This is a genomic window from Paenibacillus contaminans, assembly GCF_003285015.1.
Classification (GTDB): Bacteria; Bacillota; Bacilli; order Paenibacillales; family NBRC-103111; genus Paenibacillus_V; species Paenibacillus_V contaminans.
Genome location: NZ_QMFB01000020.1, coordinates 57,672 through 152,880, shown reverse-complemented (window position 1 = coordinate 152,880; position 95,209 = coordinate 57,672). Strand labels below are relative to the sequence as shown.

Below are 95,209 nucleotides of genomic sequence, written 5' to 3'. Positions count from 1 at the left end.
TATACAGAGGGTGCTCGTACTATTCAAAGCCGAAATCTTAGCACCTACAGGAATGCTATTAGTGAGGAAAACGAAATGAGTAGTGTTGTTCTCCTCACTGTTCGTTTAAACACAGGTAAAAAGGTGAAAAATAGTGAGGCTGCCCTCATAAAGAGTGAGGTTATCCTTACTATTCTGAATTGGAGGAAGGTAGAACTAAAAATAGCAGGTGTAATCGAGCGGCCAATGGCCGAAGGAACAAAGTAGTTGGTACTCGAGGGATGGCGGATGTTACTTTGCATAAAGTCAGTTGGCAGACGACGTACGCGGCATATGTACTACGGCATTGGATAAACGGTATATGGTTAGTTGGCGGATGATAGGGCACGGCGTAGGGATAAGCGGCGTACGGTTAGTTGGCGGATTATAGGGCACGGCGTACGGACTACGGCAGTCGGTTCATGGCAAACGGTTAGTCAGCAGACGACATGCACTGCGTACGGTATACGGTAGTCGGTTCATGGCAAATGGTTAGTCGGCAGACAACATGCACGGCTTATGGTATACGGCAGTCGGTTCATGGCAAATGGTTAGTCGGCAGACGACATGCACTGTGTACGGTATAAGGTAGTCGGTTCATGGCGAATGGTTAGTCGGCAGACGACATGCTCAGCTTAGGACTACGGCAGTCGGTTCCCAGCAGACGGGCTGTGGCAGACCGCAGTCGCCAAAGGGCTCTTCACTTAATCGTCAGAATTCCTGACGCTAAGTGAAGAGCCCTGCAGCCTGCGAAGGCTACAGCTCCTCCAGCAGGTCGCCGGCGAGGAGCGATGCCGGCGACGTGCGCTTGAGCGCGGCACGGTCGCCTGCCGCGCCATGCATGTAGACGCCGAGGCAGGCAGCCTGTGCGGCGTCGAACCCTTGCGAGAGCAGGCTGGCGATGATGCCTGCGAGCACGTCGCCCGCGCCGGCGGTCGCCATCCCCGCATTACCGTTTACGTTGACGTAAACGGCTCCATCCGGGGTGGCGACGACGGTGCGCGCGCCCTTCAGCACGAGCGTCACGCCGTGCTGCTCCGCGTAGCGGCGCGCGAGCCCGATGCGGTCGCGCTGCACCTCGCGCGTCGAGACGCCGGCGAGCCGCGCCATTTCGCCCGGATGCGGCGTCAGCACCGTCGCCGCGCGGCGGGGCTGCCAATCGGCGAAGTCGGGCGCTTCCGCGAGCATGTTGAGCGCGTCGGCGTCGAGCACGAGCGGGCAGCCCGCCCCCTCCCAAAGGCCGCGCAGCCACTGGCTGTCTCCTTCGTAGCGGCCCATGCCGGGACCGAGCGCGAGCGCGTCGCAATCCTCGGCAAGCGCGAGGATCGCCTCGGCGTTGACATGCGTCCAGTCGCCGTGGCCGGCGTCCGCCAAGCCTGCGAGCATCGCCTCGGGCACCCGCCCGAGAAGATGTGTCGCAAGGCTGGCTGGCACGGCCCATGTGGCGAGGCCGCAGCCCGCTCTGAGCGCCGCTTTGGCGCACAGCAGCCCGGCTCCGCTCATCCGCTTCGTTCCGGCGGCGATCAGCGTATGGCCGTAGCTGCCCTTGTGGGTATCCGCGCGGCGTTCCCGGCTGACGTCGATGCCGAGCGGACCGTTAAGCGCAGCTTCGTCTAGGATCATCGTTCGTACGCCGAGCGAAGCGGCCAAGCCGGCCGGGATTCCGATCGGCCTGACGACGACGTGTCCGGCCGTTTCCGCGCCCGGATACTGCACCAGTCCACGCTTCAAGAAGGCAAGCGCAACCGTTCGCTCCGCCCGGATGCACGGCTCATGCGTCTCGCCTGTGGCGGCATCGAGTCCGCTCGGGATATCCGCCGCCACGATCGGCAGCGCGCTCGCATTCGCCTCGCGGATCAACGCGGCATAAGGCTCGCGCGGTGCGCCTCGCGTACCTGTGCCGAGCAGCGCGTCGACGACGCCCGTATAGCGGCCCCATGCGATCTTCTGCTCCCAGCAGTGGATCAACTGCAGTCCGAAGCGTACGGCGATGTCGTGCTGCTGTGCCGCTTCCGGGCTCATCCGCTCGGGAGGCTCGGCTAGCGCCACCTCGACGGCAATGCCGGCTTCGCTCAAGTGGCGGGCGGCCACGAAGCCGTCGCCGCCGTTATTGCCTTTGCCGGCAAGGACGAGCCAACGCTCCGCTGCGCTTTTTCGCCCCGCCTCGGCGATCCAGGTTGCAATTTGACGGGCGATTTCGCGCCCGGCATTCTCCATCAGGGCAGCCTGCGGGATGCCGATGGTTTCTATAGTGTGGTTATCCAAGCGGCGCATTTCTTCTGCCGTAACGATATACATGGAGATTCTCCTTTCAGGATCGCGAGCGAAAGCTGACGCGAAAGGCGCCTAGGCCGGCACCGGGATTGAACGTGTTTCGTCTATGCTCGGATTTTCCGATATAAAGGGCGTTCGCCCTTCGTGTTTTGAATATATTTCGTGTACAATGACAGAAACGGCTGCGTGAAGCTGCCAATAGGAAGGAAGATCCGTATGGGCGTCAAATATGCGCGTGAATTTTCAGATATAATCGAAGATTTGACAACAGCGATAGGAAATATCGAGGGCTGCCATGTATTGCTCGAAATGTCCGACGAGGATTGGGGAGGACTCGAAATCGACGAGCGGCGGGACTGCTTGCAAACGCTGGCCGACGATGTATTCTATGGTCTCGGCTCCGACCCCGTCATGAAATTCGAACGCACGATGTTTACTTATGATAAGGGAAGCCATACCATCAGAGTCTCGGACGGCGATAAACTGATCCAAGTCGTCAGGCTCATTTAAGGGCTTTTCCTTTCGGTCAATCCCTGTTTTGGTAGCCGAGTAGCGATCCGTTTCCGCCGCGAATTATCCTTAGGTCTCGGACGGCGATAAACTGATCCAAGTCGTCAGGCTCATTTAAGGGCCTTTCCTTTCGGTCAATCCCGGCTTTGGATAACGAGCAGCAGTCCGGTTTCCGTCGTGACGAAGCCTTCGGCGTCATTCAGCACATTGCTGATGCCGAGCGATTGGCCAAGCCGGAGCGTCGCGCGATGAAGCGGATATTGGAAGCCTTCGAGCGTGATGCCGGTTACTTCAAGGCTGAGCGGGAGCAAAGAAACATGCGTAAAATTGCTCTCGCTCTTGGAGATCCGCAAGGTTTCTCCTTCGCCGGTCAGCGCGATACGGTTATGGTCATCCGCGATTACGGCTTGTACGCCGCAATCCCGCGCCTTGCGCAGCAAATGCATATTGGCCAGAGAATGATCCATACGGGTGCCTAGCGCGCCCAGCAGGAGCAACTCGTCCGGACACTGAGAGAGCGCCCATTCGACGGCCATCTCCGTATCCGTAAAATCCTTGTATACGGGATCGCAGCTGATCAGCTCCTCGCTGACTTCGCCGATCTGCGCCAATTCCTCGCTGCTGACGGAGTCGAAATCCCCGATTGCGAGACGCGGCTTCAAGCCGTTCGCGACGAGAAAGCGGGCTCCGCTGTCGGCGCCTACCAGCCAATCGCCTTCGCTAATGTACGATAGAGCCCACTCGCCTAAACGCCCTCCGGAAAATATAATAATTCGCTTGATAGCCAATCTGCTTTCCTTCTTTCTTCGACCGCGAGCCGGAGCGGGGCATGAGTAACGGCTCACCATCATTCGACAATGATGAAGTTTACTATTATTTTATAAGGATTTCCGCTAGCTTTCCACTACAACAACGATAACTGGACATTGAATATACGGCTTCGGCGGTTGTATAATGAGTTACCGGACGACTTAGGCCGATATCTTTCATCATTATTCTTCCATAGATCGACAAGTTTCGCAAACTGGCCGGATGAGTCCACTCCAATGAAGCGCGATTGATCGGCGGAATACGCAAGCGGTTACATATTATCGGCGGCAACCAACCATAAGCGAGAGGATGAGCAGGGATGATTCGCAAGCTTGAGCATATCGGCATTTGGTGCAAAAATATGGACGAGTCCATACGCTTCTATACGGAGGTCCTGGGCATGAAGCTCGTTGACCGGGTACGGATCGACGCGGATCTGGAGCTCGGCTTTCTGGCGTTTGCCGGCTCCGAGGACGTACAGCTGGAGCTGATCAGCCGCGGCTACGAAGGGCAGCCCGACAACGGAATCGTTCATCATATTGCGTTCACCGTCAACGATATCGAAGCGGAAGTGGAGCGTCTGAAAGAGCTGGGCGTCAAAATGCTCGACCAAACGCCGCGGGTTATTTTGAACGGCGTCAAGATCGCCTTTTTCTTCGGACCCGACGGCGAGCGGCTGGAGTTTTTCCAACCGGTTGCATAAGCGTGACATGCTCGAACAACCCTTTGAAAGCTTTTCAAAGGGTTGTTTTTCATAAATACGGCAAGGTTGATGCTCAACCGCCGAACGATTCGCGGAACGCCTTGCCGAGCGTATCGCGCTCGACATTCCATAATTCGGAGATTTCGGGACAAACATTCTCATCCCACCAGTCGGCAAGCGCTTTGCGGTTGCTGCCGTTTTCATGAATCCACAGCAAGTTGAGCAAGACCTTCTTGGCGTACAATTGCTCGGCTTTCTCAAGCTGCTCCGGCGGTATCCATATTTTCAGCTTTTTGATCGTCCGGTACAGCTCCTTATTGCAGGCACGCCGTATCCCTCTGGCGGTAGGAAGCGCGGGGGCATGTTTTTCGTTCCGTTGATTGTGCATGCGAATTCCACCAGTCCTTTTTGCTATATATGTATGCAGGGAAGGGAAATTGGGCGACAGCGGCGGAAAAAGGGAAAACGGAACATTTATCCAGCAGCTTCTGTTTTACGTCAAAGCGGAAAAGTGTTATAATGGTTGGAAAATGTCGAAAAATATCGTATGAGCCGGTTAGCCGTTAGCGGATGGTCGTGCGACACACTTTAGGAGGATTATCATGAAACACGAAGTCAAGATTTTGGACTGTACGATTCGTGACGGAGGTCTTTGCAACAATTGGGATTTCAGCGTGGAGTTCGTACGTGACTTGTATGAGGGACTTAACGCCGCGGGCGTCGAATACATGGAAATCGGTTATAAAAATTCCCCGAAGCTGCTTAAAGGCAGCGATGCAGGACCATGGCGCTTCCTGGACGAAAAATTCCTGCGTGAAGTGATTCCGAACAAAAAGAATACGAAGCTTTCCGCGCTTGTCGATATCGGCCGCGTCGACGAGAACGACATCCTGCCGCGTTCCGAGAGCATGCTGGATCTGATCCGCGTCGCTTGCTACATCAAAGATTTGGACAAGGCTCTCGAGCTTGTAAACAAATTCCACAGCATGGGCTACGAAACGTCGCTTAACATCATGGCGCTGTCTCATGTAATGGAGCACGAGCTGATGGCCGCTTTTGCAGAAATTGAGGCAAGTCCGGTAGACGTCGTTTACATCGTCGACTCCTACGGCAGCATGCACAGCAAAGACATCGGCGTGCTCGTGGAGAAGTTCAAGACGAACCTGCCGAACAAAATGCTCGGCGTACACATGCACAACAACATGCAGCTGGCGTTCGCCAATACGCTTATGGGTGTAGAGAAGGGCGCCGTATTCCTTGACTCCTCCGTGTACGGCATGGGCCGCGCGGCAGGCAACTGCAATACCGAGCTGCTTGTGGGCAACCTGAAAAATACGCGTTACGAGCTCCGTCCGGTGCTCGGCGTCATCGAGAAGCACATGATCAAGATCCGCGAGAAAACAGAGTGGGGCTACATCATTCCTTACATGGTGGCAGGCGTGCTTAACGAGCATCCGCGTGTAGCTATGGCGCTTCGCGACAGCGACGAGAAGGACAACTTCACCGAGTTCTACGACAGATTGACGACAGTCGAGCCGGCTATGAAGTAATTTGAATAAGGAACGCTCTCCTTGCAATTGGCGGGGAGGGCGTTTTTTTTCAAAATATAAGACTTTATATGTTTCACACATATTTCAAAGGTAAACGCGCGCGTCCAGCTTATGCTTACGATGTCGCTTTCTTCGAAAGCGTTTATCCTTGACCGCAATATACCCAAAAAGGATGAATGGATATGCGAATAGGCTTGGTTCGCCATTATAAAGTAAACAAACAGAATCCGCGGAAGCTGCTTGTCTCGACGGAAGAAGCATTGCAATGGTTTCGAGAGTACGATGAAAGCGATATTGAATCGGGAGAAACGGATTTGGGCGGAATCGATTGGGAGCATTGCTATTCCAGCGACCTGAAACGAGCGATCCATACGGCACAGCGTATCTATGAAGGCACCATAAGCCAAACGGAGGTTTTAAGGGAAATTCCGCTGCCTCCGCTGCGGGTAAGCATAAAATTGCCTTTTATGTTCTGGGTGCTTCTTCTTGGTTTGTCGCGGCATACGAATCGCCAGGCCCGCGCGGTCATGGAAACTACGAAGCTTAACATTAATAGGTTTTTGGACGAACTGACGGCATCAGGCAGACAAAATGTGCTGATCGTCAGTCATGGCGCATTAATGGCCGAATTCAGAAAGGAACTCAAGCGGAGAGGATTCCGCAGTCCGAGGTTTACGTACCCGGAAAACGGGAAGCTGTATATTTTTGAAAGGTAGCCGGGTGAACCGGTTTTGCTTGTTGTCGATCCGTACAAGGATAAACGGGGCTAAGAGGGCCGGTTGGGCTAAAAATTGGAGCTTGCAGTTCCCGTATCAAATGTTTGATGGAAAAATATTGCCATTTTATTCAAGTTTATTCCGGTGCCATGTATTGCCCTTGATTATTGAATTTCACGTATGATCCGTTTGCTGATTCCATACCGATCGCTTCCTTTGTCGGCACATCTTTGATCTTATAAATCCTTGTTCCTGCTATGAAGTGATTTGAGAAATTCTTGGAGTAAACCCCTTCCGTTTTTTCGAATTTATCAACTTGGCCAATGGAATCTTCTACCTCAGCTTTCTCCTCCGATAACTTATAGATATCGCCCTCCCAAACGACGAAGTGAAAAGCCCAGTCTCCACTTGATGCATTCCCCATTTTCGTTTTTTTCGAGCTGCACGCAGAGATCATACATATGAATATCACCCCGACGATCAAAAGCGTAATTTTGCGCATTCAATCCGCCCCCTTTATATAAAGTCCTACCGTTACTAACGACGAATGTTAAAGAGATGTTTCAACAACAAAATCTCCCGTCACGAAGACTGAGTGGAATAGTTTTAAATAAAAACTATTAAAAAAGAGAGATTGTATAGGGAGTTAATGATTAACTCGATATACAATCTCTTTTTAATTTGGTAAAATATTGAATATGTATTTACATCCAGTACAATTTCGCAACCGCTTGATTCGGCTTCTTGTTGTTCTCATCTTGTTTGAAGGAATCTGCAACAGCGCTTTCTTCCATACGGGACAAGCCAAAGGAGCTTAAAGAGGAAGGGCTTGCGGAAGACTTTTTGAGATGCTTAACGGCATTGCGTAGTCCAGCTGAATGAATGACTAACTGCATGATATCACCTTACCTTCCATATTATTCAATAATTATTTTACACCATTAATAATTAGAAAGTAAGGGGGTATTTCCTTGAGAAGTAAAATATTTACTAGATTTAGTTTGTCGGCATTTATCGGCATTCAAATATGGATTATGTATCTCATGTTTAGTTTCCCCGTTTTAGGTATTAACCTACAAAGAGATGGTAATGGTAATTGGGTGATTAACGAGCTTGACACCAGAAATATGGCAGAGCCTTATTTAGGATTGAGAATCGGCGATATCATTACGGAGATCAATGGCCTGGATACGGACGATTACAAAAGCGTCAGGCAGGTTAGAACGATCGATCAAGCTGAAAAGATAGCGTATAAAAGAGACGGGGTCACATACGAGGTAACTACAGAAAATATTCCTAAAATTTCAGCTATTGATCTATTTGCTTTATCTGGAGAAGCTATCACTCTGGTAATTGCTTTCCTTTTGTATAGAAAAACAGCCGACTCTATCTCTGCCCGATACCTTTCATTGGTCTTTTTCAATACCGCTGTCATTTTTATATCGCTATGCGGTTCGATGAGAGGAGACGAGCTCGCGAGAGTGCTGATGGGCGTTTCTATGCAATTGCTGCCTATTGCATTTTTGCATTTTCTAATCATTTTCTTCAAAGAAAAAGGGGGAATTCAGTTACCCGTTAACAATTTTAAGTATTTATATTTGATCAGCGCTCTATGCTTTGCAATAGAATTGAATCTGTATGTTCCCACCGAGGCGACTTATTACATACACAAATACATTACAACATTGACTATGCTGATTTTTATATCGGGGATTACAATTAATTTGTTCATTCTAACCTCAATGTTTATCAAATACCGTAAGGTGAAAAGTTATTTATCTACAATAATTAAAACGGTATGGGCTTCTTTATTTGTGTCGTTTTTACCAATCGCAATGTTCTCGTTTATCCCTAGAATTTTTTATCATATGGATTTGGTAGACCCTTTCTATATGGGCTGGTTCATTCTGTTTTTTCCGATAACCTTCGCCTACCTTATCATGACCAAGCAGCTTTACGACATCGATATCGTCGTGCGGCGCATCGTGTTTTCCGTTGCAATCGCGATTGTTCCGAGTCTTGTCATAACCGGAATTGTGAAGGTTTTGACCTTGGACGATCCCAAATTTACATGGGAACGCTTCCTGTTCTTCTTCATTGCCGCGACAATGATTATGGCGTTCTCGATTTACTCTTTCGAATATTTTACGAATAAGCTGATGCCGGTTCTTTTTCCGCGCAAGCATATGCTGCAAAATTCGATCAAGCAAATCGCCAGAAAGCTCGGGTTTATTTCCAGCTTTCGCGAGATTAAGGATATCGTCCTGGTCGATATCGTCCGGACGCTGGATGTGTACGGCGGAGCCGTCGTTTTTAAATATAGGGAAATGATGGAGGTCATCAGCGAGGGAGAGATCGATACGGACACGGTCGAACGGCTGGTGACGGCGGATACGCTCGAGCATCCCGATTATACCTGCTTTGAAATCGTCCGCAATGACAAGTATTCGTGCTGCCTGATTATGACGAAGAAAAGGACGGGGACGCTGCTGGGGGCGGAGGAGCTGCAGTGGCTGAATATGATTATTTCGTATTTGGCGGTGAGCCTCGAGAACGTCTACCTTATTCGCGAACTGATGATGAAGCTGCAGCAGATGGCTTCGCAAATTCAGGACGAGAAGGTGGCGAAGGAGTTCGCCTGGTTCCGCAAGCTTTCGTTCGAGCTGCAGGAGAAGGAGCGTCAGCGCATTGCGGCCGATCTTCACGACTCGACGCTGCAGGATTTGTTTTTCCTCAAAAGACGGCTCCGCACGTTTATGGACAAGTACGGACTAACCGACGAAGCGGTCAAGCAAATGAACGGCTTCATCGAATATATCGAAACGATCAATATGACGCTGCGGGAAAGCTGCTTCGAGCTGCATCCGTATTTGCTGAAGGAAATCGGACTCGTGCGAACGATCGAGAAGCTTATAGAGCGGGAGAGTTATACTTGCAAAACCGCGCTGCATTTTCAAGCCGAACAGGACGAGCAGATCGAAGAGCTTCCGATGGAAACGAAAAAGCATCTTTTTCGAATCGTCCAAGAGCTCATTACGAACGCCAAAAAGCACGCCGAAGCGGACAACGTCCGCATCCGTCTGTCTGCAAGCGATAAGGGCTTGCTGCTCGTTTACGAGGATGACGGAGTCGGGTTCGACGAATCGCAGGTTAAGGCTAAGGACGTCGGATCCGGCGGAATGGGCGTCGAGCAGATTAAAAGCCGCATTTTCCACCTGAACGGGAGGATGAAGCTTCAAACAAGTCCGGGCAAAGGCGTACGCGTTCGCATCGAGCTGCCGGCAGCAGGCCATAGCTTGGAATCGTTCGAATCGGGGGCATAGCCGCGAATGATGGACGCAAGGGTGCATGTTGGCATGAATCAAGCGCGGTTCGCCGAAATCGAGCCCGGACCGCTAATGAATCGAAACCGTATTCCGCCGTTTTGAGGGAGGGCTTACTTGTGGTAGAATACAGGGAGGGAAGAGCGAGCAAAACGGTAGGAAAGTAGGGTGGAGATGGGCGAGCTGATTCATGAAATACTCATGTTCCTGACCAAGCTTGGCGGTTGGGGCGTGATGCTCGGCTTGATGATCGAGGTCATTCCGAGCGAGATTGTTCTGGCTTACGCAGGCTTTCTCGTGCAGCGCGGCGATTTGAACTTTTTTGAGGCCGTTCTGTTCGGTACGGTGGGCGGCGTAGTCGCGCAAATTTTCGTGTATTGGGTAGGCCGTTATGGCGGAAGGCCCGTGCTGGAACGGTACGGCAAGTACATACTGATCCGGAAGCATCATATCGACGTAGCGGAAAATTGGTTTAACAAATATGGAACAGGCGTTATTTTTACGGCGAGATTTATCCCTGTCGTTCGTCATGCGATTTCCGTCCCGGCAGGTTTGGCGCGGATGCCGCTTAGCCGTTTTACGCTGCTGACGACGCTGGCCGTCATTCCTTGGTCGATTCTCTTCGTTTGGCTCGGCAAAAGCGTCGGCGAAAACTGGGAGCATGTCGACGAGAAAGCCGCACCGTATGTGATGCCGTTTATTTGGGTGTCCGTCGGCTTGACCGTTCTGTATGTCGCTTACAAAGTTTTTATGGCGAAGCGCAGCAAGAAGTCCGGGCAAGGACACGGTTACGTAGGCGAGAAGCATACGGCGGAGAAGCTCCAGACGCTCGGCAGCGAGTATAAGGTGCTGAACGGCAGACATGTCAAAGCCAGAACCGGCGCGCAGGAGATCGACCACTTGATCGTCGGACCGAACGGCATTTTTCATATCGAGACGAAAAACTGGGAAGGCCGCATCCGCTTTACCGATAAGGGAGCCGAGCGCGGTGACGGTCACCAAGAGGACCCGACCGCTTTGCTTTACCGTCACGAGTACGTGCTGAAGGAGCTGCTTCGCGGGAATAAGCTGAACGCCGATGTCGTCGGCATTTTATGCTTCTCCAATCCGCATTGCGAGTTGAACGGCAGCGCTCCGGCTTTCGTAACCGTCAAGCTTGACGGTCTTGTTCAGGCGATACAATCGCATAAGTCTAAGCATGCATTGTCTTCAGAAGAGGTGCGCACCATCGTGAAGCTTCTGCAGGATCACAGCACCCCGAGTCAATCGGCTTAAGGAACGGCGAAGATTCGCCGTTTATGCTTAGCGCAGGCAATCATACAACTACCATTTCAGGAGGTCATTTCGATGGCAAAAGATTTAGCGAGCAAGCTTGGCACCGGCCTCAAGCCGCAGCAATTTATCGATTCGATGGAGAAAAATCAAGAGCAGTTCCTCGACTGGCACAATAAGTTCGAGTGGGAGAATGAGGACGTCAAATACTATTTCGAATCGCTCAAAAACCGCGACGATCTGCGTTGTCTCATTCTTGCCGCCGACTGGTGCGGAGACGTCGTCCGCAACATTCCGGTCGTGTTCCGCGCGCTGGAGAACAGTGGCATTCCGACGGAAGTGCTCGTTATGGAGCAGAATCTGGACGTGATGGATCAATTTCTGACTTACGGCGGGCGTTCGATTCCGGTTGTCATTTTTACGGATACTGGCGGTTATGTGCTCGGTAAATGGGGGCCGCGTCCGAAGCATGTGCAAGCGGTCATGGCGGCTTTCAAGCAGGAGAATCCGGATCGCGAAGCGGCGGATTACAATGACAAGCTGCAAGTAACGCGCGCCGAAATGATGCGCCAATACGGCGAAGGCACCGGCTATCAGAAGGTGATCGTGCAGGAGCTGCGCGAGCTGATCGCATCGTTCTAAAAACAATAAGAGAAACGCCCGCTACGACCGGCTCGCCGATCCTGCGGGCGTTTGCCGCGAAATGAGGGGACAATATGGCGATAACCATCCAATCTTTTGTACTCGGTCCCGTGCAGACGAATGCATACCTGCTGACCAATGAAGAGACCAAGAAGGCGATCATTATCGATCCGGGCATGAACCCGGCTTCGCTTATCCGCAAGCTGGACGGCTTGGAGATCGAGGCGATTTTGCTGACGCACGCTCATTTCGACCATATCGGCGGAGTGGACGAGATTCGCAAGCTGAAGGGCTGTCCGGTTTATCTGCACGATTTGGAGGCCGATTGGCTGACGGATCCGAAACGCAACGGCTCTCTCCGATGGCCGGAGCTGGGCGTGACGATCAGCTCGGATCCTGCGGAATACGCGCTCGACGACAGGATGACGCTTAACTTGATCGGCACGACGTTTAAGGTGATGCATACGCCGGGCCATTCCCCGGGGAGCGTCAGCTTTCTGATGGACAACCATTTGTTCGGGGGCGACGTGCTGTTCCGCCAATCGGTCGGGCGGACCGATCTGCCGGGTGGAAATGCGGACGTTTTGTACGACTCCATCCACGAGAAACTGTTCACGCTGGACGACGGGGTAATCGTCTACCCGGGTCACGGGCCGCGTACGACGATCGGTTACGAACGGGACAATAATCCATACGTATAGGATGAATGCGGATGCTCCGGGGGGAGACGAATACCCCGGAGCATTCGTCCATTAATAGGCGGGCTTTGTCTTGAAGGGCCGAAAAGCCGCGTCACTGCGTGGTCCGGCTGGGCAAAAGACTATTTTTCGGCTTCTGGGTAAACACCGTGTTTGCACCTGATGAAAACCCATAGACTGTTGATGTATTCAAAATGTCTAGGAGGTGCGAACCACTTGGAAAAAGGATATCATCAGAAAATATCTACTCAGCAAATCGTTCAAGGGCCGGCACAGCAGCAAGTGAACGTATACGAGTTCGACCACAACAACGTATTCGAAATGTCGAAGCCTTTTACCGGCGCAATGCCGACCTATCAAGCTCCCGTGGCAATGCCTACCTATCAGGCTCCTATGGCAATGCCGACTTATCAAGCACCGGTCGCAGCTGCTCCAGTGTACGCTAAACCGTATCATCATCACCATCATCACCATTGCCCGCCTAAATCATGCGGCGGAGGGTATACGACGACAGGCGTTATCCTTGTATTGTTCATTCTGCTGGTCATCGTTTCCCGTGCCCGCGGGCTCTGATTTGGCCGACATTTTAATCTCCATACAGTTGAACCGCGATCGCAAGCCCCCGCCTATACCGGAGCGTATAGGCGGGGGTTGTTGCGTTAACGGGCAATTTGATCATTTAGGAAATGAAACGAAGGGATTTCCTTGGTTAAACGGGGAGCAGTTTCCGATTAACCGAGATTAAGATTGAATTCACTTACGCGTACCTTTGTTTAGCGGCACGACGGTGACTGCTAGTAGAATACGTCCTCTTTGTTTTTTTACGTAGAAATTAATAAATCCTAGCTTATATTTACATACATACAGTATGTATGTTAAAATCGGGTTATTATCAAGCAGAGGAGAACACGATATGAAAATTTCAAGTTTCTATCCGGTAATTCTGACTGAGCAGGTGGCTGCAAGCGCTGAGTTTTATCGAAATCATTTTGGATTTGAGACCGTATTCGAAGCCGATTGGTATGTAAGCCTGCGATTGCCGCGTGATGATAAAACGGAATTCGAGCTGGCGATCCTGATGTCGGGACATCCTACCGTTCCTGCGGCCTACCGGCAATCGGTGAACGGACTCATTCTCAACTTTGAGGTGGACGACGTCGACGCGGAGTACGAAAGGCTCATTACCCGGGAGAAACTTCCCCTGCAGCTCGATATCCGGAACGAAGAGTTCGGACAAAGGCATTTTATTACGAGCGACCCAAACGGCGTATTGATCGATGTGATCAAAATCATCCCTCCTTCCGACGCATATAGCGAGCAGTACACGGAGAAGTTATGGACGGAAACGGAAAAGCCGTTAAACTTTTGAAGTTTGTTGCGAAATAACGAAAAACGGGAGCGTTATGCGAGCATGAAAAGAAGCAAGGAAGAAGCGTTTGAAACGATTGTCAAGCTGGTTGAAGTGGCCAGAAAGCACTTTACGGAGCGCGGGTATGCGGAATCGTCGATGGAGGAAATGGTGGCTGAGGCCAAGCTGACGCGAGGCGCTCTCTACCATCATTTCGGCAGCAAGAAGGGGTTGTTTCAAGCTGTGCTGGAGTCCATTCAAACGGAGATCGGGGAACGGGTTGAAGCGGAAGCTGCTCAAAGCGATGATCCATGGGAGCAACTGATTCTAGGATGCCGCGCTTTTGTCGCAGCAGCTGTCGAGCCGCGAATCAGACGGATTCTGCTCATTGACGGTCCGGCTGTGTTGGGTTGGGACGCCTGGCGCAGGATGGATGAGGAGAACTCGATGCGGCATTTACGCGAGCAGTTGCAGTTCATGCAGCGGGAAGGCTGCCTTAAGCCGGTACCTTTAGATGCCATGACCCATTTTCTCTCAGGCGCCCTGAATGAGTCTGCTTTATGGATCGCACAAAGTCCGGATGACGGCCAGTCATTGGAGGAAACGATGACCGTAATCTCTCATTTTCTCAAAGGCTTCGATAACGATAAGGTCCGCAATTCCGAATCGTAGGATCGGGTCATGCGTTCGAAAAGCCGGCCTCCAGACGATAACTTTTCCGAATGTGAATATCCCCTTTAGATACACCTGCTGTCAAACGAAAATGGAATGGTGCAAGAGCTTCTTGCACCATTCTTGATACGATTGCACTAGCGTATCTGTAAGTTTAGTTTCAAAATAATTCGAGGACGTCCAAATTATTACTTACAGTAATTATCTTTTCTGTATATCCACAATTCGCAGTGAAATGGGGAAGCTTTATAAGATTGTACTCTTTATTCCACTCTAAAAGGTTCTTGACACCTTCGTAAGTTTCCCGCTTTTTACTTGGGACAACTCCTGAAATACGTTCTTCGTATCTCTTCCATATTCTCGATTCTTGAACAGACAAGGGGGGCATAAGAACAATAATATTGTTCGCAGCTGAAAAACTGGGTTCTACCCAAGATCTATATACACCCTCTATGATCCATGAATCTTGGCTGACAATTTCTCTAAGTTTTTGATCCCGCTGTTGTTCCGGAGCCTTTACTCCATAAACATCTACTTCATTGTCCCAAAAAATATCGTCTAAATCGTAATGGGGGATCGTAAGCTTTTGACTTAATAGTGCCGCTATGTATGATTTACCACTTCCAGCACCACCAATAATATGTATTCTTATCAAAATCCCTCCTGTTCAGTTGAATTATTTTACCATAATTATACACATAGTGTGGTGACAGCGTAGAAGATTATTCGTATTCTAAGCCGTTTTTTAAGAGCTCTTGTGCTTAATGGAGGTGTTTTTTTGTCTAATGTCCCCAATTATAAAGAATTCTTGGTTCCATTTTTAATACATCTTGCTGATGGAAACTATCATACGATTAATTCTATAATCGATGAACTAGCAGATCATTTTAACCTTTCTGAGACGGATAAAAGTGAACGGGTGAGATGTGGGAGACAATTTAAATATCGAAACCGGATAATATCGGCTAGGACCTGCTTATTAAAAACAGGTTATGTGGAATACATAGCTGACAATAATATTATTATCACTGAAAAAGGAATAACATATTTGAAAATGGCGACAAAATTGAAGAAAACACCACGACGTCAGCCGATAAGTAGGTTCAACTGTTTTTGTTCACCTAACGACACGGAATTGTTAAGTGTTAGGATCACTAGTAATATTGTAGAATACTAGCCATACTTAATACTTAAGTTACAGGGGATTTATTACAAAGAGGGGTAACGTACTATGCATTACGACGTAATTGTAATTGGAGCAGGTTCGATGGGGATGGCGGCAGGTTATTTTTTATCAAAGAGCGGGAAACGAACGTTACTAGTAGATTCCTTTAACCCGCCCCATAACAAAGGGAGTCATCACGGAGAAACGAGAATCATTCGACATGCGTATGGTGAAGGTGAAAAATACGTTCCTTTGGCGCTCAAGGCTCAGGAATTATGGAACGACTTAGAGAAAATGTCAGGAAAACAATTATTTCTCCCAACCGGGGTTTTAAACGTGGGTTACGAAAAAACGGATTTTATCCAGAATATCATCTCAAGTTCAAAAACCTATTCATTACCGCTTGAGATTTTAGATTCAATTGAAGTGAATAAGCGTTGGCCGGGCATCACTTTACCTAACAAGTACATTGGTTGCTTCGAACCGACATCAGGAGTGCTGAAATGTGAGGAATGCATTGAAGCATATCGAGAACTTGCAGAGCGAAACGGAGCTACCATCTTAACGAATAGTAGAGTGAAAGAATTAAAGGTTCATGATAAAAAAGTTTCCATCAAAACCGATGATCATACTTTTCATGCCAATGCATTAGTGGTTTCAGCAGGAGCCTGGTCAGGAAGTCTCCTTTCCATGTTGGATTTACATCTTCCGCTAAAACCAGTAAGAAAAACATTTGCTTGGTTTGATGCCAATGAAGATTTGTATAATCATAAGGATTTTCCTGCCTTTTCGTTTGAGACAACTCAAGGACATTATTATGGTTTTCCAAGCATCGATGGTTCCGGATTAAAAGTAGGCCGACATGATGGAGGAGAAACAATCAATCCAGATGAAGCCATCATGGGTTTTGGTGAACTAGAGAAAGACGCGACGGAGTTAAGACAATTTTTACATCACTATATGCCTTATACACAACAATTGAAGTACGGTAAAACCTGTATGTACACACTGACTCCAGATGAAGATTTCATTATCGATTTGCATCCTACGTATTTAAACGTTGCCATTGCATCAGGCTTCTCAGGACATGGCTTTAAATTTAGCAGTGCAGTTGGACAGATTTTAAGTGAATTGATTATTTTAGGGAAGACTGAACAAAACATCTCCCCTTTTTCAATAGAACGATTTAATTAAACATTCTTTAACGAACGGTCATGATAGCAATAAGAAAACCGGTTCGAGGCAGCCGAGATGAATCGGAAACCTGCTTAGGGAGAGTGGAATTAATGGAAATAAAAGTTGATGATTTGACTGGTACTGAAATAATTGCATTGGTTAGTGAGCACTTACAAAGCATGTTCGAACAATCCCCGGCAGAGAGTGTTCACGCGTTAGATTTAAATGGATTAAGGGGACCGGACATTACCCTCTGGAGTGCCTGGGAACAGGGGGAAATCTTAGGTTGTGGTGCTCTTAAAGACTTGGGTAACCATCACGGTGAACTTAAATCAATGCGGACTTCTACAAAGCATCTGCGAAAGGGCGTGGCATCTAAATTGCTTGCTCATATCATTGAGGAAGCAAGACAGCTAGGCTATCGTCGTTTGAGTCTAGAAACGGGATCTACGGAAGGTTTCGCAGCGGCGAGGAAATTATACGAACAATTCGGGTTTGAATATTGTGGTCCGTTTGCGGATTACCTTGAAGATCCCCACAGTGTTTTTATGACAAAAGAAATTGCAAACTAACTTCAAAACAGGCCAAATCGAGATTTGCTCTTAGTTGCGGTATTGGATTCAACTGTTGTTTATGAATCCGTTCGTGGGCAAGGTTTACAAAGAACCTTTCATGAGTTGAGGGAACAAAGTGCTAAAGTAAATGGGTGTGATAACTTGAAACCAGGCCAGTGTTAATAATCTAGAAGCTACTGGTGTTTCCACGCCCAATTTATAGAGGGAAAATCAGACACTGTTATGTAAAACGACTCTTAGGGCCAGAGGCTAAATAGGTGAAATCAGTGTGCACACATCACGCTAACGGATACAAATGACAACAGGCTGCCGACATGTGAACGGTAGCCTTTTCAGCTAACAGAATTGCTTTTATAACCTAACCTTTTGGAGGGTAAAGGATTGTGGTTCCGATTTATGGATGGGTAAGTAGTGGTGTATTCGTACTCATGGTCATCTCACTATTTATTTTATTCAATAGATATAGAAAAAATGGGAAAAAGCCAAATACATATATAATCGTTACTCTTTGTATAGTATTGGTAACCTCAATTTGTTTCGCATTAAAAGCGAAAGATGAAAAACATCGGAATGAAATAACCAGTAAGATTATTAGTCAGGGAGGTCAGGTAATCTCTATAGTATCAATAAATAAGGAAAATACCCCCTTCGCTAAATTAGATAATAAAATTGCTAAACGAAAAGATGACTATTATATAGTGAAATATACTATAAATGATGAATTTAAAATTGCCTGGTTTAAGGGGGATAATGCATTTTATCGAGATCCTCCAACTCTTGAGTCAGAAAAATGGATATTTGACAAGTAATTATCCCCCCCTGTGAAGACAATGCTTCTTCTAACGAATACGATTGCGAAATAAATAACAGGAGCAGGCGCCAAGGCGACCTGCTCCTGATCGTTGAAGTAACGGACAGGATAGCGTAGTAAAATAAGAGGAAACGTTTGGATTGATGTTTAGAGGAACTGGGGTGGGATTATAGCAATTCTTTATTGGATTAAGCCAGAAATATTCTGGAAAATTAAAGGTCTTCTCCAGTGGAGAATCAAAGATGAAACAGCGTATCAAGAATTAGTTGATCATTTTAATACAGTCAATGGTACAAACTTTGAATATTAAGCTACGGGTACGTAGCTCAATAAATACATGACGGCAGCCGGCCAGTTTATTCGTGAACATTTAATGGGCTACCTTGAGATCTGATGCGGGTAATTTGATATTTACAATGAAACCTTTTCCAGATATTTACGTCCAATCTTATCAAGTGGAGGTGTTTAATTTGCTAAATAATCTGACATGTGTCTTCGCTCACCCAGATGATGAATTTTTGGCGGCTGGATTGCTTGCACGTGCTAAAAGAATTGGTTACAAGACCCATATTATATGTGGTACAAACGGAGAGAGGGGGAGATTAAAGGGTCAAAACTTTTTGGGTGATAAAACTGAGGATTTAGTTACTATACGAAATAGAGAGTTTAAAAAATCAAGCAAACTATTGGAGGTTGATTCACTGAAATACCTTAATTTGCCTGATAATAAGGCCGCGCAATGGAATTTATACGATGCCGTAGGTGAGTTAGAATCAATTTTGCTAAATATCGGCCCTTCTATTATTGTTACTTTTAATAAAAATGGAGGAAACAACCATCCGGACCATATAGGGATACATAACATTACAGTGAAAGCATTTAAAAAAATAGCATCACAGAATTATAAATTGTATTTCGGGACTCTCTTTCCAAAGCAGTATTCACAAGCGAACAACATTTTACAAGTTCCCCCACAAATCATTGATAAAATTACTATCGATGATAATGAAGTTTCAAAAATAATTAAGTTATCAAATGATGAATATAAATTAAAACTCAATGTTATTGATGTATACAGAAGCCAGTTCCCAGATGAACATGGATTATATTATAAAATGCCTTTGAAGTTTCTCGAAATGATGGCTAAGTATGAATGTTACGAAGCGTTTGATATAGAAGAAAATCAAGATATCGAAATTGTAAATATGCTTTAGATTGATATTCATGACTATTTTACCCAGGTTGAATCGATTGACTTTTATAAATAAACCAATCAAAACACAAGATATTTGGTGATAACGGAGTATTGTTTTGGATAAAAGAGATTTAAACTAACGGGTAAAGAAAGTATGGAGCTGCCGCAGGGTAGCTCCACTTTTATACTCATTGATGTAACGGGAGTTATGTGCAAAAAGGAATTTCGGAAGATACGCGGAAGTTTAAGATGTTAGTTAATAATTAAAGTGTGGAGGAAAACAGTATGTGGACGGATCTTATAAAGGAACTTACACAGGATTATAAGTTTTATGTACCAGCCACAGAATCTCAACTGTTAGAAGTGGAAAATTCAATGAATATCGAACTACCAGTTTCTTTGAAAGAATTATTGCAGGAGAGTAACGGAGTAACTGATGAATATGGAACTAGTATTATTTGGACACTTGAACGGATAAAAAAAGACAATCTTGAATTTAGAAGTAATGATGATTTTAAAGAACTCTATATGCCATTTGATCATCTTTTGTTTTTCTCTGATGCTGGAAATGGTGATCAGTTTGCTTTTCCTATCCTAAACGGGAAGATTATAAAAGATGATATCTATGTATGGAACCATGAAGATGATAGTAGAACATGGATCAGTTCTTCTTTATCAAGTTTTATAAAAGGCTGGTTAAATGGGGCAATTAGTGTTTAAAATCATACACGAAATCATTAAGCTAAACGGGTACGTTTGTTCATTAAATGTAATATAATTGAAATCTTACTTTCATCCAGGGTTAATAAATCAAGCCTATAATAAACAATGACCCCCTTTTAAAATATAAACCTTAGACCCGCAGCCCGTTGCTGAGGGTCTCTTTTTTGCTGTTGAATGAGCTTACTGGCAGTTATCTTCAATTAAAGCTTAAAAGTTTTCAAAACAAATTCCGACAGATTTTGCGTCTGCAATCTGATATACTTGTGAATAGTCCCGTCTTGTTGAGGGCATAATGTTTTAAACTTTGGAGGTTATTTACTCATGGAAACAGGTACTGTCAAATGGTTTAATGCTGAAAAAGGGTTTGGCTTTATTCAAAGGGAGAGCGGCGAAGATGTATTCGTTCATTTTTCCGCCATTCAAGGCGAAGGTTACAAATCTTTGGACGAAGGACAACGCGTTGAATTCAATGTTGTTAAAGGCCAGCGTGGACCTCAAGCGGAGAATGTTGTAAAACTGTAATAATGACATCATAGCCTGTTCCCGACGATATGTCTGGAGCAGGCTTTTTATTATCTCTTGCCCATGAAATTACTGAACTAACGGGTAACGTTAGTGTGGAGCTGTCGCAAGGACAGCTCCTATTTGATGTTCATTAAAGTAACGGGCAGTTTTGCTGAATAGATCTTGAAATAAGGAATTTAATTATACATATACCTACTGCATACTAATTTCTTCCACTTGCTGAGTAAGTGGAGCATCTGACCTCTCACGGTTGGGCTGCGGTCAAGAAAGGATAAAAAATCGTCAGGTAAATTTGCCTGGTGGTCCTTCGTTGTGAGGGAAGGAGAAATCCGGCAGATGCGATTGTGATCAAAAACCACCGATGACGCACGTGCGTCATCGGTGGTTTTTGATCATTTTCATAAGTTCAGGAGGGGGCCGTGGTGCAATAGCGATGTTTTAATCACTTCGTTGGACAGAGTATTGCGTGAAATGGCCACCACCACACGGGAACGGCCATTCTTCGTATCCATTTCCGCACCCGACTTACTTGACCGGCCCCATCCAGGTTGTAATCGTCTTCCTCTGGTGCGGCAACGGCGCTTTCAGCTTTCCGTTATCGATCAAATGCTTCAAAATATAAGCGACCAACCGGCCTCCACCGGTATTCCCTCTCACCATGTAAGCAATCTGCGGCTCCAAATGCTTCGGCTGATTTTGCAGGAACAGCTTGAGCATTTGATCGTAGAGCTTGCCGACAGCAGGCGCATACAGGGCGGACAAATCCGGCATTGCCTTGTTCAACCGATCCAGCGTTTGCGGAGAGTCGATCCAAACCGCATTGAACTTGTACCCCTCCTCCGTCTTGCGGATGTACCCCTTCTCCAGCAGGAACGAATATTGCTCGCTGTTCCCTTCGTTGTCGGGCAGTTCCCCTTGTTGGAACGCATGGCAAACCTCGACATTCCGATATTCCAGGAAACGCCAATCCACCTGGCGGTCGCTCCAGTACGTATTGAATTGCCACAAGTATAAGGGACTGTCTTCGACGTAGCGGATGCTCGGACCGAAGGTGACGTAACTACTCAGATCAAAACCCGGATCGGCATTGCGGCTCCGGTTCAACGCCGCATAGGCGATATACTGACCTCCGTCCTTTCGCATCGGCGCGACCGCATCGAAGTTGTCGCCCGCCGGCATGCTCCGCCAGGATTGCTCCTCGACGTTCTTGGGCAGCAAGGTCCAGAGCAGGAAGTTATAGTCGCCGTCCGGAACGTACACTCCGCTATCCTCGACTTGCCGGCGAACTTCAATTAACGCGTCGAAATGAACATCGGCCACTTCGGCGGCGCACTCTTGCCAGAATCGATGACCAGCTACGGCCAACTCGAAGAGGTCCCAGACGATGGTATTGCTTTGATATTTGCCGGGAGAGGTTTGGATGAGAAAATTGTAATCGGCCAGGTGCTGGACTTCGCCTTCCAGCAAAGACGGCGGCATTCCGAGCTCCTCCGCGATTTGATGGACGGTATGCGCCTTGTGATAAGCCGCGTAAACGATATTTTGCGCCAAGGCGCGTCCAAGAAAATCGTTGGTTTCGCCCAGTCTGCCGGCCGAACCGGAATGGCCCATTTCCCCCATGCTGACCGGATTGACACTCAAAGTTCCTGTTGCGCGCATACGTTTCATCCCTTTCCTTAACTCCTTTTTGGCCTCGCTCAGATGCCACTTCACCGTGTTGACAGGAATGTTCAGAGCAATCGCGATATCGCCGATTTTAAGCTCGTCGTAGTAATACATGACCACGATCCGGCGATGGATGTCGGACAGAAACGCGACTTCCCGGCGCAGCTCGCGGTAAGCTTCGGTTACCAGCAGCTGGTCAAGCGGCTCCCGGGAACAGTCGGCCGACAGTTCGGACATGCCGTTGATTTCGATCGTTTGGGGAGCGTGCGCACGCTTTTTCAACCAATTCACCCAAGTGTATCGGGCAACCGTCCAGACGTAAGCCTCCAGGCATCGAATGTCCCTCACCCCGGAGAAGGATTTCAACAATTGCAGCATAATCTCCTGAGCCAGATCCTCCGCCTCCGCCCGCTGCTTGACCCGGTTCAACGCAAAACCGAAAATCGGTTTGACATAGCTCCGAATAGCTTCCGCCGCTTCTTTTCCGTTCTTCCCGATCGAATCCATCTTTCGCCTCCGCAGTTGCATCTGTAATTCCTGACAATCAAATAGTGTGCCAGGCGAAATAAAGGTTGGGATATTTTCAAAAAAATTTGGACGTCCTACCGGATCACACATACATGTACAATTACAAACATCACGGATAGGTCATTTGAATGGTTAAAGAGACGTTATGAACTTTTTGTTGAGTATAATGGAACAAGAATTAAACAAGCTGAAGATTACTTAAGATTTAAGGGTCTCACTTTTAGTATATAAAGATACTTTTTTCCGTTCAACTAAGGTACGTTAGTTCAACAACACAGCCGCAGTCTAATACTTTATTTTCTCGTTCAGAGTTGCCGCCGATGAAAATATTGGGGTCAGTCTAAAACTTATTTTTCAATACCTGATGTTTTTCAAACTCTGAAACAGCGTCAAATAACCCAACCCAGTCTAATACTTTATTTTCTTTGGCCACGAAACGTTAAGCTAACGGAGTACGATAGCACAAAAAAACGAGGCTCCCGGCAGTCTCGTTTTTTTATTAGCAGCACCCCTAGTAGCGCATGTCTTATTAAGCTAGAAAATATAAACGTCCACTAAAAAGCGTTTGCCCCTAGATTACTCTTAGAGTTTTCCTCAATCGCGATCCTTGTAAAAATCCTTATAGATTAAAAAGAACGGTAGCTGCCAATGTAGTTGTCGACGCCGTAAGGCGCTTTAGGAACGACGATGCTTGCGATCAAATAAACGAACACGACAGTTCCGAAACTGATGCATGCCGCAATAATAACGAGCAAACGCACGATCGTTGCGTCCATGCCGAGCCGTTCCGCTAATCCGCCGCATAAGCCGGTAATTTTGTTGTCCGTTCTCGAGCGAAATAATCTATTCATGAATATCCATCTCCTTCAAAGTGGCGCCGCTGCGCTTGTAATATCTTTATTGTAAACGACGCGTGCAGCCATCGAAACGGACCCGGGTCGGTCGGCCGGGCTAGGCATAAGTCCAGTAGTAATTCGTTCGGAGGGTGGGCATAAGAATCGCCGCCGCTAAGCGAGCAGGTGGAAGCCTCAACCTCATTAGTAACGGGAGGTTACCCGCAACATACTCGTTATGATGTGCGTCTATTATTATGGAAATTATTTGTAACCCGGGAGAGGGGGAAGATTAAGCAAGGAACGTATGTCGCATTAGTAAAAATGACCGTTATGTAACGACCATATCCATAATACGAGAGGAACTAGAAATTTGGATAGATTACAGTTAGAAAAAGTCGAAATCCCTAACAATATTATCGAATATATGGAAGAGGGTACGTGGGAATGTCTCGACTATAAACCTTTTGTGATACATATATCCAGCGTTGTAAATAAGGGAAATGAAACGTTGAGTTATTCACTAGAGTTTTCGCCAACTGATGGTTTTGAAAAACTTAATCGCAAATTAGAGGAAGTGCCGTATATTTCTGACGGATACGGTTGGACCAATTACATCCTTGATAAACTTAAACAAGAAAAAGTTGTTCTTGAAGAAGTCATTGAAAGCGATTCTGAATCTGAAACTTGTGTTTTGACAGCGATTAACGAAAACGATTTTAGAATACTGCTGCAAAAAGTATCTCTTTATGTCAGAGAGCTTTTACTAACGAAAATCAGTGATAACAGGGAAGAAAATACAAAAACCATAACGATCAGCCGATTTTGGAGTCACGAAGATGAAGACGATGGAATATCCAAACCTGAGATCATGTTTAGAAGACCACGTGTGGACTACAGAATTAGCGAATATATATGGTCTTTTCTGGAAAGCAATCTGTTGATTCAAAAAAGGATTTTACAAAAAAACAGTATGGCGATAACTTTGTTTATGGGGCCGATAAAGAAACATCATAAGTTCTTTTATGATTCCGCATATAACACAGAGACCAAGAAGTTCCACCCGGCGATGAGGGGGAGTAAACTGAAGGATATCAGTATATCGTGCAGTTATAATGGTTTTAATGAAAAAATGTCGCCCGCAGAATATGCGGATATTGTTTATGATATGTACTGTTCATTTTTAGTAGACAGCTTTAAAAAAATAACGAAGGAAGAGTGTGATGAGTTAAAAGGGATGCTCGATTTTGATGTCATCCATTCGTTTGAATTTCCTGCAACTTTTGATAATCAGAAGTACAGTGCAGATGGAGGCGGATATGGTGGCAGAACTGTAAATGGAATTGTGGATGAAAAGGCTGTTCCCTATAATTATCGGGAAGCCTACATGAACCAATTTGGATAGTTACAATGCCTTATGATGCTCGTACTTCTTCGCGTTTCACTGAAATCCGGTAAAAAGAACGGAATGCCATTTAGTAGGTTATTATGACTGTAGCCAGAGGTGAAGCTGAATGATTGACATGCAGTATATAAACGATCTTGAGGCAGAGATGGATGTAATGAAGCTTGTAGGTAATTATCAAGAAATAAAATCAATCCTGCAGCAGTACCCTCAGGAACAGTGGTCATATGAAATGATTTTAGCCTATGCAAGGGCACTGAACTACCTGCAAGATTATTCTGACCAGACCAATCCATTTGAGCAAGCATACGGGCTGCTGCAAACTGTTTCTGATCAGGGAATTACGGACGCTGAATGGCATTTAATCATGGCTTCTGTTAGTTTTAATCTACAACTTTACGCTGAGGCAGTAAAACATGCGGAACAAGCAAATACGATCGTAGCTGGCTGTGCTGATGATATGCTTGAGTTGTACTCACAATATGATTAGTAGAACGCTTCTAAAATAACGTTCTTGTTTATCAATCGCTCCAACCCGGAAGTGGTTGTGGAATATGATTAAACCATATGTTATTATGAAAAACAACCGAAGGTGGGATTTATTGGACTATTTTCAAGCTTGAATAATTCGAAAATGAGCCCCACTTAGCGCCGAAAGGGTATAAAAGTCTGCTCAATCGTTCCAGGATATTCGGACGTTTAGTCCAACTACCATTTGATCACTAGGAGGCTTCATATCATGTCAACTGTCAACGAACGGTTCGAACAAGTCAAACAATCGTTAGGATGGAAAGAATCTCCTGCAGTGAAAGACCCCAAGCTCGTATTACCGGTACGTGTAGACGGCCGAATGGCTTACATTTCCGGAAACGTGGCATTCTCGGCAGGAGAACTGATGTACAAGGGACGCATCGGCGCAGATGTGTCCATCGAGGAAGGCAAGCTCTCAGCCGCATACTCGGTGCTGAACTGCCTGATGGCGCTGGACCGGGAAGTGGGGCTCGAGCGGGTAGAGTATGTGGTGAAAGTAACGGGGTATTTGAGCTGTACGGAAGATTTGACCATGCATCCGGAAATTATGAATGCGGGCAGCCAAGTGCTCGTTGACGTATTCGGAGACGCTGGCAAGCACGCCCGGGCCGCTCTCGGCATTCATACGCTGCCGCTAGGCGCTTCCACAGAGGTGGAAATCGTGGTTGCGCTGAAAGCTTAAGGCAGCCAGTTAGTCATTCTGCTATACTCGCAATTGTATACCAAACCTGCAAGGACCGCTGGAAGTGATTTTCTATAGCGCAATGGAAAGAGCCCTGTCGATAAAGACTTGGCTCTTTTTTTTATCCAATCCTGACGCTTGAGCATCCATAACAAGAAAAAATTAGGCTAGTCTAAATGATTTTATTTCGAATCCACACTTGACAATATAGGGTACGGGGGTATACTATATCGATATCGAATATCCGGTAAATTATGGGCACGGATTAACTTCGTTCAAGGACGGCCGTCGCGATTGTTAATCCTTATCTTCTCGATTCAACCGGATGCTTCGCAAAATAAGGAGGGTTTGAATATGTCTTCTCAAGCAAAGTCTCTTTCACAAGCTGACCCAAGACGGTGGAAAGCTCTGGCTTTGTTATGTCTTGCGAACTTTATGGTGATCATGGATACGTCGATTATCGGAGTAGCTTTACCTGCCATCAAAGATTCGCTCGGATATACGCAAGAAAGCTTGCAGTGGGTTTTTAACGCTTATGTCATTTTCTTTGGCGGTTTGCTGCTTTTGGGCGGTCGATTATCCGACCTGTTTGGTCAACGGCGTATGTTTATGTGGGGTTTTTCCATTTTAACACTGGCCTCTTTACTTGCGGGCTTGGCTTGGAGCGAAGAATCACTGAACGTCGGCAGGGCTCTACAAGGATTCGGGTCCGCCTTGATTGCCCCATCGGCACTAACAATCGTCATGATGTTATTTAGCGGCAATCCAAAAGAGCTTGGGAAGGCCTTGGGTTTCTGGGGGGCTTCGGCGGCTGCGGGCGGATCGGCCGGAGTGTTTTTGGGAGGTATTATTACCGAATGGCTTAGCTGGCAATGGACGTTCCTGATTAACGTACCTGTAGGAATTTTTGCCTTGCTCATTTCCACCGGACTTTTGACAAAAGGGATACGCAGAAAAGGCAGCATCGATGTAGTGGGGTCCATCTTCGTTACAGCAGCTTTGGTTTTGATTGTGTACGGAATTGTTACTGCAGAGCACAAAGGATGGGGGGCTCCGTCCACCGTATGGACACTTATTTTTGGGGCTGCATTGTTCATCCTGTTCCTAATTATACAGGCTGTTAAAAAAGAACCGCTTGTACCTCTCCGGATTTTTAAATCGCCGAATCTAGCTGCGGGTAATATCGCTCTCGTTATGCTTTCTGGCGGGTGGATACCGCTATGGTATTTCCTCAACCTCTATTTGCAGCAAGTACTAAAATTTTCAGCCTTCGCCGGCGGGGTCGGCTTGCTTCCGATGACGATACTCATTGCCGTCTTCATGATTTTGATTACAGGAAAGCTAATCGCAAAGTTCGGAGTGAAAGCGAACTTAGTAATCGGAATGATCGCGCTTGGAGGATCGATGCTGCTATTCTCTCAATATACGCCTGTGGACGGAAATTTCGTAATGAATGTGCTCCCGGCTTCGCTATTGGGCGCTCTCGGAATGTCACTTGCCTATATTCCGGCAACTATGGCCGCCATGTCTGGAGTGCGACCGGAGGAAGCCGGACTCGCATCCGGCCTAGCCAATACGAGCTACCAGATTGGGTCGGCAATTAGTTTGGCTATTATGGTTGCGATCGCAGCATCTGCGTCGGCATCCCAAACTGTTGGGGATCCCGCAGCTGTTTTAAACGAGGGGTTTCATCAAGCGTTTTTTTGGTCAGGTATCGTAGCATTTGCAGGTGCAATTTTATCTATATTGTTTGTCCGCTCTCCCAAAAAGGGAGAATCAAGTGGGCCTGTAGCCATGTAATGGAATAGTGCTCCAGCCAAATAACCTTTGGTTGGAGCTCTTTTTATCTAAGGTATATATAGGGAAAAGGAGTGAGGATATGGTAAAATAGCGAGAAAACCAATAAAGAAAAAAGGTGATGGATGTGCTGCATAAAGAGTCAAGCCGGGAAAAAGCTCTGGACTTCGACATCAGAAGAACAATTATTCTTAATTTATATATGAAAGAATGGTCTATGCCGGAATATAGAGTCATCATGACAAAACCGGAGATTGGCGTACATATTGAAGTTTATTATTTCCCATCAATTAATGATAAAACGCCTGCAAGATTCGCAACAGTCGGCCTATCAAATTCCATACGAAAAACTGGAAAACCTACTGAGACTGAATGGATGCTAGCTTTAACCCCCGATTTGGGACAAGAAAGCATTGATCGCATATTCTCCTATTTCTGCGACCTAATTGCCCATAATATTGAAAATATTAAATCTTCGGAAGTACCGCGAGTAATGACCGAGAGCGCACTCGCACCAGAGAACTGGACTACAAAAGCCCTCTTGATTGATGAACTAAGAGGAGAAAGTGAGGGGTTAGAAGAAATGAAAATAGGTGAAGAAGTAATTAGTGTCTTGTGGGTTATTCCGATTACTCATAAAGAAGCACGTATCATTTTACAAGAAGGCATAGATGCTTTTGATGCTTGGATAGAAAAGCAACAGCATTCAATAATAGATCCCGCTCGTCCTTAATCAAGCTCTCAAAAAGGTGATCGGTTATTCACTGGACGCCCCTGTCTACGAACGATTCCACGACGAGCAGACGGGTACAAGAATTGCATAAGTTATCACGAAGGCAGTCGGCCAGAAAGACCGGCTGCCTTTATCAATGGACGAATATGACTATATAATATAATATTGTTAGACCATATATTATACATTATATTTGAAGTAGATATAGAGATCGTGCTAAACCCAATCGTTAAAAATTAGGCGGTGGTAGATTAGGAGTGACCTTCTTGACGCTTCCATACTAGTACATCTATAGTGTGTGTAAGCCAACCGAGGATTTCAGCAGCAGGTATGTAAGGGGGAGTAGTTGTGACGAAAGATATGAAATCGTACATCTACAAAGTATTAATCGTTTTGGCGGTCGTCTCCAGTATTCCACTTCTAATCGTTAGCGCTTACAATATTAATTTGTTCTTGACCAAAACGGTGGAACTGATCAATTCGAAAAACGAAAACGAATTAACGCGAACCGGCGCATTAATGGAGAGAACGCTTCAACAAATTATCGATTTCACGAATTCCATTACAGTAGACAGCCGTTTCGCCAATATTCGGTCGGATTACGAACAATGGAAGGCATTGGGCGATATTAGCAACTTAATTTATGCCAATCCCTATGTCACGGAAATCCTGTATTACAATGCTAATGAGAATATATTGCTTATTTCCAATTTTGGAATCGAACGAGATCCCAGCAACAGTTCGATACCGTGGATAGCCTCCGTTGCATCCGGGATGTCCTTATACGGAATCGAGATCGTAGAGGGCAAGTCCAAGCAAGGGACCCATGTTGCGTCTATTGTTCAACGGCTTCCTTCTTCAAGAGGAGAGCAAAATTTTTTCATTTATAACGTGAATCTTGATAAGATTTATGCTTCCTTTTTGCAAGAATTGAACGTGAACGCCGAGTTGTATAATTATTATCTTACAGACGCCGGCGGTAAAATCATGTTTCATCGCGAGCCGCAAAAATTCGGGATGAACCTTTCCGATATCGAACGGGACCCAAAGACGATCCAAATGAACGACTACAAGCTTAACGCCTTTAACTGGCGATTAATTAGCGAAGTCAATACGAAGCAGTTGTACGGGGATGTCGCGAAATTAAAAAATACGTTGATTATCGTGGTCGCGGCCGTTGTCGTCTTCATGCTGGTTCTGATCCTGATCGGATTCCGCGAGTTATATAAACCATTTCACCGGATTGTCCTGCGAGTTAATGAAAACGAAGAGCTGCTGAGAAAAACGCTTCTGCATCGCCTCTTAATGGGCCAGATCGGCATTAATCCGGACATTGAACGACTAACAAAAACATATGCGAGATCCCATCTTGTGACGATTATCAAAACGTTGCCGTCGCTGGATGAAATCGGCCATGATCCCGCGCATATGAGAAGATCGGTTGTAGAAGGTTTAGACGGAGCATTCCGTTATGAAATGTTTGAAGAGTCGAATGAAACATATATCTTGTTGTTCCAATTGGAGCATGAAGACGTGAACCGTTTTACTACCGATCTTTTGCTCAGCTTCAAAGAAGACCTGCTGGAACGGCTGGAGATCAGCATCGGCGGCATTCATCCGCTCCGTGACTTGCACAAGTCTTATCTCGAAGCCATGTATGCGTACAATGTCGGGCGGATTTTCACGCTGGATTCGAAGCTGTATTGTTATAATAAACTTCCGATGGATTACCATCACACGGCAGTCGAGACTCCGGCCGTTGAAGAGATGGAATTGGCGATTAAGCAGCAAAACGAGAGGATCTTTACGAACGCCTTAAACGCTTTGTTCTCCGAGCAAATTACGGTGGTCGCGTACAATTTGAATTTTTATACGGTCATTTCGCTTTTCCTGCGGATGTACGGGCAGAACAGCTTGGCGTTCCTGGATGAATTGAATAAATTAATTGCGGAAAAGGGCAACATGAACGTAACGGCTGTCAAGCAATTTTTATTTTCCAAGTTCCATAACTTTCGGGAATATGCGGTCGACACGAAGGATTACACCCGCAAGATTGACGATTTCATCGCGGAACGCTACATGGATAATTTCTCCCTCGACGAAATGGCGGACTATATCGGAATCAGCAAGCAGCACTTGATTAATGTTTGCAAAAAAAGTTATAACCGGACACCGATTGAATATCTGAATGAGTATCGAGTCGAAAAGGCCAAACATCTGCTGTCGAATACGAGCACGAAAATTGCAGAGATCGGCTTGAAAACCGGCTTCAACAGCAACAGCTACTTTGCCAGAGTCTTCAAGCAATATACGGGGATCACGCCGTCCGAGTATAAAGAGCTGCGGGTCAACCGCAATACGTAAATCCGTTTGAACGAAACCGACTTTGATGTCGGTTTTTTTGTTGAAGTCTAGGGCGTGTCTGGAAACTCCGAGGGGAACAGATTTTGGCGAATTTTCGTTCCATGCAAGGCGCGTTTGTGAAGGCGTACCGGGGGTACGTCAAGCAAACGGAACGAAGCAGGGGGCGAAAAGGCGGTGAAAGATGCCCCTGAGTGGGTTTTCAGACACGCCCTAGGAACGTATCTCGTGGATGCGGCTCGACTTCCCGGTAAACGAATGGCGTCCAGCTTATGCTTCCGAAGTCCGTTTGCTCCGCAAACGGTTTAGGCCGCCGCATGTTTTTATCCTTGTGAAATCGGGTTTTAATACAATATTAAACACGTTGAACAGGGCGAAAAGCCCGTCGTTTCAACGGTTATAATATATTAGGATTGAATAACGGGCAAGGGCTGTTGTAGGTTGTAGCTATCCCGGGGGGCCGGGAACCCATAAGGAGGAATGAAGCGTGGAACAGAAAAGAAGGGGAAGGCTATGGCTCTCAGTTTTGTTGGTGTCCGTCATGGCAACATCGTCAGCATGCAGCTCGTCAGGCGCAAAGGACCCGAAATCTGCGGGGGAGAAAGCGCCGGCCAGCAGCGCCGCTGCCGGAGCGTCCCAAACTCCTGTTAAAGTCGTAGGGCTGAATTGCAATGCCACATTTGATCGGAAGACGCCGGAAGAGAAGCATGTGCACGATATTATTCAGGAGAAAACAGGCGCCGATGTCAACATTGTCTTCTCGGAGGCCGGCCAATGCGTCACCAAGCGCAATTTGATGCTCTCCTCAGGCGAACAATTGGAATTCGCGGAAATGTCGATTGCGGATGCGATACAAGCTTACAATGACGGCGTCATTCTCTCGCTCAACGACTTGCTGGATAAATACGGACCGAACTTGAAGAAAAATGTGGTGCCTGCCGCTTTTGAAAGAGTGACGTACAAAAATCAAATTCTCGGTATTCCGATTGAGACCCCTGTGATCACGCCAAACGCTTTGCAAATCCGAACCGATTGGCTTGCCAAGTTAAATTTAACGATGCCGAAAACCATTGACGATTATGAAAAGATCCTGGAAGCGTTTAAAACCGGCGACCCGGACGGAAATGGAAAGGCCGATACCTATGCTTTGTCGACGGGATCAGGCGGGAATATTGACATGTTGGAATATGTCTTCGCCCCATTCTTCATGCCGGCAGCTACGGAATGGTGGAAGGATACCGACGGCAAAATTAAACCGCCCGAGCTTCACCCGAGCTATAAAGAGATGATGGCCAAATTCGTAGAGTGGCAGAAAAAAGGGTATATCTGGCCCGACATGCTGCTTTCTACGGCGCCCAAGCAGCAAGAGTTGATCGCACAGAACAAAGCGGGAACCGTGGCAGCCACATTCTCCGGAACGATCATAAACGCGGTAGAGGTGCTTAGGAAAACGGTGCCGGATGTCCAATATGTCCCCGTCGCTTTAGAAGGCAAGGGGATCAATAAATTGCCTGCCTCCCCTGCCGCAACATCGGCTTGGGTTATATTCAAGAAAAACGCCAGTTCCGAAACCGTCATGAAATATTTCGATTACCAGGCAACGCCGGAGGGAAGCGACCTGGTCTACTTCGGGGTTGAAGGCGAGAACTACAATCGGGGAACGAACAATACGGTCGAATTTATCGCTGAAGATAAGTCGGATCTGTCCAAGGCCAAATATTACGCCAAATACAAGACCGTGTTCATCAACTGGCCTGGAAGTCCCGTATGGGCCGCGAATACATGGACACACCAGGAATACAACTTGAAACGGGAGCAAGTGAACAAGCTGCCTCGCTTTGAACCGATTGACGCCAAAGTGCTTTACGACAATTCCAAATGGAAATCATTCTCCAAGCTGACGGATCTGAAAACGTATTGGAAAGAGCAGAAGGTCAAAGTATTCAACGGAGAAATTCCGGTTGAGAACTGGGATAGCATTGTGAAGAAATGGCTGGAGATTGGCGGGCAACAAATGATTGACGACCGAAACGAGCAATTCGCGGCGGCTGCCAAGTAAGTAGATAAACGGGTTCTGCTTCTGTTGTTTCAGCAGAAGCAGAGCCTTCTTATGGAAAGGTGTGAGCCGTTTTGAAATCGATCCCTGTATCTTCATTAAGCAAAGGCAGCCGAACGCAAAATCCGCTGGGAACGAAGAAAACGGGTTTCTTCCACAACCTGTGGAAGTTCAAATTTCTGTATATTTTGCTGCTTCCCGGATTGCTGCATGTGCTGTTATTCCATTATGTGCCGATGTACGGCATTGTGATTGCCTTTCAGAATTTCAGCCCGTTTCGCGGTGTCGAATCGATGTTTATCGATGCCAGATGGGTGGGGATGGACAATTTCGTCCAGTTTTTCAACTCCTATTATTTCGGGCGTATCCTTACGAATACGCTGCTGATCAGCGTCTACAAGATCATCTTCGGTTTTCCGGCGCCGATTGTGTTTGCGCTTCTGTTGAACGAATTAAGAAGCTCCAAGTTCAAGAAAACCGTACAAACGATCAGTTATTTGCCGCATTTTCTGTCTTGGGCGATTATTTCCGCCCTGATTCTATCGTTGTTGTCCCCTACAAGCGGCTTGATCGGCAAGATGGTGGCGGAGTTCAGCGGATCCCAGAGCAATTTGATCTCTGAACCGAATTTTTTTCGCAGCATTCTTGTTTCCAGCGATATTTGGGCGGGACTCGGCTGGGGAAGCATTATTTATTTGGCCGCACTGGCGGGAATCGATCCGGCTCAATACGAGTCCGCTAAAATCGATGGCGCCAACCGGTTTCAACAAATGATTCATATCAGCTTGCCGGGGATGGCCAACATTATTTCCATTCTATTCATATTTGCGGTCGGCGGCATCTTGAATGCCGGGTTCGAACAAGTGCTGCTTTTGTACTCCCCTAATGTATACTCCGTTGGAGATATTATCGATACGTATGTATACCGGGAAGGGTTAGAAAATTCAAGATACTCTTATGCGCAAGCGGTAGGCGTGTTCAAAAACGTCGTAGGGCTCATATTCCTGCTCGGCACGAACTATATCGTGAAACGCCTCGGGAAGGAGGGCATATGGTAAGGCTTAAGCTGTTCGATTATATAAACGCGGTTTTTCTCATCGTGGTATGCTGTTCGATCATCGTCCCTTTCCTGTTCGTCATCAGCCAATCGCTTATGTCCAATGAGGACATCATGCGAAATGGCGTTACCTTTTTTCCTCGGCATGTCGTGTTTGATTCTTATAAGTACTTGCTGACAGGCAGCTCCAGAGTGTATCAGGCTTTCGGCAACAGCTTTTTTATTACGTTTTTCGGCACGCTCTTTAGTTTGCTTTTTACGGGCTCGATTGCCTATGCTTTGTCCAAAAAATACTTGCCTTATCGTAACGTGGTGACGGCGGTTTTGCTGGCTTCGATGTTTTTTGGCGGGGGGTTGATCCCTTCTTACCTCCTTATCACCGCTCTCGGGTTGAAAAATTCATTATGGGCCGTGATGATTCCGTCTTTTCTCAATGTTTGGTATGCCTTTCTATTGCGCAACTTCTTTATGGAGATCCCGCCGGAAGTAGAAGAATCCGCACATATCGACGGGGCGAACGATGTGACCATATTCGCTAGAATCGCATTGCCGATGTCGATGCCGGCGATTGCGACCATCGGATTGTTTTATGCGGTCGGTTATTGGAACAGCTGGTTCTCGGCTTCCATTTACTTGTCCGAACAGAGCAAATGGCCGCTGCAATTGCTGCTGAAGTCCATGCTGCTCGCCTTCGATCCGAACATGAGCGGGGTGGCCGAATCGCTGGGGCTGCTCGCCGCGCTTTCCAAGGATAGCGTCCGTGCCGCGATGATTATGATTACAACGGTGCCGATCCTGCTCGTGTATCCGTTTTTACAGCGCTATTTTGTGAAAGGCATGATCGTCGGATCAGTAAAAGGATAACGAAAGACGAGGGGTTGGAAGCTAATGAACGTCATCACTCCCTATGTTCAACTGCCGGCAACCGCGGGGTACGTGGACCGGGATGAAAATCCGGAAACGACGCCGGTCGGAAATTGGGGTTTTCCATTTGCGCTTACAGCCGATTATATGGGCCGAAGCTTGGGGATTCACCTCGGTGCGGTGACTCAGGCCGATAAGATCGAATTATGGTGCGCCGGTGTGACCGTAATTAATCGGAAAAGCAAGCACGTATAGCGTGTATGCCAGCTTGGACAATAGGTCGTACACAGAGATCGAATCCTTTCAGTTCCGTTAGCGGGCTATCGAAGGTAGAACCGTGGACAGCTTTGCATTATCGGGTGTGCGAGCGCAATTTATTAAAGTTCACATCCTCGCCGAGGAAGGAAAAGGAGTATTTCCGCTTCGCCTGCTGCAGCTCGATGCTAGAGCTTATGCGGTCGATGCGAGCGTTGGTTCTCAATTGCCCGTACTGGTCGGATTTAGAAGCGGAGACATCGTCCCCGAAACAGGAGCTCTTGAGGACTGGGGCAGCACCGCCACATTTGCCATAGATAAAAGGGAATCGATTGGATGGTTGCTCTAATCCGCCAAGCGGGGCTATCGATTGTATCGATTCGTATGCTGCCGATATATCGGGTAACACGCTCACAAATTTAACAGGTAATTCCGGGAGCGTATTTAGGATTAGCGGAAGTTCGTCGGACAAGGTGCAAATGCGACTGCCGGTGATGATACCGTAAACGGCAGCCGAAATGTTTGGGCGACGGCGCCAACTTTCAAATCAAGAATTGGACAAGTAGCGGTAATCTCAAATGCTTTAAAATACTGGAATGGAACTGCATGGACATAAATCGGGCTAAAGTAAAGGAGTCTACCATGATAAACATTTCATCACAACGCGAATGCTTTTTTGACGACTATTTGATTGACAATGCCAAAACGACGGCAGAATTCCGCTTGCATGAACCGACTCGCCGCGAAATCGCAATCAACCATGATGCATCGTGGGAGGGCAACGGTTGCAATTACCACAATATTTTACATGACAATGGTATATACAAGATGTACTATCTTGCCTGGCAGATGTATAGCCCCGACAACAAGGATCACACGACGAACGGTATTCGTGTTTGTTATGCCGAAAGCCGCGACGGAATTACATGGACAAAACCTGCGCTCGGAATCTGCGAATGGGAAGGCTCGCGCGAGAACAATATTATTTTGGACAAAAATACGAATAATTTCGATAACTTTATGGTCTTCCGCGATGATAACCCTGCCGTTCCTGCGTCCGAGAGATATAAAGGCGTTGGAAAATATAATAATCCGGAGTTTGGGCAGCGAATTGAGCTGCGAATGTTCACAAGCCCCGACGGACTTCACTTTACAATGGGCGATATTATCACTACAAAAGGATATATGGATTCTCTCAACGTTGTTTTCTGGGATGAGCTTGCGGGGATCTATCGCGGATATATACGCGGGTTCCACAATATCATAGGTGACGACTGGAACGCCGGAATACGCGATATACGTTACATTTGGTCAGAAGACGGCAAAACATGGAGCGACCCCGAACTGATTTGTTTTGGAGACTCGGAGGATTATCCGCTTTATACAAACTGCGTTTCGCCGTATGTCCGTGCACCGCATATGTATATAGGTTTTCCGTCGAGATATGTAGAACGCCACGAATGGAACGGCAATTTTGAGCAGCTTGGCGGAAAAGAAAAACGTCTTGAACGCATATTGCCCTCGAAGAATCACAAACGATACGGACTTGCGGTTACAGACTGCGTATTTATGGCTTCCCGCGACGGTATAAATTTTACGCGGTATGATGAGGCTTTTATGCGCCCCGGTATGGAGAACGGTTCGAATTGGGTTTACGGCGACTGCTTTCCGGCACGCGGGCTTATCGAAACGCCTCCCCTTGTAAAAGGCGAACCGCACGAGTTGTCGTTATACAGTTTTGACAATCATTGGATGGATGTGCCGGCACAATTGTGGCGCTATACCATACGCTGCGATGGGTTCGTTTCGCTGCACGCCGGTTATGCCGAAAAAGTAATAACCACCAAGCCGTTTACCTTTACAAGCGGTGAGATGAGGATTAACTTTTCGACGTCGGCACGGGGTTATATGTACTTCACTTTGCAGTCGTCCACGGGAGAAACAATTGAAAGCTGCGAGATTTTCGGTGATGCCATTGACCGGGTAATAACCTTCGATAATGGCGAGCTTGCACAATTTGCAGACAAAGAAGTAGTATTAACCGTGCGGATGCGCGACGCGGATTTATATTCGATAAGATTTGCTTGATTTCAGCGCTCAGGTTGCATCCGGGTTATCGGAAGCAGAGATTCGGGCGGTGTAGCCGGCATAACGATTATCAAAAGTGGCTAGAGCCAGCCTCACAACCAAGGCTCGATGAGCTGCCCCTTCGCCCGCTGCGGAGGGGCGGCTTTATTTGATGCGCGGCATTTGCGCGAATCCACACACTTTACTACTACAAAGACCTTAAGTCTTGGTTATTGACACGGATAAAGCTCCCGTGTATTCTATTAAATAAATGTTTAATTAAAACGATCGTTTGATGTTTGTCCTTCTGCAAGCGACAAGAAAGGGATGGGATTGATGAAACAAGCTTTACGGTTATTTTTTAAGCAGCCGACGACGAAGGCGGGTATTGCGGTTGCGCTTATGTTTCAGCTTATTTTTTGCGTAATATGGATGACCGGCTATGACGGCGTTACGGAGAACGCCAAGCAATTGAAGATCGCGATCGTCAACGAGGATGCGGGCATGGGCGGGACGATCGCCGAGAAGCTGCAAAGCGGTCTGCCGTTTCAGACGGAGATGGCGGCGTCCAAGAGCGCTGCCGAGGAGAGCCTGAACGATCGCAGCGTGCAGATGGTAATTGTGATTCCGGCGGCATTTAGCAAGCAGCTGCAGACGCCGGGCGAAACGGCGAGCGTGCAGTTTCTTGTGAACGAGTCGAACCCCGCCACGATCAAAAGCATCATGCAGGGCGTGTCCGCGAACGTAACCGCCATGGTCAACAAAGAGGCTGTGACGGCCGGAGCGCAGGCCATGCTGACGCAGGCTAATGTCCCGGCGCAGCAGGCGCAGGCAATGGCCCAAGGGCTGGGGGAGAAGGTCGTCTCCGATTTCCAGACCGTCAATAAAGTGAAAAATATGTCCAATCAGATGATTCCGATGATGATGGTGCTGTCGTCGTTCGTCGGCTCGATGATTATGGCCATGAACCTGCAGCAGTCGTCGATGGCCATTCAAACGCTAAGCAAATGGCAAAAACTGTGGACGCGCTTCGTTATCCATGCAGGTTCCGCCATTGTCATCTCGGCGATAGGCTCTTCGCTGGTGCTTGCATTCGGTGGCCAATCAGCCCACGGTTTTCTCGCAATGTGGGGATTCCAAGCGGTATTTTTGATGACGTTCATGTTCTTTACGCAAATGTTTGTCGTGCTGTTCGGCGTGGGCGGCATGCTGTTCAACATTATCGGGATGTCGGTTCAACTCGTCACTTCCGGAGCGATGGTGCCGCGCGAGATGCTTTCCCCGTTCTATCTCGAGCTTAGCCGCTATCTTCCGGCCACATATGCGGTTGAAGGAAGCATGAACCTGCTGTTCGGCGGGCCGGGCGTCGGATCTGACGTGAGTGTTTTGCTGGGCATGACCGCAATTGCGGCGGTCGTCGCATTGGCTGCCGTGGCCCTTCGCAAGGAACGCGCCGTGCAGGCTGCGGCGGTATCCGCCTAAGCTGGCATAGGTTGCGCCGGAGCACGTAATCGCGGCATAATAGCTATAAGCGAAGATTACAATTCTAAGGAGCAGCGGATGATGACACAAACGGAACTTGATGCGAAGATGCGGATACTGCTGGCAGCCAAAAAGCTGTTTGCCGCTCAAGGCTTTGACGGCACGAGCGTCAGGCAGATTTGCGATGAGGCCGGGGCGAACGTAGCGCTTGTTTCGTATCATTTCGGCGGGAAAGAAAACGTGTTTGCGGCGCTTTTCGATCAGTTTTTTCCGAGCGAGCGCATTGACGAATTTTTCAAGCAGCAGATGAGTCCGGTGGAAGGCATCAAGCTCATTATTGCGGAGGTCATCCGGTTTCGCAAAACCGACCCGGAGCTGGCGAAGATTACAGACCAGGAAGTGGTGACGAGGTCGCCTCGCACCCACCATTTGAAACGGCGGATTCTCCCCTTGTGGACCAAGCTTCGAGGATTGCTGGAGGAGGGGCGGGAGCGGGGCGATTTTCGCTTCGGATCGCTGGATCAAGGGCTGCTGTTCGTAATGGGATCGGTCCTGTTTCCGAAAAACGCGCATATGGTCGAGTCCATTCTGATGGAGGAGCCGCTTTCGGTAGAACGGCTCATTGAGGAGACGCAAATCTTCGTATTGCGGGGACTTGGTATGGTTGAATCCGACAAGTAGACCGGTAATTCACTGACAAGAGGCTGGCGGAGTCGATCCGTTCGAGCCTCTTTTTTGTGTGCCCGCGTGGCGAACGATGGCATTTTTTCAAAAGCGTTGGTAATATGAGACTATCTGAGAGTTAGCGGAAGCGGCGAGGAGACGGTTGGGATGAGAGCGGCGGCGGTATATGTACTACTATGGATTGTTCTGCTGACTTCATTCGGCTCGCAAGCTCTTCATGCCTCAAGTAAGACGGAGCCCCAAGCTGCGGTGCGCGGAGAACTGGATTTATCCGCTTGGGAGCCGGAGAAGGACGGGATCGTCGACCTGAGCGGCGAATGGGCTTTTTATTGGAAACGTTTGATCGAACCTGGAGACCTTGCAGCCTGGAGTCCTTTATCCGCTACCTCGTCCTCGCAGCTAGTTTCCTATGCGACTGTTCCCCATGTTTGGAAAAAGAAGCTGGATGACGGCATCACGTCGAAAGAAGGCTTTGCTACATATATGCTGCGCATTAAGACAGGAAATCGGCAGCTGGAAAGCAGTCTTTCGCTTTATGTGCCGAGCGTCGCCACCTCGTACAAGCTGTGGGTGAACGGCAAGCTGAAGGCATCGAACGGAACGGTCGGGACGTCGAGGGAGCGGATGACCGCCAAGAACGTACCGAAAACCGTCGCATTGGAAAGCGCGAACGAGTACGTAGTCGTCATGCAAGTATCCAATTTTGTCCAGCGAAAGGGCGGAATGTGGCAATCGTTGCGGCTAGGCGAGGAGCAGCTGATTTATCGCAGCACGGTTCGGCAAATGGCGGCGGAGCTGTTCATCATAGGCAGCTTGACGGTGATGGGGCTGTATCATCTGTGTTTATATGCCGTGCGTCGCAAAGAACGTTCGCCCTTGTTCTTCGGCGTGATGTGCATCATGATCGCCGTCCGTTCCCTTTTTCAGGGTGAAACGATCGCGGTAAAGCTTCTCCCCGGTTTTCCTTGGGAATGGGCGGCGAAGCTCGAATATATGTCAACCGCCTTGGCGGTGCTCATGCTGCTGTTATTTGTCGCTTCGCAATATCCTCTTGAGTCGAGCCGAAGGGCGGGCAGGCTTTACGGTATATGTACCGCAGCGTTTATGGCTTATGTTTTGCTCGCGCCCGCACGTTTCTATACGAAGCTGATGCTGCCGTTTCAGCTTGTTGCGGTGGCGGTATTCCTCTACGTGACGGCAGTTTTTATACTTGCCTTCATTCGAAGACGGCATGGCTCGCTTTATAATTTGATCGGGCTTGCGTTTTTTTTCGCGACGGTCATCAACGATATTTTATTTTATAATCAGGCTTTGGCGATCCGAGAAAATTTGATTCCGTTCGGTCTGCTCGGCTTTTTGTTCGCGCAAACGATCAACTTGGCGTCGATTTTCTCCAAATCGTTCGAACGGGTGGAGGGGCTGACGATCGAGCTGCAGACGGCCAACCGGTCGCTCGAGGATAAAGTGCTGGAGCGTACCGCGACGCTGGAGGAGGCCAAAAGGGAGCTCGAAGAGGCGAACGGCGTATTGTCAAGAATGGAGCAATCGCGAAGAAGGCTGCTGTCGAATATTTCGCATGAGCTCGGAACGCCGCTGACGACCGTGCGCGGTTATATCAAAGCGATGATCGACGGCGTCGTGAAGGTGGGAGATCCGGTTTATTTGCAGCTGATTTACGACAAAACAGTTTTTCTGGACCGGATGATCGGCGATCTGTTCGAGTTGTCCAAGCTGGAAGGACGGCAGGTCCGCTTCGAGTTTCAGGAGATGGAGGCGCAGGCGCTCATTCACCGTCTTTTTGCCAAATTCAAGCTGGATATGCTGGACAAAAAGCTTGCCTACGAGCTCGGCCCCCTTATCGAGCCGCTGCCGGATAGGATTGCGGTTGCCGACGTGGATGCGATCCGAATCGAGCAAGTGCTCGGGAATATGCTGGTCAATGCGCAAAAAAATACGCCGGCAGGCGGGACGGTTCGTATTGAGACGGAGTGGGATACCGGGGACGGCAGGCGAGGGTACGTCGTCATTAAGGTAATCGATAGCGGGAGAGGAATTGCGGAGGACGAGCTTCCTTTCATTTTCGACCGGTTCTACAAGGGACGCCCTGCGCAGAAGCAAGAATCGTACGGTGTCGGCTTGGGGCTTAGCATATCCAAAGAAATCGTTTCCTGCCACCACGGGGAAATCGGAGTCCGCAGCAGGCCCGGGGAAGGAAGCACATTTTATTTCACGCTGCCGGTTCGATATGTTAGCACGGCGGAAGCGCAAGCTGCCAGCGCGAAGGGAGAGCTGTAACGGATGGCGGAGGAGAGCAAAACTGCAAAAATACTAATCGTCGAGGACGAGGCGGAAATACGGCGGCTGATTGTGCTCTACATGCTAAACGCGGGCTTTCAAGCGGTTACGGCGGAAGACGGGAAGCAGGCGCTGGAGCTGCTGGAACGGGAACGGCCCGATTTGATCGTGCTTGATATTTTGCTGCCTGATATCGACGGGCTCGAGCTGTGCGGAATCGTACGCAGAAGCTGGGATATTCCCGTCATTTTCGTATCGTGCAAGCGAGAGTCCGAAGACGTGATCAGCGGTTTGGAGGCTGAGGCCGACGATTATGTGACAAAGCCCTTCGATCCCGCTGTGCTCGTCGCAAGAGTGAAGGCGAATTTGCGGCGCGCTTCGCGCAGGGATAAGAATGATGACGGCGGGGAGTGGAAGGACGAGCGCTTGTACGTCAACCTGCTGAGCTTCGAGGTGCTGATTCATGGGCAGCCTGTGCCGCTTCTGCCGAAGGAACGCCAGCTGCTTCTGCTTCTCCTGAAGCACCCGAATCAAGTGTTCAGTGTCGAGCAGATGTACGAGCGGATTTGGGGCTGGGAGAGCGTCAGCGACGAAAGAACCGTCATGGTTCACATCAGCAATTTGCGCAAAAAGATCGAAGCCGACCCGGCGAGCCCTAAATATATTCATACGGTAAGAGGCTTCGGGTATAAATTCCAGGGCGAAGGGTAAGAGAGTAATAGAGCGTCAGCAGCCGGCCGGGCCGGCATTACGCAAAGGAGGTCGCGGCCATGAGTCAGCCCGTTCAAGGCGATTACGACGAAATCATTCAGGTATGCTTGTTGGCGGGAAAAATCATGCTGCAAAACGGCGGAGAAACGTACCGGGTCGAGGATACGATGACGCGGATTGCGGCTTCGTACGGCATTCCGAATTCGCATAGCTTCGTGACGCCGACCGGAATTCTTTTTGCCGCGGACGGATCGGCTCCCCAGGCGATGCTGACGCGGATTTCGGAGCGTTCGACCGACCTGCGGAAGGTTACGATCGTCAACGATATTTCCCGGAAAATCGCCTTTGGCGAACTGACGGCAGCCGAAGCTTGCAGGCTGCTGCAAGAAGTGGATGCGGATCGCTCCGCTTATCCGGGCTGGTTGAAGATCGGTGCTGCGGCGCTGGCGAGCGGCTGTTTCCTGATCATGTTCAAGGGAGTATGGAGCGATGTGATCCCGGCGGTCGTAACAGGCGGTTTTGGTTATATGGGGCTGATTTATTTTCACCGGTGGGTGACGATCAAATTTTTTTCCGAGTTTCTAGCTTCGCTCGTTATCGGGCTGCTCGCTTTCCTGCTCGTGACTTACGGGGGTGGGCAAGATCTGGATAAAATCATTACAGCCTCCGTCATGCCGCTCGTACCCGGACTTCTGATTACGAATGCGGTGCGGGATCTGATGGCGGGTCACCTCGTATCCGGGCTCTCCAAGGGAGCCGAAGCGTTCTTGACGGCCTTCGCGATCGGCGCGGGCATCGCTTTCGTGCTTTCTTTTTATTAATTTGTCGAGGGGGGAGCCTCATGAATATTGCAGCGCAGCTAGTCACAAGCTATATCGCTTCGGCCGCCTTCGGCATTATTTTTAATGCGCCCAAGCGGACGCTGCTGCAGTGCGGATTTATCGGAATGGCCGGCTGGCTGCTGTATATTCTATGCCAGGAGTTTTCGCTTGACGTGACGGCAGCTGCGCTCATCGCCGCATTTGCGGTAACGGTCGTCAGCCAGCTGTTTGCCAAGGCGTACAAGACGCCGATCATCGTCTTCAACGTGGCCGGCATTATCCCGCTCGTACCGGGGGGACTGGCTTACGATGCGATGAGAAACGCTGTGGAAAATCAGTACGATCAGGCGGTTCAACTGGCGGCCAAAGCGTTCATGATATCCGGCGCCATTGCCATCGGTCTGGTATTTTCGGAGGTTTTAAATCAAATTATTCGTCGGTCGCGGCTGTAACGGGGATGCATACGACTTGCGCAGGATTCGGCAAATAATATCATTTTACGCAAATCGACTAGACAACATATGATTTATTTGGTAATATTAGCCTACTGAATCGAATATAAGTAACGGTTTGCGAAGGACGCAGCCTGGCGGAAGAAGTTCCGCGGGTTGCGTCCTTTTTACGTTCAAAGCGGAGGAGGAGCATTATGTTGAACCGTGGACGCAGCGCGGCGATCAGCTTGATTGCCGGATTGCTCGCTTGCGGACTGATGTATGGCGTTTACAAGCTGCAGCTTAGACAGGTAAGACTGCAGGAAACAGTCGGCGTAGTCGTACCGAAGGATTTCATTCGCTCGGGGACGTTTTTATCGGAAGATATGCTGGAACTGAAGCCTGTTCTGCGCGGCTCCTACAGGGAAGGCATGCTGGCTTCGATCGAAGCGGCCGCAGGCAAGGAGACGCTGCTGCCGCTCGGGCGGGGCGAGCCCGTGCTGGATTGGAAGCTTGACCGTTTTCACCTGATGCCGGGCAGCGGCCAGGCGACGTTTCAGATTCCGAAGGAATACGTATTGTCTTTGTCCAACGGCATACGGGCAGGAGATACCGTCAAATTGTACGTGTCCGGCAAGGAGGGCTCGAGTCTCTTATTCGGGCATGATATCGTCGTCGCTTCGGTTAAATCGTCAGCCAATGTGGAAATCGACGACCCGAAAAATCCGGCTTTATTCTCCCGGGTGAACGGCGATATGGAGAGTATGTATGCGGCCAGAAGGGAAGCGAACGGCGCGATCGACCAGATTAACCTGAATTTGACCGAGCAGGAATGGCTGGCGATCGACGAAGCGTGTCGGGACAAGAAAGCGAAGCTCGTCATCGCTTTCGCTTCATCGTCGATCGTCGAGAAGCCGCCCGTCAAATGAAGAGGAGGGAGGAAATCGCATGCATGTAGGAGTACTTTCGGGCGAGGACAAGCTGGAAGCGGCTTTGCTGGCGCGAACCCGTACGGGGACGGAATGGTCGTTTTACGGCCGGGAGGAGCTATTCCTTGCGGATTGCCTCGAAGGAAGGCATGTCAGGATGATTATTCAAGCGGAACGGCTCGGGCGGGAGAAAGCGGCGGAGCTTATGCACGCGCTGCATAGAGGCGGTAAAGCTTCGCGCGTGCTTCTGATTCCGGACCGGGGGCGGGACGCAGAGGATAATGCCGCGCTGCGGAAGCTTTGCCAACAGCTTGGAGCGGATATAGTACAGCCTGGTCTGTCCCCGGATGCGGCAGCCGATGAAGCGGTTCGCTGGCTGTTCGGCGGTACGTCCCGGGCGGGAGGAGGTAGGCTGGTTGTTTTTGTAGGGACGACGCCGAATATCGGAACGACGCTCGTTTCGTTCGGAACCGCCGTAAGGCTCGCGCTCGACAGCGAAGCATCGGTAGGGTATTTATGCCTTAATCTGAAGAGCTCGAAGCTTCACCGTTATCGCGGGAAAGATAGTGCGGCGGCTACGCTGGACAGCATACGTGCCGAGCTGAAGGCTCAACGTTTGCACGGGGACCGGTTGTTGGGGCTGTGCGAGCCGACTCGCGGCGTGCCGCGCCTGCATGTGCTGTATGGCAACATGCTGAGGGAGCAAGCGGAGTTTTTTCGGCCGGAGGAGATCGAATGCTTGCTGCAGGCGGCCCGGTCCGCTTTCGATTTGTGCATCGTGGAAGTAAACGCCTATTGGGATAACGCCGCGACGGTATGCGCCATGATCCAAGCCGATGCCAGGGTAGCGGTAACGACAGGCGAGCTGTCGCATTTTCAGGAGGATATGCAGCGCTGGCTGAATACGGTGGGACCGATCTTCGGATTGACATCGGACAGCGTAGAGCTGGTCGTCAATCAGCTGGACAAGCGTTCCTTGCTGAACGGGATTCGCGCGAAAGAAGTACGGAAAGAAACGGGCATGCGTTTGGCGGCGGAAATTCCGCGTTTCTCGGATATTGCCGGCTATTTGAACGAAGGGAAAATACTGGAGCTGTTCACGGGCCATCACGGATTTCGGCAGCCCGTGACGCGGATCGCCGACAGGTGGATCCGGCAATGGAGTCTGCCGCGCTCCGCCGGTCCGGCGGAACGTTCCCGGATCAAACGTTGGCTGGCGGGTTGGCGGTCCGAGGGGAGGAAGGTGACGGGCATTGAAGGTAAATAAGTTCTCGCTGCTTGCCTATGCCGGTGAGCGTAACGAATCGGAGAGCTTGCCGGATGCCGGAACCGGGGTGGCGGTCCTGCAAGAGCCGGCCGGCGACGACGCCTTCCTCAAGCTTGCCTCGGAAATTCGCGGAGAGCTTGCAGCGGCCCGAGGCAGAACGGAAGAAGAACGTCAGCAATACGGCGACACGCTGAACAGGGCCGTACTCGGGTACGAAGAAGATCGGCGGACGATGATGGCGATTATTCAGGATTTGCTCGCCAAGCGGCGCATTCACGATTTGCCGTCGAGGGGAAGAACGTATGACAGTATGGCCGAGGCGATTTTCGCCGAAGTGATCGGCATGAACGTGCTGGAGCTAATTCTGAAGAGCAGGGAGGGAATTGAGGAGATTCAGGTAGTCGGCTGCGATATATTCGAGGTTCGCGGCGGCATCCCGATGCGTTCTCCGCATCGGATGCAATCGTTCAAGGATTTGGAGCGCATCCAGCAAAATCTGGTGTTGTTCAATAACGATACGCTGAATCCGCGCAAGCGGTGGGCGGAGGTTATGCTGCGCGACGGCTCGCGGGTTACGATGACCGGCTTCGGCTTTACCGCGCAGCCGACGCTGACGATCCGCTTCTATACGGTTAAGCATTACGAGTTGGCGACGCTTTGCCGGCCGGCGTTCGAAACGATCGACGAGCCGATGCGCGAATTGATCCTATGCGTAATCAGATCGTATTTCAACATGGTGGTCATCGGCCCGACCAACTCGGGCAAAACGAATCTGATCAAGGCGTTCATCGCGGAAATGCCGGGGCATGAACGGATCGTCACTATCGAATCCCGGTATGAGCTTATGCTGAAACGGGATTTTCCGGACAAGAACGTAATCGAATACGAAGTCAACGAAGATGATCCGCCGCATAGCTCGAAGCAGGCGTTCAAGCTCGCGCTGCGCCAGTCGCCGAAGAGGATTTGCCACGCCGAGGTGCGCGATGAGGATGCGAACGTATATGTGCGTGCCTGCACGCGAGGTCATGAGGGGAGCGTCACGACGGTGCACGTCAACGCGCTCGAAGATGTCCCCGATGCGATTACCGATATGTGCATGCTTGACGGCCGCGGTATGAATCCGGGGCGGCTGGTGAAGCGGATTGCGGAATTCGTTACGCAGGTCGGATTTGAGATGGCGCTTGTGGGCGGCAAAAGGAAAATCGTGCGCATCGCCGAATACGGCTGGGAGCAAGGGGAGGTAGCGCTGCGGGACTGGGTACTCTATAACTCGTCCGCCGGCACGTGGTCGTTTCCGATGCGCGTATCGCAGCGGGCGGCGGAGCGGATGCGCCGCTACGATCCTTCCGGCTATCGCCGGCTAACCGAAAGGGGGTGGCTAGGTTGAAGGTGATGATGCCGCTCGCCGAAGCGTCGCTCCTGCTGCTTCTCGCGCTGTTAAGCTTCGTCTGCATTCGCGGGCTGTTGGCAGTCGCGCTCAGCAGACGCACGGTCAGGTGGAGGCTCCTGCACGTCCGGCGGGCTGCCGCAGGCGAGCGAATTGCCGGTTATTTGTCCCGGTTCCGCTTTGTGCACGGTCATTTGGCCGACTTGCTGGAATCGACCCGGTATCGAATTTCGATTCCTGCGTTTATGACCGGTACGGTTGTGCTTCTGCTTCTCGGACTATCGCTCGGCGTGTTCGTCTTCGTTTCGGTAAAAGGGGTCGTCACGGCCAGCCTTATTTTGGCTTCAATGCCTTATTTGGTCCTGCGGCTTCGGCTTATCAATCTGCATATGAAGACAAGGCTGGATTTTTTGCCAGCTATCGAGCTGTTTTACCAGTATTACGTGATGACCCCGTCCAAAAACATCCGAAACGTCGTCCGCGCCTCCATTGCGGAAAACCGGATACGGCATCCGATGAAGCCGATTTTCGAACAGCTGCACCGCAACTTATCGACGGACCGGCCTGTGGACGATTGCATCAGGATATTTACGATGTCGCTCGGCCACGCTTGGGCCGAATATTTCGCAGGCATTATGCGGATCGGGCTTGCGGAAGGGATCGACGTTAGCGAGAATCTGCACGATCTGATCGCCGACATGCGCAAAGCGCAGCTGCTCGAACAGCGAGAACGCAACCGGATGCTGGAAATCCGGATTGCCAGCTTTTCGCCGATCTTTTTCCTTGGCATTTTTCTTTTCGTCAATTTTCAAATCAATTACGAGAATGCTTACCGGTACTATTTAATCGATGCGGGTGGAAGAAATATGCTGCTTGACGCGCTTTTGCTTATATTCGCTTCGCTGTTGTTGGGCATTTATTTATCGATGCGGCGGATGTAGACGAGGAGGCGTGAAGGCTTATAAAGACAAGCTTTCAGGGGCTGTCTGCAAAGTGTTCGGGATACGCAGGTTTAGAGTTTGCAACGAATATCGCAATCATACTTAGATTCATGGAACACTTTGTGGGTTTATAAAGGGGGGAGAGCATTGCTGACTTGGGCGGAGTTGACATGGGCGAGCTGGGCGGCGCATGCGATGATCGGCGTGACCGGTTTTCTTGCAATTTATTACGCGCTTCAGTCTCTTCCGTACCGGAAGCGGCGCTTTCGGTTTCGCTTGGCTAAATGGACAAGTCCCGGCAAACGTATGACGCCGCCTATGGTTCTCATGAGCCTTCTGCTGATCTCGCCGGGGGCGGATGCACGGGAAGAAAAGCAGCAGCTGCTCGATGGAATCGGCTTTCCGCTGCACGTTTTATTGTACGAGGCTGTTCGCCGCATCGGTATTGCTGCCGCTGCGGTCGCGGCGGGCGCTGCCTATATGGGGTTTCGGCAGCCTGCATTTACGCTGTATTTGCCTCCCGCATATGTGCTGGCCGGGGCCGTATCGTTCGGTTTGCTGCTTTTGTTCGATAAGTTTACGTTTGCAGCGCTCAACAAACAAAGATCGGACCGGATCATCAAAGAAATCTATGTGCTTAGCCATCAGCTTCTTTATTACGGAGGTTCCCAAATGAATCTTCACAGCAAGCTGACACGCTGTTTGCCGCATGTGCGCACGATCCGCAGCGAGTTCCATTTACTGCTCAACGAATGGTATTACGACGCGGAGGAGGCCATACAATCGTTCAAGCGCAGAGTCGGCACCGATGAGGCATTTTCCTTCGGCGATACGTTAAGCGCGATCAGGCAGAATGAGAGCGAAGCGTATTACCGGCTGTTAAAGCAGCGCATCCAGGATTACAAAGACAAGCTTGATTTGCTCAAGGAAAGCCGTAAGGAAACGATATCCTACGCGCTGTTTGTGATGGCGGGCATTCCGATATTGAATACGTTCCGCTTGTTCATATATCCGTGGGTACAGGAAGGGCAGCAGATGTTTCAAACGTTGAACTGACTTGGGGCTTCCCGGTACAGACGGGTATGCCGGAGAGTTCATATTGCTTCACAGTCGCGCTTTGGAGGGACTTTACTAATCGTTAACGAGACAAGGGAGGAATTAATAATGAGAAATATTTTGGTAACCGTCATGATGCTGATCGTCGTAGCACTGCTCTTTACAAGCATCGTCAATAACAGCGGCACGGGGTTGAGAGCGAACATTCAATCGAAAGGATCGACGGCGAACTCCGACATTACGGCCTTGCAGCCTTAGCGGAGGATGGGGCAATGCGGGAAATATTGATTACGGTCATGCTGCTGATCGTCGTCATCGCCATTTACAACGTGACGATCGGAGGACCCGAAGGCAGCAAACAGCACGTCCGCGACAGCGGCGGCCGGGTCAATGGGACGATTCAGCGCATTAATCCGTAGCCGTTTTCGGAGGAGAGGCAGACATGAAGCAGATTTTAATGTTCGTCATGTTCGCAAGCTTGCTGTGTTGGGTCATGTTTGCCCCGATATATAAGCATGTACTGTTGGTCAGACAGGCCGTCTTGCAAAAAGAAGTCGATTATATGCTCGAAATCGGGGCGAACGGTACACATGGCTACGTCGATGCCGCTATGATCGCCGAATCGCGAATACGTTTCACCGAGTGGGGATTTACGCCATCGGAGTTGACCTATACGGTTACGACGACGAACGGGGTGAACGGTATGAATCCGAGCGCTCCCGTACTTAGAGGCAACGGCATACAGCTGGAAATCAGTTATCCGTTCGGCAACGCTTTCCGGATCGACCGGCTCGTAGGCATGACGCTGCCGCCGGAGAACGGAAGACTTTCCGCAGTCGGTCTGAAAATGAGCGAGTACGTTCCGTAGCCGGGTAATCGAGCCGAGGGACGGATATGGCGAGCTGGAATGGCAAGTGCGGGGGAGTGCGGGAGTGATTCGCGGTGTTTGGAGATGTCCCGGGACATAAGCAAAGCCCTACGACTTCCTATTGAGAAGCGGCGAGTCGGGGCGCCAAACTATGTGATGAAGTGAAATTGTTCGGATCAGGTTAATTTGTCGCATGCCATGTAGTTTGTGTCCGGCTATCGACAAGAATGGTGGAGTGAAGCGATGTACAAGCTTGTTTTGTATATGCTCGTGCTTGCTTTCGTCATGCTGCTGCATGCGCTGCAAACGGATGAGGAGGTGGCGATGCAAACTTTGTTTCGAGCGAAGCACGGGGTCAATTATGCGGCGCATGCAGCTGCGCAGCAGCTTGATTCGGAACGCCTTGCCAACGGAGTTGTGGCGCTGGACCCGATTCGTGCCGAGAATACGGCGATGCAGTATTTGCAGCGCAACTTGCGGCTGGGTACGGACAATAGGCCGCTGCCCGGAACATTTTTGCAGGCTCGGGTCGATGTCGTGGCTTTCCGCGTCGTCAACGCAGACGAAATATTTCCGTATACGTATATCCATCCGGCCACCGGTTATTCGGTCGTTTTGAACCGGCCCGGCGTCATTCTGATTATCAGGCTCGAATATCCGCGTACGTTTACCGTCATGGGGCCGATCGTTTGGGATGTAAAAAGTGCGGCGGAGGTTGTATTTTAAAAGTATCGTTCAAGAGTATATCCTGCGGCGGACAACAGTACAGCCGATAGGAACCGGCGCTTTTTCCGTGTATAATCAGGGAAGAAAGGAGTCCGGTACTATGGTCAACTATTTGTCACGCTTGCAAAAGCTTCAGGAGAAAATGCAGAGAAAGCAAATCGACGGCTTCGTCGTAACGCAAAACGTCGATATTTATTATTTTACAGGGACGATGCAAACGGGGTATTTATTTATTCCTGCGGAGGGGGAGGCCGTATTTTACGTCCGCCGCAGCATCGTGAGGGCACAGGAGGAATCGGCCGTTCTTGTTGAAGAGCTCGGCTCCATGCGAAGCTTCGGGGAACGTTTGAAGAAGCAAAGTCCGCAGCTTTTTGAAGACGGGCGAAGCCCGATATTGGCAACCGAATACGATGTTTTGCCTGTGCAGGTATTCGAGAGGCTGCGAACCGCTGTGCCGAATGCGAATTGGACCGACGGCTCGCTTCTTGTCAGGGAAACGCGGATGATCAAGTCGCCGGCGGAAATCGCCAAAATTAAAGAAGCGGCCCACGTCATCGACATTGCCTACGAGAAAGCCGTCAATCATGTAAAAGAGGGAATGCACGAGTTTGAGCTGATGAGCATGATCGAGCTGACGATTCGCCTGAACGGGCATGCCGGCTTGATGCGGATGCGGGGATACAACCAGGAGCTGATTACCGGAATGGTCGGCTCCGGCGCCGCAGCGGCGATGCCGACGTACTTCGACGGACCGGCTGGCGGACAAGGCTTGAGCGCAGCCGCTCCGCAAAGCTCCAGCCGCAAAAAAATCGGGCAAAACGAGCCCGTGCTCGTCGACATCGGCTGCAACATAGACGGATACGTCATCGATCAGACGAGAACGCTCGTAATCGGGGAGCTCAGCGAAGAGCTGACCCGCGCTTACGTTGTGTCCGAACGCATTTTGCGCGAAACCGAGGCGCTGCTGAAGCCGGGAACGATCTGCGAGGAGTTATATGCGAATGCGCTGCGTATTGCCCGCGAGGAAGGACTTGCCGACCATTTCATGGGGTATGGCGCCGATCAGGTGAAATTTCTCGGGCATGGCATCGGTTTGGAGATCGACGAGCTGCCTGTGTTGGCCAAGGGATTTACGTATCCGCTCGAACCGGGCATGGTCATTGCGATCGAGCCGAAGTTTACGTTTCCCGGCGTCGGCGTAGTGGGCATCGAAGACAGCTATGCGATCACCGAATCGGGCTTCGAGAAGCTGACCGTCTCAAGGGACGGCATCACCATCGTAAAACCATAATAAAACCATAATAAAACTAACGAACGGCTGCATCCGCGAATGGGAGGCAGCCGTTTTGTTGTCTATTTCGTGCATACGTGCTGCTGTCGCCGCCAGCTTTTTATGAGCGCCGATCAAGCCGTGAAATAGGCGAACTCTTGCATCCTTATGACGTAATATAATGTACAACAGTCTAGTTGGAGGAGATGTTTGCAAGATGAGTTCGCAGTGGAATCCCTACTCGTATTACTCAACTAGAAACGCCCCGATGCCGCAGGATACGCAGCATCTCATACAAATTGCAATAAGCTTGGACAGTCGTCTGGATAAGCTCATTAAATTGATGGAAGAAAACAATCAATTGCTCCGATCCATCGAGCAGCAGCAAAACCGTGTCGTTACAGCAGGCGGAGGCTCGGTTATTGTACGGATGTAAATGTTAGGCGCGCATACGGAAATGAGCCTTCGCCGTTAAGAGCAAAAACCGCTCGCCTTCTAGCCCGCAGCGGTTTTTGCATCCGGGGCGAAGCTCCCTTGCATGTGAAGCGCCATAGACGAAGGATCGATCTCGTCGTCTTTCCGTTGGATCCGGTATTCCAGCGAAACCCGCAATCGGTCCTCCGTAACGTTATGCAGCGCTTTATGCACGGTCATGCTGTGAAACAGAAGCAAATCTCCCAGTTGGAAGTCTGTCGTTAACCAGCGCAGACCGCTTTGTTCCAGCACATCGTCGGGAATGCCGTTGCCGCCGGTCCCCGACATCCGCACGTGCTGAAGCACGTTGAGGTGATTGGAGCCTTCCAGAACGGCGAGACCGCCAAGCTCGCTTGGGCAAGCGCTCGTGGGGATCCAATTCGTGTAGGTCTCCTGTGTGCCTTTAATATAAAAGAGATCCTGATGCGACGGCGTCGTCTGTGCAAAGCTGCCGGGAAACGTGATGCGGCCGATGCGGCGTCTATGCTCGAGCGTTTCGGCTTGCAGCAGTCCGGAGTACAGCAGACTGAGAATGGGGTTTCGGCCGAAAGCGTTAAAGCTTTCAAGATCCAATATTTCGCGATATAAACGGGAGGTCTCGAAGTTTTTTTTCAATTCCGTCTCCCTGCCGGAAAAAATGCCGTCTAGTAAGGATGTCCCTTCTTTAATAAGGTCGTGCTTTGCAGCCAGACTGAGCATATCGCGGCGAATATTGAGCAAAGCCTCTTTATCCAGCAGCTCGCGGAAAAATAAATAGCCCTTCTCCTTCAAGCGGTTGCGCAGCGCCGGAATGTTGTGCAGCAGCTCGTTCGATACCTCGAATTCCCCATACATAGATTTGTTCATCGTTCGATCCTTCCTTTCCATTTATCTTTTGGAAATTTATAATGTTAGTATAAAACAGCAATCATTACGTGTATTTGGAATTCGTGAATAAGAATTTATCTTATATGAACATTGTTGGGGGCTGTTGTTTTTGAAATGGGACGACTTGCGGCCTGTAGTGGTGTTTGCCAACAGGCTTCCGTGCGCACCGGGATTCAAATTCGGTCCGCGGACGATCAGCGACCATCAATTTATTTATGTGGCGGCCGGGAAAGGAACGGCAATCATTCAAAATCGCCGCTATGAAGCAAGTAGAGGAGGGCTGTTTTACTATGGCCCGGATATCGTGCATACGTTTGAAGCCGACGCGGACGACCCGATGATCGTCTACGGATTGCATTTCAAGGTAGATGGTCAGCTGCCCGAACGGAATCAAATTCTGGCGGGGAAAATTCAGGAGGTAACGGGGGATTATGAAGCGAGCATTCCGAATCGTCTGCAGATAGGAGAGACGGGTTGGGAGCAGTTGGATATTCCCGAACATTTTCAGGCGGGTACGACATGGGCGCTGCATACGTTCGAAAGGTTTACGGAGCTGTATGCGGCTAACGATGCCATTGCGCATGTTCGGAACCGGGTACTGCTGCTGCAATTCATGGTTCAGCTTCACGGACTTGTCATGCAGACGAATGCGAAGGAGACGGAAACGTCCGACTCGGTCATGCAGCTGGTAATGGAGAAGCTGAAAGAAAACGCAGCCCTTCCCTATGAAAGGAAGTGGCTGCGGGAATGGACTTCGTATCACGAAAATCATGCGGCGCGGTTGTTTCAGAAGCGGTTCGGGCTTTCGCCGCATGCTTTTTTTATCGAGCGAAAAATGCATTTGGCCAAACAATGGCTGTCGACGACCGATATGCCCGTTTCGGAAATCGCCGAGAGGCTGCATGTTGGCACGATTCATTATTTTTCGCGGTTGTTCAAAACGCAAACCGGTCAGACGCCGACGGCGTACCGGCAGCTTCGGCATATGATTTAAATGCAGCCGATGTATAAGGGATGTGCAGCCTGACTTCTCTCGGCGTGCGATGCGGTGCTGAAGCGCGTTAGCGAGATAGCTGAAGCTCTCCTTATTGCCGGATAATCTTATCGATCGCTCCGTACGCCAGCGCTTCTTCTGCATTCATGAAGTAGTCGCGATCGGAGTCGCGGTCGATTTTTTCAATCGTTTGGCCGGTGCGTTCGGCCATAATGCCGTTCAGCAGCTTGCGGGTTTTGATGATATGCTCGGCGCGGATTTGAATGTCGGTCGCTTGGCCTTGCGCGCCTCCCCAGGGCTGATGGATCATCACTTCGGCGTTAGGCAGCGCGGAGCGTTTCCCTTTGGCGCCGCCGATGAGCAGGAAGGCTCCGATCGATGCGGCCATCCCGACGCCGATCGTGGCGACATCCGGCTTAATGAATTGCATCGTGTCGTAAATCGCCAGACCTGCGGAAACCGAGCCGCCCGGCGAATTGATGTACAAATGAATGTCCTTCTCCGAATCCTCGGCCGCCAGAAACAGCAGCTGCGCAATAATCGCATTCGAAACCTGATCGTTCACCTCGCTGCCGAGAAAGACGATCCGATCCTTCAGCAGCCTCGAATAAATATCGTAAGAACGCTCTCCTCTGCCGGATTGCTCCACTACCATCGGAATGTAGCTCATGGAAATCCCTCCTCAATAATCAGTAAATAGTAAATATCAGCTCTACATTAAGCGGCCATGCGGATATGTTGCGAACTGCGGCTGCTTGCACTTTGCGGGACGTCCAAATGGCGGATCGTACCGAAGCCTGAGGAAATGACGACGATTTTCGCTGCCGTTCCTGCAACCGTATGAACGACGACATTCGGAATAATTTCCGAACCGGCGGCAGAATCGCGTCTAGGAAAAGCAATGACTTGACCCGGAACGGCTTCCGTCGCAGGGGCTGCAGGCGCTGCGGCTTCTTCCTGCACGGTTGTTTCATTCCCCTTAGCCGAATCATCGTCCGTTTTAGGCGCGATGGGGGCTGTGGTCTCAAGCATTGAGCGTTTTTCGTTCCACGGACCGTGACCGGCGGGAGTTTCAGGCAGGTTAGGCATAGCACTTTCCTCCTGTGCAAATTTTTCATTTTTGCGGACGCCGTCAGCAAGTTGCGGCTTGGACTCGTTCATCGCGCTACTCCTCCTTCATCGGCTCGGGATAAACGGCGGCAAGCAGTTGAAAGGCGATTGCATCGTCCGCAGCCGTCGTTTCATATTTGCGGATCAGCTGCTCGACCAAGGTGACATATTCATTGATAAAAGCTTCGCGCTGAGACTCGTCGGCCAAGCGAACCTTCGAGGCGAGCGAGGCGCTCGGCACCTGCACTTCCTTGTCGGATTGCTCCATCAGCCGCAAAGCGTCGCGCTTCATCCTGTCGGACATGGTGACGAGATGGGCGAGCGAGCCTTGATCGCGCATTTGCTGCGCCGTCGACGGCTGGAAGCCGAGCGAATCGGCAATGACGAACGTTCTTGCCGCGGCCTGATACAGCACTTCTACCAGGTTACGGACTTGGCGGGTGCCGACTCTTCGCGCGAGACCGACCTTCTCCAGCGCCTTCAGATGGTAGTTGATCCGCTGCGCCGTTTCGCCCATCCCGCGGGCGATTTCCGCCGCCGAGGCGGGCTCCGCCATGATCGCAAGCAGCTCCGCGCGAAGCGGATTCAGCAGCGCCATGGCCTGTTCCGCCGACTGTACTACATAAGTCTCGGCAATTTCATGATTATTCAAAGCATATGCTCCTCATACAATTTTTATTTCACGTAAAAATATTTTATTACGTGTGGAGGATGAAGTCAAGTGGGGGGCAAGATTGATGATGATGAGCTTCTTGATTATAGAGTCGGCCTAGCATTCCTGAACAGAGAAACGCGTATTTTGCTCTGGAAAGTGGAGAAGTCATCTTCATTTTTCGTGCGATTACGCTGCAGATTGAGGATAAGTACGGGATTGAGTCAGGCAATCCAGCCAATTTTATTGTATTGAATGTGGAGAATGAGTATGAGGCAGTTCGAAAGCAAGCTGCGTTACTGTACTCTTTCCGTAACGGTAAGATCATTGCCGTTACAAAACTGAACGAGACGAGCGTGCAGCTGGGCAATACGCGCGAGACCATTACATTTCAAAAACAAACGCGAAGGAGGTTTTGGGTCTGCTTCTTGTTTTAGGCTTAATAAATACATATCGGTGACAACCACGTCTGCTCCTGCTTGTGCAGGAAATTAGAGATGCAAAACTAGAGTATAGATAAAGAACGGTTATCCCAGCTAGCTCTTGCGAGCCAAAGCGGGATAACCGTTCCTTGTTAGTGTGAAATTAAATCAAGTTGGATCTCTCAAGCAGACGTTGGATAATTACTGCTACTTCGGCTCTTGTAATAAATGCCTTCGGCGCAAGTTCCGTTCTTGTTCTACCTGTCACTATGCCGGACTGTACACTGTCCGCTATACTGCTTATTGCCCATTCGGAAGCTTTCGCTATATCCTGATATGGATGTAGAGTTGTCTCGATGGATTGAATAGGAAGCCCCGCTTTCAGACTTGTAATGGTCATCGCTTTGGAGATCATCGTCATGGCTTGCTCACGCGTGATGTTGTCATTCGGACCAAAGGAACCATCAGCATATCCATTAATCAGATTATAGGCATATGCTGTGTTAATAAAGCTGCTGAACCAATCCGACGCCTTCACATCCGTGAATACTGAATCTCCACTCTCCAGCTTTAGCCCGAGGCCGCGTACAAGGATTGCCGCAAACTCAGCACGAGTGATGTTACGATCGGGACTAAACTGTCCTTTCCCTGTACCGTCGATCACCATTCGCGATCCCATGTCAATGACAGCCGTCTTCGACCAATGGTTTACCACATCGCCAAATTCAATTGGATGCCACACTAAAGCATACGTACTGTTCGTCAAGCTATTGATGATCGCGTAATATTTGCTGTCTTTCTTCTTTATTTTGGTCGGTACATGACGGACAGTTCCATCTGGGTCTATGACAACGCCTGTTGTGATTTTGCTTGGATCCACCTCGTCAGGAATCGCTATGGTTCGCTCTACGTAAGCATTGAACTTCTCAATCGTAATCGTCCGATCTCCGTACGTACTATTAATTGTAAAGCTGATCGGAGGGGCTACGATTGTAAAGGTTCCCTTCAGAGCTGCATTTTCGACCACGTTCACCATAGCTGCTGTCGGCTCTGCAATTTCAATCTTAACCATAATATCTTGCAGGGCGACTGATTTTCCGACCTGATTGGATATGGCATCGATGTTGATTTGGTTGGTAGGGATCGTGTAGGTTGCCGTTCCCACTTTGATCTCCAGAACGACTTGATTGTTCTCCATATTTTTGACTATTTGCCCGTTTAGCTCGCTAATCACAACGTCTGTATTCGTTGATAATATAAGGGTGACCACTGCACCTTGGCCTTCTGCCTCGATTAATGCCTCAAGGTTCTCCTGGTTAAGCGTTATGGTCGTGACTTGCCGATTATCCACCTTCGTCGTTGTAGCAACGCCTATATTTATCGCCATCCCATTAATAAGCACGTCCACCACGTCCACGCCTGAGCTCGTTGTCGCTGGTTCGCTTGGTGCCGTAGGTCGCGGATTCGCTGTGAATGTCAGTGTTGTAGATGCGCCAGCCGGCGTGCCAGTTGCCGCATCTGCCGCTGCTCGTACGAGCACTGTGCGATTACCGGACAAGTCAGGCGCGTTCGATCCGTCGTACTTTACATAGCTGCCGCCGTCGATCTGAAACTCCATCGTTGTAGTCAGACCCACAATGACGTTAGCCGCATCATCGGCGGTTACATTCGGTGCAGCTGGCGGATTCGCTGTGAACGTCAGCGTTGTATCTGCGCCAGCCGGTGTGCCGGTTGCCGTATCTGCCGCTACTCGTACGAGGACTGTGCGATTACCGGACAAGTCAGGCGAGTTCGTTCCGTCGTACTTTACATAGCTGCCGTTGTCAACTTTGAACTCCATTGTCGTATCTAATCCTACGATGACGTTTGCTGCATCATCGGCTGTCACATTCGGTGCAGCTGGCGGATTCGCTGTGAATGTCAGTGTTGTAGCTGCGCCAGCCGGCGTGCCAGTTGCCGCATCTGCCGCTACTCGTACGAGCACTGTGCGATTACCGGATAAGTCAGGCGCGTTTGTGCCGTCGTACTTTACATAGCTGCCGCCGTCGATCTGAAACTCCAACGTCGTAGTCAGACCCACAATGACGTTAGCCGCATCATCGGCTGTCACATTCGGTGCAGCTGGCGGATTCGCTGTGAATGTCAGTGTTGTAGCTGCGCCAGCCGGCGTGCCAGTTGCCGCATCTGCCGCTACTCGTACGAGCACTGTGCGATTACCGGATAAGTCAGGCGCGTTTGTGCCGTCGTACTTTACATAGCTGCCGCCGTCGATCTGAAACTCCAACGTCGTAGTCAGACCCACAATGACGTTAGCCGCATCATCGGCTGTCACATTCGGTGCAGCTGGCGGATTCGCTGTGAATGTCAGTGTTGTAGATGCGCCAGCCGGCGTGCCAGTTGCCGCATCTGCCGCTACTCGTACGAGCACTGTGCGATTACCGGACAAGTCAGGCGCGTTCGTTCCGTCGTACTTTACATAGCTGCCGCCGTCGATCTGAAACTCCATCGTCGTAGTCAGACCCACAATGACGTTAGCCGCATCATCGGCGGTTACATTCGGAGCTGCCGGCGCTGGCGGATTAGTCACCGTTACTAAACTGGTGGCTGTCTTGCTTCCATCTGCCGTCGTCACCGTAATCGTCGCCGTTCCTGCAGCCACCGGAGTTACGAGTCCGTTATTGTCCACAGTTGCAATAGTCGTATCGCTGCTTTGCCATGTCACACTCTTGTTGGCGGCATTGTTAGGCGAAACCGTTGCCGTAAGCGTGACCGGAGTTCCTCCGATTGCCATGGTCAACGTAGGATTATTCAGAGCGACGCCGCTAACCTGAGCTCCGATTACGATATTTCCAACGTTTACTCCTTGACCTCCATTGACCGCCGCTGTCGCCTCGCCATTCCCGTACCCCGCAGCCGTCACCGTTAGATTTCTGTTGCCCGGTGTAACATTGTTCAATGCAAAACTTCCGAGCGCGTCTGTTGTGGTTGATGATGTTGTCCCGGCTATAGCAACCGTGGCGCCATTGACAGGATTATTGCTTGTATCCAGCACAGTGCCGCTCAGCGTTCCAGGCGTGTATACCATTTTTGTAGCGTTCTCGGCCGCTATGTATAAAATGTCGAAAGCGTCTTTGCTTATGGAGAACACTCTCCCCAATGTGGCGGCATCCGCCGCTCCGCCATCCCCTGTATTTCCGCTTGTTCCATTTCCTGCTACCACATCGATGATTCCGGTGGCAAGATCGATTTTGCGTACAACATAGTTGTCATATTCCGCAAAATACAATTGCCCGTCAGAAATAATCATATTGTGCGGACCCTTCAACTTGGCGTCGCTGGCCTGGCCACCGTTGCCGGTGTACCCGCTAGATGAGGCGGTTCCTGCTATGACGGTAACATTATTGTTATTGCTCGTATCGACTTTTTTGATTACATGAGCCGTATAATCGGCCACGTATACGTTGCCGTTCGAATCCACAGCCATACCCATATTCTGATTAAAGCCGGACGCCAGCACCGTAACATTTCCCGTCGTATCTACCTTTTTAAGCATGGTTAGAGTGTCCGAATAATAGACATTTCCGGAATTATCAATAGCAAGTGCCATGCTCGTCACGTTAGTCGGACCGGAGATTGAAGTGACCGTTCCCTGAGGATCTATTTTTTTCAACCCGGAATTAGCCGCCGCATAAATATTATCGTTAGCATCTGTGACAAGTTGGTAAGTTGTCGATCCCAAAGACGCAAATTCGCTCTCCACTCCTGCAGTAGAAAGTTTATATATTTTACTCCCAACCGACGTTTTTACGTAATATATATTACCTAAAGAATCAGCCGTTATTCCTTGAGTCCCTACATTCTTGATTGTACTGATAATGGGTGTAGACGATGCCGCGGATACCGGGATACTAGAAAACACAAAACCCGGATACAATAACATGGCCATAACCATAATGAAGCAAACTTGTCTCACGAATTTACGAATATACATATTGATCCTCCAACGGATTAGTGATTTCTACCATACTTAACTCGCTTCTATCTGAACATCTTAAGGGAATTTCAGTAGATAATAGTCCTACTAAAGTAGTATGCAGCAAAAAAATAGGCAGAAATCGACTTTTCGAAGTGCCACGGCAGCTTTTTTAGCATTTTCGCCGATAGACTCGTAAAGGTGAACCGTATCACAAGTAACGGCGAAAAATATTGATCCAGATAAAGTTGACATGTCAATTGAAGAAAAGGTAATTTCGCATTTTTGTACCGGATTATTACAAGCTTCATTCTCGGAAATTTTAAATAGTAATATGCTTACTGAGTGGTTGATATTTAGAAATGTTGAACCATCAATCATTTACCGGAACAAATTTTTGTAGTTTCGGCTGGTGAGAACATTGTCCGATTGAACTCCGTAAATCGCAGGTTATTTCAAGCGGAGTTAAAAACGTTGTTGACACGACACCAAATGCTCTCCTACAATAAAAATGTCACCAAATGGTGTCCTATCAAAAAATCGGCAATAAGCTTAGGAGAGGGTGTTGTGAGCGAGAACAACCAGTTGCGGGATGTGTTTGACGCGATTGCAGACCCAACCAGACGCAAACTGATTCGTCTGTTAGCAGAGGCAGAGGAGATACCGCTTCATGAATTAACGGCGCAGTTTCAAATGGGCCGGACGGCGGTATCCAAGCATTTGACAATTCTTAAAGAGGCCGGACTGGTACTTGACCGAAAAGTCGGAAGAGAAACGCGATTTAGGCTAAACGCCTCTCCGCTCAGAGAGATTCAAGATTGGCTGGCTTTCTACAGCAAGTTTTGGAGAACGAATTTATTACGACTGAACCAATTATTAGAAGAGGAAGAAGAATGAGTTTAACATTAACCTTGGACTTTCAGTACACGACATCTACTTAAGCCTGATATTTCACCGGTAAACGCGCCAGTCCTTAGCTTATGCTTACGAAGTCGCTTTCTTCGAGAGCGTTTGGGAGGCGATGCCGTTTATCCTTGTGTATCGAACCGGGCAATCGGGCAAGTTAAAACAAAAAGGGGGTACCTTGATGATAAAAGGCGAAAGGAATCCTAAGATTGATCCTTACTTTAACAAGCTTAAGCAGTGGAAGGAAGAATTCGAGCTGTTGAGAGATATCGTTCTTGACTGCGGGCTGACCGAGGATTTTAAGTGGATGCATCCTTGTTACACGTTCGACAATAAAAACATTGTTCTGATTCATGGTTTTAAGGATTACTGCGCTCTTCTGTTTCACAAAGGCGCATTGTTAAAAGATCCCCATGGGATCCTAATCCAACAAACCGAAAATGTTCAGGCAGCGCGCCAGATTCGGTTCACCGATGCTCAAGCGATAGATGAAATGCAGCTTATCTTGAAAGCATATATCGATGAGGCCGTTGAAGCAGAGAAAGCCGGTTTGCAAGTGAACTATAAGAAGAATACGGAATACATCATACCTGAAGAATTAGAAAATAAATTCGTTGAAATCCCCGACTTAAAAACGGCTTTTGAAGCATTGACGCCGGGACGGCAAAGAGCTTACATCCTGCATTTTTCCGCAGCCAAGCAATCCAAAACTCGTGAGTCAAGGGTTGAAAAATATATCGTGAATATCCTCGATGGAAAGGGATTGGATGATTAGTATATTTTAAGTATGTCAAAGGAATAAAACGTGGATTAACTCCGAGCTAAGCGCGGAGTTTTTGTTTGTGCGGATAGCAACGTACGTATTTGTCGGGGGAGGAGCCCTTGCAAAGGTAGGGGAAAATGCAGACGGGGGGATACTGTGGCTGACTCAAGTAACCATCGTTGATTTCCACTCCCTTTAAATTAGGAGAGATAAAGGGTATTATTTATGTTTTGGGTCACTTTGTCGCCGGGTGCATCCGATAACATTTTTCATTGTAAACAGGAGAGATTAGTTTGAAAAAAAATAATGAATTAAGCATGACTTTCAAATGCAAAAGATCTGCACGCAGGAAGCGTTCAATAAGTCTAATCCTATTGCTTTGCTTTTTAGTCGTTCCCGTTTCTGCGCATGCCGAATCAACCGTTCCTACGGCACCATCGACAAAATCTATCGCCACAAATACGACGTCAGAGGCTGTCCAAATACCGGCGGTCGGTTCACTCCATCTTAAACTCAAATCTGCCGTACTTATCGAACCGTCAACAGGTCAAGTCTTATTATCAACTAACGCCGATACGGCTTACGCTCCTGCAAGCATGACTAAACTGATGACAGGGTACATTGTCGAGGATAAAGTCAAAAATAAACAAATTTCGTGGGACGACGTTGTAACCGTCAAAGAAAATGCTTCTAAAACGATTGGCTCACGCGTTTTCCTTGCTAAAGGGGAAAAGCATACTGTAAAAGAACTATTTACTGCGATGGTCGTACATTCCGCTAATGACGCCGCGGTTGCTCTTGCTGAATACGTATCCGGCACGGAGAAGGACTTCGTTAAACGAATGAACGAGGAAGCGAAACGTATGGGAATGACAAATACTTCCTTTATCAATACAACTGGACTTGACCGTTCGGATATGCCCATTCCATTTCGTCCTGAGGAAAAAGGGGAAAATATGATGTCTGCAATGGACATTGCGAAATTGGTAACCTACATGCTCCAGGATCACCCTGATTTTTTGGAAGTTACTTCGATTCAATCCTATAAGTTCCGTGCATCGGACAAAGAACCGCTTGTAAACACGAATTGGATGCTGGAATCCAATAAACAAAATACAAAATTGAAGCAATACGCTTACGAGGGTCTTGACGGATTAAAGACCGGATTTACCGACAGAGCGGGCTATTGCTTTGCGAGTACTGCAGAACGTGATGGAATGCGATTGATCAGCGTCGTAATGGGTACGGAATCGACGGCCGAACGATTTACAGAGACGAAAAAAGTGTTGGACTTTGGATTTAATCACTTTGAAGTGAGACAAGTGGCAGCCGGCGATAGTGTAGCAAAGGGCGTTGAAAAAGTTCCGGTAGTAAAAGGTAAACAAACAGAGGCTCCGGTAGTGACTGAACAAGCCGTTGATTTTCTTGTTCCTAAAGGGACCGATACATCTCAGCTTTCGTTGAAGACCAGTGTAACGTTAGAAGAGCTCACTGCTCCTTTTGATGCAGGAACGAAGGCGGGGACAATCACTTTCACCTACCAAGGCGAGGGGATGGATAAGGTCCAAGAGAAGACGGTTAACTTGGTCACTGCGGAAAAGATGAAAAAGGCAGGATGGTTCCGCTTGATGTTACGTTCGATACGTGAAGGATTTCGCAGTCTTTTTTGGTGAAACAGAAAGAATGTTTGCGTTCGCGACTCGCGGGCGCTTTTTTGATGCGGCAGCTTGATTCCCATTGCTGACCTTGTGCCTGCATGCAGATTCATAATGTCTGATAGTGTTTTAAAAGATTCTTTATTTTATCTTGGATCGTGTTTTTTAACGATTCAGGCTTCACGGAAACAACGTAATTCCCATACTTCATAAAATAGTCAGCTATAAACGCCTCTTCTCCCGAATTATAAAATCCCGAAATGACGGTTCGATCGCCATTTTCCATTTTCATGGAAGGATAATGTTCTTTATAAAAAATATCTTTTGCTTGTTCTAAAATTTCCACTTCAAAGTCAATACTGCTCTCGGAACGATAAATTTCTAAAGAGCGGCTAAGGAGTTCGTCGATAGAAAGCGGAAATTTCGCGGTTGCTTCCGTTATAGCGGTTATTCGATCGCATCTGAAAACCCTATGTTGATTCGTGTGGAGTTCTATCCCTGCAGCGTACCATTGGCCGAATTTAGCGGAAATTTTGAAAAATTGAACTTGATAGCTTTTTACCTGATTATTTTTCGAATATTGAATGTTACAGCTGCTCTCGGTAAGAATGCTTTTTAAGATTTGATCCAAAAAGCGGCTGGCGTATTGATGCGGGTACATTTCAAATTGCAGAACTTTTTTCATTCTGTGAATGTGCTCGATTTGTTTTTTAGAAAGACAGGTTTCGAACTTTTCATTCAGTTGATTGCCGCTTAAATGGAATGGCGTGGATTGATAAGCTTCCAAAGTCAACATGGCAAAGTACAGCGCATACACTTCATCAATCGTAAACGTAATGGGGGATAACAACCGATTTTTTAAGATCCCATACCGACCGTGTCTGCCATGCTCCGCATAAATAGGCATACCCAATTGTTCCAATGAACGAATATCGCGTAGAGCCGTACTTTTTGAAATCTTATATTTATCCGTCAGGTCATGTAGATTAAAAAATTCCCGACCGTTTAAGTATGTAATCATGTCGTTTAATCGTTCTGATTTCTTCATGTTAACTCTCCTTATAAAGGTGTCATGACTTGATACCTTTAAAAGATATACTAAGCTCAGGATACAAATCAAATGAGCCAAGACGCAAAGGAGACGAATCCCATGAGTACTACGCTGGAAGCGGCAATATTTTTATCCATGAACGGAAAGGCAAAAGAGGCTGTAGATTTTTATAAAAAGCATTTGAACGCAGAGGAACGATTGCTTGTAACCTATGAGGACATGGCAAAACGCGACAGCTCTTTACAGCTTACGGATGAAAATAAGCATTATATTTCCCACTCCGTCTTATCCATCGGAAAAACAAAGGTGATGCTGGCGGAGGATACGATGGACGGCAAAGAAACATATACGGTCGGCAACAACACCTCCTTATGTATTCAAAGTGCGGACTTAGAGGAAATAGAGCATTTTTACAAGAGCTTGACCACGGATGACAGAGTGAGGGTCATCGTTCCTCTATCCGCCAATGTGTTCAGCAAAGCGTATGGAATTATTGAAGACCCGTTCGGTATTCAAATCCAGCTTATGTATGATGAGCGATTGCAATAATATCAAAAACCGCCTTCAAAACTGCTGCAAAGCGGGGATGGAGGCGGTTTTTTTGCGGGGAAACCTTATACCATTAAAATTATAAGTATTCCTAAAATGCGGCCTTATGGTAATCTTGGAGAAAATGGGGGTGGGATTATCCGTACGGGGCTGGGCAAGCTGAAGAGCTCACTGTTGTTCCGCATTGCCATCATTTTGGCTTTGCTGCTGATACCGATTGTCTTGATCGGAAATAACTTCTACGCCGGGGGGCGGGAGTCGCTGCGCCGCGAAATATCCAATTCGATGGAGTCGCGGGTTGAGGCGAATATACGCGCGATGGAGAAGGAAGTCGAACGGATTCAATTGCTGCAGTTCGAGCTGATTAACGACGAGTTCCTGAACAAGCTGGCGGTTATTCCGGACTATATGAACAAATTCGACAAAAGTCAGGCTATCCTGCTGCTGCAGGACAGGCTGTTTGCTCTGAAGAACAGCAGCGTTTATATATCGGATGTGTCCGCTCATATACCTTCCATCGACCGCACGATAACCGCTATGCAGGGGGCGGGCGCGATGGCGCGCGAGCAATTCGACGCTACCCGCGAGCTGGCTCGGAAGAGTCCCGGAAAAGCCATCTATGTACTCGGCGGCATCCCGTACATCGTGCTCGTTCACGAGGTGCGCGATCTGTACGAAGGCGAAAATGCGCTGTATTCCATCATTGTAGAGCTTTCCCCGAACGAGCTGAGCAAGTCGTTATCCGCCTTGGAAAGCAGCGAGAATAGCGGTTCCGTGCTAATCGATCCGAGCGGCGAATTTATCGTTCGCACGCATCATTACGAGAATCCGTTTTTGGAACGGTATATCGACCGGTATAAATCGGGTGTGCCCGGCGGATATGAAAAGATAAGCAGTGTGGGGAAAGGCGACGATCACGTGCTCGTATCCTCTCGCTTCTCGCCATTGCTCGGTTTCTCGCTCATTCATTATATTCCCGAGAAAAGCCTGTTTAACAATTTGTACCGTTACCAGCAGCTGTTCTGGGTATTAATAGCGGTGTTTCTCGTCTTTATTATCGTTCTTTGCTTTTCCCTGTACCGAATGATCCACCGGCCGTTATTGGCGCTTTTGCAGGCGTTCCGAAAGATGGAGAAGGGGGATTTGGACGTGGCGGTCGCCGTGAACAGCCGCAGCGAATTCGGTTATTTGCTTCAAGGCTTTAATAAGATGTCCCGCCATTTGCGGGAGCTGATCGAACAGGTGTATACGCACAAAATATTAGTGCAGCGCGCCGAACTGAAGCAGCTCCAGTCGCAAATTAATCCTCATTTTCTATATAACAGCTATTTCTCCCTGTATAACATGATTGCGGTGGAGGATCATGACAGCGCCAAGCAATTCGCCTCGCAAATGGGCAGCTATTTGCGGTATATTACCCGCAATTCCACGGATGAGGTTCCGCTTTACGAGGAGGCCAAGCATGCGATGATCTACGTGGAAATTCAGGAACGGCGTTTCCGTCTGCGGATGAAGGCGCAGTTCGGCGAAGTGCCCGAGTCCTACCGGGCGGTTTTGGTACCGAGGCTCATTCTTCAGCCGTTAATCGAAAACGCCTTCGAGCATGCGTTCGATCATATCGAGGAAGGCGGTCTTCTAGCCATTTCATTCGAGGAGGCGGACGATTGTTTGCTGATTTTGGTGGAGGACAATGGCCCTAACTTGGATGACGAACGGCTGGAGAAGCTTCAGCGATTGCTGGAGACGGATGACAGCACGATCGAAACGACCGGTCTTCTGAACATTCATCGAAGATTGCGTCTGAAATACGGGGAAAGCAGCGGAATCGGCGTTAGGCGCAGCCGTCTCGGAGGATTGGAAATTCGCTTGGCGATATGGAAGGGGGAGAAGGAACATGCTTCGATTGCTGATCGTTGACGACGAGCCTGATATTGCGGACGGTCTCTATACGCTTCTGGAAGAACGGTTTCCGTTCGAGCTGGAATTGTACAAGGCCTATTCCGGCAAGACGGCGCTCGAATGGATAAGGAGAGGGAAGTTCGACATCGTGCTGACCGATATCCGGATGCCCGTTCTAAGCGGACTGGAGCTGCATAAGCACATTCGCCGTCTGTGGCCGAGATGCAAGGTCGTCTTTCTAACGGGGCATAGCGAATTCGATTACGTGTACGAGGCTATTCAGTATGACAATACAAGCTACCTGCTAAAGACCGAAGGTCATGAAACGATACTGGAGACGATCGGCAAGCTGACGGAGGATATTGCGGGAGAGCGGCAGATCGAGGGACTGATGGCCAAAGCGATGCAGCAAATGGAACAATCGCTGCCGCTGCTGCAGAACGAGCTGTTAAACGAGCTGCTCCACGGCGAAGCCGCCGTTATGCCGGACATAGCCGGACAATTCGAGGAGCTGCGCATGCCGCTTGATCCGCGGCGTCCCGTACTCCTTATGATGGCCAAGCTTATGGCATCGGACCGCGGAGCATGGAAAGCCGGCAAGACGCAGCTTCATGCGGGAATGAAAGCGATCGAGGATCAGTACGGTTATTCCCGTCTGATTATGAGGTACATGTTTGTCGGCAAAGACACGATCGCCTGGTTCGTTCAACCGCCGGCAAGCAACCCGGACGAACAGCCGGAAGAGCCAGCTAGGTGGAGCGATATTCAGCTGGCCGTCCGGGATTATGCGGAGAATGCGGAAGGCGCCTTTCTGCGCTCCTTCGATATTTCGCTGTTCTGTCTCTTGGACCGTTCGCCTTGCGAGTGGGAGGATATCGCCGACCGCTGGGCGATGCTGGAGCATGAATACAATCGTCAAGCCGGCGACCGGAACGGAGTCGTTCAGGTGGAATTCGACGAGACGGAGCTTTACCGGGCGAAAATGCTGCGCAAATCGGATCTGATCGGCGACTATTTGGCCACCGGCCAAGAAGAAGCCTTCGATGCCGAGTGGAAGCATTTCACTGCCGAGCCTATGCGGCTCGAATCGGTTTATGCTGCGCTTTCGCTCGTTTTTCTGCGTCATATACACCGCTTCAATCTGCAGGAACGCCTATCGGCGCATATGGATTTATCGCTTTTGCTGCAGTCTTCCAGCCATCCGCTTGATTCGGCGTCACTGATCGGCTATTATGACCGGCTGGCCCAAACGATTTTCGAGCTGCAGCGGCAGGATCAGACGGAACGCCGGGACCGGACGATCGATCTGTTGAAGGGGTATATCCGCGATCACCTGGGCGATGACCTGTCGCTCATGCGTTTATCCGAGGTTGCGGAGTGGAATCCCTCGTATTTGTCCCGGGCGTTCAAGAAGGCGACGGGCACGAATGTGCTCGCCTACATCCATGAGACGAAGCTGAAGGAAGCCATGCGGCTGCTGCTCCAACCGGATATGAAAATTCATGAAATCAGCGCAACGCTCGGCTTTATTTCACCGCCGCATTTTACACGGTTTTTCAAGAAAGCTTGCGGTTTTACGCCGCAGGATTACCGGGCGCGCGAGGAGCGGCAGTGAATGATCGAGGTAAAAAATAGGTAAGCGAATGTAAAGAAACGGCCTGTTACGAAAGTTTATGTAACGGGCTTATACTTGATTCAAGCAAGTGACAGCGTTTACAGCTCAAGGGGGATGAAACATGCGACATGCAAGTCTAAAGCGTTACCTGCTATTCGCCGCAGCTGCACAGCTTCTTTTCGTAACGGCATGCGGCAGCAGCACGAACGAGGGATCTGGCGGGAACAAGAATGACCAAGGCGCAGAAACTACCGTAAACAAACAAACCGCCGACGAGCCGCTGGGCAAATACGAGTCCAAGATTGAAGTGACTACGGCCAGGTGGCTGCCGCCGTCCCTTAAATTCGAGAAGGGCGACAGTATCGACAACAACATCTGGTACCGCTCCTATGAAGAGGAGCTGGGCATTAAGCTTGTCAATAAGTGGAGCGTTCCGCAAACCCAATGGCAGCAAAAAATGAATGTCACCATTGCCTCGGGCGATATTCCGGATATTTTGACGGTAAACGCCAATGAGCTTAAACGGCTTGTCGACGCCGATATGGTCGAAGACCTGACGGCCATATTCGATAAGTATGCTTCGGATAAAACGAAGAAGGTCATCTCTAATGACGGAGGAAACGGCATCAAAGCTTCCACATTCGGGGGCAAGCTGCTTGCGCTTCCGGGGGTTACGTTTACCGGTACCGGCGCCCAAATGCTCTGGATTCGTCAAGACTGGCTGAAGAAGCTGAATCTGGCGGAGCCGAAAACGATGGATGACGTATACAAAATCGCGGAAGCGTTCGCCAACCAAGACCCCGACGGGAACAACCAGAAGGATACGATAGGCCTCGGCGGCATCAATAAGGATCTGAATTCCATGATGGGCTTCTTCGAAAGCTTCCATGCTTATCCGGGCCGCTGGGTCAAGGACGGATCGGGGCTGGTGTACGGGGACATTCAGCCGGGTCTCAAGCCTGCGCTGCAAAAGCTGCAGGAAATGTTCAAGGCCGGTCTGATCGATCCGGAATTTGCTGTCAAGGATCAGGCCAAGGCGTATGAGCTGATCGCATCCAACAAAACAGGGATGTTTTACTCCGGAGAAGGCGCCGTATGGTGGCCGCTCACCGATCATTACAAGAAGGAAAAGTCTGATTGGAAGCCGTATCCTCTGATCTCCTTTGACGATAAGCCGGCCAGCACCTCGGGCGGCGTTCCGGTCGGAAACTACTACGTCGTTCGCAAAGGGTTCAAACATCCGGAAGCGCTCGTGAAGCTGCTGAATTTTGCGGTAGAGAAGCAATATGGTCCGGAAGGGCGTCTGGACGCATACTGGTACGGAGGCGAAAACAAGGAGATCAACGTATCGGCTTTTGCGGCAGTCATTATAAGCGACCCGCTGGAGCTCATCAATATTCACCGGGGCGTTCAAGCATCCGTAGATGCCGGGAAGTACGTGGATAATCCGATTGCCGACGTGAAGCATCATTATGATCTTTACCAGCTGTGGTTGTCCGGCAAATTCAAAGACGGCAATGAGGAAGGGCAAGCCTGGTCTTCCTATAAGTGGGCGGGCCCAAAAGGCGGCATGAACGTAGTAAGCGACTATGTGAAGGATAACAAGTACCTGGTTGACGAATATTCGGGTCCGAGCACGCCGACGATGACAGCCAAGAAAAGCACGCTGGACAAAATGAAGCAGGAAGTGTTCACGAAGATCATCATGGGCCAAGCGGACATCGGCGAATACGATAAGTTCGTTGCCGACTGGAAGAAGCTGGGCGGAGACGAAATTACAACCGAGGTCAATGACTGGTACAAAGCCAAAAAATAGACGGAGGAACTTGGAGGAGGCAGGGTTTGTCCTTGCTTCCTTCTTAATGAATACACAAAGGAATGATAGCGATGCATGCGGCTGCCGCCAAAAGAAGACTATGGAAGAAGCATCTCCCTCTGCATCTGATGCTGCTGCCCGGAGTTCTGTTGTTAATATTTTTTCATTACATCCCGATGGCCGGAATCGTCATTGCCTTTCAGCAATTCATTCCTTCCAAGGGCTTTTTCGCTTCCAAGTGGGTAGGCTGGGATCAATTCGAATTTATGCTCCAAATGCCCGGAATCGGCCAGGTGCTTTGGAACACGATCTATATCGCTTTTCTGAAAATCATATTCGGCCAAATGGCGCCGATCGTTATGGCTTTACTGCTGAATGAAGTGCGGAAATCCTCGATTAAGCGAACGGTTCAGACGCTCATTTATTTGCCGCATTTTCTCTCGTGGGTTATCCTGGGCGGGATTCTGATCGATATTCTCTCGCCTTCGCAGGGGCTGCTTAATGAAGTGACGGGCTGGTTCGGGATGAAGCCGATATTTTTTCTCGGCAACGATAAGTTGTTTCCTTACGTGCTTGTCGTCACGGACGTTTGGAAAGAATTCGGGTTCGGCACGATCGTTTATCTGGCTGCGCTCACGAGCATCAATCCTACCTTGTACGAAGCGGCCGTCATGGATGGTGCGGGCAGATGGAAGCAGACGATCCATGTGACCTTGCCGGGCATGCTGCCGATCATCGTGCTGATGGCGACGCTCAGCCTCGGAGGCGTGCTCAATGCGGGCTTCGACCAAGTGTTCAATCTGTATAACCCGCTCGTCTACCGGACGGGGGATATTCTTGACACATTCGTCTACCGGCTCGGCCTTATCGATGCCCAGTATGCGGTTGCGACAGCTGTCGGGCTGTTCAAATCGGTCGTCTCTTTGATTTTTGTCGGAGCCTCTTACTGGCTGGCTTACCGATTAGCCGGATACCGCATTTTCTAAAGAAAGGAGAGGCATTCATGGACATCAACGACTCGCTGGGACGTAAAATTTTTCTCCTCTGTAACAATGTATTTCTAATTGTCTTGGCTGTGGTTTGCTTGCTTCCGCTCATTAACATCCTTGCGTTGTCCTTCAGCTCCAGCTCGGCGGCAACGGCGGGGGCGGTGAAGCTGTGGCCGGTTGATTTTACACTGAGCTCCTATAAATACGCGCTGTCCAAACCGGAATTTCTGCAGTCGCTGCTGGTTTCCATAAAACGGGTTGTCCTGGGGACGATCATCAGCTTAGCGGTCGTCATTATCTCCGCATATCCGCTGTCGAAGGAGCGGGCGGATTTCCCCATGCGAACCTTTTATGTGTGGTTTTTCTTTGTGACGATCCTGTTTAGCGGGGGACTCATTCCTACTTATATGGTCATTCGCAACTACCATATGCTCGATACGATCTGGGCGCTTGTCCTTCCGGGAGCGGTGGCGGTGTTTAATATCGTGCTGCTGCTCAATTTCTTTCGCGGTACGCCGAAGGAAATCCAGGAGGCCGCATTTGTCGACGGCTGTACCCACTGGCAGCTGCTGTGGAAAATCATGGTTCCGATATCGATGCCTGCGCTGGCGACCATTTTGCTTTTTACATGTGTCGGTCAATGGAATTCCTGGTTCGACGGCCTGATCTATATGAACTCGCCGGCGAATTATCCGCTGCAGACCTACTTGCAGACGCTTGTCGTAAGCACGGAGCTGTTCACCGCAGGAGGAAACTTGACGGCAGAGGATATGAAGGCGCTGGCGGAAGTATCGGACCGTACGACCAAAGCTTCGCAAATCTTTATGGCCGCGATGCCTGTTCTGGTCCTTTACCCTTTTCTGCAAAAATATTTTATGAAAGGCATCGTGCTTGGCAGCGTGAAAGGATAGGGTTGCGGATCGTCACAAGCATTTTTCACCTAAATTTAGCACGATAATCCTTCGGACTAAGGCCTGTGTATTTCTTGAACACATTTGAAAAATACGCGGAGTCGCCGATACCTACCATCATGCCGACTACGTAGGCCTTGGTTTCGCTATTTTGTAAAAGAAGCTTTGCCTGCTGGATTCTGTATCGCGTAATGGCTTCCGTGATGGTTTCACCCGTTTCTTTTTTAAACAGGCGGCTCAAATAGCTGCTATTCAAGTGAACGTGATTGGCCAGCGTCTGCAGATCGATATCGTTGCTGTAATTAGCTTCAATATATGATATTACTTTCTCGATCGATATATTGTCGTTACCTTTGGCGCTGACGATAGAGGTGACGGATTCGATCATCGAGATCTGTAATCCCGTATAAAATTGCTCGGATAACGCTTGTTTGGCTTCTTGATACGCGATATGCAGCTCCAATAGGGAGGTATGCATATTACTGACTCCAACCGAAACGACAGTGTTCATAAAGCTTTCTGAAATTTCGATGAGCTCATTGCAAATTCGGTTGACGTCTCGTATATGAAGGGAATAATCATCTTCCTCGAACGATACAAGCAGGATCACCGTTTCATTACTTGGAATCAAAAGGATCGGGCTGTAGTCTTTAAACGACTGATTCAGGAAATGGATTACAGACGTGATGAGATGTTCCTCTTTATCGGGATTGTACGAATCGGTATCCGCCTTAGTTTTTATATCGAATGCTAATATAAAATAATGCTTTAGGTTTATTCCAAGGCTCTGCGCTTTGGTTTCGACGTCGGCCGGGTGGATGCTGCGGTGGAGAACATCTTGCAAGAAGCTTCGTTTGATCTCCGGTATCGTGTTGGTCATTACTTCTTCTAATTGCCTGATTTTCGAATCCGCTTCCCGCTGCTGGATGATGAAGCTTTTGGCTTTCCGAATAGCTTCCTGTATTTTATCGAGGGGGTTCGTCTTTATAATAAAATCAATCACGCCATACTGAATGGCGGATTGGGCGAATGAAAAGTCCGCAAAACCCGTTAGTAAAATAACCTTTGTTTTCGGGTAATGTTTGGAAACCGCTTCAGACAGCTCGATGCCGTTTAAGCCGGGCATTTTGATGTCCGTGATCACGATGTCGATTTTTTTCGTTTTCAGCTCCTCCAGCGCCTCTAAGCCGTTGCTGGCTTCACTGACGATTTGGCAATCCAGTTCATCCCAGTCTATAAAATTTTTAAGCCCGTTTTTGATTACGTGTTCATCATCGGCAATCATGACCCGAAACAATTTGAGACCCTCCTTTATATGCCGGTATGCGGATCGAAACAGTAGTCCCTTTACCTTGTTCGCTGTGAACGGCAATTTCATACTTATCGCCATACATGAATTTCATTCGCTTGTTTACGTTGACCAATCCAATGTGAGTGTGGTTTTTATCGTATGTTTTGGATGCCGCTTTATGATTTCCTTCGAGGTCCAAAGCGGCGGTATCGAATCCGACTCCATCGTCCGCGATTTCAATGGCGAGCATTCCGCACTTCTCATAGGCGCTGATAAATAAATTGCCTTGAGTTAGTTTATTTTCCAGCCCATGGACGATTGCGTTTTCAACGATCGGCTGAATGCACAGCTTGGGAAGGGAATAGTCCATGACCGACTGATCGATATCCACTTGGATTGTGAATTTATCTCCAAAGCGTTCTTTCTGAAGATAAAGATAAAACTCCACATATTTCATTTCTTCCCTAATCGTAGTCGTCTGGTTTGAATCCGTATAAATGCTGGCTTGCAGCAGCTCGCTCAGTGACGACACCATCTTATAGATGGTGTCGTTTTTTGACATTTTGGCATTCCATCCAATCGAAAGGAGTACATTGAACAAAAAGTGGGGGTTAATCTGCGCCTGCAGCGATTTTAACTCGGCCTCTTTAATGAGAAGCTGGTTATTATATACCTCATTGAACAAATAATCGATGCGGTTGATCATTTTGTTGAAAATATTGCTTAAGCGAATCAATTCGATCTCTTTGTACCCGCCCATGCGGGCATTATAATTGCCTTGCTGTACCTTTTCCATTTTCTCAATAAGATCTTTAATGTGGCGTATAACATGAGAAGAATATAAGATTCCGATAACAACGAAAATGATCACTAATAAGGCAATCATATACAAGTAATTTCGGATACTTTTGTTCAGGTCCAGAAAGACTGACTTTTCAGGCACAACGATTAATGATGTCAGATCGTAGCCTTTGATTTCCTTGGCAGCGATCCAGAACTTCTGATTATCGATTTTTATTTGTTTGCCTGCGCCGGTCATTTTTTTCGTCAGCATCACATCAGGCGCTTTTTTTCCGAGCATGGTTTTATCGGTGGCTGAAACGACAATCCCGTCGTTGTTAAAAATCATCCCTTGGGAGCCTTTATATTGATTGATGCCTTCATACGTTTTTGAGATGATACTTTCATTAATGTCTAAGACGATGGTGCCTTTTAAAGAAGCGTTCTCATCATAGAAATTACGGATGTAAAAAATGGTGGGGTTGACGGCTGTCGGGGGGATGATTTCGAATCGGCTGTTTTGGTTTCGGTATTTACGTACCAGCTCCGAGTAGTTTTCCGTATTGATCAGTTTTAAGGAATCGTATCTCAAATAGAAATAATTCTTTTCGTCGGCATTAAAAATAAATATCGAGTTGATTAGGCCGCTTTCCCACGCATAATTGAAAAACAGATTATGTTGAACCCCTTTTTGCAGCGTATCCCTGATTAATAGTTGATTGGCGGGTTGAACGCTGTCTTTGTTTAAATGGCTTATGTTTTCCGTAATGTCTTTATTGTTGATGAGATTAAAAAATAAATTGCTTGTGCTCTCAAACTGGGAATGGATAAGCTTGTTCGTTTCATTTGTGAAATCGTTCAACTTATTGAGAACCTGATTGCTTAAAATGGAAGAAACGACAGCATAAAAATAGATACCCGTCGTGACCATAGGGATCAAGACGATAACGGCTACGAAAACGATCATACTTCTTTTGATGGAGCGGTTCGTAAAGAGATTGCGCAGCATGTTTAACTCCCTGCCTTCGAATTAACGCAATGATGTACATAAACCATTCGCTAGAAGCGCTTGATTTCCTTTGACAAAGAAAATGATTCGCGAATAAGGTAATGAAATTGATAGAAAGTAAAAAAGATACAACTTTCTTTCGAGGAAGAACGGCAGCCGCTCCGAAATTGAAAATCAAGTAAAAAATACAATACTTGAAGTCATAGGGTTCTATTCTATAGAGTGCCCGATTTTTTTAAGATAAGGAAGGTAAGTAAAATACAAACGAACTAAGGGAGGATCAACGCAATGAGTAAGCGTTTTCGGAATATGGCTTCAGTTGCTTCGCTGGTCATGTTGACGGCAACGGTGTCAGCATGCGGTACGGATAAAGCCGGTGGCGGCGCCTCGACGAATTCGCCTGCCCAAACGGAACCCGTTGAAATTAAGTTTTTGACTTCATGGGTCGGCAATCATCCGTTTGCCGGGTATTTAAAAGAAGAAATCGAAACATTCAACAAGCAAAATGAAAACCGGATTGTCGTTAAAGTGGAGGACGTGCCTGACGATTCCGCGATGAACGAGAAACTGAAAGTGATGATCTCGGGCAGAGATTTTCCGGATATTGCCGTTACGGATAGCGGTTCGATTGCGGATTTGGCAGCTAAAAGCGGTGTAGCGTTGGACCTCAAGCCGTATATTGAGGCTGATCCCGATTGGAAGTCCAACCTTGACGAACGCGGCATGGAGGCATGGAACCACAATACCGGCAAATGGCATGCTGTCACAAGCCATAAAGACGTCGTCGGGTATTTCTATAACAAACAATTATTCAATGATGCCGGTATTCAAGCGCCTGCAACAACCTGGGAGGAATTTTTCAAGCAGTGCGAAATGCTGAAGGCCAAAGGAATTGCTCCGATCGCCGCCAACACGGCGCAAAACGGATGGACCGCCAATCTGTGGTTTATTTCGTTGATCGGCACCAATGGCGAAGCGGGCAACAAACTGGCGAATACCAATCATCCGGAAACGTATGAGACGCCTGAAGTCATCGCCGCCGCGGATAATCTCAAGAAGATTCTGACTCAATATTCCACGAAAGATGCGGTCGGCCTGGATTATGCAGGAGCCATGAACTATTTCCTGCAAGGCAAAGCGGCCATGATTGCCAACGGCATCTGGCTGACGGCCGACGCATACGACGAGCAAAAATCGATTAAAGGTTTAAAGGATAATCTGGGAGTCGCCAAATTCCCAGGGGACGGCATTTTTTCTACACCGGGCTTCACCTTCATGGCAAGCAGCTTGGATAAGAAAAAATACGATGCTGAGGTTGCATTCATTAAATTCCTTACGGACAAGCAAGGCCAAATCGATAAGTTGACCAAGCTGAACCTGGTGCCCGCTTCTAAGAATATCGACGTAGCTCAATACCAGATCGATCCGATGCTGAAAGATCTGATCAACCAAGCGAAAGGCGCCAAGTATACGTACGTTACGCCGTGGGCGATTTATCAAGAAAGCGTCACCAGCAACATCACTCAGAATCTTGCGTCTCTTGCGTTCAAGCAGACCCCTGAACAATTCGCCAAAACGCTAACCAGTCAAATCAAGTAATTATGATTTCCTGGACAAAGCGGCTGTATAACAAGTAAGAACAGGTTATGCAAGGGAGTTAAATGTCATGGTCATCAAACATAAGTTTTGGATCGGCATGTTTATCGCGCCTACGGTCATTATTTTTCTGATGTTCTACGCATACCCGCTGGGAACCGTTATCGTGACCTCCTTTACCGAATGGCATCTTGTCAGTCCGATCGTCTTCAACGGATTCTCAAACTATGCGGCGTTATTCCGCCACGATCCGGCATTTATTGCGAGTTTGTTTAACACGCTGATCTGGCTGGTGCTGCAGTGCACCGTCTTCGTAGGTCTCGGCGTACTTGTGGCGCTAGTTACGATGCGGCGGGACAAGTTTTCAAGATTCGTTAAAGTCGTCTATTTGATTCCCAATATGATTGCCGTAGCGGCGCTTGCGAGATTGTTTTATTCGTTCTTCCAGCCGAGCTACGGCCTCGTCAACCAGTTCATTCAGTGGATAGGGTTTTCCGATTTCGAAATGAACTGGTATATGGATCCGAGAACGGCATTTCTGTCGGTTACGCTGACGTCGATCTTGTTTGCGGGCATCATCACGCTGATCGTCTCTTCTGAAATTGCTGCAATTCCCGCTTCCATCTACGAAGCGGCTACAATCGACGGTGCGACGGGCACCCAAGTCCATCGCTACATCACGCTTCCCATGTTAAGAAATATTATCGCGACCTCGCTCATTTTGGCTTCGACCGGCGCCTTGAAAATGTTTGAGGTGATTTACTTAACGACGAACGGAGGTCCGGGCAACCAGACGATGAACCTCTCGCTTCTCCTGTATAAAACCGCGATGTCAGACAATGATTACGGTTATGCAAACGCAATCGGAACCGTCATATTCGTCCTTGGCATTGGCATCATCTTATTCATTACCAAGTTATCGAAATTAGGACAATCCCATTATCTGGAGTAAGGAGAAAGACCATGAGCATACGCAGAATAACCAAGGAAGGATTGAGATTGATTTTTTTATGCATCATCGCATGCATCTCGATTGTTCCATTCGTTTGGACGTTCATTGCGTCGTTCAAGACGACTCCTGAAATTTTGGAATCCGCTTTTTCTTTGCCCAGCCGATTAAGCTTCGCCAACTATATCAGCGCGTTTCAGAAGGCCCCGCTGCTGCTGTTTTTTTTAAACAGCACTATTGTCACCTTGGTCTCCGTTGTCTTTGTCCTGCTGTTATTCAGTATGGCGGCATATGTGTTTGCAAGACATCCATTCAAAGGCAGCGAATGGATGTTCTCCGTCCTTTCCTTGTCTTTGCTGGTCCCGACAACCGCGATTATTTTTCCGCTGTATTTATTGTTGAAGCAAATCGGTCTTTACGATACGAAGGCGGGGCTTGTGTTCGTATACGTATCGTTGTCCATGCCGATCTCGATCTATATTTTCCGGAGCTTCTTCTTGACGATTCCCAAAGATATGGAGGAGTCCGCCTATATGGAGGGCAGCGGATTCGTAAGGACCTATTTTCAAATTATCGTACCTTTGGCAAAACCGGTATTTGCTACCGCCGCCATATTGGCCTATCTTGCATCATGGAACGACTTCCTGTATTCGCTGCTCATTACATCCGGTCAAGAAAACCGTACGGTCCCGTTAGTGATGAAATATTTCGAAAGCCAGCAGTTCGGGAGCGATCTCGGAGCGGTTTTTGCTGCGGCCGTCATCGTCATTTTGCCGAGTATTGTCGTTTATTTATTGTTGCAAAGACAGATCGTTTCCGGTTTGATCGCAGGGGCCACCAAGGGTTAACACAAAAGAGGGAGTGGGGGAATGGAGTTGAATTCAAGCTCGGCTAATAGGTCCCAACAGGGCGTCGGAACAATCAAAATGACGATTGAAGGAACTTCAGCCGGCTTTGCCGAGCGTTTGCGGGCTATCGTGAAGCGACGCATAGAGGAGCGTTCCGGTGCCAGGCTCCTGGATAGAGGCCAGGAAGGAGAGCTTACGATCGCTTGTTCCATTCAAACGGGCGTCGGCTCCGAAGGATTCCGCATTGACGGCGGGCCAGGTAATGAAATCCGCATTATTGGCAACGACATCAGAGGCTTGCTGTACGGAGCGGGGAAGTTTCTTCACTCGTCGCTATACACGCAGGATGGGCTTGTGCCTTCGACCTGGCGGGGCAGCTCGCAGCCAAGGGGCAGCGTACGGGGGATGTATTTGGCGAGTCATTTTTTTAACTGGTATCAGGTGGCGCCTGAAGCGGAAATTAGGGAGTATTTGGAGGATCTGGCGCTCTGGGGGGTCAATACGATTGCGCTCGTTTTTCCGATTGTGAATCTATATGGCTGGGAGGACGCGGAAACAGACAATGTTTTTGTGCAGCTGCACAAGGCCTACAGGACTGCCAAAGAGCTAGGGCTCGACATCGGCCTGACGGTAGCTCCCAATCAGGATTTCAAGCTGCCGCGCGCGGCGTTCGCAGCGCTTCCCAATCCGGACCCTTTGGGCAGGCGCGGAAATCACGGCAACAACATCTGCCCCAGTATCCCGGGAGCCCAAGAGTATATCCTCGAAAATATGCGGGAAGCATTCCATCGATTGAAGGAAGTCGAACTCGATTATTTATGCGTGTGGCCGTACGATGAAGGCGGATGCGCTTGTCAGGCATGCTCTCCGTGGGGGGCAAACGGATATGTACGAATTTCAAGAGCCGTTATTGAAACGGCTGGCAGCGTTTTTCCCAAGCTGAAAGTCATCTTGTCGACTTGGATGTTCGATACGCCTTATGAAGGCGAGTGGGAAGGACTCGCGGAGGTTCTTCGCGAGCAAAACGGCTGGGCGGATTATATACTCGCCGATGCCCATGAGGATTTCCCTGCATACCCTCTAGAGCAAGAAGTTCCCGGCGGCTTGCCGCTGCTGAATTTTCCGGAGATCAGCATGTGGGGGCTATTTCCGTGGGGGGGTTATGGGGCCACTCCGCTTCCCAAACGGTTTGAAGCGCTGTGGAATCAAGTGAAGCATAAGGTAACCGGCGGAATTCCTTATTCCGAAGGGATTTACGAAGATATCAATAAAGTTGTGATCAGCATGTTTTATTGGGATGCCGATTATACGGCGGAAGAAATACTGGAACAATATATCGCTTATGAGTTCTCGCATGAGGTCGTTAGCGACGTGATGAAACTGATTCGCTTCATCGAGAACAATCAAGTTACGGTCGCATACGGAGGCTGGGCGGCCGTTGAGGATGCGGAAGAAGCCTATCGGCTTGCGAATCGGGTGGATGCGCTGCTGCCGCAGCGGGCCAAGTCCTCTTGGCGCTGGAGGATTTTATATATAAGGGCTTTGCTGGATAAGATCAGGTACGCGGCCGTTCCAGAAGGCAAATGGCCTTGGCCGCAGCAGCAAAATTGGGGGCCGCTGCTGAAGGGAAATCTTCAAGCCGAGGAGGCCATGAAAGAGCTCATTCAAATCTATCATTGCATGATCGAAGACGACGGTACCTATGTGCAGCATAGCTGGGTCAGGCCGCCCGTGTAACCGAAACCGGGAAATAGTTAGGACCAGTTGAAGATTTCATATCCACCGTATCCGTACGATACTCATCATCGCAGCTCAAAAAAACAACGGCATTCTAGGACTTTATCGTCCAAAGTTGCCGTTGTTCTTTTATTGGGATCACTATAGCCGGGGGAGCGCTTTTTTGTATTTGCCGGGACTGCTGCCGTACATCGATTTAAAAAATCGGATGAACGGATACGAATGATCATAGCCGATCCGATTCGCGATTTCCCCCATCGTCAAATCCGTAGTAGCCAACAAATATTGCGCCTTCTTCAATCTCTGGGCTTGGATATATTGCATCGGAGAAACTTGAAAAGCTTGTTTGAATTCCTTATAGAAATGGGAGGTGGACAAGTACATCAGCTCGGCCAGCCGCGCCACTTTTATTTTCTCGGCAAGATGTTCCTCCATGTAGTCGAACACGGGTTGAAACCGTTGAAACTTCCTCATATCCTCGAAGCTGCCGATCCTGTACCGGGAGACGGAAAGGACAATTTCCAGCAGAGCGAACATTCGCTGCTTGACTTGCGCCGTCTTGTACAAGGATGTGCTGGCGTCGATCGGATCGGCGTTCATCAAGGCGGTTATTTCGGCCTGAAGCCGACCGATGTTATTTCCGATGTCTACGGAGGTGACATAAGGCGTTTCTATAAAGTCGAACAGTTGAAAATGGTCAAAAAGCGTGATGTCCAGATTCAGCCAATGCGTGACGAATTGAGGTCCCGGCATATCGATTTCGTATTTGGTATTCGGCGGGATGATCAACCCTTGCCCGGGCTCGACCTTATAACCGGCATTCCCGATCTGAAGAAGCAGCGGACCGTCCGTAATTTGAGAAACAAGCGTGAACGGCTGATCGTACCGATACGATTTCTTCACGTCGAATCGCGTCGTATTGCCCCCGAAGTAAGTAAAATCGAGCGAATTCAGGACGGTGGTCAAAAACCGGGAGTCATTCATACTTCTTTCCGCCTTCTTCGAGTAATTACATTTATTATAGTGCAACGCGCAATCGAATCAAGCACAACAAGAAGGCTTCGAAAAAAAGCGTGTATAAAATCAGACAATTTGTCATTTCTGACTTCATGACCCAGTGAGATAATGGTCCCGTGACAGAAATCATGAGGGAGTTGAGGCGGAAATGAGCGCTAAACTGAAGATCGGCATTTTGGGCGGAGGAGGCATTTTGGCTGCACATGCCCCGGGGTTTACACGTCTCGCGGAGCTTTGCGAAGTCGTTGTAGCCGAGCCTGACGCAAGCCGCCACACGGAGATCCGAAGGCTGCTGGGCGAGGATGTTGCCATTGTAGGAGATTATACCGAGATTTTGGCTGACAAGGACGTGGATGCGGTCGATATTCTTCTTCCTCATTACTTGCACGCGCCTGCCGCAATTGCGGCTGCTGAAGCAGGCAAACATGTGTTGACGGAGAAGGTGATGGCCCGTAATGTGGAGGAGTGCGACCGAATGATCCGGGCTTGCGAGAAAGCCGGCGTATCGCTTACCGTTTGCCATGACCGGCGCTACGACTCCGATTGGCAGGCGCTTAAGAATGTGGTCGATTCCGGCGAACTGGGGGACATTTTATTCTGGAAATTGGAGCACAATCAGAACGTCGTTTTCCCCGAGCGGAGCTGGGTGCGATCGAAGGAAATGCTTGGCGGCGGCGCCATCATGAGCTGTCTCACCCATCAGATCGATTCGCTCAGATGGTATGAAGGCGAAGTGGACCAGGTGACTTGTATGACGAAGACGGAGCGGGATCGCATGGAAGGGGAAAGCATCGGAGCCGTATTGGCCAAAATGCGGTCGGGCGCGCTGGCCCTGCTCTCCATTAACTGGTACACGCAATCGCATCAAGCTCCGGATGGATTATGGTACGAATTCAATCATGTCACCGGTACGAAAGGTGAAGCGTACTTTATGACCGGCAAAGGCACATACGTCAAAATTCATGATGGATCGTCCAAGCTGTTTCACTATGACATGAAAGGCGAAGGAAGCTTCGTCAAGGTTGACGTCAAGAGAGACCTGACCGGCCATCAGCGCTGCATCGAGCAATGGGTGAGAAGCTTGAGAGGCGAACAGGCGGAAATTTTGACCGACGGGACGGACAGCCGAAAAACGGTTGAAGTGGCGGAAGCCGCTTATCGGGCCGAGGAAACGAAGGCGGTAGTCAGCCTTCCCCTGCAGCCTGCACATTGAAAGCGGCAGAGATACGATACGAGGAGGAATGGCCTTGAGGATAGGAATCGACAGTTTTACGCTCCGGGAATTGAACCTGGATCCTTATCAGTGTCTTGATTATGCCAACAAACGCGGATTGGAAGGCGTGCAGTTCGGCGGCATAGGAGAATTAAGCAGCAAGCGAGATGTGGGTGAGATCCTGCATGTAAGGGATTACGCCAATTCGCTCGGGATGTATATAAACGTTTCAGTGGATGCGTGCAACCCGCTCCTGTTCCATCAATCGGAGGATGAAGCGAGAGCCGCAATCATCCGCGATATTCAAATCTTCGCCAAAGCCGGCTGGCATGAGCTGAGGAGTGTAATCAGCCACAATGACGAGCGTTACAAGCATCCCGTTCCATGGAACACTCATTTATCGAGGAGCGCCGATTTCGTACGAAGTCTGAGACCGGCGCTTGAGGAGTGTGGCAGCCGCATCAATCTCGAGAATCACGGCGACTCCACCTTCGATATTTTGCAGGTTGTTGAAGCCGCAGGTGCGGATATATGCGGCGTATGCCTCGACACCGGGAATACGCTCGTGAATGCGGAGGACCCCGTACTGGCGGCAAGGCGGGTCGCTCCCTATACGCACTTGACCCACATCAAGGATGGAATCGTCTTCTTTTCGGCGAATGGGGTCAGCAGGCAAGGAAAAGCGCCCGGCCAAGGGATTGTCGATTTTGCGAGCATCATTGCCGTTCTGGGTGAATACAACCCGGATTTGCCTTTGTCGATCGAGGATCACAAGTGGATTTTTGAGTTCCCGGTTTTCGAGCAGGATTGGTTCACGCCAAACCAGAAGCTGACGACCTATGAGTTCGGACAATATATGAAACTGGTCAGGACGGTAGAGCAGAAGCTTGTCTCAGGAGAGCTGCCGCCAGTCGATTCCTACGAAGCGATCCCTTACTTGGAACAAATGGAAGAAAGGATAACAAGCGGCGCTGAGCATTTGCGGGGGATCTTGGAAAGATTGAATTTACATAGCGGCAAATAAGAGAACTCTTATATTTTTACATGGCCCGGGCGCATTGCGCCCGGGTTTTTATCATGAAAAGCGTATCCGAGCAAAAATGGTGTATCGGTTCGAGCAAAGCATGCGAAAGCCCGCAAAAAGTGGATATTTTCATAGGGGACGGCGGTTGTTATTGTTGGGATCAAGCCGAAACGCAACAGGCGGACCACAGATAGGAAGGAGAAAGAAGCATGCTTGCACAACCAGCCGCAGACGCCGGAAGCCGCAAAAGCGAACGCGTCAAGCAGACGGTTAAACGAAGATCGTTCTGGAGGGACCTGAAGCGCAGACCGTTTCTTTATATGCTGCTCGTCCCGGTTGTCGCTTACTTTATCGTATTTAAATACTTGCCTCTATTCGGAGAAATCATCGCATTCAAAGATTTTCGGCTGGCCGACGGCATTTGGGGAAGCAAATGGGTGGGACTTGAGCATTTTAACCGGCTGATGCACAGCAGCGATCTGCTGAAGATCGTTCGCAATACGCTTCTCTTAAATGTATATGGGCTAGTCATCGGTTTTCCCGTGCCGATCGCGCTCGCCATCGTACTGAATGAAGTACGGGTGGAATGGTATAAGCGGGTCGTGCAGAACTTGCTGTATTTGCCCCATTTTTTGTCCTGGATTATTCTCGGCACGATCGTAATCGGACTTTTGTCTCCGGGCACCGGGTTTGTCAATTATGTTCTGAAGGCGTTCGGATTCGAGCCGATCTATTTTATGGGAAGCAACTTTTGGTGGCCGCTCGTGTATGTGTTCTCCGGCATATGGCGGGACGCCGGCTTCGGCACCATTCTCTTTTTGGCGGCTATGTCCAGCATCGACCCGCATTTGTATGAGGCGGCCAGAATCGACGGCGGCGGGAAGCTGAGGCAAATCTGGCACGTAACGCTGCCCGGAATCCGTAGCACGATCGCGATTGTGCTCGTTCTGCAAATGGGGCATATGATCGACGTCGGCTTCGAGAAAGTATGGGTGCTCACGAATCCGATGGTAACGGGCGTTTCCGACGTTATGAGCACTTACATCTACAGACTGGGCCTCGTCAACCTGCAGTACAGCTACACAACCGCCATCGGGTTGATTCAATCCCTCGTAGGCTTGGTATTGGTGCTTTCCGTGAATCGCATCATACGGGCGATGGGAGAGCGGGCGTTATGGTAGCAAACGGGTGCGGTACGAGGCTATGGAAAGATTCGAGGCTGGATTCAAGTCAAGGTTTACGGAAAGGAGGGACTGCGTATGGCTTTTAGGAAGGGCAGCGTGTCCCGCGGCATTTTATATCTCTTCTTGGCGGCGTGCACGTTCACAACGGTGTTTCCGTTTCTGAACGTGCTGGCGGTTTCCTTCAGCTCGGGCGAAGCGATTCGGGCAGGCAGCGTATCGATATGGCCGAAAGATTTTACATGGGATGCCTATCGCAACTTGATCGATGACGGTCAGCTGTTCGTCGCGATGCGAAATACGGCTTTGATGACGGTCGTGGGCACATCGCTGAACATTTTGGTTACCGTTATGGCGGCTTACCCGCTGTCGAAAGCGGATCTGCGCGGGCGGGGGCCGGTTCTAGGGATGATTGTTTTCACCATGTTGTTCGGCGGCGGGCTCATCCCCCAGTTTCTGCTCATCAAAAGCTTGGGGCTCATGAACTCGTATTGGGCGCTTTGGCTGCCAGGTCTGATCAGCACGTACAATTTGTTCGTTCTGAAGACGTTTTTCGAAGGGCTCCCCAGCGAGCTGGAGGAGTCGGCTTCAATCGATGGAGCCAAAGACTGGACGGTTCTGGTGCGGATCGTCCTGCCGCTGGCGCTTCCCGTGCTCGCTGCGCTGACGCTTTTCTATGCGGTCGGGTGGTGGAATGCCTACTACGGCGTGCTCATCTTTATTAAAAGCTCGACCAAGATGTCGCTCATGGTCAAGCTCTATCAGATGATCGACAACCTCGATCCCGCGCTGCTGATCGGGGATCCGACGAACGTGAGCGACACGCTGCCGCCGGAAGGCGTGCGTGCGGGCGCCGCCATGCTGGCCGCGCTGCCGATTCTGCTCATCTATCCGTTCCTGCAGAAATATTTCGTAAAAGGCGTCCTCATGGGCTCCGTGAAAGGTTAGTTATTCTAGCAAAGTTCCTCTATCGGTTCATAACGGCCTAAGCGCCTTATGATATAATTAAATTTTGTGGGAGGTCATGGTATGAAGAGATCAAAACGATGGGTGCTAGGCTCGACGGTTCTGGCACTGACGCTGGGCTCGGCTTTGGCGGGCTGCGGCAAAACGGATGAAGGGAAGAGCGGTGACAGTCCGGCTCCGTCCGCTACCGGGAAGACGGAAGACAAGTACGACAAGCTGCCGAAGGCGATCAGCGTTTCGATGTATGACAGGGGGGCTGTTGCCGCCGACGAAGGCTCCTACGAACAGAACCGCTGGACCAAGTGGATTCAGGAGGAATCCGGCGTCCAGGTCAAGTATGTCCCGGTTCCTCGCAACCAGGCGCAGGATAAGCTGAATACGCTGATTGCTTCCGGTGAAGCGCCCGATCTCATCTGGGATTATGACCGCAATTATATCGGTACGCTCGTCTCGCAGGGCGTCATTCAACCGATCGATGAGTATATCGAGAAATACAGCACGGTTCTCAAGAAATACATTAGCGAAAATCCGGATTTGAAGCCTTATATGACCTTCGACGGCAAACTATATGGGATTACGACAAAACGTCCGGCGAACGCTTTGGTCAACGCCGGTATGTGGATCCGGCAAGATTGGCTGGACAAGGCGGGGATGAAAGCACCGACGACGGAGGAGGAATTTTTCGCAGTCGTGAAGGCGTTCAAGGACAAAGGTCTTTCCGGAAGCGCGAATGCGCCTGTCGTTTCGATGTATGTCTGGCCTAACGTCATTGGGGGTCTTTATGCTGCACACACCTCGCAATGGTACCTCGAAGGAGGCAAAATGACCAATGCCAACTTCGTCGACCGCAACGTAGGCGCAATCGGATTCGAAAGGAAGCTATATGAGAACGGGTACATCGACAAAGAATACTTGACCGACAAAAACAGCCAGAAGATGATGAGTGATTGGGCGCAAGGCAAAACAGGCATTCTGATCGGCACGGTCGGCAACGGCATCGACAGTTACATGAAAGACTTGATGAAGAACGTTCCTGAAGCCAATCCGGTGCCGCTGGCCGCTTTTTCGACTCAATACGGCAAGTTTGGCTTTTACCAGGAAACGGGCGGCACTTATTACGTCGCGTTCAATAAGGATATGAAAAATCCGAAGGCGGCGATCCAATATCTCGACTGGATGCTCGACAAAGGTTGGTTTACGCTGGTCAACGGCACGGAGAACACGCATTACAAATTGGTTGACGGCGTCGCTCAAGTGATTGATTCGGACAAATTCAAGAAGGAAGTCGCTTACGCCGGCGAGTATGCGATTCTGATGAACAATGCCAAGACGTTCAAGCTGGAGGATTTGATCGTAAGAGCGCCCCAGGATCCGCTTTCGCAGCGCTGGGCGAAGCTCAACGTCGAAGCGATGAAAACGGCGCTTAGCGTACCGTTCCGCCGCGATATTCCGTATGTGCCAAACTCGCCGGATATCAGCAATGTGTTCGCAAGCATCGGTCCGAAGCTGACCGAGATTCGCACGAGGGCGATCGTCAAGGGCGACATCACGCCGGCAGAGGCGCTTGATATGATGCGCAAGGAGTACAAGAATGCCGGCGGGGACAAGGCGGATCAAGTCGCGCAGGAATGGTACGAAAAGAATAAAGCCAGCTTCAAATAATTCGATTGAGAAAATAACGAGCTTCCGAGTGAGTCCGCTATTTTCTCGTTCTTCAAGAACCCGGGGGGCAGCGGCATGATAACGAAGCGGAGCCATTCAAAGCGCGCGATAACGATTGTTTTGCTTTTTTTGAGCATCTGTATTGTTTCGACAGCGGGCTTGTCTTATTTCATCACGACCGATCATCTTCAGGCCGAAGTCGAACGAACGAACATGTCGCTGCTCCATGAGGTTAACGAAAAACTTCTGCTTGTGCTGAAGGCGATCGACGCGGAGCAAATTCAGTTTCTGCGCAGCCGGGATATGTGGGCGTTCATGGAGAACGATTCCGCCGACCAGCAGGAAGCCATCGATATCAATAATAGGATCGTCGATTTATTGCTGAGCAATGACATCATTTTTTCAATCGATTTGTACTCGTATGCCAAAAAGCGTTGGGCGCAGACCAATCCGTTTCAGAATCAGGAGCCGGGGCTCGATTACGGGTGGATCACCGCGTTCGAGGGCTACAAAGGTTTTTATCAGATAATCGGTACGCGGAAGCTGTCCATAGACGAATCCAAAACGATTCAGCATAACGTGATGACGCTAATTCGATCCTACCCTCTCACACATGCGGAGGGATACCGGAAAGGCGCCGTCGCTTTCAACATCGATGAACGCTCCATCTTCAATCTGATCAAAAATGCAATCGATCCATCGACCGGCTACATATTCATTACCGATGCGCAGGGGACGATTATTAGCCATTCGGATAAATCCTTGATCGGATCGCAGGCGAGCGGGGCAGTTTGGTCCAAACAAATGAGCGAGCAAGACGAAGGGCGGTTCAGTACGAGGATCAGCGGCATTGGCAGAACCGTCTTTTATATGAAGAGTCCTTATACGGGCTGGGAAATCATCAGCGTCGTATCAGACTCGGAGCTCAGCAAGCCTTTGGTAAGGGTGCGGAATACGCTGCTCGGCATTTCCGTCGTTCTTCTGCTGCTGGCTGTCGCCATGTCGGCTGCCGTAAACAGCTGGATGTTCCGGCCTGTGAACCGGGTTCTCGCCAATGTATCCAAACAACTGCAGCAGTATCGCGCATATGAACGCAAATCCGAGCATACCGCGGAAGATGAATTCGGCAGCATCGAACGGTCGTTGTCGCATATTTTGGCCGATAGCGACCGGATGTACCGGCAAATGCGCGAAACGCAGCCGGTTATCAAATGGCGGCTTGTGATGGATGCGCTGATCGGCGCACGCAAAAATCCGGGCGAGCTGCTGCCCAGCTTGGAGGCGATCGGCTTCCCGCTTTATGCCGGGCAAATGCTGGCGATGGCAGCAGAGTTCGATCGGAAATCGGAAATTGCCACGCCGCAGGATCTTCATTTGTACTGCTATGCGCTCTGCAATGTGGCGGAGGAGATGATCAACACCGAATGCTTAGGTGTCGCGATCGAAGCAAGGGACGGTCTTGTCGTCATTGTGATCAGCTTTGCCGATTCGGATGGCGAAGCGAATGTCCTGCGGGTATTGGCGGTTGCCGAACTGATCAAGAGTTATGTGGAGGAACAGTTCAAGCGGACGATTTCTATCGGACTAGGACGCATGACGCAAGGGATGGAAACGCTGCAGCAATCGTATCACGACGCTTTGTCGGCGCTGTCGTACAAGATGATTCTCGGCGGCAACACGATTATCTCCAGTGAGGATATCCGGGAGCCGGCGAGCGGAGAATTTATGCGGCTGCTCGGCATGACGGATGCGATCGTCGACTCCTTGCGGCTGACGGACCGCGAGAAGATGGCGAAGCAGACGGAGCGGTGGTTTGGCGAGATGGCGGCCAGCGGGGCCGCGCCCGATATGATTCGGCAGCTTGTCGTACAGTTTATGATGAAAGCGGCCAAAGCCGTAGGGGAGATCGATCCCGCGCTGCTTGAGGAGGCGCCGTCGCACCGGCTCTTCGACTTGCTCAGCCAATATGAAAATATCCGGCAGCTGTCCGATCACGTGATCGATCAGCTAGGCCGGTATGCGGAGCAAATCGGGGAGAAACGGAGCAATCGAGAGCGAAATGACGTTATCGAGCGGATCACCGCATTTATCGACGAACGCTATATGCATAGCGATTTATCGCTCAATTATTTGGCAAGCGAGTTCAAGCTGAGCGTTTCGCATGTGAGCCGCTTGTTCAAAGAACAGACGGAAAGCAATTTTATCGATTATTTGATGGATATTCGGATGAGGAAGGCGAAGGAGCTGCTTGCCGGAACCGATATGTTGGTCCGGGACGTATCCGGTGCGGTCGGCTACACGAACGTTAACAGCTTCGTGCGAATTTTCAAAAAAAGCACCGGCTTTACGCCGGGGGAATATCGGGAACGGGAGCAGGCATCGCAAAAGGATCCCGAATAGGGATGGAAGAAACGGAGGAGACAACCATGCTGACGAGAAGAACGATTAAGGATACAACCACAGGGCTGCCGATTCTCGCAGTCGGATGCGAAGGGCGCGATACGGCGCATCATTATTTTACGGCGATGACATGGTTGTCGGACAGCAGGAACCTGATCGTGCATACGAATATCGACCGGGAGACGATGATAGGACATGTCGTGCGTGTCGATACGGAAACGGGCGATGCTCAAGTGTTGGAGGAAGGAGTCGCTTGGGGACGCGGCGTCGTTTCGTGCGATGACATCCTGTATTTGTTCGACCGGAACGAGCTGTATGCCATCGACGCATGGAGCGGCGAGCGGCGAGCGGTGTGTAAGCTGGAGGAGCATTGCGCGTTCTACGGGCCGCTTTCGATCACGAACGACGGCAGGATGCTGGGCGTTTATTGGAGAGAGTGTTGTCAGGAACAGCCGGAGCAGGGTAATCCGGATTCCGATCATGCTGTACCGGAGGAAGCCCGATGGGTTATCGGAACCGTCGATACGGCAAGCGGGGAGTTACGCGAAGCTGCCCGCCCCCTGTTTGACGAGCCTTATCCGGTGGCGAATCATGCCATGATTAATCCGGTCGATCCGGAACTTGTATTTTACTCCCACGAGGGGGCAACGGAGCATATTCCGGATCGGCTGTGGGTGATCGACACCCGAACGGGGGAATCGCGCAACGTCTTTCCTCAGAAGAAAGATGAGAGCGGGAAGCATGTGGAGTATGTCGGGCATGAAATATGGGCGTTCGACGGCAGCGGGCTGTACTTTGTGAAATATGCGCAAAGTCCGGGTAAACCTACGGGCGTATATTTTGCGGAGAAGCGGGGCGAGCGGCGCGAATTCGTTAACGGAGACTACAAGTACTGGCATGTAGGCGTCAGTCCCGACGGCCGTTACGCGGCGGCGGATACGCAGGAGCCCGGCATCTCGAAGCTCGTGCTGATCGATACGGCGACGAAACGTTCCAAGCTGCTGTGCGAGCTGCCATACAGCGGCACGCATACCTTACACCCGCATCCTTCGTTTAGCCCGGACAGCCGCAAGGTTACCTTCACCTTCGCCGATGAGCGCGATGTGCTTTGGGTAGGCGTTATGGACATTAACGATTGCGCAAATTCTAGTAGCTGACACGACTTGCACCGCATCATTATAGCAAGTACGAAAGAATGAACCGGAAGACCGGCCAGGCGACGTGCACCCGTGAGTGCTAAAGGGATTTAATGAAAACGCTTTCTTTTGTTTTGATTCATCATGTGATAGTCGAGCCCCGGGAAAGCCCGGCGATATGAATATCGAGTGGATGAAAGATGACAAATAAGGGAGTGTATGAAGTTGGTAATGAAAAAGTGGATGGTAAGCTTGATGCTGGTCCTGCTTTTGGCCGCCTGGCCTGCGAACGGACTTCTACCGGGAGGAAACACGACAAAGGCTCTAGCGGCGGAAACGCTGCAAAACGTAACGATCGGTAATTTCGAAAGCGAGGAAGAGGTTTGGAAATTCGGCTTGGGAACCGAGTTTCCCGGCGCTCAAGGCGCGTATGAACGTGATGCGTCGGCTCCGCGATCCGGGACCTTCTCCGGGAAGCTGCACGGCGATTTCAGTGCGGGCGGCAAATATGTGTCCGTCGGTAAAAATTTTCTGCCCTTGGATATGAGCAAGCTGGAGTTTTGGCTCAAATCGTCAGACGCTTCAGCGGTCACGCTTCGGGTGGTGGATTCGACCGGACAGGTGCATCAGCGGAAAATCGCGCTGGCGAACGCCAATTGGCAGAAGATCGAGATCAGCACCTTTAACATCGGCACGAGCTATCTTCATTTCGGCGGCGCCAATGACGGCAAATGGCATGGTCCCGCTATCGGAATCTCCTTTTTGCTGGAAAAGTCCAACTTGCTCGGAGGCAAAACGAGCGGAGACGCGTGGATCGACGACGTGTCGGTAACGGCGCCGCCGCAGGAAAGCGTATGGGAGAACGCAATCGGCAGCTTCGAGAACGGCTTCGACATATGGACGTTGGCCTCGGGAGGCGGGACCAAGGGCGACTATATACGGGATACGGCCGAGGCCAAATCGGGGGCGTACTCAGGCAAAGTGAGCGGGGATTTCAGCACAGGCGGGCTGAATCTTTCGCTCGGGAGAAGCTTTTCTACGCCTATAGATTTGAAGACGCTGGCGTTTTGGGTCAAAACGACTGACTTTTCTACGGTTCTCGTGCTGTTGAAGGACTCGACCGGGCAGGTGCATCAGCAGAAAATCGCCTTGGCGCCTACCGGGGATTGGCAAAAAATCGAAGTATGGACCTTTAACGCCGGCACAAGCTATCTGCATTACAACGGGGCAAACGACGGGGTATGGCATGGCCCGGCTCAGGCAATCGGGCTCTTGGTGGAGAAGCACGGTCTGGTCGGCGGCAAAACAAGCGGGGATATCCGCTTCGACAATGTCGTTGCGACGGGTGCCCTGCCGGATTTGGACGTCCAGCAGTCCCGGATGGGTAATGTATTTCTGGCAAACGAGGCCGCAGCTTTCCCTCTTGCGACAAGAGGAGATACGGTCAGCTGGAGCGTATATGATTATCTGGATCGTCAAGTATTGGCAGGAAGGGATGCCGTGCAGGGCGGGCAATTGAATTTGACGATCCCGCTTCAACAGCTGGGCTATTACAAACTGTCGCTCGCCGCAGAGAAAGACGGTCAGACGATCCGAAGCGCGGACCTTACTTTTGCCCGGCTGTCCGCGGATGACCCGACCATGACGGATAACTCTCCTTTCGGGGTCTCGACCCACCTTGCAAAAACGGACACGGGGTGGTCCCCCGAGTTGAGTACGCTGCTTCGGCGCGGCGGTGCCAAAAATTTTCGTGACGAAATCACTTGGGTGGACGTCGAATATGAAAAAGGGAAATATCGAAAGCCCGCGAACCGCGACGCCTTTATGCGGAGCACGCAGCAAGAAGGCCTGAAGCCGTTCATCACGCTCGACTTTACCAATCCGTTCTACGATCAGGACAGTACTCCCTATACGGACGAGGGGCGCGAAGGCTTTGCCAACTACGGAAAGGCTCTGCTGAATTTGTACGGCAATCGGATGGAATGGGTGGAAGTATACAATGAGTTTAACGGCGGCTTCGGAGACAGAGGGAACGGTCCCGCCGACTCCCGTCCGGACTATTATTTCAAGCTGCTAAAAAAGACCTATGAGACGATAAAAGCCGCCAGACCGGACGTCACGGTTGTCGGCATGGCCTCGAACGTAGACATCCCCTGGATGGAAGAGGTATTCAGGCTTGGCGGGCTCGAGTATATGGATGTTGTCTCCATCCACCCGTATAATCGAACGTCGGACGGCATGCTTCAAGCCGTGCTCGATGCCAAGGACCTGATCCGGCAATATAATCAGGGCCAAGACAAACCGGTTTGGATTACGGAGGTCGGCTGGCCGACAATTACGGGATTGGACGAAAACACGCAAGCGAATAATCTGGTGCGCGCTCATGTGCAAGCTCTCGGGGCAGGCGTCGAAAAAATATTTTGGTACGATTTGATGGACGATGGCTTGCAACCAGACTATGGCGAGCATCATTTCGGTCTCATTCGGCATCAGAACGACGCTCTGGGCCAGTATACGCCGAAACCCGCCTATGCGGCTTATGCTGCGATGACCAGAGAGCTTATCGGCGCGCAATTCGTTGAACAGGAAACGCTCGACACGGGCATTGCGAGCTACAAGTTCAATAAGGACGGCAGGAACGTAAGGATCGTTTGGGCCAATACCCCTATGCAGGCCGCAATCCGGACCGATGTGCCGATTCAGATCGCCGATATGATGGGAAATATCGAAACCTTCACGCCGCTTGACGGCAACGTTTACGTGACGCTAACCGGGGAGCCGATCTACGTCAAAAGCGACATTGACGGAATCGCTGCCGATTCGACGTTTGCCTTGACAGGCGGGGAAACGGTGGCCGGGGAGCTTGTGACGGTGACAGCGGCCGTCAATCGCGCGGGAGCAGGGCCTTTGGCCGCTGCACTCAACGTGGAAGGCACGTCTTATCCTTTGCACGCGGAAGCCGGTCAGAGCATTGCCGTTCCGCTTTCTTTGCCCGGCTTGAACCGGGAAGGGGTCCGCTACGTAGCGGGAAATTTGATCGTGAATGGAAATGTCGTCGGAAAATTAAGAACGGCCGTCAAAACATTCGGCACCGCTTACGGCGTTCGGATCATCCCTGTTATCACCGATGCCGGTACGAAGAGCGAAGCGCTGAAGTTGCAGATCCAAAACCATTCGAGTACGCAGGAGCTTACCGCCCTGAAAGCCGATTGGCAGTTCGGGCCGGGGGCCGGCAGTCAGGGGCTGAACGCGATGATTCCGCCCGGAGCCGAGAGGGTGTTTGAGATTCCGCTGAGCGGTTTTGATTACGGCATCAGCTACCCGGCCAATGTGACCGTTCAATTTG

General features: G+C 49.5%; 85 protein-coding genes and 2 pseudogenes (1 of these 87 running past the window's edge). 71 read left to right on the top strand and 16 right to left on the bottom strand.

Going from position 1 to position 95,209, the window contains the following annotated elements; genetic code table 11:
- A partial coding sequence (locus DQG23_RS43100; protein ID WP_238178071.1) for a hypothetical protein occupies positions 1-246 on the top strand: 246 nt, incomplete at its 5' end.
- Between the two features lie 528 nt (positions 247-774).
- Here DQG23_RS43100 and DQG23_RS28400 read toward each other — a convergent pair.
- Complete coding sequence (locus tag DQG23_RS28400) at positions 775-2,316, bottom strand: NAD(P)H-hydrate dehydratase (RefSeq protein ID WP_113034421.1); 1,542 nt, start codon at positions 2,314-2,316, stop codon at positions 775-777.
- Positions 2,317-2,508: 192 nt separating this feature from the next.
- On the opposite strand from DQG23_RS28400, the gene DQG23_RS28395 reads away from it, so the two are divergent.
- Positions 2,509-2,802, top strand: coding sequence for a hypothetical protein (locus DQG23_RS28395; protein WP_113034420.1), 294 nt, complete (start codon positions 2,509-2,511; stop codon positions 2,800-2,802).
- Positions 2,803-2,936: 134 nt separating this feature from the next.
- Here DQG23_RS28395 and DQG23_RS28390 read toward each other — a convergent pair whose 3' ends face one another.
- A complete protein-coding gene (locus DQG23_RS28390) occupies positions 2,937-3,590 on the bottom strand; it encodes a thiamine diphosphokinase (RefSeq protein ID WP_192894650.1) in 654 nt (217 codons plus the stop codon).
- Positions 3,591-3,931: 341 nt separating this feature from the next.
- Between DQG23_RS28390 and DQG23_RS28385 the strand changes: the two genes are divergently transcribed.
- A complete protein-coding gene (locus DQG23_RS28385) occupies positions 3,932-4,315 on the top strand; it encodes a VOC family protein (RefSeq protein WP_113034418.1) in 384 nt (127 codons plus the stop codon).
- Positions 4,316-4,388: 73 nt separating this feature from the next.
- Here the strand turns inward: DQG23_RS28385 and DQG23_RS28380 are convergent, their stop codons facing one another.
- On the bottom strand, positions 4,389-4,703 hold the full coding sequence (locus DQG23_RS28380; RefSeq protein ID WP_113034417.1) for a dehydrogenase: 315 nt from the start codon (positions 4,701-4,703) through the stop codon (positions 4,389-4,391).
- Positions 4,704-4,917: 214 nt separating this feature from the next.
- On the opposite strand from DQG23_RS28380, the gene DQG23_RS28375 reads away from it, so the two are divergent.
- Both DQG23_RS28375 and DQG23_RS28370 read left to right on the top strand, forming a co-directional pair.
- The gene (locus DQG23_RS28375) at positions 4,918-5,865 is read left to right on the top strand and encodes an aldolase catalytic domain-containing protein (protein WP_113034416.1); all 948 of its coding nucleotides are present in this window, start codon (positions 4,918-4,920) and stop codon (positions 5,863-5,865) included.
- A gap of 182 nt (positions 5,866-6,047) precedes the next feature.
- Positions 6,048-6,581: a histidine phosphatase family protein gene (locus DQG23_RS28370; protein ID WP_113034415.1), complete on the top strand. Its 534-nt coding sequence runs from the start codon at positions 6,048-6,050 to the stop codon at positions 6,579-6,581.
- Positions 6,582-6,717: 136 nt separating this feature from the next.
- Here DQG23_RS28370 and DQG23_RS28365 read toward each other — a convergent pair whose 3' ends face one another.
- Positions 6,718-7,083 carry a hypothetical protein gene (locus tag DQG23_RS28365; RefSeq protein WP_113034414.1) on the bottom strand — a complete coding sequence of 122 codons (366 nt, stop codon included), beginning with the start codon at positions 7,081-7,083 and terminating at the stop codon, positions 6,718-6,720.
- A 1,366-nt stretch (positions 7,084-8,449) separates the two neighbouring features.
- Here DQG23_RS28365 and DQG23_RS42300 point away from each other — a divergent pair.
- The 8 genes and pseudogenes from DQG23_RS42300 to DQG23_RS28325 all read left to right on the top strand — a co-directional run bounded on the left by DQG23_RS42300 (position 8,450) and on the right by DQG23_RS28325 (position 14,536).
- Positions 8,450-9,904 (top strand): sensor histidine kinase, encoded by a 1,455-nt coding sequence (locus DQG23_RS42300; RefSeq protein WP_158560738.1) that lies wholly within the window; start codon positions 8,450-8,452, stop codon positions 9,902-9,904.
- Between the two features lie 174 nt (positions 9,905-10,078).
- Positions 10,079-10,672, top strand: a pseudogene (uptA, locus tag DQG23_RS43095) (undecaprenyl phosphate transporter UptA); the annotation flags it as partial.
- The gene (locus tag DQG23_RS43090; RefSeq protein WP_238178076.1) at positions 10,655-11,179 is read left to right on the top strand and encodes a nuclease-related domain-containing protein; all 525 of its coding nucleotides are present in this window, start codon (positions 10,655-10,657) and stop codon (positions 11,177-11,179) included. The pseudogene uptA and the gene DQG23_RS43090, both read left to right, overlap by 18 nt.
- Before the next feature lie 72 nt (positions 11,180-11,251).
- Positions 11,252-11,818, top strand: a complete 567-nt coding sequence (locus tag DQG23_RS28345; RefSeq protein WP_113034410.1) for a thioredoxin family protein — start codon at positions 11,252-11,254, stop codon at positions 11,816-11,818.
- 74 nt (positions 11,819-11,892) lie between these two features.
- Complete coding sequence (locus tag DQG23_RS28340) at positions 11,893-12,519, top strand: MBL fold metallo-hydrolase (RefSeq protein ID WP_113034409.1); 627 nt, start codon at positions 11,893-11,895, stop codon at positions 12,517-12,519.
- Between the two features lie 489 nt (positions 12,520-13,008).
- Positions 13,009-13,089 (top strand): annotated as a pseudogene (locus DQG23_RS43085) (YjcZ family sporulation protein); the annotation flags it as partial.
- A 340-nt stretch (positions 13,090-13,429) separates the two neighbouring features.
- Positions 13,430-13,885, top strand: coding sequence for a VOC family protein (locus DQG23_RS28330; RefSeq protein WP_113034407.1), 456 nt, complete (start codon positions 13,430-13,432; stop codon positions 13,883-13,885).
- A gap of 42 nt (positions 13,886-13,927) precedes the next feature.
- Entirely contained in the window at positions 13,928-14,536 is a 609-nt protein-coding gene (locus tag DQG23_RS28325; protein WP_113034406.1) for a TetR/AcrR family transcriptional regulator, read from the top strand.
- A gap of 160 nt (positions 14,537-14,696) precedes the next feature.
- Here the strand turns inward: DQG23_RS28325 and DQG23_RS28320 are convergent, their stop codons facing one another.
- Positions 14,697-15,191, bottom strand: coding sequence for a P-loop NTPase family protein (locus DQG23_RS28320; protein ID WP_113034405.1), 495 nt, complete (start codon positions 15,189-15,191; stop codon positions 14,697-14,699).
- 102 nt (positions 15,192-15,293) lie between these two features.
- Between DQG23_RS28320 and DQG23_RS43835 the strand changes: the two genes are divergently transcribed.
- From DQG23_RS43835 to DQG23_RS28285, 7 genes are all read left to right on the top strand, one after another.
- The gene (locus DQG23_RS43835) at positions 15,294-15,713 is read left to right on the top strand and encodes a winged helix-turn-helix domain-containing protein (RefSeq protein WP_420330257.1); all 420 of its coding nucleotides are present in this window, start codon (positions 15,294-15,296) and stop codon (positions 15,711-15,713) included.
- A 54-nt stretch (positions 15,714-15,767) separates the two neighbouring features.
- A complete protein-coding gene (gene solA, locus DQG23_RS28310; protein ID WP_113034403.1) occupies positions 15,768-16,895 on the top strand; it encodes an N-methyl-L-tryptophan oxidase in 1,128 nt (375 codons plus the stop codon).
- A 92-nt stretch (positions 16,896-16,987) separates the two neighbouring features.
- Complete coding sequence (locus tag DQG23_RS28305) at positions 16,988-17,449, top strand: GNAT family N-acetyltransferase (RefSeq protein ID WP_113034402.1); 462 nt, start codon at positions 16,988-16,990, stop codon at positions 17,447-17,449.
- Positions 17,450-17,835: 386 nt separating this feature from the next.
- A complete protein-coding gene (locus DQG23_RS28300; protein WP_113034401.1) occupies positions 17,836-18,261 on the top strand; it encodes a hypothetical protein in 426 nt (141 codons plus the stop codon).
- 472 nt (positions 18,262-18,733) lie between these two features.
- Entirely contained in the window at positions 18,734-19,477 is a 744-nt protein-coding gene (locus DQG23_RS28295) for a PIG-L family deacetylase (RefSeq protein ID WP_158560736.1), read from the top strand.
- Positions 19,478-19,743: 266 nt separating this feature from the next.
- Positions 19,744-20,178 carry an SMI1/KNR4 family protein gene (locus DQG23_RS28290; RefSeq protein WP_113034399.1) on the top strand — a complete coding sequence of 145 codons (435 nt, stop codon included), beginning with the start codon at positions 19,744-19,746 and terminating at the stop codon, positions 20,176-20,178.
- Positions 20,179-20,502: 324 nt separating this feature from the next.
- Complete coding sequence (locus tag DQG23_RS28285) at positions 20,503-20,703, top strand: cold-shock protein (protein WP_113034398.1); 201 nt, start codon at positions 20,503-20,505, stop codon at positions 20,701-20,703.
- Positions 20,704-21,231: 528 nt separating this feature from the next.
- Here DQG23_RS28285 and DQG23_RS28280 read toward each other — a convergent pair.
- On the bottom strand, positions 21,232-22,878 hold the full coding sequence (locus tag DQG23_RS28280; protein WP_158560735.1) for an RNA polymerase sigma factor: 1,647 nt from the start codon (positions 22,876-22,878) through the stop codon (positions 21,232-21,234).
- Positions 22,879-23,525: 647 nt separating this feature from the next.
- Entirely contained in the window at positions 23,526-23,750 is a 225-nt protein-coding gene (locus tag DQG23_RS28275) for a PspC domain-containing protein (protein ID WP_113034396.1), read from the bottom strand.
- 355 nt (positions 23,751-24,105) lie between these two features.
- Between DQG23_RS28275 and DQG23_RS28270 the strand changes: the two genes are divergently transcribed.
- From DQG23_RS28270 to DQG23_RS28140, 29 genes are all read left to right on the top strand, one after another.
- Positions 24,106-25,137, top strand: coding sequence for a hypothetical protein (locus DQG23_RS28270; RefSeq protein ID WP_113034395.1), 1,032 nt, complete (start codon positions 24,106-24,108; stop codon positions 25,135-25,137).
- A 109-nt stretch (positions 25,138-25,246) separates the two neighbouring features.
- Positions 25,247-25,627: a hypothetical protein gene (locus DQG23_RS28265; protein ID WP_113034394.1), complete on the top strand. Its 381-nt coding sequence runs from the start codon at positions 25,247-25,249 to the stop codon at positions 25,625-25,627.
- Positions 25,628-25,876: 249 nt separating this feature from the next.
- Positions 25,877-26,350, top strand: coding sequence for a RidA family protein (locus tag DQG23_RS28260; protein WP_113034393.1), 474 nt, complete (start codon positions 25,877-25,879; stop codon positions 26,348-26,350).
- 354 nt (positions 26,351-26,704) lie between these two features.
- Complete coding sequence (locus DQG23_RS28255) at positions 26,705-28,150, top strand: MFS transporter (protein ID WP_113034392.1); 1,446 nt, start codon at positions 26,705-26,707, stop codon at positions 28,148-28,150.
- Positions 28,151-28,268: 118 nt separating this feature from the next.
- Positions 28,269-28,880: a suppressor of fused domain protein gene (locus tag DQG23_RS28250; RefSeq protein WP_113034391.1), complete on the top strand. Its 612-nt coding sequence runs from the start codon at positions 28,269-28,271 to the stop codon at positions 28,878-28,880.
- A gap of 348 nt (positions 28,881-29,228) precedes the next feature.
- The gene (locus tag DQG23_RS28245; RefSeq protein WP_113034390.1) at positions 29,229-31,244 is read left to right on the top strand and encodes a helix-turn-helix domain-containing protein; all 2,016 of its coding nucleotides are present in this window, start codon (positions 29,229-29,231) and stop codon (positions 31,242-31,244) included.
- A 484-nt stretch (positions 31,245-31,728) separates the two neighbouring features.
- Positions 31,729-33,300 (top strand): type 2 periplasmic-binding domain-containing protein, encoded by a 1,572-nt coding sequence (locus tag DQG23_RS28240; protein ID WP_113034389.1) that lies wholly within the window; start codon positions 31,729-31,731, stop codon positions 33,298-33,300.
- Between the two features lie 71 nt (positions 33,301-33,371).
- On the top strand, positions 33,372-34,355 hold the full coding sequence (locus DQG23_RS28235) for an ABC transporter permease (protein ID WP_238178070.1): 984 nt from the start codon (positions 33,372-33,374) through the stop codon (positions 34,353-34,355).
- Positions 34,349-35,218 carry a carbohydrate ABC transporter permease gene (locus DQG23_RS28230; RefSeq protein WP_113034388.1) on the top strand — a complete coding sequence of 290 codons (870 nt, stop codon included), beginning with the start codon at positions 34,349-34,351 and terminating at the stop codon, positions 35,216-35,218. The genes DQG23_RS28235 and DQG23_RS28230 overlap by 7 nt, the downstream gene beginning before the upstream one ends.
- Positions 35,219-35,242: 24 nt before the next feature.
- On the top strand, positions 35,243-35,473 hold the full coding sequence (locus DQG23_RS28225) for a hypothetical protein (RefSeq protein ID WP_113034387.1): 231 nt from the start codon (positions 35,243-35,245) through the stop codon (positions 35,471-35,473).
- Between the two features lie 82 nt (positions 35,474-35,555).
- On the top strand, positions 35,556-35,822 hold the full coding sequence (locus tag DQG23_RS28220) for a hypothetical protein (RefSeq protein ID WP_113034386.1): 267 nt from the start codon (positions 35,556-35,558) through the stop codon (positions 35,820-35,822).
- A gap of 173 nt (positions 35,823-35,995) precedes the next feature.
- Positions 35,996-37,561, top strand: a complete 1,566-nt coding sequence (locus DQG23_RS28215; RefSeq protein ID WP_146762395.1) for a glycoside hydrolase family protein — start codon at positions 35,996-35,998, stop codon at positions 37,559-37,561.
- Positions 37,562-37,876: 315 nt separating this feature from the next.
- Positions 37,877-39,022, top strand: a complete 1,146-nt coding sequence (locus DQG23_RS28210) for a YhgE/Pip domain-containing protein (RefSeq protein WP_113034384.1) — start codon at positions 37,877-37,879, stop codon at positions 39,020-39,022.
- An 81-nt stretch (positions 39,023-39,103) separates the two neighbouring features.
- Positions 39,104-39,703, top strand: a complete 600-nt coding sequence (locus DQG23_RS28205; protein ID WP_113034383.1) for a TetR/AcrR family transcriptional regulator — start codon at positions 39,104-39,106, stop codon at positions 39,701-39,703.
- 150 nt (positions 39,704-39,853) lie between these two features.
- Complete coding sequence (locus tag DQG23_RS28200) at positions 39,854-42,001, top strand: sensor histidine kinase (RefSeq protein ID WP_113034382.1); 2,148 nt, start codon at positions 39,854-39,856, stop codon at positions 41,999-42,001.
- Between the two features lie 3 nt (positions 42,002-42,004).
- A complete protein-coding gene (locus tag DQG23_RS28195; protein WP_113034381.1) occupies positions 42,005-42,712 on the top strand; it encodes a response regulator transcription factor in 708 nt (235 codons plus the stop codon).
- A 59-nt stretch (positions 42,713-42,771) separates the two neighbouring features.
- Positions 42,772-43,533 (top strand): threonine/serine exporter family protein, encoded by a 762-nt coding sequence (locus DQG23_RS28190; protein WP_113034380.1) that lies wholly within the window; start codon positions 42,772-42,774, stop codon positions 43,531-43,533.
- Positions 43,534-43,553: 20 nt separating this feature from the next.
- Positions 43,554-43,985 carry a threonine/serine exporter family protein gene (locus DQG23_RS28185; protein WP_113034379.1) on the top strand — a complete coding sequence of 144 codons (432 nt, stop codon included), beginning with the start codon at positions 43,554-43,556 and terminating at the stop codon, positions 43,983-43,985.
- A gap of 194 nt (positions 43,986-44,179) precedes the next feature.
- Positions 44,180-44,893, top strand: coding sequence for a CpaB family protein (locus DQG23_RS28180; protein WP_238178069.1), 714 nt, complete (start codon positions 44,180-44,182; stop codon positions 44,891-44,893).
- 19 nt (positions 44,894-44,912) lie between these two features.
- On the top strand, positions 44,913-46,160 hold the full coding sequence (locus DQG23_RS28175; RefSeq protein ID WP_113034378.1) for a CpaE/TadZ family protein: 1,248 nt from the start codon (positions 44,913-44,915) through the stop codon (positions 46,158-46,160).
- A complete protein-coding gene (locus tag DQG23_RS28170) occupies positions 46,147-47,547 on the top strand; it encodes an ATPase, T2SS/T4P/T4SS family (protein WP_238178068.1) in 1,401 nt (466 codons plus the stop codon). Before DQG23_RS28175 ends, DQG23_RS28170 begins: the two co-directional genes overlap by 14 nt.
- The gene (locus DQG23_RS28165) at positions 47,544-48,488 is read left to right on the top strand and encodes a hypothetical protein (RefSeq protein ID WP_113034377.1); all 945 of its coding nucleotides are present in this window, start codon (positions 47,544-47,546) and stop codon (positions 48,486-48,488) included. Before DQG23_RS28170 ends, DQG23_RS28165 begins: the two co-directional genes overlap by 4 nt.
- 147 nt (positions 48,489-48,635) lie before the next feature.
- Positions 48,636-49,544 (top strand): hypothetical protein, encoded by a 909-nt coding sequence (locus DQG23_RS28160; protein WP_113034376.1) that lies wholly within the window; start codon positions 48,636-48,638, stop codon positions 49,542-49,544.
- Between the two features lie 108 nt (positions 49,545-49,652).
- Complete coding sequence (locus tag DQG23_RS42645; RefSeq protein ID WP_192894649.1) at positions 49,653-49,802, top strand: hypothetical protein; 150 nt, start codon at positions 49,653-49,655, stop codon at positions 49,800-49,802.
- Between the two features lie 14 nt (positions 49,803-49,816).
- On the top strand, positions 49,817-49,963 hold the full coding sequence (locus DQG23_RS42295) for a hypothetical protein (protein WP_158560734.1): 147 nt from the start codon (positions 49,817-49,819) through the stop codon (positions 49,961-49,963).
- A 23-nt stretch (positions 49,964-49,986) separates the two neighbouring features.
- Positions 49,987-50,412, top strand: a complete 426-nt coding sequence (locus DQG23_RS28155; RefSeq protein ID WP_113034375.1) for a hypothetical protein — start codon at positions 49,987-49,989, stop codon at positions 50,410-50,412.
- A 243-nt stretch (positions 50,413-50,655) separates the two neighbouring features.
- A complete protein-coding gene (locus tag DQG23_RS28150) occupies positions 50,656-51,138 on the top strand; it encodes a hypothetical protein (protein WP_113034374.1) in 483 nt (160 codons plus the stop codon).
- A gap of 100 nt (positions 51,139-51,238) precedes the next feature.
- Positions 51,239-52,429 carry a M24 family metallopeptidase gene (locus DQG23_RS28145; protein ID WP_113034373.1) on the top strand — a complete coding sequence of 397 codons (1,191 nt, stop codon included), beginning with the start codon at positions 51,239-51,241 and terminating at the stop codon, positions 52,427-52,429.
- A 196-nt stretch (positions 52,430-52,625) separates the two neighbouring features.
- Positions 52,626-52,844: a hypothetical protein gene (locus tag DQG23_RS28140; RefSeq protein ID WP_113034372.1), complete on the top strand. Its 219-nt coding sequence runs from the start codon at positions 52,626-52,628 to the stop codon at positions 52,842-52,844.
- A 59-nt stretch (positions 52,845-52,903) separates the two neighbouring features.
- On the opposite strand, the gene DQG23_RS28135 is transcribed toward DQG23_RS28140, so the two are convergent.
- Positions 52,904-53,728, bottom strand: coding sequence for a phytanoyl-CoA dioxygenase family protein (locus DQG23_RS28135; RefSeq protein WP_158560733.1), 825 nt, complete (start codon positions 53,726-53,728; stop codon positions 52,904-52,906).
- A gap of 130 nt (positions 53,729-53,858) precedes the next feature.
- Here DQG23_RS28135 and DQG23_RS28130 point away from each other — a divergent pair, with 130 nt between their 5' ends.
- Positions 53,859-54,743 (top strand): helix-turn-helix transcriptional regulator, encoded by an 885-nt coding sequence (locus DQG23_RS28130; protein WP_146762394.1) that lies wholly within the window; start codon positions 53,859-53,861, stop codon positions 54,741-54,743.
- Positions 54,744-54,834: 91 nt separating this feature from the next.
- On the opposite strand, the gene clpP is transcribed toward DQG23_RS28130, so the two are convergent.
- From clpP to DQG23_RS28100, 4 genes are all read right to left on the bottom strand, one after another.
- Positions 54,835-55,413, bottom strand: a complete 579-nt coding sequence (clpP, locus tag DQG23_RS28125) for an ATP-dependent Clp endopeptidase proteolytic subunit ClpP (protein WP_113034369.1) — start codon at positions 55,411-55,413, stop codon at positions 54,835-54,837.
- 47 nt (positions 55,414-55,460) lie between these two features.
- A complete protein-coding gene (locus DQG23_RS28120; RefSeq protein ID WP_113034368.1) occupies positions 55,461-55,904 on the bottom strand; it encodes a hypothetical protein in 444 nt (147 codons plus the stop codon).
- A 4-nt stretch (positions 55,905-55,908) separates the two neighbouring features.
- Complete coding sequence (locus DQG23_RS28115; RefSeq protein WP_238178067.1) at positions 55,909-56,505, bottom strand: winged helix-turn-helix domain-containing protein; 597 nt, start codon at positions 56,503-56,505, stop codon at positions 55,909-55,911.
- 585 nt (positions 56,506-57,090) lie between these two features.
- Positions 57,091-60,480 carry a DUF4073 domain-containing protein gene (locus tag DQG23_RS28100; RefSeq protein WP_158560732.1) on the bottom strand — a complete coding sequence of 1,130 codons (3,390 nt, stop codon included), beginning with the start codon at positions 60,478-60,480 and terminating at the stop codon, positions 57,091-57,093.
- Between the two features lie 987 nt (positions 60,481-61,467).
- Here DQG23_RS28100 and DQG23_RS28095 point away from each other — a divergent pair.
- The 3 genes from DQG23_RS28095 to DQG23_RS28085 all read left to right on the top strand — a co-directional run bounded on the left by DQG23_RS28095 (position 61,468) and on the right by DQG23_RS28085 (position 64,242).
- A complete protein-coding gene (locus tag DQG23_RS28095; RefSeq protein ID WP_113034365.1) occupies positions 61,468-61,797 on the top strand; it encodes an ArsR/SmtB family transcription factor in 330 nt (109 codons plus the stop codon).
- Positions 61,798-61,987: 190 nt separating this feature from the next.
- Positions 61,988-62,581, top strand: a complete 594-nt coding sequence (locus DQG23_RS28090) for a YdeI/OmpD-associated family protein (protein WP_113034364.1) — start codon at positions 61,988-61,990, stop codon at positions 62,579-62,581.
- 281 nt (positions 62,582-62,862) lie between these two features.
- Positions 62,863-64,242: a D-alanyl-D-alanine carboxypeptidase family protein gene (locus tag DQG23_RS28085; protein WP_238178066.1), complete on the top strand. Its 1,380-nt coding sequence runs from the start codon at positions 62,863-62,865 to the stop codon at positions 64,240-64,242.
- 91 nt (positions 64,243-64,333) lie between these two features.
- Here the strand turns inward: DQG23_RS28085 and DQG23_RS28080 are convergent, their stop codons facing one another.
- Positions 64,334-65,272 carry a helix-turn-helix transcriptional regulator gene (locus tag DQG23_RS28080; protein ID WP_113034363.1) on the bottom strand — a complete coding sequence of 313 codons (939 nt, stop codon included), beginning with the start codon at positions 65,270-65,272 and terminating at the stop codon, positions 64,334-64,336.
- A gap of 102 nt (positions 65,273-65,374) precedes the next feature.
- Here DQG23_RS28080 and DQG23_RS28075 point away from each other — a divergent pair, with 102 nt between their 5' ends.
- From DQG23_RS28075 to DQG23_RS28050, 6 genes are all read left to right on the top strand, one after another.
- Positions 65,375-65,824, top strand: a complete 450-nt coding sequence (locus DQG23_RS28075) for a VOC family protein (protein WP_113034362.1) — start codon at positions 65,375-65,377, stop codon at positions 65,822-65,824.
- A 96-nt stretch (positions 65,825-65,920) separates the two neighbouring features.
- Positions 65,921-67,741 carry a sensor histidine kinase gene (locus tag DQG23_RS28070; protein ID WP_113034361.1) on the top strand — a complete coding sequence of 607 codons (1,821 nt, stop codon included), beginning with the start codon at positions 65,921-65,923 and terminating at the stop codon, positions 67,739-67,741.
- Positions 67,719-69,338: a response regulator gene (locus DQG23_RS28065; protein WP_113034360.1), complete on the top strand. Its 1,620-nt coding sequence runs from the start codon at positions 67,719-67,721 to the stop codon at positions 69,336-69,338. Before DQG23_RS28070 ends, DQG23_RS28065 begins: the two co-directional genes overlap by 23 nt.
- 121 nt (positions 69,339-69,459) lie before the next feature.
- Positions 69,460-71,154 (top strand): extracellular solute-binding protein, encoded by a 1,695-nt coding sequence (locus DQG23_RS28060; protein WP_113034359.1) that lies wholly within the window; start codon positions 69,460-69,462, stop codon positions 71,152-71,154.
- Between the two features lie 71 nt (positions 71,155-71,225).
- Positions 71,226-72,140 (top strand): ABC transporter permease, encoded by a 915-nt coding sequence (locus tag DQG23_RS28055; protein ID WP_113034358.1) that lies wholly within the window; start codon positions 71,226-71,228, stop codon positions 72,138-72,140.
- 17 nt (positions 72,141-72,157) lie between these two features.
- A complete protein-coding gene (locus DQG23_RS28050; protein WP_113034357.1) occupies positions 72,158-73,054 on the top strand; it encodes a carbohydrate ABC transporter permease in 897 nt (298 codons plus the stop codon).
- A 25-nt stretch (positions 73,055-73,079) separates the two neighbouring features.
- Here DQG23_RS28050 and DQG23_RS28045 read toward each other — a convergent pair whose 3' ends face one another.
- Both DQG23_RS28045 and DQG23_RS28040 read right to left on the bottom strand, forming a co-directional pair.
- Positions 73,080-74,351: a response regulator gene (locus DQG23_RS28045; protein WP_158560731.1), complete on the bottom strand. Its 1,272-nt coding sequence runs from the start codon at positions 74,349-74,351 to the stop codon at positions 73,080-73,082.
- Complete coding sequence (locus tag DQG23_RS28040) at positions 74,326-76,134, bottom strand: sensor histidine kinase (RefSeq protein WP_113034355.1); 1,809 nt, start codon at positions 76,132-76,134, stop codon at positions 74,326-74,328. Before DQG23_RS28040 ends, DQG23_RS28045 begins: the two co-directional genes overlap by 26 nt.
- Before the next feature lie 288 nt (positions 76,135-76,422).
- Here DQG23_RS28040 and DQG23_RS28035 point away from each other — a divergent pair, with 288 nt between their 5' ends.
- The 4 genes from DQG23_RS28035 (at position 76,423) to DQG23_RS28020 (ending at position 81,264) form a co-directional block, all read left to right on the top strand.
- Entirely contained in the window at positions 76,423-77,733 is a 1,311-nt protein-coding gene (locus tag DQG23_RS28035) for an ABC transporter substrate-binding protein (RefSeq protein WP_113034354.1), read from the top strand.
- Between the two features lie 67 nt (positions 77,734-77,800).
- Positions 77,801-78,682 (top strand): carbohydrate ABC transporter permease, encoded by an 882-nt coding sequence (locus DQG23_RS28030; protein ID WP_113034353.1) that lies wholly within the window; start codon positions 77,801-77,803, stop codon positions 78,680-78,682.
- Positions 78,683-78,693: 11 nt separating this feature from the next.
- Positions 78,694-79,527 carry a carbohydrate ABC transporter permease gene (locus tag DQG23_RS28025; RefSeq protein ID WP_113034352.1) on the top strand — a complete coding sequence of 278 codons (834 nt, stop codon included), beginning with the start codon at positions 78,694-78,696 and terminating at the stop codon, positions 79,525-79,527.
- A gap of 21 nt (positions 79,528-79,548) precedes the next feature.
- Positions 79,549-81,264 (top strand): hypothetical protein, encoded by a 1,716-nt coding sequence (locus DQG23_RS28020; protein WP_113034351.1) that lies wholly within the window; start codon positions 79,549-79,551, stop codon positions 81,262-81,264.
- Between the two features lie 141 nt (positions 81,265-81,405).
- Here the strand turns inward: DQG23_RS28020 and DQG23_RS28015 are convergent, their stop codons facing one another.
- Complete coding sequence (locus DQG23_RS28015; protein ID WP_113034350.1) at positions 81,406-82,248, bottom strand: AraC family transcriptional regulator; 843 nt, start codon at positions 82,246-82,248, stop codon at positions 81,406-81,408.
- A 181-nt stretch (positions 82,249-82,429) separates the two neighbouring features.
- On the opposite strand from DQG23_RS28015, the gene DQG23_RS28010 reads away from it, so the two are divergent.
- From DQG23_RS28010 to DQG23_RS27975, 8 genes are all read left to right on the top strand, one after another.
- Positions 82,430-83,494, top strand: coding sequence for a Gfo/Idh/MocA family protein (locus DQG23_RS28010; RefSeq protein ID WP_113034349.1), 1,065 nt, complete (start codon positions 82,430-82,432; stop codon positions 83,492-83,494).
- Positions 83,495-83,528: 34 nt separating this feature from the next.
- The gene (locus DQG23_RS28005; RefSeq protein ID WP_158560730.1) at positions 83,529-84,518 is read left to right on the top strand and encodes a sugar phosphate isomerase/epimerase family protein; all 990 of its coding nucleotides are present in this window, start codon (positions 83,529-83,531) and stop codon (positions 84,516-84,518) included.
- A 209-nt stretch (positions 84,519-84,727) separates the two neighbouring features.
- Entirely contained in the window at positions 84,728-85,699 is a 972-nt protein-coding gene (locus tag DQG23_RS28000; protein WP_113034347.1) for an ABC transporter permease, read from the top strand.
- Positions 85,700-85,777: 78 nt separating this feature from the next.
- Positions 85,778-86,647 (top strand): carbohydrate ABC transporter permease, encoded by an 870-nt coding sequence (locus DQG23_RS27995; RefSeq protein WP_113034346.1) that lies wholly within the window; start codon positions 85,778-85,780, stop codon positions 86,645-86,647.
- A gap of 81 nt (positions 86,648-86,728) precedes the next feature.
- Positions 86,729-88,327, top strand: coding sequence for an extracellular solute-binding protein (locus tag DQG23_RS27990; protein WP_113034345.1), 1,599 nt, complete (start codon positions 86,729-86,731; stop codon positions 88,325-88,327).
- Between the two features lie 75 nt (positions 88,328-88,402).
- Entirely contained in the window at positions 88,403-90,727 is a 2,325-nt protein-coding gene (locus DQG23_RS27985; RefSeq protein ID WP_113034344.1) for a helix-turn-helix domain-containing protein, read from the top strand.
- 26 nt (positions 90,728-90,753) lie between these two features.
- Complete coding sequence (locus DQG23_RS27980; RefSeq protein ID WP_158560729.1) at positions 90,754-91,884, top strand: TolB family protein; 1,131 nt, start codon at positions 90,754-90,756, stop codon at positions 91,882-91,884.
- A 210-nt stretch (positions 91,885-92,094) separates the two neighbouring features.
- Positions 92,095-95,209: the 5' portion of a sugar-binding protein gene (locus DQG23_RS27975; RefSeq protein ID WP_238178075.1), read on the top strand. Its footprint extends 1,805 nt past the window's final position; only the first 3,115 of its 4,920 coding nucleotides appear in the window; the start codon lies at positions 92,095-92,097; the stop codon falls past the right edge of the window.

Excerpts from the sequence above, each read along its gene's own strand:
- DQG23_RS28400 (WP_113034421.1), bottom strand. The coding sequence starts at position 2,316 with ATGTATATCGTTACGGCAGAAGAAATGCGCCGCTTGGATAACCACACT.
- DQG23_RS28395 (WP_113034420.1), top strand. The coding sequence starts at position 2,509 with ATGGGCGTCAAATATGCGCGTGAATTTTCAGATATAATCGAAGATTTG.
- DQG23_RS28385 (WP_113034418.1), top strand. The coding sequence starts at position 3,932 with ATGATTCGCAAGCTTGAGCATATCGGCATTTGGTGCAAAAATATGGAC.
- DQG23_RS28380 (WP_113034417.1), bottom strand. The coding sequence starts at position 4,703 with ATGCACAATCAACGGAACGAAAAACATGCCCCCGCGCTTCCTACCGCC.
- DQG23_RS28375 (WP_113034416.1), top strand. The coding sequence starts at position 4,918 with ATGAAACACGAAGTCAAGATTTTGGACTGTACGATTCGTGACGGAGGT.
- DQG23_RS28370 (WP_113034415.1), top strand. The coding sequence starts at position 6,048 with ATGCGAATAGGCTTGGTTCGCCATTATAAAGTAAACAAACAGAATCCG.
- DQG23_RS28365 (WP_113034414.1), bottom strand. The coding sequence starts at position 7,083 with ATGCGCAAAATTACGCTTTTGATCGTCGGGGTGATATTCATATGTATG.
- DQG23_RS42300 (WP_158560738.1), top strand. The coding sequence starts at position 8,450 with ATGGATTTGGTAGACCCTTTCTATATGGGCTGGTTCATTCTGTTTTTT.
- DQG23_RS43090 (WP_238178076.1), top strand. The coding sequence starts at position 10,655 with ATGGCGAAGCGCAGCAAGAAGTCCGGGCAAGGACACGGTTACGTAGGC.
- DQG23_RS28345 (WP_113034410.1), top strand. The coding sequence starts at position 11,252 with ATGGCAAAAGATTTAGCGAGCAAGCTTGGCACCGGCCTCAAGCCGCAG.
- DQG23_RS28340 (WP_113034409.1), top strand. The coding sequence starts at position 11,893 with ATGGCGATAACCATCCAATCTTTTGTACTCGGTCCCGTGCAGACGAAT.
- DQG23_RS28330 (WP_113034407.1), top strand. The coding sequence starts at position 13,430 with ATGAAAATTTCAAGTTTCTATCCGGTAATTCTGACTGAGCAGGTGGCT.
- DQG23_RS28325 (WP_113034406.1), top strand. The coding sequence starts at position 13,928 with ATGAAAAGAAGCAAGGAAGAAGCGTTTGAAACGATTGTCAAGCTGGTT.
- solA (WP_113034403.1), top strand. The coding sequence starts at position 15,768 with ATGCATTACGACGTAATTGTAATTGGAGCAGGTTCGATGGGGATGGCG.
- DQG23_RS28305 (WP_113034402.1), top strand. The coding sequence starts at position 16,988 with ATGGAAATAAAAGTTGATGATTTGACTGGTACTGAAATAATTGCATTG.
- DQG23_RS28290 (WP_113034399.1), top strand. The coding sequence starts at position 19,744 with ATGTGGACGGATCTTATAAAGGAACTTACACAGGATTATAAGTTTTAT.
- DQG23_RS28285 (WP_113034398.1), top strand. The coding sequence starts at position 20,503 with ATGGAAACAGGTACTGTCAAATGGTTTAATGCTGAAAAAGGGTTTGGC.
- DQG23_RS28280 (WP_158560735.1), bottom strand. The coding sequence starts at position 22,878 with ATGGATTCGATCGGGAAGAACGGAAAAGAAGCGGCGGAAGCTATTCGG.
- DQG23_RS28275 (WP_113034396.1), bottom strand. The coding sequence starts at position 23,750 with ATGAATAGATTATTTCGCTCGAGAACGGACAACAAAATTACCGGCTTA.
- DQG23_RS28265 (WP_113034394.1), top strand. The coding sequence starts at position 25,247 with ATGATTGACATGCAGTATATAAACGATCTTGAGGCAGAGATGGATGTA.
- DQG23_RS28260 (WP_113034393.1), top strand. The coding sequence starts at position 25,877 with ATGTCAACTGTCAACGAACGGTTCGAACAAGTCAAACAATCGTTAGGA.
- DQG23_RS28255 (WP_113034392.1), top strand. The coding sequence starts at position 26,705 with ATGTCTTCTCAAGCAAAGTCTCTTTCACAAGCTGACCCAAGACGGTGG.
- DQG23_RS28250 (WP_113034391.1), top strand. The coding sequence starts at position 28,269 with ATGGATGTGCTGCATAAAGAGTCAAGCCGGGAAAAAGCTCTGGACTTC.
- DQG23_RS28230 (WP_113034388.1), top strand. The coding sequence starts at position 34,349 with ATGGTAAGGCTTAAGCTGTTCGATTATATAAACGCGGTTTTTCTCATC.
- DQG23_RS28225 (WP_113034387.1), top strand. The coding sequence starts at position 35,243 with ATGAACGTCATCACTCCCTATGTTCAACTGCCGGCAACCGCGGGGTAC.
- DQG23_RS28210 (WP_113034384.1), top strand. The coding sequence starts at position 37,877 with ATGAAACAAGCTTTACGGTTATTTTTTAAGCAGCCGACGACGAAGGCG.
- DQG23_RS28205 (WP_113034383.1), top strand. The coding sequence starts at position 39,104 with ATGACACAAACGGAACTTGATGCGAAGATGCGGATACTGCTGGCAGCC.
- DQG23_RS28200 (WP_113034382.1), top strand. The coding sequence starts at position 39,854 with ATGAGAGCGGCGGCGGTATATGTACTACTATGGATTGTTCTGCTGACT.
- DQG23_RS28195 (WP_113034381.1), top strand. The coding sequence starts at position 42,005 with ATGGCGGAGGAGAGCAAAACTGCAAAAATACTAATCGTCGAGGACGAG.
- DQG23_RS28190 (WP_113034380.1), top strand. The coding sequence starts at position 42,772 with ATGAGTCAGCCCGTTCAAGGCGATTACGACGAAATCATTCAGGTATGC.
- DQG23_RS28185 (WP_113034379.1), top strand. The coding sequence starts at position 43,554 with ATGAATATTGCAGCGCAGCTAGTCACAAGCTATATCGCTTCGGCCGCC.
- DQG23_RS28180 (WP_238178069.1), top strand. The coding sequence starts at position 44,180 with ATGTTGAACCGTGGACGCAGCGCGGCGATCAGCTTGATTGCCGGATTG.
- DQG23_RS28175 (WP_113034378.1), top strand. The coding sequence starts at position 44,913 with ATGCATGTAGGAGTACTTTCGGGCGAGGACAAGCTGGAAGCGGCTTTG.
- DQG23_RS42645 (WP_192894649.1), top strand. The coding sequence starts at position 49,653 with ATGAGAAATATTTTGGTAACCGTCATGATGCTGATCGTCGTAGCACTG.
- DQG23_RS42295 (WP_158560734.1), top strand. The coding sequence starts at position 49,817 with ATGCGGGAAATATTGATTACGGTCATGCTGCTGATCGTCGTCATCGCC.
- DQG23_RS28155 (WP_113034375.1), top strand. The coding sequence starts at position 49,987 with ATGAAGCAGATTTTAATGTTCGTCATGTTCGCAAGCTTGCTGTGTTGG.
- DQG23_RS28150 (WP_113034374.1), top strand. The coding sequence starts at position 50,656 with ATGTACAAGCTTGTTTTGTATATGCTCGTGCTTGCTTTCGTCATGCTG.
- DQG23_RS28145 (WP_113034373.1), top strand. The coding sequence starts at position 51,239 with ATGGTCAACTATTTGTCACGCTTGCAAAAGCTTCAGGAGAAAATGCAG.
- DQG23_RS28140 (WP_113034372.1), top strand. The coding sequence starts at position 52,626 with ATGAGTTCGCAGTGGAATCCCTACTCGTATTACTCAACTAGAAACGCC.
- DQG23_RS28135 (WP_158560733.1), bottom strand. The coding sequence starts at position 53,728 with ATGAACAAATCTATGTATGGGGAATTCGAGGTATCGAACGAGCTGCTG.
- clpP (WP_113034369.1), bottom strand. The coding sequence starts at position 55,413 with ATGAGCTACATTCCGATGGTAGTGGAGCAATCCGGCAGAGGAGAGCGT.
- DQG23_RS28120 (WP_113034368.1), bottom strand. The coding sequence starts at position 55,904 with ATGAACGAGTCCAAGCCGCAACTTGCTGACGGCGTCCGCAAAAATGAA.
- DQG23_RS28100 (WP_158560732.1), bottom strand. The coding sequence starts at position 60,480 with ATGCTTAAAAAGGTAGATACGACGGGAAATGTTACGGTGCTGGCGTCC.
- DQG23_RS28090 (WP_113034364.1), top strand. The coding sequence starts at position 61,988 with ATGATAAAAGGCGAAAGGAATCCTAAGATTGATCCTTACTTTAACAAG.
- DQG23_RS28080 (WP_113034363.1), bottom strand. The coding sequence starts at position 65,272 with ATGAAGAAATCAGAACGATTAAACGACATGATTACATACTTAAACGGT.
- DQG23_RS28075 (WP_113034362.1), top strand. The coding sequence starts at position 65,375 with ATGAGTACTACGCTGGAAGCGGCAATATTTTTATCCATGAACGGAAAG.
- DQG23_RS28070 (WP_113034361.1), top strand. The coding sequence starts at position 65,921 with ATGCGGCCTTATGGTAATCTTGGAGAAAATGGGGGTGGGATTATCCGT.
- DQG23_RS28065 (WP_113034360.1), top strand. The coding sequence starts at position 67,719 with ATGCTTCGATTGCTGATCGTTGACGACGAGCCTGATATTGCGGACGGT.
- DQG23_RS28060 (WP_113034359.1), top strand. The coding sequence starts at position 69,460 with ATGCGACATGCAAGTCTAAAGCGTTACCTGCTATTCGCCGCAGCTGCA.
- DQG23_RS28055 (WP_113034358.1), top strand. The coding sequence starts at position 71,226 with ATGCATGCGGCTGCCGCCAAAAGAAGACTATGGAAGAAGCATCTCCCT.
- DQG23_RS28050 (WP_113034357.1), top strand. The coding sequence starts at position 72,158 with ATGGACATCAACGACTCGCTGGGACGTAAAATTTTTCTCCTCTGTAAC.
- DQG23_RS28040 (WP_113034355.1), bottom strand. The coding sequence starts at position 76,134 with ATGCTGCGCAATCTCTTTACGAACCGCTCCATCAAAAGAAGTATGATC.
- DQG23_RS28035 (WP_113034354.1), top strand. The coding sequence starts at position 76,423 with ATGAGTAAGCGTTTTCGGAATATGGCTTCAGTTGCTTCGCTGGTCATG.
- DQG23_RS28030 (WP_113034353.1), top strand. The coding sequence starts at position 77,801 with ATGGTCATCAAACATAAGTTTTGGATCGGCATGTTTATCGCGCCTACG.
- DQG23_RS28025 (WP_113034352.1), top strand. The coding sequence starts at position 78,694 with ATGAGCATACGCAGAATAACCAAGGAAGGATTGAGATTGATTTTTTTA.
- DQG23_RS28020 (WP_113034351.1), top strand. The coding sequence starts at position 79,549 with ATGGAGTTGAATTCAAGCTCGGCTAATAGGTCCCAACAGGGCGTCGGA.
- DQG23_RS28015 (WP_113034350.1), bottom strand. The coding sequence starts at position 82,248 with ATGAATGACTCCCGGTTTTTGACCACCGTCCTGAATTCGCTCGATTTT.
- DQG23_RS28010 (WP_113034349.1), top strand. The coding sequence starts at position 82,430 with ATGAGCGCTAAACTGAAGATCGGCATTTTGGGCGGAGGAGGCATTTTG.
- DQG23_RS28000 (WP_113034347.1), top strand. The coding sequence starts at position 84,728 with ATGCTTGCACAACCAGCCGCAGACGCCGGAAGCCGCAAAAGCGAACGC.
- DQG23_RS27995 (WP_113034346.1), top strand. The coding sequence starts at position 85,778 with ATGGCTTTTAGGAAGGGCAGCGTGTCCCGCGGCATTTTATATCTCTTC.
- DQG23_RS27990 (WP_113034345.1), top strand. The coding sequence starts at position 86,729 with ATGAAGAGATCAAAACGATGGGTGCTAGGCTCGACGGTTCTGGCACTG.
- DQG23_RS27985 (WP_113034344.1), top strand. The coding sequence starts at position 88,403 with ATGATAACGAAGCGGAGCCATTCAAAGCGCGCGATAACGATTGTTTTG.
- DQG23_RS27980 (WP_158560729.1), top strand. The coding sequence starts at position 90,754 with ATGCTGACGAGAAGAACGATTAAGGATACAACCACAGGGCTGCCGATT.